The sequence below is a fragment of the Arenibacter sp. ARW7G5Y1 genome (assembly GCF_003201775.1).
In the GTDB taxonomy this organism is placed as follows: Bacteria; Bacteroidota; Bacteroidia; order Flavobacteriales; family Flavobacteriaceae; genus Arenibacter.
Window position 1 is genome coordinate 323328 of the sequence record NZ_QJJZ01000004.1, and the last position, 95073, is coordinate 418400.

General features: G+C 40.1%; 86 protein-coding genes, 3 tRNA genes and 1 pseudogene (1 of these 90 cut by a window edge). 23 read left to right on the forward strand and 67 right to left on the reverse strand.

The window, feature by feature from the left end; all coding sequences use genetic code 11:
• On the reverse strand, nt 1–1401 hold the 5' portion of the coding sequence (locus tag C7972_RS08300) for an OmpP1/FadL family transporter (RefSeq protein ID WP_110355742.1). Its footprint begins 108 nt before the window's first position; 1401 of the gene's 1509 nt are visible here — the first part of the coding sequence; its start codon is at nt 1399–1401; its stop codon lies off the left edge, out of view.
• Nucleotides 1402–1447: 46 nt separating this feature from the next.
• Nucleotides 1448–2680, reverse strand: a complete 1233-nt coding sequence (locus tag C7972_RS23655) for a hypothetical protein (protein ID WP_146216287.1) — start codon at nt 2678–2680, stop codon at nt 1448–1450.
• A 99-nt stretch (nt 2681–2779) separates the two neighbouring features.
• On the opposite strand from C7972_RS23655, the gene proS reads away from it, so the two are divergent.
• The 4 genes from proS (at nt 2780) to rpsT (ending at nt 4853) form a co-directional block, all read left to right on the forward strand.
• Nucleotides 2780–4255: a proline--tRNA ligase gene (gene proS / locus C7972_RS08315; protein ID WP_110355745.1), complete on the forward strand. Its 1476-nt coding sequence runs from the start codon at nt 2780–2782 to the stop codon at nt 4253–4255.
• Between the two features lie 80 nt (nt 4256–4335).
• A tRNA-Glu gene (locus C7972_RS08320) sits at nt 4336–4407 on the forward strand.
• A gap of 71 nt (nt 4408–4478) precedes the next feature.
• A tRNA-Glu gene (locus C7972_RS08325) sits at nt 4479–4550 on the forward strand.
• Nucleotides 4551–4601: 51 nt separating this feature from the next.
• Nucleotides 4602–4853, forward strand: a complete 252-nt coding sequence (gene rpsT / locus C7972_RS08330; RefSeq protein WP_031442787.1) for a 30S ribosomal protein S20 — start codon at nt 4602–4604, stop codon at nt 4851–4853.
• A 127-nt stretch (nt 4854–4980) separates the two neighbouring features.
• On the opposite strand, the pseudogene C7972_RS24295 reads toward rpsT, so the two are convergent.
• A pseudogene (locus tag C7972_RS24295) lies at nt 4981–5067 on the reverse strand (transposase); the annotation flags it as partial.
• A 925-nt stretch (nt 5068–5992) separates the two neighbouring features.
• Between C7972_RS24295 and C7972_RS08340 the strand changes: the two are divergent.
• A complete protein-coding gene (locus C7972_RS08340; protein ID WP_110355746.1) occupies nt 5993–7411 on the forward strand; it encodes a metallophosphoesterase family protein in 1419 nt (472 codons plus the stop codon).
• An 86-nt stretch (nt 7412–7497) separates the two neighbouring features.
• On the opposite strand, the gene C7972_RS08345 is transcribed toward C7972_RS08340, so the two are convergent.
• From C7972_RS08345 to C7972_RS08355, 3 genes are all read right to left on the reverse strand, one after another.
• Nucleotides 7498–8340 (reverse strand): AraC family transcriptional regulator, encoded by an 843-nt coding sequence (locus C7972_RS08345; protein WP_110355747.1) that lies wholly within the window; start codon nt 8338–8340, stop codon nt 7498–7500.
• Nucleotides 8341–8959: 619 nt separating this feature from the next.
• Entirely contained in the window at nt 8960–9409 is a 450-nt protein-coding gene (locus tag C7972_RS08350) for a helix-turn-helix transcriptional regulator (RefSeq protein ID WP_110355748.1), read from the reverse strand.
• 205 nt (nt 9410–9614) lie between these two features.
• Nucleotides 9615–9688, reverse strand: a tRNA-Arg gene (locus C7972_RS08355).
• A gap of 85 nt (nt 9689–9773) precedes the next feature.
• On the opposite strand from C7972_RS08355, the gene C7972_RS08360 reads away from it, so the two are divergent.
• Nucleotides 9774–10286 carry an adenine phosphoribosyltransferase gene (locus tag C7972_RS08360; protein WP_110355749.1) on the forward strand — a complete coding sequence of 171 codons (513 nt, stop codon included), beginning with the start codon at nt 9774–9776 and terminating at the stop codon, nt 10284–10286.
• Here C7972_RS08360 and C7972_RS08365 read toward each other — a convergent pair.
• A complete protein-coding gene (locus C7972_RS08365) occupies nt 10283–10435 on the reverse strand; it encodes an SsrA-binding protein (protein WP_110355750.1) in 153 nt (50 codons plus the stop codon). The two genes, C7972_RS08360 and C7972_RS08365, sit on opposite strands and share 4 nt — an antisense overlap.
• Before the next feature lie 226 nt (nt 10436–10661).
• Between C7972_RS08365 and C7972_RS08370 the strand changes: the two genes are divergently transcribed.
• Nucleotides 10662–11081 carry a nucleoside-diphosphate kinase gene (locus C7972_RS08370; protein WP_110355751.1) on the forward strand — a complete coding sequence of 140 codons (420 nt, stop codon included), beginning with the start codon at nt 10662–10664 and terminating at the stop codon, nt 11079–11081.
• Nucleotides 11082–11151: 70 nt separating this feature from the next.
• On the opposite strand, the gene C7972_RS08375 is transcribed toward C7972_RS08370, so the two are convergent.
• Genes C7972_RS08375 through recF form a run of 3 tightly spaced genes read right to left on the reverse strand, consistent with a single transcriptional unit; the run spans nt 11152 to nt 12948 of the window.
• Nucleotides 11152–11448 (reverse strand): DUF721 domain-containing protein, encoded by a 297-nt coding sequence (locus C7972_RS08375; protein ID WP_110355752.1) that lies wholly within the window; start codon nt 11446–11448, stop codon nt 11152–11154.
• Nucleotides 11449–11450: 2 nt separating this feature from the next.
• Nucleotides 11451–11867: a lipocalin family protein gene (locus tag C7972_RS08380; protein ID WP_110355753.1), complete on the reverse strand. Its 417-nt coding sequence runs from the start codon at nt 11865–11867 to the stop codon at nt 11451–11453.
• A gap of 1 nt (nt 11868) precedes the next feature.
• Nucleotides 11869–12948 carry a DNA replication/repair protein RecF gene (gene recF / locus C7972_RS08385; protein ID WP_110355754.1) on the reverse strand — a complete coding sequence of 360 codons (1080 nt, stop codon included), beginning with the start codon at nt 12946–12948 and terminating at the stop codon, nt 11869–11871.
• Nucleotides 12949–13072: 124 nt separating this feature from the next.
• On the opposite strand from recF, the gene C7972_RS08390 reads away from it, so the two are divergent.
• The 7 genes from C7972_RS08390 (at nt 13073) to C7972_RS08420 (ending at nt 19253) form a co-directional block, all read left to right on the forward strand.
• Nucleotides 13073–13837, forward strand: a complete 765-nt coding sequence (locus tag C7972_RS08390) for a tol-pal system YbgF family protein (RefSeq protein WP_110355755.1) — start codon at nt 13073–13075, stop codon at nt 13835–13837.
• 1 nt (nt 13838) lies between these two features.
• Entirely contained in the window at nt 13839–14318 is a 480-nt protein-coding gene (ribH, locus tag C7972_RS08395) for a 6,7-dimethyl-8-ribityllumazine synthase (protein WP_110355756.1), read from the forward strand.
• Between the two features lie 134 nt (nt 14319–14452).
• A complete protein-coding gene (locus C7972_RS08400; RefSeq protein WP_110355757.1) occupies nt 14453–14743 on the forward strand; it encodes a riboflavin synthase subunit beta in 291 nt (96 codons plus the stop codon).
• Nucleotides 14743–16596: a DNA mismatch repair endonuclease MutL gene (gene mutL / locus C7972_RS08405; RefSeq protein WP_110355758.1), complete on the forward strand. Its 1854-nt coding sequence runs from the start codon at nt 14743–14745 to the stop codon at nt 16594–16596. The genes C7972_RS08400 and mutL overlap by 1 nt, the downstream gene beginning before the upstream one ends.
• A complete protein-coding gene (locus C7972_RS08410) occupies nt 16597–17343 on the forward strand; it encodes a rhomboid family intramembrane serine protease (RefSeq protein WP_110355759.1) in 747 nt (248 codons plus the stop codon).
• Nucleotides 17343–18215 (forward strand): rhomboid family intramembrane serine protease, encoded by an 873-nt coding sequence (locus C7972_RS08415; RefSeq protein ID WP_110355760.1) that lies wholly within the window; start codon nt 17343–17345, stop codon nt 18213–18215. The genes C7972_RS08410 and C7972_RS08415 overlap by 1 nt, the downstream gene beginning before the upstream one ends.
• 3 nt (nt 18216–18218) lie before the next feature.
• Entirely contained in the window at nt 18219–19253 is a 1035-nt protein-coding gene (locus C7972_RS08420) for an endonuclease/exonuclease/phosphatase family protein (RefSeq protein ID WP_110355761.1), read from the forward strand.
• A 92-nt stretch (nt 19254–19345) separates the two neighbouring features.
• Here the strand turns inward: C7972_RS08420 and C7972_RS08425 are convergent, their stop codons facing one another.
• The 13 genes from C7972_RS08425 to udk all read right to left on the reverse strand — a co-directional run bounded on the left by C7972_RS08425 (nt 19346) and on the right by udk (nt 32556).
• The gene (locus C7972_RS08425; RefSeq protein ID WP_110355762.1) at nt 19346–20095 is read right to left on the reverse strand and encodes a DUF1080 domain-containing protein; all 750 of its coding nucleotides are present in this window, start codon (nt 20093–20095) and stop codon (nt 19346–19348) included.
• Between the two features lie 91 nt (nt 20096–20186).
• Nucleotides 20187–21500: a Gfo/Idh/MocA family protein gene (locus C7972_RS08430; RefSeq protein ID WP_110355763.1), complete on the reverse strand. Its 1314-nt coding sequence runs from the start codon at nt 21498–21500 to the stop codon at nt 20187–20189.
• A 224-nt stretch (nt 21501–21724) separates the two neighbouring features.
• The gene (locus C7972_RS08435; RefSeq protein ID WP_110355764.1) at nt 21725–22033 is read right to left on the reverse strand and encodes a DUF6122 family protein; all 309 of its coding nucleotides are present in this window, start codon (nt 22031–22033) and stop codon (nt 21725–21727) included.
• Entirely contained in the window at nt 22026–22658 is a 633-nt protein-coding gene (locus C7972_RS08440) for a WbqC family protein (RefSeq protein ID WP_110355765.1), read from the reverse strand. Before C7972_RS08440 ends, C7972_RS08435 begins: the two co-directional genes overlap by 8 nt.
• A 107-nt stretch (nt 22659–22765) precedes the next feature.
• A complete protein-coding gene (lepB, locus tag C7972_RS08445) occupies nt 22766–24496 on the reverse strand; it encodes a signal peptidase I (RefSeq protein ID WP_110355766.1) in 1731 nt (576 codons plus the stop codon).
• An 84-nt stretch (nt 24497–24580) separates the two neighbouring features.
• Entirely contained in the window at nt 24581–25282 is a 702-nt protein-coding gene (gene dapB / locus C7972_RS08450) for a 4-hydroxy-tetrahydrodipicolinate reductase (protein ID WP_110355767.1), read from the reverse strand.
• A gap of 3 nt (nt 25283–25285) precedes the next feature.
• On the reverse strand, nt 25286–25933 hold the full coding sequence (locus C7972_RS08455) for a DUF5683 domain-containing protein (protein WP_110355768.1): 648 nt from the start codon (nt 25931–25933) through the stop codon (nt 25286–25288).
• Nucleotides 25926–26852, reverse strand: a complete 927-nt coding sequence (locus tag C7972_RS08460) for a ParB/RepB/Spo0J family partition protein (RefSeq protein ID WP_110355769.1) — start codon at nt 26850–26852, stop codon at nt 25926–25928. Before C7972_RS08460 ends, C7972_RS08455 begins: the two co-directional genes overlap by 8 nt.
• Entirely contained in the window at nt 26852–27625 is a 774-nt protein-coding gene (locus C7972_RS08465; protein ID WP_110355843.1) for a ParA family protein, read from the reverse strand. Before C7972_RS08465 ends, C7972_RS08460 begins: the two co-directional genes overlap by 1 nt.
• A gap of 355 nt (nt 27626–27980) precedes the next feature.
• Nucleotides 27981–30155 (reverse strand): methylmalonyl-CoA mutase, encoded by a 2175-nt coding sequence (gene scpA / locus C7972_RS08470; protein ID WP_110355770.1) that lies wholly within the window; start codon nt 30153–30155, stop codon nt 27981–27983.
• Between the two features lie 78 nt (nt 30156–30233).
• Nucleotides 30234–31616 (reverse strand): methylmalonyl-CoA mutase subunit beta, encoded by a 1383-nt coding sequence (locus C7972_RS08475; protein ID WP_110355771.1) that lies wholly within the window; start codon nt 31614–31616, stop codon nt 30234–30236.
• Nucleotides 31609–31941 (reverse strand): septum formation initiator family protein, encoded by a 333-nt coding sequence (locus C7972_RS08480; RefSeq protein WP_110355772.1) that lies wholly within the window; start codon nt 31939–31941, stop codon nt 31609–31611. Before C7972_RS08480 ends, C7972_RS08475 begins: the two co-directional genes overlap by 8 nt.
• A gap of 6 nt (nt 31942–31947) precedes the next feature.
• Nucleotides 31948–32556: a uridine kinase gene (udk, locus tag C7972_RS08485; protein ID WP_110355773.1), complete on the reverse strand. Its 609-nt coding sequence runs from the start codon at nt 32554–32556 to the stop codon at nt 31948–31950.
• 369 nt (nt 32557–32925) lie between these two features.
• Here udk and C7972_RS08490 point away from each other — a divergent pair, with 369 nt between their 5' ends.
• Nucleotides 32926–33867: a serine hydrolase gene (locus tag C7972_RS08490; RefSeq protein WP_110355774.1), complete on the forward strand. Its 942-nt coding sequence runs from the start codon at nt 32926–32928 to the stop codon at nt 33865–33867.
• A 126-nt stretch (nt 33868–33993) separates the two neighbouring features.
• Nucleotides 33994–36834: an Npt1/Npt2 family nucleotide transporter gene (locus tag C7972_RS08495; protein WP_258364798.1), complete on the forward strand. Its 2841-nt coding sequence runs from the start codon at nt 33994–33996 to the stop codon at nt 36832–36834.
• Nucleotides 36835–36838: 4 nt separating this feature from the next.
• Here C7972_RS08495 and C7972_RS08500 read toward each other — a convergent pair whose 3' ends face one another.
• From C7972_RS08500 to hutH, 34 genes are all read right to left on the reverse strand, one after another.
• Nucleotides 36839–38098, reverse strand: coding sequence for a serine hydrolase (locus tag C7972_RS08500; RefSeq protein WP_110355775.1), 1260 nt, complete (start codon nt 38096–38098; stop codon nt 36839–36841).
• 1 nt (nt 38099) lies between these two features.
• The gene (locus C7972_RS08505; RefSeq protein WP_110355776.1) at nt 38100–41006 is read right to left on the reverse strand and encodes a PEP/pyruvate-binding domain-containing protein; all 2907 of its coding nucleotides are present in this window, start codon (nt 41004–41006) and stop codon (nt 38100–38102) included.
• Between the two features lie 202 nt (nt 41007–41208).
• Nucleotides 41209–42510 carry a phenylacetate--CoA ligase family protein gene (locus C7972_RS08510; RefSeq protein ID WP_110355777.1) on the reverse strand — a complete coding sequence of 434 codons (1302 nt, stop codon included), beginning with the start codon at nt 42508–42510 and terminating at the stop codon, nt 41209–41211.
• Nucleotides 42510–44180: a C45 family peptidase gene (locus C7972_RS08515; protein ID WP_110355778.1), complete on the reverse strand. Its 1671-nt coding sequence runs from the start codon at nt 44178–44180 to the stop codon at nt 42510–42512. The genes C7972_RS08510 and C7972_RS08515 overlap by 1 nt, the downstream gene beginning before the upstream one ends.
• Nucleotides 44181–44194: 14 nt before the next feature.
• On the reverse strand, nt 44195–45067 hold the full coding sequence (locus C7972_RS08520) for a cupin-like domain-containing protein (protein WP_110355779.1): 873 nt from the start codon (nt 45065–45067) through the stop codon (nt 44195–44197).
• Between the two features lies 1 nt (nt 45068).
• The gene (locus tag C7972_RS08525) at nt 45069–46604 is read right to left on the reverse strand and encodes an NAD(P)/FAD-dependent oxidoreductase (protein WP_110355780.1); all 1536 of its coding nucleotides are present in this window, start codon (nt 46602–46604) and stop codon (nt 45069–45071) included.
• A 137-nt stretch (nt 46605–46741) separates the two neighbouring features.
• Nucleotides 46742–50431, reverse strand: a complete 3690-nt coding sequence (locus C7972_RS08530; protein WP_110355781.1) for an MMPL family transporter — start codon at nt 50429–50431, stop codon at nt 46742–46744.
• Nucleotides 50424–51593: a DUF2062 domain-containing protein gene (locus C7972_RS08535; protein WP_110355845.1), complete on the reverse strand. Its 1170-nt coding sequence runs from the start codon at nt 51591–51593 to the stop codon at nt 50424–50426. The genes C7972_RS08530 and C7972_RS08535 overlap by 8 nt, the downstream gene beginning before the upstream one ends.
• 109 nt (nt 51594–51702) lie before the next feature.
• The gene (locus tag C7972_RS08540; protein WP_110355782.1) at nt 51703–52191 is read right to left on the reverse strand and encodes a hypothetical protein; all 489 of its coding nucleotides are present in this window, start codon (nt 52189–52191) and stop codon (nt 51703–51705) included.
• Nucleotides 52192–52560, reverse strand: coding sequence for a 3-hydroxyacyl-ACP dehydratase (locus C7972_RS08545; RefSeq protein ID WP_110355783.1), 369 nt, complete (start codon nt 52558–52560; stop codon nt 52192–52194). It abuts the gene before it with no gap.
• 5 nt (nt 52561–52565) lie between these two features.
• Nucleotides 52566–53159 carry a porin family protein gene (locus C7972_RS08550; RefSeq protein ID WP_110355784.1) on the reverse strand — a complete coding sequence of 198 codons (594 nt, stop codon included), beginning with the start codon at nt 53157–53159 and terminating at the stop codon, nt 52566–52568.
• A gap of 1 nt (nt 53160) precedes the next feature.
• Nucleotides 53161–53769, reverse strand: a complete 609-nt coding sequence (locus C7972_RS08555; RefSeq protein WP_110355785.1) for a hypothetical protein — start codon at nt 53767–53769, stop codon at nt 53161–53163.
• A complete protein-coding gene (locus C7972_RS08560; protein ID WP_110355786.1) occupies nt 53750–54379 on the reverse strand; it encodes an outer membrane lipoprotein carrier protein LolA in 630 nt (209 codons plus the stop codon). Before C7972_RS08560 ends, C7972_RS08555 begins: the two co-directional genes overlap by 20 nt.
• Entirely contained in the window at nt 54372–55148 is a 777-nt protein-coding gene (locus tag C7972_RS08565) for a polysaccharide deacetylase family protein (protein ID WP_110355787.1), read from the reverse strand. Before C7972_RS08565 ends, C7972_RS08560 begins: the two co-directional genes overlap by 8 nt.
• Nucleotides 55142–56206, reverse strand: coding sequence for a beta-ketoacyl synthase N-terminal-like domain-containing protein (locus tag C7972_RS08570; RefSeq protein ID WP_110355788.1), 1065 nt, complete (start codon nt 56204–56206; stop codon nt 55142–55144). The genes C7972_RS08565 and C7972_RS08570 overlap by 7 nt, the downstream gene beginning before the upstream one ends.
• A gap of 84 nt (nt 56207–56290) precedes the next feature.
• On the reverse strand, nt 56291–57487 hold the full coding sequence (locus C7972_RS08575) for a beta-ketoacyl synthase (protein ID WP_110355789.1): 1197 nt from the start codon (nt 57485–57487) through the stop codon (nt 56291–56293).
• A 97-nt stretch (nt 57488–57584) separates the two neighbouring features.
• Nucleotides 57585–57842, reverse strand: a complete 258-nt coding sequence (locus tag C7972_RS08580; protein ID WP_110355790.1) for a phosphopantetheine-binding protein — start codon at nt 57840–57842, stop codon at nt 57585–57587.
• Nucleotides 57839–58462 (reverse strand): 3-oxoacyl-ACP synthase, encoded by a 624-nt coding sequence (locus C7972_RS08585; RefSeq protein WP_110355791.1) that lies wholly within the window; start codon nt 58460–58462, stop codon nt 57839–57841. Before C7972_RS08585 ends, C7972_RS08580 begins: the two co-directional genes overlap by 4 nt.
• Nucleotides 58459–59607: a beta-ketoacyl synthase gene (locus C7972_RS08590; RefSeq protein ID WP_110355792.1), complete on the reverse strand. Its 1149-nt coding sequence runs from the start codon at nt 59605–59607 to the stop codon at nt 58459–58461. Before C7972_RS08590 ends, C7972_RS08585 begins: the two co-directional genes overlap by 4 nt.
• Nucleotides 59600–60049, reverse strand: coding sequence for a thioesterase family protein (locus C7972_RS08595; RefSeq protein ID WP_110355793.1), 450 nt, complete (start codon nt 60047–60049; stop codon nt 59600–59602). Before C7972_RS08595 ends, C7972_RS08590 begins: the two co-directional genes overlap by 8 nt.
• Complete coding sequence (locus tag C7972_RS08600; protein ID WP_110355794.1) at nt 60027–61295, reverse strand: ABC transporter permease; 1269 nt, start codon at nt 61293–61295, stop codon at nt 60027–60029. Before C7972_RS08600 ends, C7972_RS08595 begins: the two co-directional genes overlap by 23 nt.
• Entirely contained in the window at nt 61288–62031 is a 744-nt protein-coding gene (locus C7972_RS08605) for an ABC transporter ATP-binding protein (protein ID WP_110355795.1), read from the reverse strand. Before C7972_RS08605 ends, C7972_RS08600 begins: the two co-directional genes overlap by 8 nt.
• Nucleotides 62032–62039: 8 nt before the next feature.
• Nucleotides 62040–63041: a BtrH N-terminal domain-containing protein gene (locus C7972_RS08610; RefSeq protein WP_110355796.1), complete on the reverse strand. Its 1002-nt coding sequence runs from the start codon at nt 63039–63041 to the stop codon at nt 62040–62042.
• A 3-nt stretch (nt 63042–63044) separates the two neighbouring features.
• Nucleotides 63045–63446, reverse strand: coding sequence for a hypothetical protein (locus tag C7972_RS08615; protein WP_110355797.1), 402 nt, complete (start codon nt 63444–63446; stop codon nt 63045–63047).
• Nucleotides 63447–63530: 84 nt separating this feature from the next.
• Nucleotides 63531–63947, reverse strand: a complete 417-nt coding sequence (locus C7972_RS08620; RefSeq protein ID WP_258364800.1) for an ABC transporter permease — start codon at nt 63945–63947, stop codon at nt 63531–63533.
• 44 nt (nt 63948–63991) lie between these two features.
• Nucleotides 63992–64429, reverse strand: coding sequence for a hypothetical protein (locus C7972_RS08625; RefSeq protein ID WP_110355799.1), 438 nt, complete (start codon nt 64427–64429; stop codon nt 63992–63994).
• The gene (locus C7972_RS08630) at nt 64430–65560 is read right to left on the reverse strand and encodes a beta-ketoacyl-ACP synthase III (protein ID WP_110355800.1); all 1131 of its coding nucleotides are present in this window, start codon (nt 65558–65560) and stop codon (nt 64430–64432) included.
• A complete protein-coding gene (locus tag C7972_RS08635) occupies nt 65560–66486 on the reverse strand; it encodes a hypothetical protein (RefSeq protein ID WP_110355801.1) in 927 nt (308 codons plus the stop codon). Before C7972_RS08635 ends, C7972_RS08630 begins: the two co-directional genes overlap by 1 nt.
• Before the next feature lie 165 nt (nt 66487–66651).
• Nucleotides 66652–67533, reverse strand: coding sequence for a lipid A biosynthesis acyltransferase (locus C7972_RS08640; protein ID WP_110355802.1), 882 nt, complete (start codon nt 67531–67533; stop codon nt 66652–66654).
• Between the two features lie 17 nt (nt 67534–67550).
• On the reverse strand, nt 67551–67793 hold the full coding sequence (locus tag C7972_RS08645) for a phosphopantetheine-binding protein (RefSeq protein ID WP_031442865.1): 243 nt from the start codon (nt 67791–67793) through the stop codon (nt 67551–67553).
• A 2-nt stretch (nt 67794–67795) separates the two neighbouring features.
• Nucleotides 67796–69019 carry a beta-ketoacyl synthase gene (locus C7972_RS08650; protein WP_110355803.1) on the reverse strand — a complete coding sequence of 408 codons (1224 nt, stop codon included), beginning with the start codon at nt 69017–69019 and terminating at the stop codon, nt 67796–67798.
• Nucleotides 69020–69035: 16 nt separating this feature from the next.
• Entirely contained in the window at nt 69036–69779 is a 744-nt protein-coding gene (gene fabG / locus C7972_RS08655) for a 3-oxoacyl-ACP reductase FabG (protein WP_110355804.1), read from the reverse strand.
• An 18-nt stretch (nt 69780–69797) separates the two neighbouring features.
• Nucleotides 69798–70934: a WG repeat-containing protein gene (locus C7972_RS08660; protein ID WP_110355805.1), complete on the reverse strand. Its 1137-nt coding sequence runs from the start codon at nt 70932–70934 to the stop codon at nt 69798–69800.
• 133 nt (nt 70935–71067) lie between these two features.
• Nucleotides 71068–72624 (reverse strand): histidine ammonia-lyase, encoded by a 1557-nt coding sequence (hutH, locus tag C7972_RS08665; RefSeq protein WP_110355806.1) that lies wholly within the window; start codon nt 72622–72624, stop codon nt 71068–71070.
• Between the two features lie 105 nt (nt 72625–72729).
• Between hutH and C7972_RS08670 the strand changes: the two genes are divergently transcribed.
• The gene (locus tag C7972_RS08670) at nt 72730–73974 is read left to right on the forward strand and encodes an NAD(P)/FAD-dependent oxidoreductase (protein ID WP_110355807.1); all 1245 of its coding nucleotides are present in this window, start codon (nt 72730–72732) and stop codon (nt 73972–73974) included.
• 43 nt (nt 73975–74017) lie between these two features.
• On the opposite strand, the gene C7972_RS08675 is transcribed toward C7972_RS08670, so the two are convergent.
• Nucleotides 74018–74626: a hypothetical protein gene (locus tag C7972_RS08675; RefSeq protein WP_110355808.1), complete on the reverse strand. Its 609-nt coding sequence runs from the start codon at nt 74624–74626 to the stop codon at nt 74018–74020.
• Nucleotides 74627–74862: 236 nt separating this feature from the next.
• On the opposite strand from C7972_RS08675, the gene C7972_RS08680 reads away from it, so the two are divergent.
• Nucleotides 74863–76071 (forward strand): multidrug effflux MFS transporter, encoded by a 1209-nt coding sequence (locus C7972_RS08680; protein WP_110355809.1) that lies wholly within the window; start codon nt 74863–74865, stop codon nt 76069–76071.
• Between the two features lie 680 nt (nt 76072–76751).
• The gene (locus C7972_RS08685; protein ID WP_110355810.1) at nt 76752–76991 is read left to right on the forward strand and encodes a hypothetical protein; all 240 of its coding nucleotides are present in this window, start codon (nt 76752–76754) and stop codon (nt 76989–76991) included.
• A gap of 1678 nt (nt 76992–78669) precedes the next feature.
• Here the strand turns inward: C7972_RS08685 and leuB are convergent.
• Both leuB and C7972_RS08695 read right to left on the reverse strand, forming a co-directional pair.
• Nucleotides 78670–79788 carry a 3-isopropylmalate dehydrogenase gene (gene leuB / locus C7972_RS08690; protein WP_110355811.1) on the reverse strand — a complete coding sequence of 373 codons (1119 nt, stop codon included), beginning with the start codon at nt 79786–79788 and terminating at the stop codon, nt 78670–78672.
• 1 nt (nt 79789) lies between these two features.
• On the reverse strand, nt 79790–80962 hold the full coding sequence (locus C7972_RS08695) for a 2-isopropylmalate synthase (protein ID WP_110355812.1): 1173 nt from the start codon (nt 80960–80962) through the stop codon (nt 79790–79792).
• A gap of 147 nt (nt 80963–81109) precedes the next feature.
• Here C7972_RS08695 and C7972_RS08700 point away from each other — a divergent pair, with 147 nt between their 5' ends.
• Nucleotides 81110–82654 carry a hypothetical protein gene (locus tag C7972_RS08700; protein ID WP_110355813.1) on the forward strand — a complete coding sequence of 515 codons (1545 nt, stop codon included), beginning with the start codon at nt 81110–81112 and terminating at the stop codon, nt 82652–82654.
• A gap of 9 nt (nt 82655–82663) precedes the next feature.
• Nucleotides 82664–83524: a DMT family transporter gene (locus C7972_RS08705; protein WP_258364801.1), complete on the forward strand. Its 861-nt coding sequence runs from the start codon at nt 82664–82666 to the stop codon at nt 83522–83524.
• Between the two features lie 4 nt (nt 83525–83528).
• Here C7972_RS08705 and C7972_RS08710 read toward each other — a convergent pair whose 3' ends face one another.
• From C7972_RS08710 to panB, 3 genes are all read right to left on the reverse strand, one after another.
• Nucleotides 83529–84056, reverse strand: a complete 528-nt coding sequence (locus C7972_RS08710) for a DUF4252 domain-containing protein (RefSeq protein WP_110355815.1) — start codon at nt 84054–84056, stop codon at nt 83529–83531.
• A 159-nt stretch (nt 84057–84215) separates the two neighbouring features.
• Nucleotides 84216–84914 carry an RluA family pseudouridine synthase gene (locus C7972_RS08715; RefSeq protein ID WP_110355816.1) on the reverse strand — a complete coding sequence of 233 codons (699 nt, stop codon included), beginning with the start codon at nt 84912–84914 and terminating at the stop codon, nt 84216–84218.
• Nucleotides 84915–84996: 82 nt separating this feature from the next.
• A complete protein-coding gene (gene panB / locus C7972_RS08720) occupies nt 84997–85815 on the reverse strand; it encodes a 3-methyl-2-oxobutanoate hydroxymethyltransferase (RefSeq protein WP_110355817.1) in 819 nt (272 codons plus the stop codon).
• 323 nt (nt 85816–86138) lie between these two features.
• Here panB and C7972_RS08725 point away from each other — a divergent pair, with 323 nt between their 5' ends.
• Nucleotides 86139–86600 (forward strand): nuclear transport factor 2 family protein, encoded by a 462-nt coding sequence (locus C7972_RS08725; protein ID WP_309148921.1) that lies wholly within the window; start codon nt 86139–86141, stop codon nt 86598–86600.
• Between the two features lie 1619 nt (nt 86601–88219).
• Nucleotides 88220–88414, forward strand: a complete 195-nt coding sequence (locus C7972_RS24080; protein ID WP_258364802.1) for a hypothetical protein — start codon at nt 88220–88222, stop codon at nt 88412–88414.
• Nucleotides 88415–88444: 30 nt separating this feature from the next.
• On the opposite strand, the gene C7972_RS08735 is transcribed toward C7972_RS24080, so the two are convergent.
• The 4 genes from C7972_RS08735 to C7972_RS08750 all read right to left on the reverse strand — a co-directional run bounded on the left by C7972_RS08735 (nt 88445) and on the right by C7972_RS08750 (nt 94572).
• Entirely contained in the window at nt 88445–88678 is a 234-nt protein-coding gene (locus tag C7972_RS08735; RefSeq protein ID WP_110355819.1) for a glycerophosphodiester phosphodiesterase family protein, read from the reverse strand.
• 87 nt (nt 88679–88765) lie between these two features.
• Nucleotides 88766–90895: a hypothetical protein gene (locus C7972_RS08740; RefSeq protein ID WP_110355820.1), complete on the reverse strand. Its 2130-nt coding sequence runs from the start codon at nt 90893–90895 to the stop codon at nt 88766–88768.
• A gap of 10 nt (nt 90896–90905) precedes the next feature.
• On the reverse strand, nt 90906–92279 hold the full coding sequence (locus tag C7972_RS08745) for a DUF3748 domain-containing protein (RefSeq protein ID WP_220020882.1): 1374 nt from the start codon (nt 92277–92279) through the stop codon (nt 90906–90908).
• A 52-nt stretch (nt 92280–92331) separates the two neighbouring features.
• Nucleotides 92332–94572 carry a hypothetical protein gene (locus C7972_RS08750; RefSeq protein ID WP_110355821.1) on the reverse strand — a complete coding sequence of 747 codons (2241 nt, stop codon included), beginning with the start codon at nt 94570–94572 and terminating at the stop codon, nt 92332–92334.
• Between the last annotated feature and the right edge of the window lie 501 nt (nt 94573–95073).

Consider the following 95073-nt stretch of genomic DNA (forward strand, 5'->3'; position numbering starts at 1 on the left):
ATAGTTGTAGGATAGGTCTAACCTACTTCCTCCAAAATTATATCCAATACCCCCTGAATAGCCATTTAAATCCCCTATGGTTCCCCCGTTGGCGTACGGACTTTGCTCAAATCTATATCCCGCCCTTAGACTTAGGGCCTCAATACGGTACTCCCCACCCACTCTAAAGGTGGAAACAGTACTTAACTTATCCGAGATATAATCATTTTCCGAGGCAAAACTAGGGTCGGAACCAGGTCTTAACTCTGCTTTTGACATGTCTTGATAACTATAGTCGAAACTTATAAGGCCATCCTGACCAAATATCATAGCTAAACTACCTGTTAATTTCCCGGGTATTTTAATGGTGTAATCTTCATAAATATTAACGATATTAAAATTGATATATGAAATATCACTTGCCGCCAGATCCGAATATATTTTTTGGGAAGTTTCATCCGATAAATTATACCAGGTTGGGGTTTGGTAGCTACCACCGATTCTGAAATTTTCATTTAATTTCCCAATGGCCCCCAAACTAAGGGAAAAACCAGTTCCCTGGGTCCTCAAAAAGTTATCGAAGGTTATATTCTGAATTTCCGAATCGCCATCAAAGCCTCTTTCGGACAATTGGGTGAGCTTGTCCAGGAATACACTGTGAACGTTAAGAGAAGCCCCTAGATACAAATTGTCTCCGTATTGTGAGGCCAGGTTGGCGGTAAACTTGCTATTGTATCCTGTAGTACTCTGAGAGTAATCTTGGTCAATGGTGCTGTATTTGGCGTTGGAGATATAAGCGGTATTATTGTCGTCCGAAAAGTCTACAGGGTCCAGTATCCCGCTGTAATATCCCAAAAACGCCTGTTGGTCCACAAATCCCAAAGTAGCTCCTATATCCAGATAGGCTTCTTCTATAAACTCGTCGTCCTGTATCAAGAGTGGTCCAAAAGGCACTCCGTCGGCCAAATCCCAAAAGTAATTATCAATGCCCTGATTACTATTGCCGGAAACAAAAAGGTCATCGTCAAAATTTTTGATCAGGTCATAGTTAAATGCCAATGCAAGTTTTTTCCAAGGAGAACTGGTGCTGGTGCTTTTAAACACAAAAACACCTCCAATTTGATTAAGATCCAAAGAATTTAAGTTGGTGCTGGTGCTACTGTTGAAATAACGTGCATCATTTTTGGTATTGTAATTTGATCCCGTTAAGGATAATAAGCTGTTATTAAAAACAGCGGAACCCGCCGGATTTACGTTTAAGGAAGATAAATCCCCTCCCAAGGCCCCAAAGGCACCGTTTAATCCTTGAAAACGTGCTGTTCCATAGGAACCCTCTCCGTTTAGCCTTAAAACATCATTGATGTTCTGAGCGCTGGCGAATGCACATACCAATAGTAGAATGAAAGTGTAATTCCTTTTCATTTTATTTAATTTAGAAAGTTTTTATTGAAATATGGGACCATGTTTTTTAGTTACGCCTTCCGCTACTTCTACTACTGGATGACGACGATCTTGAAGAAGAACTGCTAGAGCTTCTCACGCTTCCACTGGACCTACTGGAGCTGCTGGAACTTCTATAGGTACTACTGGACGACCTGGATGGAGTGCTGCTGGAGCTACTTCTGTAGGTTCCGCTTGAAGACCTTGTAGGTGTTGAGCTTCTATAAGTTCCACTGGACGATCTCGTAGGGTTAGTGGATCTTCTATAGGTAGAAGTTCTTGGAGCGGTACCTTTATAAGTTCCGCCCGATGAATTACTCCTACTATATGTCCGATTGCTTCTAGAGCTGCTGTTGTAATTGGGTACCGCTCTTGTACTTCTGCTGGTACGGTAAGTGCGGTTTCTGTCCAAGGCATCTACCCCTACGTTACTGCGGGATGTGGTACCATTTCGATTGATATTACTACGCGAAGTAGTACTTCTATACCGGCTGCTGCTTGTACGGTTGGCAGTGCTTATATTTGATCTTCCGCTTAGAGCAGTGCTTCTCAGGTTGGAATTGGAATTGTAAATCCCTCTCCTGCTGGCGCTATAGGCATAATTTCTGTTATAGTAGTTATTTCCAAACCTACTACGGGAATAGTAATATGGGTAATGTCTATAAGGAGAATAGTAATAAGGGCTGTAATAACCGCCCCATCCGTAGCCTCCCCAGCCCCAGTTGTTCCAGCCATATCCATAACCGTAGCGATTCCATCTCCAGGGGTTGTAATACCCGTAATAACCTCCGTAGTAGCCGCCATAAAAACCACCGTACCCCCAGACAAATGGAGAACCGCCCCAACCCCAATTATCATAAATGTTGATATTCACATCGGTGGCGTTGTCCCCCCATGATCCATAACCATTATAGTCATTGTTGGGGGCGTTATAGCTTAGATCCTGGTTGTAGCTGATGCTGTCGGATTCCATATCACTGTAATAACCATCAATATCGGTGAATACCTCACTGTCCAAAATTTCACCGTATTCATCGGCCTTTTGTCCAAAATAATCACCATAGGTATTTTGTTTTGGAGCAGGCTGTTGGGTTCTTGGTCGTTGTTCGGTTACCCGAACTTGCTCAGTTCTATTGGAATAGATGCCATCATTATCATAATAAGAGGCTTGCTGGTAAGACCCGCAAGATGCCAATACTATGCTAAGGACTACAACAGTTGCTGCTATATGTATTCTTCGGTGGGGCAGAGAATGTATCATCGCTGTAAATTTAATTGTTGAACATTGTAAAAATAGTTAGTTTTGCCGAACTATTTCATTTAATTATAAGGTCGCAAGTTTTGTGCCAAACTTACTGGTATGGGTAAAAATTTAACGAAAAGAGCAGAGGATTATTCCAAATGGTATAATGAACTTGTTGTAAAAGCGGATTTAGCTGAAAATTCGGGGGTTAGGGGTTGTATGGTCATAAAGCCTTACGGCTATGCCATTTGGGAAAAAATGCAGGCCCAATTGGATATTATGTTCAAGGAAACCGGACATGAGAATGCTTATTTTCCATTGTTCATACCTAAGTCCTATTTGAGCAAAGAAGCCAGTCATGTGGAAGGTTTTGCAAAAGAATGTGCTGTAGTGACCCACTACAGGCTAAAAAATGCCGAGGACGGTAGTGGTATTATTGTGGACCCGGAAGCCAAGTTGGAGGAAGAACTTATTGTTAGGCCTACATCGGAGACAATTATATGGGATACCTATAGAAGATGGATTCAATCGTATCGCGATTTACCACTGTTGATCAATCAATGGGCCAATGTGGTGCGATGGGAAATGCGAACCAGACTTTTTTTGAGAACGGCGGAATTTTTATGGCAGGAAGGGCATACGGCCCATGCAACCGAAAAAGAGGCCATTGCCGAAGCGGAGCTGATGATGAACATATATGCGGAATTTGTGGAAGAGTACATGGCGGTACCGGTTATAAAAGGAACCAAAACGGCCAGTGAGCGTTTTGCCGGGGCATTGGAGACCTATTGTATAGAGGCCTTAATGCAGGATGGCAAGGCCTTGCAGGCTGGTACTTCGCATTTTTTGGGACAAAATTTCGCAAAAGCTTTTGATGTGAAATTTGCGACCAAGGAAGGGGTGCAGGAGTATGTATGGGCAACCTCCTGGGGGGTTTCCACACGCTTGATGGGGGCATTGATCATGACCCATAGCGATGATAATGGATTGGTGCTGCCACCTAAATTAGCTCCCATACAAGTAGTAATTGTGCCTATATATAAAGGAGAGGATCAATTGGATGCTATTTCCGAAAGAGTGGCTCCTTTGGTAAAGGAATTGAGATCCAAAGGAATCTCTGTAAAATATGACAACCGAGATACCCATAAACCGGGATTTAAGTTCAATGAGTACGAATTGAAAGGGGTGCCCGTTCGGTTGGCGATTGGGCAGAGGGATATGGATAATGGTACTTATGAAGTGGCGCGAAGGGATACTTTTGAAAAGGAAACCGTTAAGGGCGATGAGGTAGTGGCTAAAATTGAGTTTTTGATGGAAGATATTCAGACAAATATCCATAATAAGGCCTTGGAGCATAGAAAATCACACATCACCGAGGTAAATTCCTATGAAGAATTTAAGGAAGTTTTGGAAAGTAAGGGGGGATTTTTGTCGGCACATTGGGATGGGACCCCGGAAACGGAAGAATTGGTGAAAGAGGAAACAAAAGCTACTATTCGCTGTATTCCCATAGATGCCAAGGAGGAAGCTGGAGTCTGCATGGTTACGGGAAAACCTTCCTCCAAAAGAGTGCTTTTTGCCAAGGCATATTAAAAGATTTTAAAAAAAATTATTTAGGTCTTGCGATAGTAAAAAATAATTGTATTTTTGCATCCGCAATTATGCGATTTGATGGTCCGTTCGTCTAGGGGTTAGGACGCCAGGTTTTCATCCTGGTAACAGGGGTTCGATTCCCCTACGGACTACTAAGGTTGTTTTGAAATTTTGGGGTACTGATGGCAATTGATAAATTGTGTCCGTACTTGAAACCAAAAATGGTCCGTTCGTCTAGGGGTTAGGACGCCAGGTTTTCATCCTGGTAACAGGGGTTCGATTCCCCTACGGACTACACATTGTATTTAGGGGTGTAACCCAATAAAAAAAATTAATTAAATAGAAAATGGCAAATCATAAGTCAGCATTAAAGAGGATTAGAAGGAACGAAGCGGTAAGATTACGTAATAGGTACCAGCACAAAACAACCCGTAACGCTATCAGAAGATTGCGTACCGAGGAGGATAAGAAAGCTGCTGAAACCTTGTTGCCAAGTGTTGTAAGTATGATCGATAGATTGGCCAAGCGCAATATTATCCATTCCAACAAAGCTGCAAACTTAAAGAGCAAGTTGACGAAACAAGTAGCTGCCCTATAGGTTTTATAATATATTATAAGGAACGCCCTTCGTAAGAATGGGCGTTTTTTTGTTTTTATTATCCACCGTATTTCCGTGTTGTCAAAAGTGTTCTGGGATCAAGTACAATTTCTGGGTATTTGGATATTTATGCAAATAATTGAGTTAACCTAAACAGGAAGAATTCTGTATTTCTAACGCCTCTGAATTGCGCCCTGAATGCCTTGATTTTGGATCATGACCAATTGTTGTGTTTATCAAAAAAATACGATTAATTTGATCAGTCGTGTTTTATTGCTCAATAGTTTTAATTAATAGGAGTAATTTAGTAAAACCAATGATTAAATTATTCTTTCATTTTACTCAAGTGGTTTTTATTGTTTTATAATGGTTTTCGTGAATCTTCGATTTCTTTGCTTGTCCAATGAAACCGACGCAGGAGGTTCACGAATACATAATTAGGAAAATAACCAGCCATGAGCTAAACAAACCTGCCTTCCGGCAGGCAGGAGAAAAGACCCTTCTTCGCTAGGTGGTCCCTAAAATCTCTGGATTATAAGGACCGATGCCATAGCCTAAATTATTTCCAAGGCTTCAATAATTCTTAACGGCCATGCCATCTCCACGACGGAAGAAGAACGACCAAACCATAGACCTTGAGGGCAATGCCCAAAGGTTTTTAATAACGGAAATGACTTATCCCCACATGAAGGTTGACGCAACGTAAGGACCGGCCTATTTTCAATTTCGTCTTAAATCAAGTGGTTTTCACATTGGAAGGTGGAAGGCGTCCATAGAGCATTTCACCCAAGTGAAAGCGGCCTGGACGCCGGGGCTGTGGAAAGTGCGTAGATTTAAAGAAATTTAAAATCAGCCTAGCGTTTTTTGGTTCGTTTTTTGGGCGATGCAAAAAATGAACAGGACACAAACTTGAAATGGTAAATTATATTTTTTTGTAATTCACACACGACTTTTGGGATTGATCCGTGTTCTGAATAGGAAAAATTAAAGAGGCATCGTTTTGGGTTAAGATATTTAAGGAAATTATCAAGATATCATAAGGTTGAAGATATGCTTCTAAAAACCGTAGGTAATCCAATCAAATCATATTATATTCGGATTTCATTTTTTTTTAACCCAAATAAATTGAAATAGAAAACATGGGAAAACTACGCTTTGTACAAAAACTGGGGTTTGTTTTATTTGTAATTCTTATAGGTTGTAAGTCGCAACAGGAAAATGTGCCCCATACCCACACCCACGTATCTGATCATTCCCATAGCCACTATCCGGAACAAGATTCCATTATGGCCCATAAATTAATGTTTCCTTCCCAAGTACCGGACAGGGTAATTGCCAATTTAACGGCAGATCCGGCACATAGTATGGCTGTGAATTGGAGAACGGATCAACAAGTGGAAACCGGATACGTAGAAATTGCCTTGGCTACCGATGGACCGGAGTTTTTGCTGAAGGATGTAAGAAGGGTGGAGGCGAAAAGTGAAATTTTTCAAAATCAGAATAGAAAGGAGCCTCTTGTAAAGGCGGTATACCATTCTGTGATAGTAAACGATCTGCAGCCAAAAACCACCTATGTCTATAGGGTGGGCAATGGAAAGGAAGGCAATGATGGTTGGAGTGAATGGTTTCAATATACGACGGCGAGTGCTACTTCCGGAGACCCTTTTAGCTTTATATATTTTGGGGATGCACAAAACAATGTGAAATCGCTTTGGTCCAGGGTAATACGTAATTCTTACCGAAAATTTCCAGCAGTGAATTTTATGTTGCACGCTGGAGATCTAATAAATGACAGGGATGCCAATCTGGAATGGGGCGAATGGTTTTATGCAGGTAGCTTTATTCATGCTACGGTGCCAAGTGTTATGACGCCTGGTAATCATGAGTACAGGGATGGAGTATTGACCCCTTTATGGAAACCACAATTCACTTTGCCAGAAAATGGACCAATTGAGGAATTAAAAGAAACCTGTTTTGCAATTGATTATCAAGACATGAAATTGATTTCTATCGATAGCGAAGGTTATGATGAAAGTTTGGAAGCCCGTTCGGCACAGATAAAATGGCTAGATTCCGTATTGCAATCAAATACTAAAAAATGGATAACCATTTTTACGCATTATCCTGTTTATTCTACCAAAGAAGGGCGAGACAATTGGGAGCTGAGGGAAGGTATAAAACCTTTGATAGATAAATATGGGGTAGATTTAGTGCTTCAAGGGCATGATCATACATACGCAAGAGGCTATCCTGACAACGAAGGTAAGGGCTTGACACTTCTGGACGATGCCGGTACTGTTTATGCAGTTTCTATAAGTGGCCCTAAAATGTATGAATCCGCGGACCAGGATTGGATGGTGCGAAGAGGGGAATACACCCAATTGTTTCAAATAATTACCGTTACCAAAGATACCATTAAATATGAGGCATACACGCCCATAGGCAACTTGTATGATGCCTTCGACCTTATTAAAAAGGACGGCAAAAAGCAGCTTGTCAATAGAGTGCCGGATAGTCCCATCCGATTAAAAAAGGACTTTGTGGGGGAAGATAAATAGAAAATTCTGTTTTCGTTGATATTCAATTGGGTGGCAATAAATGGTCTTTTTATTGATGTTGACCATAATTTAATGGTCAATTAATTTTATCGCTGTCTACGATAATCTGTCGGAGTAACACCTTTAATTTCTTTAAATTTCCTGTTGAAGTTGGCTATGGTTCTAAATCCGCATTGTTCCGATATCAGGGATATTGAAAGGTCAGGATTGCTATTGATGAGTTTACAGGCATTTTCAATTCGTATTTCAATCAAAAATTGAAAGAATGTTTTGTTGGTCCGTTTTTTAAAATACCTACAAAAGGAATTCTTGTTCATATGGGCCCTGTCCGCAATTTCTTCCAAAGTAATGGGCTCGTAAAATTTTTCCATGGCATATTCAAATACATTGTTCATGCGTTTTCCCTCGTTGTCCGAATATTTTTTTTTGTAGACAAAGGAAGATAAGGGTGTAGTTTCTGCTGTACTGATCAAACTTATTATCTTAAAAAGTGTAGCTACCCTTTCTATCTTATTTTGATGCCTTAGTTTATTAAATTGATTTGTGATTTTATGTTTCTTGCTAAGCACCTTTAATCCATATTCCGAGTCCTTAAAGAATGCTTTGGTTTCAGCCATATCCGTTAACTCAAAAAAATGCTTTCCAAAGGCGTCCTTTTTAAAAAATAGGGAGCACATGATAGATTCGTCACTTTTGTGGGAATCACTTTTAAAGACATGGGGAATATATCCTCCAATTACCAATATGTCGTTTTCCTTGTATTCGTTTATGGTGTCTGCAACAATAAAAGATCCTGACCCTTTAATGATGAGGCTTATTTGTATTTCCTGATGTTGGTGAAGTTGGCCATAAAAAACCCTTTCCCGATCTTCCTGGTAGATGAGCGCTTCGTTTTTAGGCTTGGGTATTTTAAAGGGTAGTACTTTCAATACTTATTTTGTGCAAAAATTATTTAAAAATACAATATTATACGGTATTTGGGGTAATATAGTTTAATAATTGGCACTTCTGAAAATATTTTGAGTGGACCAGTTTTTGTGTAAAAGAACCACGCCTTAAGAGACGTGGTTTCTTGCTTGTAGTGACCTCGACAGGAGTACCTGCGGTTTTCCTTTGTGCCCCGTTTTGCAAATAAGAAACCCCGCAGCTAACGCTGCTGGTTCTATGTTTACTTCAAAACCTCAAACTGTGTTTGGCTTTTTCCGTAAAAAAAGAACCACGCCTTAAGAGACGTGGTTTCTTGCTTGTAGTGACCTCGACAGGATTCGGAATTTGTATTTAAAATTATATTTTTAGTATATAAATATATTATGAATATGTGTTTTGTGTAATTTTTTGTTGTACTATAGCTGATTAAGAATAGATAATGTTGTGCAAATACCGAGCAGATATATATCTAAATTTTGATATCTAATTTGTATGACATTTTTTTATATATAAATATGGTTATTATTTTATGATCATTAATTGTAATGGATATGTAATTTCTAAAAGCAAAAAAAACTTGAATAAACTTTATTCAGGTTTTTTTGTTTTTTTAATTCCGAACTAAAAATCATCTGGATTATCATAGGTCAATCCCAAGTGGTTCATAATCAAATTTACTTTATCTTCAATCCTATCAAGTTGAGTCATCGCGATCTCTACTTGATCGGGCAGACCAATAAATTTTGTAATGGACGCGACGGATATATTGTGATTGTTTGGAAGATTCAAAGCTTCTTTTTGCGCTTGAATTTCCCCGTCAGTTAACAGAACAGGAAGTTCATTGTGCTTCAAAAACTTGTAGTTTACATTAGGATACACCTTTATAATGTCCTCAATCATTTTATCCGACAAATAGTTTATGCCATTTTTGATATGGAAAATAGCTCCATGGCTTACGCCAACTTTTTTGGATAGGTAGTTGGGTGTTATACCTAAAGCGTTTAATAAATCTACCATTTTCCTGGAATCTTTAACTGTGTCCTTGGACTCGGCCTTCTGTTTTTTCTTCATAATTGCGAAATGTTAAGTTAATACAATGTTAGAATATAAGTACAAATATAGTATAAAATTTATAACAATATAAAACAATAATGAATATAATTATTTTATATGCAAATAGTATCTGTAAATAATAATTGCTGTGCAAATACCGGGCAGATTTTAAGTATAAGCATAAAAAAACCCCTATTTTACTAGGGGTTTCAGTGGAAGTTAGTGACCTCGACAGGATTCAAACCTGTAACCTTCTGAGCCGTAATCAGATGCGCTATTCAGTTGCGCCACGAGGCCATTATAAAAGTTCATTTTTCCCGTTTAACGGGCTGCAAATATATTTCTTTTTAAATTTACCACAAAATTACAGCAACCAAAATAAATGGATTTAAAGAAATATGTTCGGGATATCCCGGATTTCCCGGAAAAAGGAATCTCCTTTAAGGATATTACGCCCTTATTGCAGGACGCTAAGGCCTTGGCGAGCGCAGCCGATGCCCTGTTTGAATTGATCAAAAATAAAAAGGTGGATAAAGTGGTGGGCATGGAGAGTCGTGGATTTTTCTTTGCACCCTTGTTGGCGACCCGTCTCAAAGCAGGTTTTGTTCCAGTGAGAAAACGTGGGAAACTACCGCATCAAATAATTAGTGAGCCCTATGCATTGGAATATGGAACGGATGTATTGGAAATTCACGTAGATAGTATAGTGAAGGGTGAGAAAGTTCTTGTTCACGATGATGTCCTGGCTACTGGAGGTACAGCGAAAGCTGTTTGTAAACTGGTAGAAAAGTTGGGAGGGGAAGTAGTGCAGTGCAACTTTTTACTGGAACTAAAATTTTTAAAGGGGAGGGACAGGTTATCCGGTTATCCTGTTGAGTCCCTTATACAGTATTAATCCAGGGCATTGGTGGTTACTAAGTAGCGCCAACCTATAATTGCCATTTGAATTTTTGTGGCCTTGGAAAGGTCCAGCTGTTTTTTTGAGTAGGATGGTAGAACCAACTTGTTCATTTTTGCCAAAAGTTTAAAGAAAGCCTTTTTCATCCCTTACAATTGTTTTTGGATTGGATCCCAAAGTTAGTCGCCAATGCTAAAATTGTTACAAATATAGGAACTTAGTAGGAATAAGGATGCTTGGTTGTAATCTGATGATTAAAATGTACGGTGAAATGTGGTGCTTCCCCTATAAAGTGTGTTGTAGGCCATAAGATGTTCCTCAAATATTGTGGGTTTTAGAATAAAACGTATTTTTGCGCAAAATTTTAGAGTAATGAGCACAAATAGAACTTTTACCATGATTAAGCCCGATGCCGTAGAGAATGGACATATCGGTGGAATTTTGGACAAAATAACTTCGGCCGGATTCAAGATCGTGGCAATGAAATATACGCAATTGAGCAGAAGGGATGCACAAGCGTTTTACGCAATACATAAGGAACGTCCCTTTTTCGGGGAATTGGTAGAGTTTATGACCAGAGGGCCTATTGTATCGGCTATTCTGGAAAAGGATAATGCCGTTGAAGATTTTCGCGCCTTGATCGGGGCAACAAACCCGGCCGATGCGGCAGAAGGAACTATCCGTAAATTGTTTGCTACCTCCATAGCAGAAAATGCGGTTCACGGTTCCGATAGTGATGAAAATGCAGCAATAGAAAGTGCTTTTCATTTTGCTGGCAGGGAAATATTCTAGGACTATATAGTTTATAGAATTAAAAACCACGCCTTGGGCGTGGTTTTTTTAATTAGGTTGTTTTGTAGGTTTATCTAAGAACAATTTTGGTGATAAGTTCCTTTCCCAATTCTTCGTTCAATAGCTTGATGATTTTGGACTTGCCCAAGCTTAGTTCCTCTCTAAGTACGGATGATGAAAGTGATACAAAAAGGGTGTCGTTCCGTAATTCAATGGCGGTGGTATAGTTGTTGACGCCGTTGCCCATTAGATTTGTCCAGGCTTCCCTTGCGTTAACCCGGTCCATTCCTTTTTGCAGCCTGTTTTCGGAAATAAATTCCTTTAAGGCTTCCCCTAATCGAAGGTTGTCATTTTTTCTTTTGGCCATTATTATTCGAGATTAATGGGTTCAAATTTCTTGTAGTGGTATTTAATATTTTCCTCACCTATAACAGTAAAGGCATTTTCCGAGAGACTTACAATTTTTTCATGCCACTCGCTTAGTTCTGTTTTGTAATTTAAGGTGAAAACTCCTTCGTTTTCGTAAATGGTAAACATTTCGGCATCATTCGAAGTAACATAGGTGCCATTAAAATTTGGCTGTACCTTTTTCCTGAACCCAGCTTGATCCTTCACTTCTATATAATCTATACTGGTATTTACGGGATATTCCTTCTTGGAGCCATCGGGAAAAGTAACTTTTTCAATTTCCCAGTAGCCGTTCAAATAGGGCAAATCCAATTTATCCACTTTATTTTGACAGCCAACCAGGGCTGCTAAGGCAACTATAATATAAGCATATCGCATATTACAACTTAAATATTTTATAGGATTGATGTATTTTTTTAACAACTTCTTCCGTTCTATCGGCATGGGTGTCACTGAGAAATATTTGTCCAAAATTTTCTTCATCCACCAAATTGATGATATGTGCCACCCGATTTTCATCCAATTTGTCAAAAATATCATCTAAAAGTAACAAGGGGGTTGTTCCGGCCTGTTTTTTTATAAAGTAAAATTGGGCCAACTTTAAGGCTATCAGGAACGATTTCTGTTGTCCCTGGCTACCAAATTTTTTAATGGGGTGACCGTCTATTTCAAAGTTAAGGTCATCTTTATGCGTACCTACACTTGTATATTGGAGCGCTTTATCCTTTTCTAGATTCCGATCCAATAAAGTTAAGAGATCGTTGTCCAATAATTTACTGTCATATGTTAAATTTACGGGCTCTTTACCTCCCGAAATAGCAAGATACTGTTCCTTGAATATGGGAATGAATTCTTCCAGGAATTGGGCCCTTTTTTGGAATATGGTACTTCCGTAGTCCTGAAGTTGTTCATTATATATGGTCAAGGTAGTTTTGTCAAATGTCTGGTTAACGGCAAAATACTTTAGAAGGGAATTTCTTTGACTAAGGGTTTTGTTGTATTTGATAAGGTTTTGCAGGTATTCCTTATCGGATTGGGAAATTACACCATCCATAAACTTTCTTCTGGTTTCACTGCCTTCAATGATCAGGTCGCGGTCTGCTGGTGAAATAATGACCAAAGGTAGAAAGCCTATATGGTCCGAGAATTTATCGTAGGCCTTACCATTGCGTTTGATGATTTTTTTCATCCCCTTTTTTAGGCTACAGAGTATCCTTTCCTCCCGGTCATTTTTTTGAAACTCACCATCTATTACGAAAAAATCCTCTTCGTGCTTTATATTTTGGGTAGCAACAGGGTTAAAGTAACTTTTTCCAAAGGAAAGATGGTAAATGGCGTCCAAAACATTGGTTTTGCCTACCCCATTATGGCCCACTAAACAATTTATTTTGGCATCGAATTCAAAATTTTCGGAAGCAAAGTTCTTGTAATTAATAAGTGATAATTTCTTTAGAAACATTCTGGCTTGTAAAATATTTGTTTTTAATCCTCCCTGAAACTATAAAATATCCAAAAATAACGAATAAATACCCGTTCGGTTTTGGATAAAAACTTTATTTTTGCGCGATTAATAAGATACAAAAATGGCAACATACAAGAAAAGAGGTTTTAAACCAAAAAACAAAGAAGAGGAAATTTTGTTGGATGAGCAGGAAAGCACAACAGCTGAGGTATTTAGTTCTTTGGATGAAGGAGCTTCCAAATCTGAGGAATGGGTTTCCAGAAATCAAAATTATATTCTTGGTGTAATTGGGGTAATTGCCGTTGCCGTTTTAGGTTATATGGCGTATTTTCAGTTTGTGGAAAAGCCAAAGGAAGCAAGTGCTGCGAATGAAATGCTATACCCCCAACAATATTTTGACCAAGCATTATCGGCTACAACCGAAAAGGATTCTTTATTTACCCTTGCCTTGAACGGGGCAGAAGGTAAATATGGGTTTTTGGATATCATTGAAGAGTACAATGGCACTCCTGCAGCCAATTTGGCCAAATATTCTGCTGGGATGGCATTTTTGAATATGCAGAAGTACGATGAGGCCATCAAGTATTTGGAAGGATTCTCCTCTGACGATTTAGTTTTGGGAGCCTTGGCCAAAGGTGGATTGGGAGATGCTTTCTTACAGTTAAATCAACCCAAGGATGCTTTGGGGTACTACGAACAAGCTGTTTCCCATAGTGACAATGACTTTACAACGCCTAAATTCCTATACAAAGCGGGTGTTACAGCCTTGGAATTAAAGGAAAATACAAAGGCGCTTAAATATTTCCAGAGAATTAAGGATGATTATCCCAGCTCTGATGAAGCTAGGACTATAGATGCGTTTATAGGTAAGGCAAAAATTAATTAGGATGGCTACGGCTAATAAAAATTTATCGGCTTACGATAAAACAACAATCCCAAGCGCGAAGGATCTTCGGTTTGGGATTGTTGTTTCAGAGTGGAATGACGTAATTACGGAAGGACTTTATGAGGGGGCTATGGAGGCGCTTTTGGATTGCGGTGCCTTATCGGAAAACATTGCTCGTTGGAACGTACCAGGAAGTTTTGAGCTTCCTTTTGGCGCCAAAAAAATGTTGGAATCCATGGAATTGGACGCCGTAATTGCTATTGGAAGTGTAATTCAGGGGGAGACCAAGCATTTCGATTTTGTCTGTAGTGCTACTGCACAAGGGATTATGGATTTAAACGTAAGGACCCAAGTACCGGTTATTTTTTGCGTCCTAACGGACAACAATATGCAGCAGGCCATAGATCGTAGCGGTGGCAAACACGGCAATAAAGGTGCCGAGGCTGCTATAGCGGCCATAAAAATGGCAAGCCTAGGCTAATTCATATTATTTTCTTTGTTGAGTCTATTGGTCTTGATGAAAAATAGGCGTCTTTCCCTTAATTGTTAACATTTTTTGGCAAGGGATTTAAGGCATGTTTTTTGTTTTTGAGTAACTTTGAAACAATAAGGATTATGGGAAAGTTTTCAAAATTACGCAAAAACAAAAAGTTCAATTATACACCTCGCTACTACGATGACAAAGGTGAAGGGAATCCGTATAAAATAGAACATAAACTGGACAAATTTAGACCTACTATGGATGGCCGTAGCGGGCTTAAAGGTAAGTTTGGTAGGGCTATGGACGATTTAAAACGATCCGGAAGCCAAAATCAAAAATTTAGAACCCTTATAATAATCGCTGTCCTGATTCTTATTTTTCTTTACATCATAGATTTCGATCTATCTATCTTTATAACTCGATAATGGCAGATATTATTAAGCTTTTGCCAGACCATGTTGCCAATCAAATTGCTGCAGGGGAAGTTGTTCAACGTCCGGCCTCCGTAGTAAAGGAGCTTATGGAAAATGCAATAGATGCAGGAGCCTCTACCATAAAACTGGTGGTGAAGGACGGGGGAAAAACACTTATTCAGGTAATAGATGATGGTGTTGGAATGAGCGTAACCGATGCCCGACTAAGTTTTGAGCGTCATGCTACATCCAAGATTCAAAAAGCGGAAGATCTTTTTCAGTTGAACACCAAGGGTTTTAGAGGGGAAGCCTTGGCCTCCATTGCCGCTATTGCCCATGTGGAAATGCAAACAAGGACAGCAGAGGATGAAGTGGCAACGCACATAAAGATAGAGGGGAGCAAGATTATCTCCCAAGAGGTAACCGTGGCACCGAAGGGGACATCCATGATGGTGAAGAATTTGTTTTTTAATATTCCGGCCAGACGGAATTTCCTTAAATCCAACAATGTGGAACTGCGTCATATTTTGGATGAATTTCACAGGGTGGCCTTGGCCCATTCAACTATCAATTTTCATTTTTACAACAACGGTAGTGAATTGTTCAATTTGCCCATATCCAACAGTAGACAGCGTATTGTGAACATTTTTGGGGCCAAGACCAATGAAAAGTTGGTGCCTGTAAATGAAGACACACAAGTGGTTCAAATAAGTGGATATATAAGTAAGCCCGAATTTGCAAAAAAGAGTAGGGGAGAGCAGTTTTTCTTTGTAAATAATAGGTTTATAAAAAGCCCATACCTGCATCACGCTATTTTGGGAGCTTTTGATGGACTCATAAAGAAGGAGAACCATCCTGGTTATTTCCTGTATTTAACCGTGGATCCGGGCTCCATCGATATCAATATCCATCCTACGAAAACGGAAATTAAGTTTGATGACGAGCATACACTTTATGCTATTTTAAGGTCCACCGTGAAGCATAGTTTGGGACAATTCAACGTAATCCCGTCCTTGGATTTTGAGCAGGACCAGAATCTGGAAACGCCATATAACTACAAGGATAAATCGGCAGAATTACCTAGAATCAATGTGGATTCCAGTTTTAATCCTTTTAAGGAGGGTTCGGAAAACGGAACTGCACAGAGACCCAATTATCAAAAACAGAATACCAAAAGCTGGGATGGTTTATATGTTGGAATGGAATCCAATATAGGGAAGAATTCTGGGTTTAGTAGTGTAAGCTTCGAATCCGACACCATTACAGGTTCTATTTTTGATAATAAAAAGGAGACCATTGACACAGGTACGACCACTTTTCAATTAAGAAGAAAATACATTGTAACCACCATAAAATCAGGGATGGTGGTCATAGACCAAAGTAGGGCCCATCAAAGGGTGCTCTATGAAAAATTTTTAAAGAACATAACCATCAAAGAGGCGGTTAGTCAACAACTGTTATTTCCCTTATCTTTGACATTTTCCAAATCCGATTGCGCTATTATTGAGGAAATTCAAGATAGCTTAACAACGGTTGGTTTTGTTTTTGACAGCATTGGTGAGGAAGAGGTTACGGTCACAGGGGTTCCTTTATCCGTCCCAGAGAGTGAGGTAGGGATAATTCTAGATCAGTTGATTTCGGACTATCAACAAGATTTTGTGGTTGATGGCTTTTCACAGACCGATATACTGGCAAAAACCTTGGCCAAATCATTATCGGTAAAAACTGGAGAGATATTGGACGGCGATTCCCAGTTGGCCCTGGTAAACGATTTATTTGCCTGTAAGGAATCTGGGGTAAGTCCTTTTAATAAGCCAATATACGTTACCATCACTGAGGACGATATTGATAAAAAATTTATATAAATGGGTAGGATTACGGACGCAGTAAAGCATTTGATAATTATAAATGTGTTGTTTTTTGTGGCAACTCAATTATACGGGGATCAAATGTACCAATGGTTTTCCCTTTGGTTTCCTAAAAATGGGAATTTTGAGTTTTGGCAGGTAATATCGCACATGTTTATGCATGGTGGGTTTATGCATATTTTGTTCAATATGTACGCCTTATGGGCCTTTGGTTCTCCATTGGAGCGTATGTGGGGGAGGAATAAATTTTTCTTTTTTTATTTTTCGGCAGGAATTGGCGCAGCCTTGATACATACAGGAGTTAATTACTATTATTTTAATCAAGGGATGGAGGCGTTGATAAGCGCCGGTATTCCCAAGGAACAGATAATGGAAATCATTACTGGTGGCCAATACAGTCCCAGTTGGTATGACGTGGCCTCCAAGAGTACCATAGATAATTTTTTAGGTGCCTTTAATACCCCCGCGGTTGGAGCATCCGGTGCCATCTACGGTGTTTTGGTGGCCTTTGGAATGTCCTACCCCAATAGTGAACTTTTTTTAATGTTTATACCAGTGCCGGTAAAGGCCAAGTATTTTATCCCTGTATTAATTGGGCTTGACTTGTTTTCTGGGGTAACGGGGTATTCAATTTTTGGAAATGGAATAGCGCATTTTGCACATGTGGGCGGGGCATTGTTCGGGTTCATTATGATGTGGTATTGGAAAAAGAATCAGTTTAACAACAATCGCTGGGACAGATAATGGGCAATCAGAACATTAGGTATTATTACAACAGGTTAAATATTGCAGAAAGACTTATAGTCATAAATGTGGCGGTATTTATCCTGAGTGGATTGCTAAAGATATTGTTCGGTTTCTCCGGGGACAGCATTATTGGTTGGTTTGAGCTTCCCAAGGATTTTTTTCATTTTCTTACCCAGCCATGGTCCATTGTTACCTATTCGTTTTTTCATTCCGGATTGGGCCATATTTTTTGGAACATGTTAATGCTCTATTTTGCAGGTAGGATTTTTTTGAACCTTTTCGACAATCGGAGGTTTCTCAATGTGTATTTTTTAGGGGTAATCCTTGGCGGATTGATATTCTTATTGAGTTATAATATATTCCCCGCCCTATTGGGTATAAATACCTCCTTGATTGGTGCTTCTGCCGGGGTCACAGCTGTACTGATATTTGTATGCTCCTATTTGCCAAATCAGGAGGTACGCGTTATTTTTTTCAATGTTAAACTATGGCATATTGGGGTCTTTGTAGTACTGTTGGATCTTATTCAAATTTCAATGGGAGGCAATGTAGGTGGCCGATTGGCTCATTTGGGAGGTGCCGCTTTGGGGTATTTTTATGCACGACAGCTTATTGGAGGCAACGATATAGGTAGCGGATTTGCCAAGTTTTTGGATGCCATTGCCAATCTATTTAAAAGCAGTGAAAAAAAAGCTCCCTTAAAAACGGTTTATCGCAAAGATAACCGTGGTGGTGCCAAAACGGACAATTATGATAAAGAAAGTAGGCAACGTAAAATAGATGCTATTTTGGATAAGATTAGCAAGTCCGGTTACGAAAGTCTTTCCAAGGCGGAAAAGGATTTTTTATTTAAGGCAGGAAAAGAATAAATTGTGAAGAACCTTAATTTTATTGATAAATTCCTGTTCTTCATAAATGCAATTTTTGCACTTCTGTTGTTTATTTCCTGTTTTGTACCGCAAATCTCGGTGACACATTTTGCTTATTTTTCAATTCTGAGCCTCACAGTGCCCCTTTTGGTACTTTTTAATTTGCTTTTTGTGGCGTATTGGCTGTTTAAAAGAAAGCGCCAATTATGGTTGTCCACGGTTGTTTTGATTATGGGCTATTTCTTATTGGGAAACTTTTTCAGGTTTAAATTGGCCGAAGAGGAGGTCAAGGAAATGGATCTCAGTATTATGAGTTATAACGTAAGGGCTTTCAATAGATACGATTTACTGAATGATCCGTCGGCAGAAGGACGTATAATGGAGTTTATTTCCTCTGAAAATCCAGATATTTTATGTATTCAGGAATTTAGCCGTATCAAGGATAGTCAGCTTAAGAAGATGTATCCCTTTAATTATTTTACTAGATATAAATCTAGCGAAAAGAGGTCCACTCAAGCAATTTATTCGAAATATCCCATAATCAATAGTGGATCTTTGGACTTCCCTGATAGTGGAAATAATGCCATATTTGCGGATATCGTTGTGACTAAGGATACCTTTAGGTTGTACAACCTTCATTTGGAGTCACATAAGATCATCCCCAGTGTTAGTCGATTGTCAAATGAGCCCAAGGGGAGGTTGTTGAAAAGGTTAAGTAAATCTTTTGCCAAACAGGGAGAGCAGGCGCATTTGGTTCAGAAACACATAGAGGCCACGCCCTTCAGGAAAATTGTATGTGGCGATTTTAACAATACCCAGTTTTCCAATGTCTATAAGGTGATCACAGGGGATATGAACGATTCCTTTATGGAACAGGGAACTGGATATGGCAGGACCTTTAATTTTAGATATTACCCGCTTAGAATAGACTTTATCCTGGCCGATGAAGCTTTTGAGATTACGGCCCATAAAAATTTCGATATAAAACTATCGGATCATTTTCCGGTAATGGCAGCTATTAAAATAGACACTGAATAACTTGTCTCTCGGATAATATATATCCTAACTTTTCCACCTTTTCTCCTGTCTGCTATTATGGCTAGGAATTGTCCCAATCCCCCAACCAATCGTTAAAATATTTTTTTGGCAGTCTGTTCCTCCGTGGTAACCCCTGGAGGCAATTCTATTATTTTAAAATTTCTAAACTGTATTTCGGCACCTTCAGACTCCAGGCATAAGTAGCCTTTTTTGATAGACGACTTGCTTATACCATTTACAAATTTTCCATTTACGGAAAGTTTTATGGTTCCGTCCACACAAACAACTTTGTAACTGTTCCACTGGCCTTTGCCAAGTGCCCTGTTTTCAATAGATTTACTTCTAGTGCCCCTTGGGTTGTCCGGTAGGGTAATTACCCCGCCCACACCAAAAAGTTCTCCGTGTACATATGCTATGGGAGGTTTTACCCCGTCACGTATATTTTGATTTACCCAATCCAATTCCAGCATTTGCACTTCCACCCCTCCTGGTAAGCGATCCTTTTCGCCTGGTATGGCATCACTCCAAACAAACACTCCAGAATTTCCACCGGCTTCCATATGTCGCCACTCTACCAACATGATAAAGTTCTCATATTGTTTTTCAGATCGCATAACACCTATGGGGAGACCGGAACAAATAAGTAAGTCCTTTTCTTTTCGCCAAGTGTCCGGTGCTGTATTTACATTGATCCAATTGATGGGTTTTTCCTTGGCCTTTTCATTGTTGGCCAATTGTTCCAAAGTGGTTTCGGAACCAAAGCTTATCGGATGGCTCTGGGCTAAACTATATAGACTGGTTCCCAGGGAAAATAACAGGCAAAGGTGTGTAAAAGTCTTCATTTGAGTGTTTGTTTTTGTGTTGAATGTATGGATTGCCTTGATGTATCATTCTATTGTGACCTGTTGTGCGTTTGCATTTGGTTTGGAGAAATTATACAAATTTAGTTTTACCGGGAACGGCCACAGGGGGCGTGGGCCATTTTAGGTCCCAATTATATTCATCCACTTTGGGACCTAGGATTTCTTGTGAATTAAAAGCTTGTTCCCAACTAATGGTCTGGCCTGTGTAACCAACCATACGGGCCCAAATAGCCAACATGGTGCTGGTGGCCATCCATTCGCCATTGTTGATCGGATTACCGCTTCTGATGGATGCAAAAAGTTCATCGTGTTCTGTCTGGAACATATTGTTTCTTTCACCCCCATAGGTCCATTTGTTCTTTCCCGTTATTTCATATCTACGACCAATATGTACTATGGCACTGCCTTCGCTACCAAATACTTCAACACTGTTTTTGTGCGAAGTATCGCTTTGTTGTCTAGTAAAATGATACCCTTTTGCACCATTTTCGTATTCGAACTCCACGGCAAAATGATCAAAAATATTGCCGTATTTTTTGTCTACCCTAACTTGTCTCCCGCCTGTTCCGGTGGCACTTATGGGCATTTTGTCTCCCATTACCCAAGACATCATATCCAAACTATGAACGGCCTGTTCCACTACAAAATCGCCGGACAACCAATTATAATAATACCAGTTGCGCATATTGTATGCCATATCGGTCCAGTCCGGTTGCCGGTCCTTGTACCAAGCTTCCCCGCCATGACGGAAAGTGGTAACGGTCCTAATATCCCCTATGGCACCGTCCAAAACGCGACCATATATGGCCCTATTGGGGTAGTCATACCTAAAACAGAATCCGGATACCAGGGAAAGGTTCTTTTCTTTGGCTATTTTGGCTGCAGCCAGCACTTTGTGCACACCAGGTGCATCCACTGCCACTGGTTTTTCACAGAAAACATGCTTTCCGGCATTTACTGCTGCCGTAAGATGGTCTGGTCTAAATGCCGGTGGCGTTGTTAATAGCACAACGTCTACACCGGACTCAATTACCCTTAGATAGGCATCGAATCCTATAAATTTGTTTTTATCCTCTACTTTTACTTTGTTTCCAGCAACCTGTATTAGCGCAGAATGTGCCTCTTCCAGGCGATCTTCAAAAACATCGCCCATGGCATAGAGGACTGCATTGGGGTCGGCTTCCAAGGCCTGGGCAGCAGCTCCGGTTCCCCGTCCGCCACATCCCACCAAACCAACCTTTAGCGGGGAGTCTTTGTATGTGTTTGTAGCTCCAAAGGAAATAGTGGGATATGTTAACGACCCCCCTATAATTGCCATGCCGGATTTCTTTATAAAATCCCTTCTTCCAGGGGTGGTGGAAATAATAGATTTACGATCTTTCATTGTATTGTTGTCAATTAGATTTAGCCTTGATAAAAGAATTTACAAAATAGCAATAATTTTCTTAAGTGCTTAAACGGACTTTTTCCGGTTTTTAATTTGGGAGTCCTATTAATGGGAGCATCAAGGACGGTAGAAGGATTAATTAACCGTATATGGAAAAAGCAGGTGGATATGCATTGTGACGGTAAGTTTTCTGAATAGGGAAAATAGGGGGGCTATGGACATTACATTAAATAGCAGTCTACAGTATCTGCCAATATGTGTATTAAAAAGGCAATTCCGAGGACCCTGGTTTTTGCGAAAAATAGTAATAGGAAATAACTGGCAATGGCCCAATACGTATGTAAGGGATGAAAGTTGATGCTACAACGGATCGGGTCAAAAATTGGATCTGCCCATAGATGATCCAGATCCAAAATAATTCCGGCCAATAGTATCAATGTTATTTTTAGGCGGTGTTCCTTAAAGAAGACCAGACCAATAATGATTGGAAGTATAAAATGAATGCCATAATGCAAACAAAACCTAAGCATGGGTCAGGGTTAGGTTCAAATTTTTTAGATAGGTTAAGGTATTGGTACCTTCATTGAATAAAAGGTCCAAAATACTTAAATTAGGAATAAAGTCATTTCTGTCCCCAAATACTTGTACATATGGTGGTTGTTGAAATGGCAGCTTTGTCTTGGAATTGATCAAAGCCCTGCCATCAATTTTGTCCGTAGCACCAACCTCAAAGACTTCAGTCCTGGCCAAAGGCATTTTAATTTGCAAACATTTGCATATGGTCTCGATTGTTTTTAAGTTAAAATCCATTAAGGAGGGGAAGGTATTGTGGTACAATGGAGCAATATCGTCTTCGTAGAACTCGAAGAAAGGAGAGGTCCTATAAGCGGTTTCCAAGGTTCGCCAATGTTGTCTCTGCCAAGGATAATCGTTGTCTATTTTTACATTACGGTACTTTTGCTTCCCTTTACTGTTACGCAGGTGTTTTATGGGTATAGTGAGCATGTGTATACCTAAATCTGTGCATATATAACACCTGTTGCGAAAGGTTTGCTTTTGAAAATTGTCCATTACTTCCCAGCAAATATCATTTTGAACAATAGCGGCAAAATTGGCGATATTGGGAAAATAACTTGGATGAAGTAGAAGGGACATAGTTCCTGTGATTGATCAATGTAAAAAAAACGTTTAATGTATCAATGGGATATATGATAAGCTTGTGTTGAACAAGTGGTACATTTAATTATTGCTCAATTGATTCCTTAACCATCCACTTTTTTCTTTTTCCTAAAGAAATCAAATATAAACCAGGCCGCCAATAGGATCAAGAAGTACTTAAAGTAGGAGGTAGGCTCGCCTTCTCCGTTCACAGTGGTAAAGACCCTATCCCACCTTACTTTCCAGTTACTCATGCCGTCGTTGATGCCATCAATACTCATCCATATAAAAATAGGGGTGCCAACAATGTGGTCTTCAGGGACATAGCCCCAGAATCTGCTGTCTTCGGATCTATGTCTGTTATCGCCCATCATCCAATAATAATTCTGTTTAAAAGTGTAGGAATTGGCAACTTCACCATTAATGAGGATTTGGTTTCCGTTCACTTTAATGTCATTTCCTTCGTATTCCTTAATTATCTTTTCATAAATGGGAAGTACTTCCATGTTGAGGGGAACCGTTTTTCCCTCTTCAGGAATATATATTGTTTCCATATTGTCCACAGTGCCTGAATGTGCTGCATTTTGAGGAAAAATGGAAGTGTCGGGATTTCTATATGAAAATTTGTCGATTGAGCTAATCCCATCCTTACCTGTATAATTTCTGGCCTCTTCCTCGGTTAAATTAAAGAGCGCCATATTCTTCATGTCTTCGGACTTTAAATAGTCCTTTACCTTTTGGTTACCTACGTTACCGGCGTAATAGGTGTAGGATGAATCGGATTTTATTAATTCCAGATTCATGGCATTTATTACTTCGGTGGCCCGTTCCTGTTGGAGGGAGGCGTTGGGTACCCGTATAACATTTCCTGATAGGTTCTCCCTGCCCAAAAGCTCAATAGCGGCATTCGAAAATTGTCCGTCTACGGTAACCGTATGCAGGAATTCAGGTTTTGCCCTATAGGGTAAAACGGTTTTTTCTCCGTTGATATAAACATAGCCATCTTTAATGGTCAAGGAATCTCCAGGTACTCCAACACAACGCTTTACATAGTTGGATTTTTTATCGATGGGTTTGCGCACTCCCTTCTGTTTTTTAAAGAACTGGTAAACCGTATCTGCCGGCCAGCTAAAAACAACAATGTCATTGCGCTTTACTTTCTTAAATCCAGGAAGCCTTAAATATGGGAGCTGTAATTTATTCCATATCGAAGTCTTATAGGTTTCAGGATCAACATCGGCCACGTAGGATCTGGTCTTAAGTACGGGCAGGGTATCGTGAACCATTGGTGCGGCTACGGTAGTCATAGGTATCCTTGCCCCATAATGAAATTTACTCACAAAAAGGAAGTCGCCCACCAATAGGGTTTTTTCCAAGGAACTGGTAGGTATAACAAAGGGCTGGATCAAATAGGTATGGACCAAAGTAGCGGCCACAATGGCAAATACAATGGAACTGACCCATTCACCGAGTGCAGTCTTGGGATGAATGTCCCTGTTTTCAATATATACAACCTCCTCAAAATAATTCACATAATAGATGTACAGGCCTAAGGTTAATATGGCCAGCCAGGTATCCAATAAACTATTTTTTCCAAAACTTCTAAGGGTTTCCACCCAGACTACAGGAAACATCAATAAATTAATGATAGGGATAAAAAGCAAGATTACCCACCATTTTGGCCTATTGATAATCTGCATCAACACAATGGCGTTATAAACGGGGATTGCAGCTTCCCATGCTTTTCTTCCTGCCTTTACATATAATTTCCAAGTGCCTAAAAAATGTATCACCTGAATAATCAAAATAAAAATAATCCACTGAGTGCCGTTCATATTGGTAATTGTTATTTAAGGATTAACGGTTGTAAAGTATTTGCCTATCCTTAAGTCATTATAATTTGTTCTTTGTTACGTTATTTAACGAAGGTTTAACACGTCTTTCATAGTGAAAACCCCAGTTTTCCCAACGATCCACTCTGCTGCAATAACTGCCCCTAGGGCAAATCCTTCCCGGTTATGGGCGGTATGTTTAATTTCAATGCCATCCACTTCGCTTTCATACGAAACGGTATGGGTTCCGGGGGTATCGGCTATACGCTTGGCGGTTATGGGAATTTCCTTGTCCCCGGCACTGTCCAATTTCCATTTGGTGTAATTGGTATTGGCTATAACGCCTTCGGCCAGAGTAATCGCAGTTCCGCTAGGGGCATCCAATTTTTGGGTATGATGGATTTCCTCCATGGAAACCTGATATTGGTCTTGGGACGCCATCAATTTGGCCAAATAGGAATTCAGCTCAAAAAATAGATTGACTCCTAGGCTAAAGTTGGAGGCATAAATGAATGCTCCATTATTTTTTTTACATAGTTCCACGGCTTTTTGGTAATCCTGAAGCCAACCGGTAGTTCCGGAAATTATGGGAACATTGTTTTCCAGACAGTTTTTAATGTTGCCATATGCGGCGTTGGGCATACTAAAATCGATGGCAACGTCAATTTTGGCAAAATTTATTTCCGTAGCATCCAAATCAATTTTGGCTACAATATTATGGTTTCTTTTTAGGGCGATCTTTTCAATCATTTTACCCATTTTACCATATCCGAACAAGGCAATATTCATAAATTAAAACTTAATGGTTAATGCCATACCATAAACAGGTTTGGCGGTAATAGCGTCCATATCCAAATATGGTTTTAAATCCATACTAAGGTCATCATCCACGTTAAATTGTTTTAAATGTGAATCAACGTTGGCATCTATAATATTTAGGGCGTACATCCCAATGGTGACAAGAAGCCATAGATCCCGGTCTTCCTGATATCTTTCCTGGGCACTTTCCAACGCGGCTTCCGAAAAGTCAGGATCTGCCCCTGGCGCATTGGGGGTTCCCAGATCATAAAATTCATCGTCAGTAAAACCGGCCTGGCGGCGTTTAAAAGCTGTCCTAAAACGGTCATATAGGTCGTCGTTGTAAATATAGCCATATATGCCGCCACCAATTATGGCGTAGACTATAGGGGCTTTCCAATAGCGTCTGTTATATATTTGGCCAAGTCCGGGAAAAACAGCGGAGTAGAAGGCAGCCTTACTTGGAGCCAATGGATTGATGGCCTTTTTTCTGATTTTAAGTGTGTCGACCACGGTAATCCCCTCTTTTTTAAGAGAGGTTGTAATAGAATCGGATGCCTGGGTAGTGCTTTCTTTCTCTTGCGCTAGTCCAAAGCTGATGACAAGAAAATATATAGCCAGTGATACAAGATATTTACTCACCCGTGATCAATTTTTTTAACCGATTGAATTCTTCCTTGGAGTGAAAGGGGATAGTAATTTTTCCTTTACCTTTTTCTGAGGCCTTAATATCTACTTTTACCGATAAATAATCTGAGAAAGCACCAAGGTTTTTGCTGATAAAATCAGGGCTTATGGGAGCTTTCTTTGGCTCCTTTCCAGCGGTGGCCGTGACCGATGTTGCCTGGGTATTGCCTTCCTGATATTCCTTTACCGCTTTTTCTGTATCCCTTACCGATAGGTTTTCACCTACAATTTTTTCGTAAAGGGCAATTTGGTCCTGTTTTTTTTCCACATTTACCAATGCCCTTCCATGGCCCATACTAACAAAACCGTCACGTATACCGGTTTGAATAATGGGATCCAACCGTAGTAATCGCAAATAGTTGGTAATGGTAGATCGCTTTTTTCCTACCCGTTCGCTCATTTTTTCTTGGGTCAATTGAATCTCGTCGATCAATCTTTGGTAGGATAGTGCTATTTCAATGGGATCTAAATCCTGTCGTTGAATATTTTCAACCAAGGCCATTTCTAGGGACTCCTGATCGTTTGCAATACGGATATAGGCCGGTATGGTTTCCAGGCCAATTAATTTGGATGCCCTGAACCTACGCTCCCCTGAAACTAATTGATATTTGTTGAAATCGAGCTTTCTTACGGTTATTGGCTGTATTACCCCCAGTTCCTTTATGGAAGAGGCCAATTCCTGTAATGCTTCATCATTGAAATTGGAACGGGGCTGAAATGGATTCACATCTATAGAGTCCATGTCCAACTCCACAATATTGCCCACTACCTTGTCGGCGTTCTTGTCGCTTGCCGACTGAATATCGTTTTCCGGGTCTTTCAATAGGGCCGATAATCCGCGGCCCAACGCTTGTTTTTTTATCGCTTTCGCCATTATACTGTCTCCTTGTTTTTCACAACTACTTCATTTGCCAAATTTAAATAATTGGCAGCTCCTTTACTACTGGCATCATATTTAATAATGCTTTCACCATAACTGGGGGCTTCGCTCAACCTTACATTTCTTTGTATTATGGTGTCGAAGACCATTTCCGAAAAGTGCTTTTTTACCTCTTCCACTACCTGGTTGGATAGCCTTAATCTGGAATCGTACATAGTAAGCACCATTCCTTCGATATCCAATTCCGGATTGTGTATTTTTTGGACACTTTTTATGGTGTTTAATAATTTGCCCAATCCTTCCAATGCAAAATATTCACATTGTATGGGAATCATTACAGAATCGGCCGCAGTTAGGGCGTTTAATGTTAAAAGACCTAGGGAAGGTGCACAATCTATAAGAATATAATCGTACTGGTCCTTAAGATGGCGAATGGCATTTTTCATCATATATTCCCTATCGTCCTTGTCTACCAATTCTATTTCAATGGCCACAAGGTCAATATGTGCCGGGATAAGATCTACATTTGGGGAGGAGGTCTTAATGATGGTTTCTTCGGCGGTTTTGGTATGTTCCAATAGTTGGTAGGTTCCCAATTCAATACTATCTACATCCAAACCTAGTCCGGAAGTTGCATTAGCCTGGGGGTCAGCGTCTATTAGTAATACCTTTTTTTCCAATACACCCAAAGAGGCGGCCAAATTTACCGAAGTAGTAGTTTTTCCTACACCACCCTTTTGATTAGCAATAGCAATTATTTTGCCCATTATCATAGTAAGTTAGGGGGTAAAAATACGATTATTTAAGTTGTTATAAAATGTAATTTGTTAACACTGGGTGAATAACTGTAGTCTTTGGAGTTAAAGTACGTTAAAGTTGTATGGTATTTGTAGTCAGTTAATTACAGGTTTATTGTTTTTTTTGGAATCACTTATACACAATTTATTAAATGGGACACAATTATTAATAGGTACAAGCCTCAATGTAGGGAAATTGTGGCAGCAGGTACCAAATAGGAGGGGTCATTGTCCAAATATCTGCCACTTAAGCTTATTCCCTGATTTTGATCCAAGGCCGGTATACCAGTTTTAAGCCATTTCGTCCGGTATTGGACCTAAGGTATTATATGCTTAGAATTTTCAAAATTTCGATGGCCGTATCGCTTATTTTTGTTCCGGGACCAAAAATGGCAGCGGCACCTGCTTCCAATAAAAAGTCGTAATCCTGTTTAGGTATAACCCCGCCCACAATTACCATAATATCTTCGCGCCCATAGGATTTCAATTCCTGGAGTACCTGTGGTACCAGGGTCTTATGTCCACCTGCTAAGGACGAGATCCCTAAAACATGTACGTCGTTTTCCACGGCTTGTTTTGCCGCTTCCGCAGGAGTCTGGAACAAAGGGCCAATGTCCACATCAAAACCTAGATCGGCATATCCGGTTGCCACAACTTTGGCACCACGGTCGTGACCGTCCTGCCCCATTTTGGCAATCATTATCCTAGGTCTACGGCCTTCCTGCTCGGCAAAACTGTCGGCCATTTGCCTAGCTTTGTCAAAGCTGTTATCCCCTTTTATTTCTTTTGAATACACTCCGGTAAACGAATTTATAATGGCCTTATGTCTTCCAAAGGCGTTTTCCAAAGCTGTGCTGATCTCGCCCAACGTAGCTCTTGCCCTGGCTGCCTTTATGGCTAAAGCTAATAAATTTTCTTCTTCTACGGTATTTATGTTGGCTGTTTTGGCAGAATTCGGTTTCATCCTTTCCTTTGCAACTTTGGTAAGTGCCAAAAGCAATTGTTGAACTTCCGGCTCATTTCTATTTGCCCTTACCCTTTGTAATCGTGCCAATTGCTGTTTTCTGACCTCGGCATTATCCACTTCCAATATTTGCAGATTATTCTCCGTTTTTGATGGGTATTTGTTAATGCCAACAATGATATCTTTGCCACCATCTATACGGGCCTGTTTTTTTGCGGCTGCCTCTTCGATCCTCATTTTGGGGATTCCCGCGTCGATTGCCCTGGTCATTCCCCCTAATTCTTCCACTTCATTTATGAGGGCCCACGCCTTTTGAACGATCTCTTCGGTTAATTTTTCCACATAATAACTACCGGCCCAAGGGTCTACAGTTTTGGTGATTTCGGTCTCTTTTTGCAAATATAATTGGGTGTTCCTGGCAATACGTGCGGAAAAATCCGTGGGAAGGGCTATGGCTTCGTCCAAGGCATTGGTATGTAGACTCTGGGTGCCACCAAAAACCGCTGCGGCCGCCTCTATGGTTGTTCTGGTAATATTGTTGAACGGATCCTGTTCGGTAAGGCTCCATCCGCTGGTTTGACAATGGGTCCTTAGGGTAAGGGATTTCTCATTTTTTGGGTTAAACTGTTTTACCAATTTCGCCCAGAGCATTCTTCCGGCCCTCATTTTGGCGATTTCCATAAAATGATTCATCCCTATTCCCCAAAAGAAGGATAATCTTGGAGCAAAATCGTCTATTTTCAACCCCGCCTTTAAACCGGTTCTAATGTATTCCAGTCCATCGGCCAAGGTATAGGCCAGTTCTATATCTGCCGTGGCCCCGGCTTCGTGCATGTGATAACCGGATATACTAATGCTATTGAATTGGGGCATGAACCTACTGGAATATTCAAAAATATCGGCAACGATCTGCATTGATGGGGCAGGGGGGTAGATGTAAGTGTTCCTTACCATAAATTCCTTAAGAATATCGTTCTGTATAGTTCCCGAAAGATCCTTTGGTGAAACTCCCTGTTCCTCTGCAGCTACGATATAAAAAGCCATTATGGGCAACACTGCTCCGTTCATCGTCATGGAAACCGACATCTCATCCAATGGGATATCTTGGAACAAAATTTTCATGTCCTCCACAGAATCAATGGCTACACCGGCTTTGCCCACATCGCCTACCACCCTAGGGTGATCACTGTCATATCCTCTATGGGTTGGTAGATCAAAAGCAACGGAAAGTCCTTTTTGTCCTGCCTTGAGATTTCGTCTGTAAAATGCGTTGCTTTCCTCCGCTGTCGAGAATCCGGCATACTGCCTTATAGTCCAAGGTCTACTAACGTACATGGTGGTATAGGGTCCACGCAGAAAAGGAGGAATGCCTGCGGCAAAATTTAAATGCTCGGTACCCTCAATATCTTCCTTGGTATAGTTTTTTTTCAGTATTATTCCTTCTGCGGTCTCATATGGCAAAACAGGGTCCTGAACCGGAATGTTCTTTTCCGGAACGGACTTCAGTTGAATATGTTGAAGGTTTTTTCTTGCCATGGTTATTTTATGTCTTATTCTGATCTATACTTGTCCGTTGGGAAATAAAATACTTTTTGAAATCGTCGCAAGGAGCACTTATTCGGTTTTCAATCGCTGCTGTTCCCATTCTTCGGACAATCTTTTTTCAATTATGGGTTCAATCAAGGTTTTGCGGGTATGGGTTTTAACAAAGGGATATAATTCCAAGCTATCCTTCATTTTATCCGATCTGGAGGCATATCTATTGGTGCCTACGAGAATTTTATCACCTTTCATAAAACTGTCCTGTTCCTTGGAGGCGCTTTCCTTTATTTTTTTTTGAATGTGATGAGCCTTCAATTGCACAAGAAATCCACCACCCGCTTCAATTTGTTTAAATTGATCCAATGCTTTGGAGGAAAGTTGATGTGTAATGGACTCTATGTAATAGGCTCCATCGGCCGCATTGTCCACCTTGTCAAAATAACTTTCATTTTTTAAGATCAACAGTTGATTTCTGGCCATACGCTCCCCAAATTCATTGTCCTTATGATATATAGAGTCATATGTCATATTCAATATCGTATCTGCTCCCCCTAAAATAGCCGACATACATTCTGTTGCCGTGCGAAGCATATTGGTATTGTAATCGTACAAGGTTTTATTTCTCAGAGTGGGTGTGGCAATAATATGGCAATACTCCAAAGCTCCATATTCCCTGGCAAGCGTCCCGAACAAAATTCGTAAGGCCCTCAGCTTTGCTATTTCAAAAAAATAGTTGCTCCCAACCGCCACCTTAAAGGTTGTTACAGTATTTTTTAACTTGTCCTTGTGGTGGTTGTTTAAATGGTTCAGGTATTCATTGGCATGCGCAAGGGCATAGGCCAATTGTTGAACCAGATCGGCTCCGGCATTAGCGTAGAGTGCCATATCCACTCCCAAGGTTTGTTCATGATTTAAATTTAGAATTTCACCTAATATTTTATGATCTTGATCAAGGTTGTAATGCCAGTTGCCATTTCTGGCCAGATGACCAACAATATCGATGTTGGTAAAGACTTTTTGAAGATGGTTTTCTGTGACTGTCAAAAGCGATTGCACGTATTGGACGGACAGAAATTGTAGATCAAAATGGATAATTGTTTGGCCAAGATCTATTTCATTAAGCAGTTGATGAATATTTATTTCTGAGGAAGGAACGGTAAAACAGATACATTCTGCCCCTCTCGTTATGGCATCCAAGGCTTTTTTGTTGGCCAGTTTGGCATTCCCGGCGTATATGCCCTGTGCTGTGCTCCAGCCTTGGTTTTTTGGCTTTCCGGATAATCCTATGGCCTTTAGGTCTTCGGAGTTGTAGAAGGGCTTTACTTTAATGCCCTCGGGAGATTCCCAAACCAATTTATTGTTGTAATCCTCTCCTTGCAACTCATACTGGATCTTTTGCTTCCAAGCCTTGGAAGAAATCTCGTTAAAATCGCTAAAGAGTTCGGATTTATTCATCACCCTTGGTTTTTATACTATCCTCGTACTCAATTAAATAAATTTCTTCATTTTTCTTTTTTATATAATACTGTTCCCTTGCAAATCTTTCCAACTCCTCTGGGTCCGATAGCTTTTCGATAATTTTTTTATCCTTGGCAATTTCTTCATGAAGAAATTCTTTCTGTTTTTCCAGATTATTAATTTGTTTTTTAAGCTCCCAATGTATGAGGAGGGAGTTGGTGTCGAAAAAAACCATCCAAACCACAAAAACCGTCAGCACCAGTACATACATATTAGTGACCACCCCAAACCATTTTTTCTTTCTTATCCCCTTTATTCCCATTGGTGTTTAGCTTAATTTTTCGTTGATAATGGTCCTTACAATGTCTACCGCCACGGTATTGTACTTGTTGTTTGGAATTATAATGTCCGCATATTCCTTGGTAGGCTCTATAAACTGATTGTGCATGGGTTTAAGGGTGTTTTGATATCGTGTTAAAACTTCATCCAAATCCCTGCCTCGCTCAGTGATATCCCTTTTTAAACGCCTAATCAATCGTTCGTCCGAATCGGCATGTACAAAAATTTTAATGTCGAACATTTCCCTGATCTGGGGATTGGTCATGATAAGGATACCTTCTACGATCATCACTTTTCTTGGATGCGTTAGAATGGTGTCGTTGGTGCGGTTGTGTTTAACAAAAGAGTAAACAGGTTGGTGAATTGGTATCCCCTGCTTTAAATCTTGTAAGTGGTTGCCCAGCAATTCAAAATCTATGGCACGGGGATGGTCAAAATTTACCTGTGAACGCTCGTCATATGATAAATGGGACAGATCACAATAATAGGAATCTTGGGAAATAACCCCAACTTCCTCAAAAGGCAACTCGTTTATTATTTGATTTACAACGGTAGTTTTTCCACAACCCGTTCCACCCGCAATACCAATAATCAACATGTTTATATAATTTGTTCCAAAAATAACAATTTGCAATCAAACCGTAATAATTAAAATGGATGCCCCTGTATTTACAAGTAATCTTTTTATGGGCATTCAGCGTAAGTATAGGAAGTAATTGGGAAGACTATAATTTTTAGGTTGGTGGGTGGATTTTTATTTCCCGGATCTTGAAATAATTTAACAGGCACAAATCAGAAAATGACAAAAATAGCGTTATATTCTTTAAGTTATTTTTTTATTACAGCCCCAAAAAATTAACAAATTTCCAAAGCTAATTTGGAATATCTTTGATGGGGTTGGAGGGTGGTTCTTTTGTTATAACGATTCATTTTATTTGGCAATAAACAGTACTTTAGAATTTATATAATGGGTAAAATTTATTTTGAATTGCAGACACGTATATTTGGAATATTATGTGTTGTTTTTTGTTCTAGTTTGGCAATTGCACAAAAGGACTTGCCCATTAGTATAGACGATTCCAAAATAAAGCCCTTGCCCAGTTTGGTAAATAATGAATTGCAAAAAAGTTTGGAAAAGGAGCTTATGTCCAATCCCGGCTGGAGATCTTTAATGAACAACAACAAGATGGCTGTTGGAATAGTAGACCTCTCCAATCCTGAAAATGTAAAATATGCCAGTATTAATGGTGATTATATGATGTACGCTGCCAGTTTGCCTAAAATAGCAGTACTCTTATCCTCAATGGATGCCATTGAAAAAGGGGAACTTAAGGAGACTCCGGAAATTAGGAAGGATATGCGTTCTATGATTAGCAAATCCAACAATGAGGCAACTACGCGAATGATAGATCGTTTGGGATATGACAAAATACAGTCCGTTATGACCGATCCAAAATATATGTTCTATGATGAGAGTCGGGGCGGTGGATTATGGGTCGGGAAAAGATATGGAAGTGGTGGGGATACCAATAGGGAGCCCCTAAAGAATTTGTCGCATGCCGCCACAGTAGACCAAGTGTGTAGGTATTATTATCTCTTGGCCAATGGTAAATTGGTAAATAAGGGCCGATCCAAGCAGATGTTGGATATTATGGGAGATCCCGAACTACATCATAAATTCGTAAATACCTTGGACAATATCGCTCCCGATGCCAGATTGTACAGAAAGTCGGGCTCTTGGAGAACCTTTCATTCCGATTCCATTTTAGTTTGGGGAAATAATCCCAATCGCCGCTACATTTTGGTAGCTTTGATAGATGATGCGGGAGGTGAGCAAATTATTCGGGACTTGGTAAGACCAATAGAAAAGGTGCTAAAGGCAGAGCGGGTGCATTTTGCCGTTAACTAATTCTATTGAGAAGATTTCCTTTTGTTTATTCGTTAAATGTCTGCCAATAAAGTAATTTTGGCCCTAATCTTTTATGGATCGGTTTTGGATAGGAGTGCTTTTGGATACCATTAAAATGCATAAAACTTGAACTACCTAATTTCATTTGTTAGAACCGTTAAAACCTATCTTTTAAGGGCTTTTGATTTAAAAGAGGAGGAACTGACCAAAACGCTTCTGCTTCAATTAAATATATTCCTCATTATTACGGTTTTATTGATAGTAAAACCAACCATTAATTCCCTTTTTCTTTCTGAACTCTCTTCGGAAGCATTGCCTTTGGGCTATGTTTTAACAGCAATAATGGCGGTTGTGGGCTCTTTTTTTTACGATAGGGCCCTGGAAAAGTATCCATTGAATATTATAGTGGACCGCACTTTATTGGGCTCCGTTATTTCTTTGGTAATATTTGGGGTGGCCTTGAATTTTAATCTGGGTTACGGTCTGGCATTGTATATACCTTATATCTGGGTGGCCATTTTTGGACTGTTGACAGCTTCCCAGTTTTGGGTCATGGCCAATCTGGTTTATAATGTTAGGGAAGCCAAGCGCGTATTTGGCTTTATTGGTGCCGGAGCTATTGCCGGTGGAATATTTGGGGGATACCTCACTTCTTTGTTGACCAATATCCTTTATACGGAGGATTTATTGTTTGTTGCCGCCGTTTTGTTGATGTGCTGTTTGCCCATTACCCGTTATATCTGGAAAAATGAAGTACTGAAACTCAACCCTTTCCAAGTATCGAACCGTTCCAATCCCAAATCCGAGTCCCCTTTTAGACTTATCAAGCAATCCAAATTACTTAGCTTAATTGCAGTAGTTATCGGAATAAGCGTTTTAGTGGCCAAATTGGTAGATTACCAGTATAGCGATTACGCCTCCAGGTTTATTAAAGATCAGGATGAGTTAACATCTTTTTTCGGATTTTGGTTTTCTACCTTGAGCGTTATCTCCCTTTTGATACAGCTGTTCCTCACCAAGCGTATAGTAGGAACTTTTGGTGTGGGCAAATCCTTGCTTTGGCTGCCTTCGGGAATATTGTTGGGCTCTTTTTTGTTATTGGTAGTGCCACAACTTTGGGTAGTGGTATTTATAAAAATTGTGGACGGAAGTTTAAAACAGTCTGTAAATAAGGCAGCCACGGAATTACTATCCATACCCATACCCATAGAAATTAAAAAAAAGACCAAAACATTTACGGATGTGGTTGTAGATAGCATAGCTACCGGGATGGCCGGGTTTATTCTAATCTTTTTTATAAATGGTCTGGAAATATCATCTACCTACATTAGTATAATAATAATAGGGCTAATTCTAATCTGGTTATATTTTATATATCATTTGAGGAATGAATATATAATTTCTTTTAAGAGCTTGCTGGATTATAATCCGTCGAAAAAAGAGAAGGTTGGCAAATCGGAAATAAAGATCACATCCATTATAGATACGGTAATCCGGGTATTTGAAACGGGGAACGAAAACCAGATATTGCACATGTTGCATAAAACACTGGAAGTAAAGGATGAACGTTTCTTTATGGCAATCAAAAATCTGTTGGGGCACCCTTCTGCCAAGGTGAGGGCTTTGGCTATTGAAAATCTTTATTTTTTGAACAAGGAAAATTTATGTTCTACAGTAGAGCCCATGATCTATGATATGGATCAACAAGTGACCACCGTTGCCTTTCGGTATTTATTGAAGCGCTATCAACAAAACCCCGTGGAACTTTTGGACAAATACCTATCGGTGGAGGACAATACCATTGCCAATGCGGCCCTAATTGGCTTGTCCATGGAATTGCGCAATAATAGGGTGATGCAGGACCGATTTGGTTTGGAACAAAGAATTGAAAATACTCTAGCCCAGTTATCGCCGAACTATACCGATCAGGAAAATATCCATAAGATATTGGCCATTTTGGAAACCATTGGAAATGCCAAGGTAGAAAGTTGCTACCCTGTAATAAGGGAACATCTATATTCCGATAATGTTCTGATTGCAAATACTGCGATTTTAGCGGCATCAAAAACACTGGACAAAGAGTTTATAGAACCAATAGTTTCCAGGTTATCGGGCAAGGAAACCAGGAAATCGGCAATGGAGGCCCTTTACTATTATGGAGAGCCCATTATGGATATTTTGTTTGAGGGCTTGAGAAAGGAAAGCATAGACCCTGACGATAGTGCCTATGTGGTTATGGTTATTGGAAAGTTTAATTCTCAAAAGGCCATCAATACCTTGATGAAACTTACTGGGGATATGGAACACACAGTGAAAATAGAAGCTATTGAAGCCTTAAAACACTTAAAGTGGAAATATCCCCACCTTCAAATTAGGGATCGGTTTATTGTAGATAAGATCTTGGACGAGTGCCATCTGTATCAAAGTACCCTGTCCGTGATCCATACCCAAATAGTATTGCAGTACAAGAAGAACCCTGAAAAAATGGAGACCAAGGAAGAAAATGAAGCCAGAAATGGCCTTATCCATTTATTGGAACTGAGATTGGACAGGCAATTAAAACGAATTTTTCAATTCTTGGGGGTAAAATACCCGCCACAGGATGTAGACCCCATTTTAAATGCCATTTTAAAAGGTCAGGAGGAGCAACGTTTACATGCCATTGAGTTTTTGGACAATATTCTGGATATTCAGCTAAAAAAGGAATTGATTCCTGTTGCGGAATCCATTTTTCAAGTGGGGGTCATTTCGGAAGAAAATCTAAAAAATCTGAATGTTAAGGTACTTAGCGAATCAGAAAGCTATTTGGCCCTATTGAAACGAAAGGATATTAAACTTAAACTGGCGGTACTTTACTTGATTGAAAAAACCAAGGACCCTAAATTTACTCCCCTTTTGGAAATGGTTTTGGCGGATCCCAATGAAAAGGCACGAAAAAAGGCGGCCGAAATCCTGGGTAACCATTAAAAAATTAGCGTCTAATAATTTTGTCGACGCTACTGGCCAAGGTCATGTGGTCCGTTGCTGAATTCTTGCGCAAGACGTTGGTCATAAGCACTACCATATATTTGCAATTGTCAGGATGTTCTACAATGGCCACGGAATTCATATAGTTGGTTACGTTGCCCATATATTTTCCACAGCTTTCGCCTGTACTTCTATCACATTTATAGAGACTGCCCGATTTAAAATAGACGGCAGCAGGCTTTAGGGCTGTGGATTGTGCATATCTGATCCTTCGGTCCGTCATATACATAAGTCGTTTCATTTCCAGGCTCGATTCCTGGTCCACCACCTTGCCTTGCTCCATCTGTATCAAGAATTTCATCAATCCCACAGGAGAACCAATACTGCCCCCTTTATCGCCTACATAGCGGTTGGGGCCTGAAGTAAAAAAGCTCCCTAAACGCCATTCGTTTGTTGTTATTCCCAGTTCCCGTAGGGGCAGGTTTACCACGTCATTGGCCAAATCTGTCAATTCCTTTTTTGGGGTTGTGGTGAAGTAGGTATCCGCTTCTTCCTGGGTCAAGGTGGGGTACGATTCTCCGAAGGCGGCCATCAATAAGGCTTCCCGCCATACAATGCTCGCTGCCCCGTTGTTACTAACGGATAACATGTGGTCTGCCCATTCAAACAATGTAAAAACATCACTGGCTATGACTTGCCTTTTCACTAGCTTATTGGTTTCTACATTAAAAATAGGAACGGTATGTTCATCCGTTAGTCCCCAAACGCCCGATTTCACTGATTTGGAACGCAAAAGCTCCAGTCGCTTTTCAAAGGAATCCGGATATATATTTTTCAATTGGGTGAACAAAGCTACCATTACGGCCAGTTTGCCAACACTGCCCGGTTGATAGCCGGAAGTTTCGTTTCGCTTGGCATATCTAATACTGTCAATATCAGAAATATCCAATACGGTAATGGAATAACTCTTGTCCAACCCCCTAAAAAGCGCATTGATATCCTTTTGGAATTGCTCATCTACGTTTAGGAAGGTGGCTGTACTGTCCTCCTTTTTTGATATTAGGTTCAATTCAATATCCATGTAGGACTTTTGGGCCCCTGGAGGGATAACAGTGGTCGATTTAATCTCTCCACTTTTAACAAGCTCTATATACTTCAACCGTTTGATTCCAGTATGTAAATACCCATCAATGGGGTAGTAGCTCATGGTGGTAAAGGCCGAACATATCAGCAATAAAACAATATATTTAATATTCTTTTGCATCCTATATTTTTTTAGAAAGGGGAATGTTTTTGTCCAAATCGATTTTTGGCGTAATAGATTCCAAATAATCGGAGCTTAACGCTTTTTTATTTTCTACAAAAGGGCGTATTTGAAACAGCCACAACTTATTGTTCTGGAATCCCAATTCCACGTCATAGGCCCCTGTATAATCCGATTGGGTTGCAGAGGGCATAGTTTCGCGAATGGTTTTGGCCAATGCACTTATTTCCTCCATATTTTTTTGGTTGAGGATGAAATTCTCAAAGGTGGACATTTTTTTCTCCGTTCCTCCGGTTGCGGGAAGGCGATTATGGTACATTTCCCTGGCGGGTGCCAAAAGTTGGGCGCCACCGGTATCCTTGATCAGATAAGTTTCTGCCGATTGGCCATCTACAGCACCCCCTGCCCCCCTGCTAAAGGCTATGGTAAGATCATCAGGATTACCGGAACTTATGCCCTTGGTGATCAATACTCCGGAATAGTCCACATCCACACTGGGAATTATTAAAATGGAGGGGAAAACATTTTCCGGATTTAGGAGGTATTTCTGGCGCCATTTAAAACTGCGTTCAGAGTAGGGGGATGCCCATACATCCTTAATTCCAGATATAATTTTTTCCTTGGCCGCTACGTTGAAAATGGTAAGGTTTAATCCAGCACCGGTAAAATTCTTCAAATCCTCCATGTTGGTGTCACTTCTCAGGAAAACTGGAATTTCCCCCATCTCCTTACCCAATACCTCTTTGAACCCATTTTCCAGGAGGGCAATGAATTGGGGTTTCATGGGCATTTTTTTAATGGCCTCCCTCAAGATTTCCAATTGCCGTAATTGATAGCTTTCAACCTCTCCTTCAGATTTGCCTTCGGCCCTCATTTTTTCGGCCTGCTTAAAGGTGGAGTTTAAAAATTCCCAATAGCTGGCTTGCGCACCGGGCATGGTTTGGTCCATATGGTCCCTAAAGATTCCGAAGGGAATCACCAGACCTTCGACTACCATTTCCGGGAACATTTTTTTTAACTGTCCCAAGTTGGCCGCTTTTGGACCGCAAAGTTTACCGGAATCGTCTGCGTCCACTGCCCTAAGGTTTAATATGGCATTTTGGTCCAGGCGTATATTCTCAATGGGTACTTTAATTCTTTCTTCTTTGCGCTCTATTTTAATGAACAAATGGCGTTCCTCCTCGGACATGTCCTTTTCCAACTTCATAATAATGTTGCCCTTGTTGGATACCGCATAAAACACTTTTTCTCCGTTGTATTTTTTAAGATCTTTAAGGTTTTCATCGCCCAGGGCGGCATTGGGAATACCCATATTCCGAGCCAGCAATTGCACATGGGATACCATGTTTCCTTCGGATACGGTAGCAATACCAGCTACCGGTTTAAGATCGGAAGGTGGTCTTTGAAAAATATAAATCTTGTCCGAGGATACTTCTATTTCATCTGGGGAACCACCTACTACTACCAATTCACCAAGGGCATAACCAGGGTTTAGGCCCCGTAGGCCACTTTGGTTGTCTATGTCCATGACCTTATTGGTCAAAGCGGATTCCTGGGCGATGAGATCGCCCAATTCTCCTACAGTCTGACCTAAATGTAGGGCAATGGAACCTCTAATTCTATCATCTATAAAACCATATGTCTTAGGTTCAAAACCGGTATAAATATCCACGATATCCTGATAATTGGCCTTTACCATGGAAGAGCTCCATTCCACTTCCCTACGTGCATTTTCCAATACTGTGGTTAGTTGCCCAAGGGACATGGTACTGCTGCCGGATCCTTTTAGCGATAAATTGAGTTGTTCCCATTCTGCCAGTTCTATATAACCTGCACCGGCATTCGCCATTCCCAAATAACAAACCTTGTCCAATAAACCGTTTAGATCTTGTGGCTGCCACTGGGGAGAATTTTTAAATATTACTTCTTCCAACTTCAGGGAGGCGTCCAATAACTGGAGGCGGGCCGATGCATTTTCTTCTTTTAAGATGGCCTGTCTTATATTTAAAAGCAATTCGGCCGTAGCGGGAATAAGCTCTGCAGCATTTGTTTCTCCACTGTAACTACGGGTAAAATCTTTGATGGAAGCCCCGATAGGGCTGTCTTTAACAAGGGGAGTATTTTTCTGAATTTGCGCAATATCTACAGGTTTGTAGAAACTGGCCATGGCAGACACCAGAGCATCTATTTTTGTTTTAACCCCATTGGTTAGTTTATGGCTGTTTTTAGATCTAAAGTCCTTTACTTTATTAATATCCCCAGCATCTGGCCGACTATGGATTTTGACCCTTAAATCCATGAATTCAGGGATTAAATCCGATATTACTTTGGAATCGCTCCTTATTTTTTGGGCCAGATTGTCATCGCCATTATGTGGAATATCCTTTAATGATTGTCGAACGAGATAAAAATGTTTGATTAAATTCTCGGTGTTGGACAACAGCCAATTGTAAAAATCCAAACCCCAGGCCTCTTCGTCCTCTGCCTGTGTAGCCCCACGATAGTACTGCCCCCTTTCAAGGATCCAGCCATTGTCAACGGTTCTTAAATACTTGTCCAATTGGTACTGCTTAAGGCGGGAATGATTATTTTCTGCGTCCCATAATTCCTCTTTGGAAGTGTAGGATAAAATTTGACCTAAAAAAAGGTGGTTGCTCTTTCCTAAGTCGATAACCGAGCTTTTATAGGTGGCGTGTTGTACTCCAGGTCCAATATTATCGGGACAAGGGTCTTTGGGTTGGCGTATGCTCCCATCTGTACAGAACCAACGAATTTCTTTGTAAGGTCCGCGGATATCCTTTTTGTAGGAATTGATCAAATCCTTTATTTCCTCATTGCCCAGTTTTTGACCCGGACTTAGCAGTGGAAAACAAAAAAGAAGGATATATATAAATGTATGTTTTTTCATAGCGTTGTAATGGCAGTTCCAAAGTGTATTCAAATGTAATACCAATTTTAATGCAAATATAGATTTAAGCCGAGTTTCCCTGGCCTAATCAATAAAACCATGCCAAAAGGGGAGGAGTGGTCATGGTGTAAAGTCGGTAAAGCTATAGAATATAAGAAATTGAAGGAAGGTTTACAAATTACGTCATTGTGGTTTCTATGCCCTAAGCATCAGCTTTCAACCGATGGTCTATTACAATAACGGGTTTTCTGCTCATTTTGGGAAATCGCAATTCCTGTAGGGTTTTAAAATCGTGGAATTCAATTTTTGGGAGTACCCTTAGTTTTGCCCTGAAGTGATCCTTGATGGTCTGTAATAAATCATTGGTAGGATTGGCGGTAGCTATTTTAATACAAATTTCATCGGTACCTATGTCGTTATGGTCTATTTCGATAACAAAGGCGTCTATATCATTAAAAGAATTAAGTACGTTGTACATGGCCGGAGGATAGAGTGTAGTACCCTTGTATTTTATCATTTGTTTTTTCCTACCTATCACTGGGCCTAAGCGTGGTGTATTTCTCCCACAGGAACATTTGGAGGTGTGGGCTTGTACGATATCGCCGGTTTTAAATCTGAGTAAGGGCATGCCTTCAACCCCTAGGGTAGTAATGGTGAGCTCCCCTGGCATTCCTTCACCAACCTGTTTACCGTCATCGTCCAGAATTTCAATAATGATCAATTCCGGGTGATGATGTCCGCCTTGCCTTGCCTTGCATTCGGTAAAGGCCGTACTCATTTCTGTGGATGCGTAGGTGGAATATAGGGGAATATTCCAATCTTTCTTTATTTTGGCAGCGAGGGTGTTCAATGAAAAATCTTCGTTGCGCAATGATTCCCCGATACATATGGCTCCTTTTAATCCAACCTGGTTGGGGTCTATTCCGTGCTGATGGGCATATTCTATGAGTTTCAATAAAAAAGACGGGACCACAATTAGGTAGGTTGGTTTAAATTTAAGAATGGAATCCCATTGAAGCTCAGGTATTCCTGCGCCTACCCTGATAATTCCTGCCCCCAGTTTTCGGACTCCCAAAAAATACGCCAACCCTGCCATAAACCTTCTATCCATGGTTGTCGTTAATTGCAGAATATCGTCTGAGGTAACACCGGCACAGTCAAAAGAGATGGCCTCGTTATAGGCCAAACGATTAAGGTCATTGTCCGTAAGGGCAAAGGTTACAGGTTCTCCCAAGGTACCTGATGTAGTTACGTAGTCTATTATCTTGTGTCTATCCACACATAGGAAATCATCATTGTATTGTTGTAGATCTTCTTTGGAGGTTGTGGGCAGTTTGGCTAGGTCGGCCAACGTTTTTATATCGCTGGCCTGTAGATTGTTTTCCTTAAAAATTCTTTTATAATAGGCAGAGTTTTGGGTAATATAGTTGATAAGCTCCCTTAAACGCTGTTCTTGTAAATGTTGTATTGCCTCTGCCGATGCTTTTTCAATTTCAGGGATCATTATTGTAGTTTACGTTTTAATCTTCGAATATACGAATGTACCAAAGCTTTCTCGGGAACTGTGGTAATTTCTTTTGTGCTTGCTTCCAAAAAGTCGTTGAGGGCTGCCCTATAGTATTTTTTATTGTAATTATAGAGGCCCACCCAATAGTGTGTTTCCCAAAATTCAGGATTCAATCTTTTGAATTCCTCAAGAAATTTAGGAGGCAAATGTTTTTTGTCTTTGACCGCTTGTTTTATTTGATCAATTTCTATGCGATACTTTTCATAGTTTTGATAAGCTTGGGTATACAGAAAACTATCCTTTTCAATGTTTTTGCCAGGGATGGAAAGCGCTGATCCTTTTCTGTTGTTTAAACTGTCCTTAAAAACTTTGTTTAGGTCATAGGCCACAAATTCGCCTAATTGGTAGGGATTTGAAGAGACCCAGACCAATCGCTGCTCTGGCTTAAAAACAATTCCATGATGGGCCAATAATTGGTTTAACGCCTTTTCATTGCCGTACCCAATATCGTTGTCCCTAAGGCCTTGCTTATTTCTAAGGATGTCCACCGCAATTGTTGGGGTTATTTTTTTATGGTTTCCCAAAAGTTCTTCCATACGTTCATATCTGTATTTGGAATGACTTTCAAAAATGTGTTTTTGGTTGTTTTTGTCTTCGGCATAGGCATCACTCTGAAAGTGGTTGGAGCATATCAATTCGTTGGAATTGGGAACTTCATAAACCCCAAAATTATGGGGAGAGACTTCGATTATCATCGCCTTTTTATCCCGGGCACTGCCCACGAGAATGGATTCGGATACAAAAACCTGTCGTTTTTTAGCGATGCTTATAGCTTCCTCCAAAGTAGCGGCATATTGTAATATTTCTCGGGTAAGGATGCTGATAGGCGTCTTTGCAACCAAGGGAATTTTGGATTTTCCCGCATTGATGGTAACCGTTAGTCCGTGCTCGTTCATCCCCGAGACCACTCCTGTCATACCAGCCCAGGTAACGGACATAAATTTGTGGCCTTCGGTGGGATCTTGGAAGGAAATTATTTTGTTTTTAGCAAAATCGTCCCCAGCGTAAAAGTCAAAATTGCGACCAAGGATTAAACTTCCGTCTTCGGATTTATTGCCCCAGACGGCAAAGGAAGAACAACCAACAAGGGCCAAATCTTGAAGGGCATGCCCTATATCATGGGCACCGTGAAGGTAAAGCACCCTAGAATAGGGATCTGCTATGTCGTTAAAGTTTGGGGAGGCATATCTGGATAGTCCCCAAATTTCTGCTTTAATTTCCTCGGGAATGTTCTTGTACATTTTTCTATTGTACCATGCCAAGAATTTTCTCAGGAAGTACCTTTTTGTTTTAGAGGGCACCAGTTCCTCTACCTTGGATAAAAATATGGCTTCCTGTTGCTGAAATAGCTCTTTAGTAAGCGCTCCCGTTATTAATCCCCTTTGCAAGGGATCTCCGGAGACATAAAGCTCCCAAAGTCCTTGCTTGTTTTTAAACAGGGAGTTATTGGAATAAACATAGGAAGTATCCGAAGTTTTTGTTATTTCAGGAATTTGACTGTTGTAGTTACTTAAATCAGGTCTATCCTTCAGGGATTTTGAAATCCCACAAGAACTAAAAAGTCCAAGAATAACAGCAATACAAACAATCCATTTTATCCGGTACATCCTAATTCCCTGATTTATTCTTTTCCAAACCTATTATTGGTTTTTATCAGCATCCTTTTCTCTTTATAGTCTACCCACTTTTGACCCCAAATTTTTCTCATTGTATTTTCAAACGGTCTCATAAAAAATAAATTTCCAAACATTTTGGACAACAATAAAGGGTTTTTGGGCAAGGCCCTTAAGGTAATGGAAAATCCGCCATCGAGGTATTTAATGTAGTGCCAGTAACCACTGGGCATATAAAGGGCGTCCCCATGTTTCATTTCCACATATAGCCCTTCTGCCTTTTTTAGGGCAGGATAGCGATCAAAATCTGGATCATCCATATTTATGGATTCCAAATTATGTACGGAAAAAGGAACCTTGTACAGGTATTTTGTCTGTTCGGGCGGAAATAAAAGAATGCTTTTGTGTCCGTGAAAATGAAAATGGAGTAGGTCTGACAAATCCATGTCATAATGGGGAAGCACAGCGGAGCCTTCACCACCAAAAAACATGACCGGCAGCCGTTTAAAAAATTTTAATCCAATTTCCGGGTAACGTATATCCTTAATGAGTTCGGGCATTTTATCCAGGATATTATAGAAAAAAATACGAAGGTCCGTTGGTTTGGATTTTAGGATTTCCAGGTAGTCGTACAGTTTCATTTCCGTTACGGGGGCAGCGGAGTTTTGTTTTCCTTTGGTAGGTTCATTGTTGTACAGGGGAACCACCTGGTCTCCTGCCTTTTTCTGTATGTAATCTATATTCCATTTCTTACGGGCTGGCCAATCCGAGGTGAGGTTTTCAATTAAAACAGGGCGTTGGGTTTTGTAATATTTATTGATAAAATCCTCCTTGCTAATAGAACTGACCCTTGTTATAGGAATTGTTTTAATCTGTCCCATATTAAACTTCTTGAGCTTTATTGACTTCCAAAATTTTTTCCAATAAATAATCCTTTCCTACCAACTCCGAACAGGTAATAATTGCGCCAATGGTGACGCCCAAGATTCCGTGCATATTTAGACTTTGACCTGTAAACAATAGGTTTTTTATTTTTGTTCTGGGAGAAACAAAGGAGTGTAGCGGATTGTTTACATCCTTAACATAGCCGTACATAGATCCGTTGTGCGACCCAATGTAATCTCTATAGGATAAAGGTGTAGAGGCATAAACGGTTTGAATGCAATCTCTTAGGTTGGGGAATTTTTTTTCCAATTCCGTAATAAAAATTTCAGTTTTATAGGCCTTGAACTGTTCATAGGTCTGCCCTCTATCATTTTTGGAGGCAACGGTATTAAAGGTGTTCTGCCAGCACTCTACCTCTTTGAAATTCATATAGGTCATAGCTATTAGACTATCCCCCCAACCATCATCCTTTTTGTTGATGCCCATAGAGACCATATACCCCTCGGGCCAACTTTCCTGGGTGTAATTTTGTGCATCCCAAACGCGATCGCCATATTTAAAATGATAAAAATTTTTATTGTGGTATTTAAAGGATTTTGGTTTTAATACAATGTATACGCTAAAGGCCGAAATAACACTTTCAATGTTATTTATCCTGTTGGTGTAGGATTTTCTAAAATTTTCCAAACCAACCATTTTTAAAGTCAGTTTGGGTTCTATGTTGGAAATAAAGATATCACCGTTTATTTGCTTTCCATTTTTTATTTCCACTGAAGTGACTTTCCCATTTTCGACATTAAATTTGGAAACTTCATGATGTTTGAAGGTGTCGCCCCCCAATTTTTTTATTTGTCTAATAAGAACTTTGGTAATCTGGCTTCCTCCGTTAACACATCGGTAGGCACTCTCTATATAGGAATTTACGGAGAGGGCATGTACATAAAATGGGGAACGTTCCCCGTCACCGGCATAGAGAAAATTGGTGCCCGCGAACACGGCTTGTAATTTTTTATTGTCTGTAAGGGAATTGATGTAGGTTTTGGCATTGAGCTTAAAAACGTCATCTTGTCCATAGGAGGGATTGCCCTTGTTTAAATTATATAAGGGGAACTTGGAACATGTTTCCCTTAATTTTTTACTGTAGGTCTTTATCGCCTTTTCCTCATCCGGAAATTGGGAAACCAAACTTTTTTCAAACCGATCATATCCTTGGGCGTGCCTGTACTCCTTGGGATCCCCTTCAAACGTAATGATATCAAAACCGTCTTCATCCAATTTCTTGAGCTTCAATTGGTCCATGATACCCAGATACTTAAAATATTGGTGCAGGTTTTGGCCTTCCGAAAGTCCGCCAATATAATGCACTCCAGTATCGAAGATGGTTTTGTCCCGGACAAAGGTTTGCAGGTTGCCCCCAAATTGATTGTTTTTTTCCAAGACACAGACACTATAACCTTCTTTGGCCATTATCAAGGCAGAAACCAATCCCCCTAATCCGCTCCCAACAATTACAATGTCGTAATGTGCTTTCATAAATGGTACTCTTTAGAATTTTCCAAACCAACGTTTAAAACTTGGTTCTGTTAGGTGCTGAACCCAAATGATAATTTATATCATTCCCTGATTCTAGACGGATATTTTTTTTTTGACTCTTAGGAATAATACTTATTCTAGGGTCCTGTTTTTTCCAAGATAATAAGATTATCATATTTAAAGACAACTTTAAAACCAGTGGACAATATAATTCTTTCCAACAATTTTGCACCGTCCTTTATCAATATCAGCAGCTTTATGTTGTTTCTTATTTTAGATACAAAACTATCCAAGTCCTGCATTTCCACATCAATGATCAATGTATCTGCAGGATGTGCCATGGCGTCATCAATTGAATCCGCCACGCTTAACTTGGCTATTTGTTGGGAAATAAAACTGTTCTTTACAATAGGCCTTATCTCCCTATCCTCCAAATAGGTAAAAATTTTACGATCTACGGCATTTAAAGATAATAGAAAATCCAGTTGCCCATAATCTTTTGAAAGGTGAATTATGGAATCGGAAGATCCAATGTGTTTTGAAATCTGGGCGTAAACTTTGGCGTTGTTCTTTAAATCTGTTTTTACAGCACGGTAGATACTATCTCCTTTGTATCGATAATCTTCCAGAATGATTTGTATGAAATAGGTATCTCCTTCCACTTCATTCCTCAATGTCTGGAATTCAGATCTGAAATGGGTTGCGATACCCTTGTTGCGCTCTCTGTAGTTTTTGCCGAAGCGTTGGTCCTCTGGGGAGATTCGATCCAAGATCTTGACCGTTATACTGCCATTTTTTATCACAAAACTTCCTTTGGGAAGTACTTCCGAATTTCCATGTATCAACACTGGAACAATATCCATGTTGAATTTTTCCGCCAAATAAAAGGCTCCTTTATGAAACCGTCTTATTTTGTTGGTTTTGGATCTGGTCCCTTCCGGGAATGCCATTAATGAATATCCTTGGGCTACCTTGTTCCTTAAGTGTTCAAGGCCATTATCTATTCCCTCGGACACAGGATAAAATCCCGCCAGTTGTACAGCCTTGCCGAATATTGGGGATTTATACACCCAGTCGTTTACCAAATAAATAATCTTTGGATGTAGCATGCCGACCGCCAAAATATCCAAAAAAGAGGTGTGGTTGGCTATGATGATGGCAGGTTTACTAAAATCCTCCCCTGACGTATTGATTATTTTTTTGCTTACAAAGGGATTGGTATACAGTACTGATTTCATAAATTTTGAAATGGTCTTGTGAAACCATTTCATTTTAACCTTTTTTTTGAAAGGCAATATTTTCATAAAGGAGACGCTCCATATTGACAAGAGTAGTCCGCCGGTACCATAATAACCAAATGAAAGGACGGAATGAACGAGCAACCGAAGGCTAATGGGGCGTTTTTCCTTGCTCCCAATAAAGAGTAAAAATAATAAGGGTTGTATGGTGAAGGCAACAAAAACGGCCGATAGGATTCCTATAAGTGAAACTAGGCTAATGGAATGCAATGCCGGGTGTTTGGCAAAAATAAGTACGCCAATTCCCAAAATTGTAGTAATGGCGGACAGTAGGATGGAGGTTCTGTGGGTTCTCAATACTTTTTCCCCTTTCCCATATTCCTTGAGCAGTCCTGTTGTTATGAATATGCTGTAATCTATTCCCAAGCCAAATATAAAGGTGGAGATAATGATATTAAAGATGTTGAATTCTATGTGCAACATCCCCATAATTCCAATAGTAAGCCACCAAGTCAATAGTATTGGGACACTAGTGACCATAACTAGGGAGAGACTCCTGAAGAAAAAGAATAGGATCAGGACCACTATTCCAAGGGAATAGCCAATTAGTTTATTGAAATCATTTTTGAGGTTGCCCAAAAACATTTCGTTCATTTCCTGTCTATCGATGACAAGGGTCTTGGGGTAAGTTTTAAAAATTTGCTTAATTCTTTCTTCGTTTCCTTCCTTTAATTTTACCAATGAGGTAACAGTGGTAAAATCATTGTCGGTAACCAAATAGTCATCAATTGGCAAGGTAGCAGCACTACTGTAATCCACAATATTCAACAGCCTAAAATCTCTGTTGAGAAAGGAATGGAATTGATCAAAGGCATTAGGCTTGAATCCTAATTCGGAGCCGCTTTCCTTAAGGTTCTGTTTTGTGTTTTCAATGATATCCACGTTCCAAAACGCTTTCCAAAGATCAATTTTTTCCTGCTGCTTTTCTTGGGATAGGACTAGGTTGCCTATGGAGCCAAAACTAAGTATTTCCCCATTATTCCTTAGGCTGTCCAGTGCATAGGCTATGGTGTTATTGGTTTGTAGGACCTTTTCGCTATCTTCCCCATAGACCGCCAAATAAATGGACTTGGATGACATATTGGTAAGTGCGTCCAATCTTTCCCTAGCTTCCAATAAGGCTGTAGGTTCATAGTTGAGTTTCGCAATATCCTTATTGAAAATAACCTTGTCGTGAAAAAAAATACTTGCAATCAAGAGGCCTAGAAGGATGGTTATACTCCATTTGTTTTTATGAAGGTTGTAGGAGGCTATTTTATCCAAGAGGGTATATTTTACTGTAAGCTTGTTGGTGTTTCTATAGACATGGGGAATAATCAGGAGAGCAAAAATGCAGGAGCCAATTACGCTAACGGCCGCAAAGATGCCAAGATCCTGTAAGGCTTGCGATTCTAGGAAAAGAAGACACAAAAAGGCCAGGGCAGTGGTCATACTACTCATGATTACTGGCTGGGCCACATCGGTGTAAAGTGTTTTTACAGAGGGGTTGTTTCTTATTTGGGTTAGTATATGTAAGGAATAATCCAGGGTAACCCCTAGCAGTACAGAACCTATCCCCAAGGAAATGGCAGAAATCTTTCCTCTAGTCAAATACAGAACCGCAACCGAAAGTGTGGCACCAAAAAGGGTTGGGGCGAAAAGTATAAAGGGAATGGTTAATTTCCTATAGAATAGGATAAGTATGCCCATTAAAATGGACAAGGCAATTGTGACCGTAAGGCGTATATCCTTTTTGATTTGTTGAGCGTTGGCAACGGCTATTAGGGTGGCCCCATAATACTCACTTTTTACCTTGTCCTGAAATAACTGGTCCAGTTGCCCTTGAGTTTCATATAGCTCCGCTACGAACTTGGTATTCTCCACGGTTTCGCTGGAAGGATGGACCGGGGTGATAAAGAGTAATATGTTTTGAAGATCCTTGCTTAGAAGAAAGCCATCCTTAAGGGTAAACTGATCCCCGATGCCCAATCGGCTTAATTTCTTTAAGGCCATAAAGGAGATGCCGAGGGGGTCTTTTAAAATCATTTCCTTGGCAACGATTCCGGAGGGGGAAATTAATGTTCTATAGTTTTTTTCTGTGATTTTGGCAATGCTGTCCTTTCCCAGTTTTTTTGAAATGGTATTGTAGTCCTCCCTGTCCAGCAACAGGGGAGCATTTTCATAGACAAATTGCAAAGTGTTCCCTATATCTTCGTCATCTATTTTGCCTTGTATTTTTTTTATATGTGAAGAGGATTTTTTGGATATACTATCCAGAAAATCATTTGCATACCTAGTTAGCTCTTCAATTGGCGCTCCTGGTCGGCGCACAATATTAACGATGATCTTATCTGAAAAATTTACCGATTTTAAGACTTTTTGTACTTCTTCGGTCTTGCTATTACTGGGTATAAGTTTGGTTATGTCTTCCTCGAATTCAATTTTAAAAGCAAAATATACAAGTCCTAAAAATAGGGCAAAGAGACCAATGCCGCCGAGCAGTCTTTTCTTGGCTACATATTGATAAAACCTATATAAAACACTACCCATTTTTAAGTGCAATTCTTTTTCTGTCAAAAATATTCAAAATAATATAACCGCAAATTCCAGCTGTAAAAGATCCAATTAAGGAAAGGGTTATACTACCGATTATATAGGATTTTAAATGTTTTATGACTTCAAAATTGGCGCCTGCCTCCTCAAAAGTAAAATTAAATTCGGTACCCAGGACCCAGTGGCCTATTTTAAGGCTGATGAACAGTACAAAGGGAATCAAAGGTGCGAAGCTTACGTTGGAAAAAGCGAAGGCAATGGTCTTGTTCAGTTTAAATAAAACCGCCAAGAAAATAACTATTAAAGTTTGGAACCCCCATAAGGGAGATAGCCCAATAAGTACGCCCAAGGCTATGGAAATCGCCTTTTTTTCATGGGAATCGTTGCTGCCTAGAAAGTCTTCGTAGAAAAACCTTTTAATTCCTTTTTTTTTTATTTTTCGAATTAAATCCCTTGGAAAAATATAAAGAAACGTAAGAATTACCAAGTAGGTGTTCAATAGGCTAATTCGCGAAAAATCGGTAAAGGGCCTAAAGTGTGATACCCTTTCGGTTACATCATAGCTTACTTTTATGGGGATATTCTTCACTGCTATTCCGCTCCATGCGGCCTTGACGATTGCTTCGATTTCAAATTCAAATTTATTTGTAAAGAACTTGATATCCTTTAAGGCCTTTATGGGATATAATCTATATCCGGACTGGGTGTCCTGTAGCCTAATCCCAGTTTCTACCCAATACCAAAAGTTGGAAAATTTGTTGCCAAAACTACTTTTTTTAGGAACATCTTTTTGTCCCATATTCCTTGCTCCTATATAGAGGACGTCTTTGGACGTTTCCTTGCTTAGGCTGTTAATAAGCATGGGAATATCATCTGGAAAGTGCTGGCCATCGGAATCAATGGTAATGGCAAAATGAAACCCCTTTTCCAAGGCCAATTCAAAACCTTTCCTCAATGCATATCCTTTGCCTATGTTTTGTGGAAGGGTAAGGGTGTTGATATTGGGGAAGTTAGCTAAAATTTGGGCCGTGGTGTCGGTCGACCCGTCATTTACGACCAAAATATCTTGGGTGTATTGCAGTACCCCTTCAATCACTTTCGTTAGGGTTTTATGATTGTTGTAGGTAGGTATTATCACACAGCATTTAAGCTGATCCATAGCTTTAGTTGTGGATGTGGTAAGTTGTGACACGGTTTTAATGTAATTTGGTTGTTCCAACTTGTGGAAAAATACAAGACATGGTTCGCAAAAATAGGAATTACTAAAGTTAAAACCGTTGCTTTTCTTCAGTATTAAATTCTGTTGATTGTAATACAAATGATTTTACAAAGTCCTTGACCGCTTTGGAATTGGTGTTTTCGTACTGATTTAAAATGAATGCTTTGTCTTCTTGAATGTTGGATTTGTATTTCAAAAACTTGGGGGAATTTTCCTGAATACTAAACCGAAGACACCTTATTTCTATATTTTCAGGTTTTTGTGATACAGCGTACTCCAATAATGATACCCCATCTTTAAAGAGGTTTTTTCTTTCCATATTTTCCCTGGTATATTTGGCGGTTAAGGCCATAACCGCACCTTTGTAGGCTACCAAAACCATGTTGTCTTGTTGGGAGACCGATTCCAGTTCTTTCCTTAAGGCCAAGGCTGATTCACGGTTGTTGGTGGCCAATTTAAATTCTTTGCGAATCTGATCCAGATCGGGAGTGAAAGACACATTGGAAAGTACGAATAGAAGAAAACAGAGAAGTTTCATTTAGGCCACACTTTTAAAGGTTGCACTAAGTTTTAGGGCCAAGGTTTCCCCAAAGTTGGTGGTACTTTTTACCTTGATCATACCATCCATTTCTGTGAGGTTGATATCAATTAAAAGTATTGGGTCGGTTTCTGGATTTATAATTGCCATGAATTTTACATTGCTGGCAACTGATAGAAATAAATCCTGTCCGAGACTTCTTTCGGTCAATTCCTTTATAATTTGGATCATACATACCCCCGGCATTATAGGTTTACCGGGAAAATGTCCTTTAAAAATTTCATGCTTGGGATTCAACTTGATTTGGGCAGATAGGCCATCTTCATTTTTATTGAAAGTTTCGGTACTGTATAATCCTTCTATCAACATTTTGATTACATATTAAATTTGTAGGCAAGTCCAATTTGGATTACCCTGTTCAATTGATTTTCCTCAGAATTGCCCCCATATTCGCCCGAGTCATTGAAATCCAGATCGATCAAACCTTGTTTAAATCTCAACTCCAATGCCAGTCCAAAATCAAACTCATATCCTATTCCCCCAAACAAGGCTAGGTCTATGGGTGTAATTTCTAGACTATTGTCGTTGTCGTTAATTAGGTTGATAAAATTGTCATCAAAATTAACGTCAAGGCTCGGACCTAAAATAAAGTGGAAGCCCTGATGCGGACTTACAAAAAACTTATTGGCCAGGCCAATGGACACATAGTTTATATTTAAATTTTCCCCATTCCTAATACTTGCTTTGCCTCCCTGATTGGAGTATGCTATTTCGGGCTGTAAGGTATAGCTATCCGTAAGACGTACTGCTAAAAACAATCCAGCGTATAATCCAGTTTTGCTGTCAAGTTGGGAATGGAGGACCTTCGCATTGTTTGCCCCTATTCTTATCCCTAATTGGGATTTACTTTGGGCAAATATCGTGAAAGACAGAATAAGGAAAAAACTCAATAAAAATATTTTTTTCATTTTAAATTGCTTTTAAATTAATGGACAGCTTAATATCCTTATGTCTTATATTAATTTGTTTGGCATGATTTTTTTCTACTTCCGAAAAAATATATTGTGATTTTTCTTTGCCGCGTTGCGTAGCCAGTATTTTATGTAGTTGTTGCTTCTCCTCAAGGTAAAAGTAAGTGTTGTTCTTTATCCGGGTCTCTGTGAACAAGGTGTCCCCAAGGTTTTTGTAATGATCCAATACTTTGGGATTTTCATGGATCAATACATAGAAGTCCTTTCTAAGAAAGTTGACCAGAATTTTTTTATTCATTTCCTTTAGAATAAAATTAATCTTGAATTCGTTTTTGATAAACGTAAAATCAAATATTTTATTTCCCATTTCAGTGGTAAAGACCACCCTGTAGTATTCTTCGCCCAGCTTTTTTACAACAAAAATTCCTCCAAAGGATTTTTCGGCGAAGTTTATTTTGGCCTTGTAGATATAATCCTTGGAAAGGTTGGAAAAGTAAGGGTTGATAACGGTTGGTATATCGCCATAACTTCTTTCTAGATTGTTTTTTTTGGGAAAGGACGCACAGGCAAATACCAACAGGGTTAAGCTAGTTAGAAAATACTTCATTGTCCAAAGGTTTATTGATCAGTCGGTCAGTAAAGACAATTCTGGTAAAATCATTTGTGGGTTCCACCATTTTAACTTCTAGGACATCGGCTTTTTCCTTATCGAAAAACAAAATAAAAGAAGCGATATAACTTTTTATTTTTTCGTCTTTAGGGATAAAGATGACCTTATAATAATTTTGGCTTTTAAAATAACTCATTGTGAAATCCGAATCCTGGAACAAGTTGCCCTTTACACTATTTACAATCAATTGGTTTAGTTTTCTAAACAAAGCACTATTTCCCAGATCCATATTGCTTTTGGTTCCGGAATCGTTAATTATTAATTTATCACCCTTAAAAATTATACTGTATTTGAAGGGTTCTGTATACTCCCATTTAACCATGTTGGGGGCCTTAAAAGCCATTTTTCCTTGTGTGGTAATATCGTTGGATAAAAAATCCAGATGTTTATATTGTGTGAAATTACTTTGAATGGTGTTCGTGGCCTTGGACGTCTCACTGATCTTGGCCTTGAACTCGGCAATTTCCGTATTGTTCATATTGCTTTCCTGGGCGAACAAAAGAGAGGTATTGGCAATTAAAACAATTAAAAATAGTAGGTTACGCATAGGCTTCAATATCTAACAATTGGTCTACAGTTACAGATTGCATTTTGTTCTGCTGTAAAAATAGCAATAACTGTTCCAATACTTCAACTGTTTTTTCACTACTATCATGTAGCAGAATAATGTCTCCTTTCTGTATTGTACTGGTAATGCGTTTCAGAACCGCCTTTTTAGATCTCTTGGTAGTGTCTAAAGATCGAATGTTCCAGCCTACTGTTTTAAGTTCCATTTTTTTAACTGCCCTTTTTATACTGGGATTGGTTACCCCAAAGGCGGGTCTGTATAATTGGGGGTTTACACCTGTTTTTTCCTTTATGATAGCCTTGGTTTTTTGGAGTTCCAATAGGACTTTTTGCGTTCCGAAGAATCCAAATTTATTGGCGTGTGTGTAGGTGTGGTTTCCAATAGTATGCCCGTTATCCACTATTTGCTTTGCAATTCCACCATATAATTTTACTTGATGTCCCACGCAAAAAAAAGTTGCTCGGGCATTATATTTTTGAAGTAATTCCAAAACTTTTGGGGTATAGTTGGGGTGGGGGCCATCGTCAAAGGTAATGGATACCAAATTGTCCGGAATTTTATGGTTGAAATGCAAGGCTGGTAGGTGATAGTTCCAGCGGATGTGAAAAGAACCTATAATAGTTAAAGTTGTCCAGACAGTAGCAAGCAGTATATAGGTCCACCAGCCAATTCCCCAAATAATATCCAATATTATAAGGACGATGAAGGCAAGAAGGGATAGACTGTTTATAAAAGGATACTTCAACATTGGCGAAGAAGGGTAAAGCTATGGTTTTTACCTCTGTATTGATTGTACAATAATACAATTCTAAGGCCTTTGGTTTTAATTGCATTGAGAGCTATTGCCTTAGGTATATGCTGTGATTTGAGAATTTTGGCTCCCAACCAAAATCCAAATGCCGATGCTGTATTAAATTCACCGCTCAGATGTTTGTAAACCACTTGTTGGGTATTTTTAAAAGGGCCATTGGTGAGATCCGCATAATAACTGTCGTAGTCAATGTCTCCATTATTACCACTGATCAACACATCTATATCGGCCACGGATAGATTGTTCCCTTTTAAATAGGCCTCAAGATTGGAGACTAGATCTGATTTGGCCATGGTATTAAAGGTCTTTACGTCTATTACCTGCGCATAGCTGGAATCTTGTTTTATATTGGACAACACAAAGAAATTGGCACCTTCTCCAAATACGGTACCCCCGGTTTTGGACTGAAGTAGCTTGTTGGTATTTATCTTTTCCGGTTTTATGTATTGTATAAGTTTATGTATGGCATTGGTGTGTTCCCCGGATTCATCAACGCCACCAACAAGTATATTTTCTGCTTCCCTTAGCTGTAATTGCATTATGGCATCGATGAGGGCGGATTCAAAGGAAACACTGCTATGTACATAGGTGAAATTATACCCCTTGCAACCAATACCCAATGCAATCTGACCCGCAACCGTATTATGCGTTGACTGAATAAAGGAAGTAGGGGTCAAGAACTGTTCGTTATTGTCCAGGATAGCGGTTACAAATTTTTCTGAATCCCTAACACATCCCATTCCCGTTCCGGTGATAATGGCATCTACATTTGCTAATCCTGCTTCCTCCAGGGCTATTTTAGAGGCTACGACGCCCATTTTAATTCCCTTTGCCATTCTCCGAGCAGCCGCTGGCGGGATATACTCCTTATAATTGGGGTCTATAACAGGTAAAATGTTGTCTTCATAGGTAGTGATTTCCTCCAAAAAATCATTGTTGTCAAATGTTTTTTGGGCAGAAATGGAACCGATACTGTTAATATAAACTTCTTCCATTAGTTGTAGGGAATGCCGATTTCTAAAATAATATACAATAAGATCAAATGGTCCAAATGTAAATATAACAATTCCTTCTTAAGGCTATTTTGAAAAAATAAGAGTAGAACAGTTTCCTCCAAACCCAAGGGAATTGGAAAGAACGGTGTTCAAGGCTTTTTCTTTTAAGGAGGTTTGTGGTATAAGGGAAAACTCTTTCATTGGAGTTTTAAAATTCAAATTGGGATAGATTATATTGTTTTGAAGGGATAGTATTGCATAAACAGCCTCTATAGCACCTGCTGCGGCCAATGTGTGCCCTGTATATGCTTTTGTAGAACTAAATTCTGGAACTTCTTGGCCAAAAACACGTATAAGGGCCCGTCCTTCGGACAGATCATTGTTGCCAGTGGCGGTCCCATGGGCATTGATGTAATCAATATCCTTTGGTTCCAGTCCTGCAACAGCAAGGGCTTTTTCCATGGACAAGGTGGCACCGTCCCCATTTTCGGAAGAGGCCGTTTGGTGGTATGCATCGTTGGCATTACCATATCCGACCACATATCCCAGCACCTTTTTCTTTTCCTTTTTTATCAGGAATTCCGATTCCAATACCAAATAAGCGGCTGCCTCCCCTAAGTTAAGTCCTTTTCTATTTTCGTCAAAAGGTGTGTTGTAGGTGTCGGACAAGATCATTAAAGTATTAAAACCATTGATGGTGAATTTGGACAAACAGTCGGCCCCACCGACAATTACCCTATCCAATTTACCTGTTTTAATTAATCTGGCCCCGAACATTATGGCATTGGCAGCAGAGGAACAGGCAGTACTGATAGTCGTAACCAAGCTTTGATCTATGCCCAATTGTTCCGCTATTTTTTCCGTAGAGTCCCCGGCATGGTGACCTTCAATGTATCTTCTATTGTCCTCACTTTCCAAGTAATCATAATAAAATTTTTCGGTCATATCCATTCCGCCAACACTAGTGGAAGAAATAAGGCCAGTCCTATAAGCTCTTATATTGGCTATTCCGGCGTCTGCAACGGCTTCTTTAGCAGCTATAGCCCCCAACAAGGCCGTTCTGGAGTAATTGTTGTTGGAATCCAGTCCCAATTGAGCTTGCAGTTCTTCGTTGGTGTATTCAATTTCACCTACCATAATACTGCCCTTGTGTATGGTGTCTATTTTGGAAATATGGGAAATGCCTGTTCTACCCTCCAATAGTGAACTGTAATTCTCGGCCACATTGTTTCCAATAGCCGAAATGATTCCCATTCCTGTTATAGCTACTCCTTTGGACATGAATTTTTTATTTTAAGGTATGCATTTCCTTGGATGTAACCTATTACATCATGAAGTGAATAAACACCTTGGTATAGTACTTTTGGGTGTAACTGAATTATTTTGTGCGATGTGCGGCTATATAATTTGCCATGATTTCAATGGATTCAAATATTTTTTTTCCCTCTTTTGGGTCGGTAAGTTTTATTCCATAATCCTTGTCCAACATTACTATCAGTTCCAGCGCATCAATGGAGTCCAGTCCAAGACCGTCACCAAACAAGGGATCGTTATCTGCAATTTCTTCAATTGCAATATCCTCCAAGTTTAATTGGGTAATAATTTTTTCCTTAAGTTCTTGTTTTAAATCGCTCATTTGGTTGTGTACAATTTTATTATTTCTTCTTTTTTGTGTGCAATGCTTCCTTCTGCAGAAACAAGGTATAAAAATGCTTCATAGTCCTCTGCGTCACAGTTTATCCAACCACACAACACTTCGTCCGCTTTTTCCGTTTTGATTAAACTGCTTGCATAGGCGTGTAGATAATCTGCATTAAAGTGGTTAAAGATAAAAAAACTATTTTCAGAATGCAGCCTATGTTTAATACTTATCTCTCCAAGACAAATATTGGGCAAGGTGTAGACGAAAATAGCGGGACTCGGGAAGTAGTTTTCTTTGTCTGTAATGGACTTCTGGTGCTTTCTATCGGTTTGCAGGCTTGAAGCACTATTTGAAAATACCAAGGCAATATTCTTGGGCATTTCGGGATCTTGGGTCATTGGTTTAAGTAAAATATCGGTGGCCAGAAACCCAAGTTTGCTGAGGTCGTCCATTTTAAAAAACTTGGGATAATTGGTATCCATCTTTTTGTAGGCCAGTTTTATAAAAGTGGTGAAATCGCTCGTTGGGTCTTCAAAGAGCAACTTATCATTCAACAGTACCTTATTGTTGGAGATTCTACAATAATCCTTTATTTTAAGATTTTGGGCCTTCATGATTCAACCTTTTTAAACACGGCAGCTGTATTACAACCCCCAAAACCGGAAGCTGTTTTTAAGAAGCAATTTAAATCCTTAGAGGTAGTTGCTGTAATTATATTGAGGGGCTGGGATACCCCCAACTCGGTAAATCCCTTGGAGGCATATAAGGTATTGTGATAAAGGGAATGCATGCCAACAATGGTTTCCAAAAGTCCCGATCCCCCAAGGGTATGTCCAAAATAACCTTTGAGGCTGTTCAACGGAACAGTGTCCAGACCTAGTCTGTTCAGGGCTATTGCCTCCATTTCATCATTGAAATTGGTTGCAGTGCCATGGGCCGAAATATAATCTATATCCCGAGAACCTACCTTGGCTTCCTTGAAGGCGGAAAGTATACTGCGATAAAGACCTTCCCCTGTTCTTGATGGGCCGGAAATATGATTGGCGTCGTTACAGGAGGCTTCGCCCAATATTTCCACGGCCTCGGGTACTAATTTTTTTTGATCCTTGCTTACCAATACACTGGCGGCCACCTCCCCAATATTAATACCCGATCTTTGTTTGCAGTAGGGCTTGCAGGGTAAGGGACTCATTGCTTGGAAGGAATTGAAGCCTGAAAGAATAAAATTGGAAACAATATCCCCTCCAACAATAAAGACTTTATCGAAAGTACCCTGGGAAATAAATCTCTTAGCAATAGAAATGGCCAATATTCCGGAAACACAGGCATTGGAAAGTACAATAGGTTCTGTGGTAAATCCAAAATAGTTTTTAATAATATGCCCTAAGGTTCCCAGATAGGCCCTCTCAGAAGGCATTGGGTTCCTAGGGTCCAGGGTGTCTATATTTCCTTTGGTTGTAGAGAGGATCAACCCAACCCTATCCGTTAATGCTACACCCGACGCTTTGATAATCTTGGTGAGTGATAGGATCATCATTTTCTCCAAGCGGGTATAATCGCCATTCGGTTGCAATTTTTCAAAGGCCATTCCTAGCTTATCGGTATCCAAAACCGAGGCATAAAACGGGGAAGGAAATAGGTTTTCATCTTCAATCAATGTTACCCCGGATAAGCCCTCATGAATATTGTGCACCACCGTAGGACTATCAAAACCTAAGGAAGAGACAATATTGTTATATGAGAGATAGATCTTATTCATTTAATAATCCAACTTTTTGTTTCCATTCCAAGAAAAATGTTGGCATGGTCAGGGATAAACCTCCTTCGTCTTCCACAAAAACCTGTGTGGTTTCCCCGGTGCATACCAGTTTGTTTTGTGGGTCATAAATTTCGTATTTAAATACCATTTTGGCCGCAGGTGAATCTACAAAAATTGTTTTAATAGTGGCAACATCGCCATAGCGCAACGGAAGTTTGTGTTCACAGGACGATTTGACGATAGGGGTGGTGTAGCCGGCCGCCTTGTGATCTAGATAGGCAATACCATGATGTCTGCCAAAGGCTTCCCTGCCATCCTCAAAATATTGGATGTAATTTCCGTGCCACACAATGCCCAAAGGGTCTGTTTCGGCAAAGCGAACCCTGATTTTACTGGTAAAGCTAATCTCTGATTTGTTCTTAGACGGCATTTTTTCTTTCATTATACACTATGGAAATAGCGGTGGTTATTACAAAAAATAAAAATAATAGGGTTAGTTCAGGTACAAGGTCCATAATGCCCACATCCCTTAAAAAAACATCATAAAAAGCATTTAGGCCCCAATTCATTGGTGATAAATTTGAAAGCGTCTGCATAAACTTGGGCATTATAAAGACAGGCACCCAAACACCACCCAATGCGGCCAATATAACCACAAAAGTAGCTCCGAAGGGGGCAGACTGTTCCTGGGTCCTAGCCACGGTTCCCAATAGCAGTCCAAGGCCAATGGCCGCTAGGCCCGCAAATAAAGCTACGAGGAACAATAGTGGTATTTTTCCCGAGACGTCAAGGCTTGGGAGGCCCAAGAAGGGGAATAGATAAACTCCTATTCCTAACATTAGTCCAAATTGTATGAGACATACGGCAAGGTATATCACCGTTTTTCCTCCCAATACCGTTAGATAGGAGACAGGATTGGTCCTAAGCCGAACAAAAGTGCCCTGACTTTTTTCCTTGACCATATTAATGGACAAGGGGACAATGATGAAAAAAATGGCAAATAAGGTCCAGGCGGGCACATTGTGCTGTACCGAATTGGGAATTATTTCATTTTTGCCAATACTAGGGGTAATTTCTTTAAAGGTGATAAAGCTTTCCGTGTCAAATATCGCTTCCTTTTCATCATCTGTTATTTGGGATTGGAATGCCTTGTAAATAGTTTGGGTCTCTATTTTAAAGATCATCTTGTCTATTCCATTCTTTATAGAGTTTTTAAAGGCCATTTGTGTTGCTGGGTCGAAGTAAAGTATGACTTCTTTTTTTTCCAAATCCGTTTTATGGGACTGTGGTGTTTCATCTTCCAAGCCGAATTTGGACAGCAACCCCTCTACATTTAAGTTCACCTTTTTTTCCAGTTCCGAACTAAGGTTGGCAGGTATTACAATGGCCAATTGATATTTGCCTTTGAAAACTAGTTCTCTGGCTTCCTTATCCGATTCTTTCCCGATAATATTAAAGGATTTGGATTCGGCCAGCCCCTCGTAAATATTTTTGGAAACCTCACCCTTGTCATAATCTACCCAAAGGATGGGGATTTTATTGTCATTGATAGACCTAAAAGTGCTATCCTGTATTAGGGTTATGGTGACCACCAAAACCAGGGGCATTACAAATAAGATGGCCAACCCGCCCAGATCCCTGGACAGGAGCAGTAATTCCTTATATGTGGAGGCCCAAAGTTTATGCATGATCTCTCAGGGCTTTTCCGGTCAAGGTTAAGAAGACGTCTTCTAGATTGTGCGATTCCGGGTATTGGGAAATTAGATTCTTAGGAGTCCCTTCAATGATGATACTACCATGATCAATAATGGCCACTTTTGTGCAAAACTGTTCGGCTTCGTTCAAATGATGGGAGGTATAGATGATGGTGGTACCCTGAGTGTTCAATTTCTTTAGATTTTCTATAATTACATTTTTGGATTGTACGTCCACACCAACGGTGGGTTCGTCCAGGAACAAAACTTTGGGGTTGTGCAGTACGCTGGCAATTAAATTGACGCGCCGCTTCATACCGCCAGAAAAAGTGTCCAATTTTTTGTTGGAAAACATTTTCAATCCCAAAATATCCAAATGATAATGGATCTTTTCTTTTAGCGGCTTCCCTTTTAGACCGTACATACTCCCCAGGTAATACAAATTTTCATAGGCCGTTAGGGTTGGGTAAAGGGCATACTCCTGCGGTACTATTCCAATTAGTTGTTTAAGTTGGTTGGCATTCTTTTGAAAGGTTAGTCCGTTGATGGAAAAACTGCCGGAGGTAGGCTTAATGAGGGAGCTTAGTATTGAGATAAGTGTTGTTTTTCCAGCCCCATTGGGCCCTAAAAGTCCAAAAATTTCCCCCTCGTCTATTTTAAGATCGAGATCCAACACTGAAAAATCGGTGTTATTTTTATATTTTTTGGAGAGATGGGATATCTGGATCATGGGTTGGTTTATATTGCCTTTTTTAGTTTTTTAAAAAAAACTTCCTCTTTGTTGGCTATATCTTCCAGAAGGGAGGCAACATGATCGTATTGGTCTACGGCTACGGAGTTGCTCCTGTTTTTATATATACGCGATGCCTCTACTGCAAAATCGCGCCATTGGTCGCCGATCAAGGTCATTTCTTTGGAAAGCTCCAAAAGTTGGTCGTTGGTCAATAATTTTCCCGCTTCTTGTAAAAATGCGGCATAGATATAGCGGAACCCACCGCCTCCAGTGCCAATTTCCTCTTGCATGCGCACAATTTGCCCCAAATAATGATTGGCAACTTTAACGCCTTTGGCCTTTGGCCACTTACGTATAAGCTTTGCTATTTTCCGTATTCCCTTTACCCCAACTACCGGGACGGGGGCCAACATATCCCTACAGGTGTGCTTTATTCCCTTAACAATGGCTTTTTCGAGCTGTAATTTTTTCGGGAAGGATGTAGGGTAATAAATATGTCCTTTAGGGGCAAAGGCACCTTTGGCGAATCTTACTTTTTCCAGTTCTTTTTCAGTAAGTGAGGTAACGGTTTCCATTACGGGGTCACTAATTAAATACGTACCATCCTTCTTCCCGTAGACCACCATGTTATGGGCGTTAAAATGGAAGCGATATTCATCCGGAAAATAGGGAAGGTTGTACACGCCCACCTGAAGTCCTACCGGATTATTTCTTTGTAGGTTTTCATCCAATCTAGCCTTGGCGGTTTGGGGGTTTCGAAATTTTTCACGTTTTATTTTAATTCCGACCCGAGTGGCGAATCGGGTAAAGATAATTCCAGGCATTGCCCTATAGGATACTACAGGTGCGTAATTAACTTTTAAAAACGGGATATAGGTAAACAAGAGCCCTGAGCCTATTCCAAAAACCATAGGCTCACTTACGGTAAACCCATTATACGTCATTAAGTTGGCTACTACACCGTTCTCGCAGTGTGCAGCTTGCTTGTGTTTAAAATCTATTTCCATTGTTTAGAGATCGGTGCGTTGCAGCTCTTCGATGGAAATATCGAAGACATCTGCATATTTTTGTAATGTTTTGTTATTTAGGTTTTTAAATACGGCCGGTCGAAAATGTCTTTTAACCCTCCACTTCCAAATCCCCACGTAGCTTGCCAGGATGGGGAGGTCCATTTTGTGGAGTTCCATATAGTATTCCAAGGGGCTTGCCTTAAGGTCCTTAACCCTTTGTTTGGAGGCTGAAATACGCTCGTTTAAAACTTCTATTGCATTGTTTAGAGCAATGGTCTTGGGGCTCCATCCCGTACTTAATTCTGTGGTGTATTCCCCGTTTTCATCAACGGCATAGCACAGTTCTTTGAAATTGGCCGATTCTAGATTGCTTTTGTCCTGTGGTACTTCATTCTTTTTCATGCCTAAGGTCGTTATAATTTATAGGCCAAGGTGGCTGGCCTATAAAGTTATTAATACAATTTCATATTCGATCCGCAGAGGTAACTAAACTTCCTGTATCAAAAAATTTAATATACAATCTGCCACTAATTCTTTTCCTGTATATATTTTGCATTCCATAGTGCATATGCTAAAATTTCCCGAATTGTAATTGGATACGAGATTGGCCTTGGTAGTTAAGGTGTCTCCTGTCTTGGGCAATAAAAAAATGTTTGCCTTTTTAATACCGCTGATAAAGCCAATAACACTATTGCCTTCGCCCTCAAGATCATCTGCTGCAAAGAAATCCTGGCCTACAATTGCGGAACAGGATTGGGCCGCATTTTCTATTATGCCCGATTCACTAAACCTATCGTCCTTTACAAAGATACAATCTTCGGTCACTTCAAATTCGGTAGTTACCGTTTCCTTGTTGAGGTCAATAATTTTTGTGACCATGAGCATTGGCGCTCTATGGGGCAAAAAATTATGTATTTTTATATGTGAATGCGCTGTGTTCAATTAGTTTAGTTTGCCAATACTGTTTTCATTTCACTGTTTGCGATAATTTTATCACCGCAGCTTACTTGGATTTTTACTAGGGTAACACCCAAGATCTCATGTAGAATTGTGACGGTGGTTACCAATTCCTGATCTACGGTTGGCAACTCCAATATTTCGGCCAATTTAATGGCTCCGATATATCCTGTTGGGGCAGGCTCGTTTTTTAGGAAATATTGGTACCCTGTATGAAGGGCCACAGATTGTGCCATATGTTCTATTAGTCCGGCAGCCATAAATTTATTATTGTTTACAAACAAATTGCCCAGAGGTGGTGTAAAACCGGTAATCACCTTTTCTTCGGAAAAGTGAATCAATTTATCCACCATTACAAAGGGCGCTTTTTGTGGGATCAAATTTTCGATTAGTCCTTTGTCTGCTATTGTTTGTTTCAATAAATTCATTTAACAGACCGTTAGGTATGCATAGGAGTAGGAAAATCTGGCACTTTCCGGTACGTGCAACAATATCTTGTCTCCCTTTTTTAATTGTCCTGAACCTACCAATTCTTCCAGCATAACAAATATTGAGGCGGCACCAACATTACCAACCTTGCTCAAATTCATAAACCATTTTTCCCAAGGCACTTCCACTCCTTGTCGTTTTAATTCCTCGTACAAGTTTTCTTTAAAATAATAGGAAGAGATATGCGGTAAGTAATAGTCAAAATCGGCGGTCGTGATCTGGTGCTTGTTCATAGCCATCTTTAAACTGTCCACTCCTTTTCCCAATATGTTTTCACCCAAGAGTTTAACGTCTTGTTTCATAGCGAAAAGTGATTTTTTGGCCCAGTCTTCGGCAGGATATTCGCTCCAAGGTTTTAAATGGCCATTTTCCAATTTATCGGCACCGGCATACATACATGTCTCCATTTCAAAGGCATAGGAATACCCCTCCATCCATTCAATTTTTAAAGCAATGCCCTTAGGTTCGCTTTCCAGTAATACGGCTCCTGAGCCATCGGAAAGCATCCAGCGCAAAAATTCTTTATTGAAGGCCAATATTGGATTGTCTTCCAACTCTTTTAGGTGTTCCACCTCATTTTCAAAAATATCGGATTTCATCCAAGTCGAGGTTCTTTCCGATCCAGTGCATACCGCATTGGACACCTGTCCTGCCTTTATGGCCAAGAATCCATATTTTAGGGCATTCATCCCGGAGCAGCAGGCTCCGGAAGGGGAATTAACCTCTAAATTTCCATTTTTTAAAAAGCCGTGCACCATAGAAGCGTGCGATGGCAATATTTGGTCCGGGCTACTGGTGCCACAGGAAAGTAGTTCAATATCCTTGGTCGTAAAGGTGTCATCACATAACAGCTCAATGGCCTCCTTGGTTAGTTGGGCATTGTTATGGGTAATGTTTCCACTATCATCTATGGCGTAATATCTGGTCTTAATTTGATTGTTTCGCAGGACAATACGTCTGGCCTTGGAATTCTTACCGTTGATAATGCCCAATTTTTCCTCCATTTGTTCATTGTCAATAGGGTCATTAGGTAAGAACTTGGCAATCCTGGTAATATAAACGTCTTTCATTAATTGTTCTTTAATCTAACGGATGAATAGTATGCTTTATCCCTTTTAATTTTATTGTAACGGGGTATGTAAGTCGCCAAAAATACAATAAAAACTATTGGAGCTATAGCCCAAATTGCAAATAACAAATAATATTTGAACAAAACCAGTAATTTTTTTCGTTTTGGATTACCTGTAGGGCCTTTCTTTATAATAAGGTTGGCCCATTCTGTAAACAAAACATTACCTCTGATGTCTGTCTGTATCAGCAAGGGTTTAACTTTAACGGCATCCAATTTTAATAAATCATCCTGTAGGTTGCCGTATTCATTGGCTAATAGTGCCTTCCTGATGGGCGTTCCAAATTTATCCGATGCCTTTATATCCTCATCGGAAACCCCAGGTTTGGGGAAGATGCCAAGGTATTTGGTTTTTTTTCCTCCCAACATCCAATGCACTATGGTAATTACACTTATGTGATTTATGTGACGGTCCACTAAAGCTATATTGCCCACTAAGTGTGCATTACAGGAAAGCAGTAGGCGTTTCATTTTTTCCTGTGCCATTAACCACATGTTTCTACAGGCAATAACTGTAACTACCGGTGTATTGTCCAGAATTTTCTTGGCCACATCAGATTTCAGGAAAGAATTAATGGGTATTGAAGGTGTTAAGTACCAAACTTGGTAACCTAGAATTACAAGATCATATTTCCTTTCAAGGATATCCTCTTTAGGAGGCTTTAGTTTACAGGGTATTTGTAAAAAGGATTCGGGAAACGCATCATAGAAATCATCCTGTTTCCAGGGAAATTTATAATCATTTTCGGGTTCAATCCTATAATAGGTAATGTTAACATTCTCTCCGTCTATGGAAGATGCCAAATTCTGAACAATATCCAACAACTGCCCGGATTGGGAGTAATAAATTATAAGAACTTCTTTCATGCGTAAGCTATTAATCTTCATTTTAATACCGCCAAGAATACCATTTTACAAATACATAAAAGGCCCATACGGAGATTTTTAATACGGTTCAAATTTAATTTTAATTTTGAGATGTGTACCAAGTTCGGATAATGTTACCAAATCTAAGTGTAATCCTAACCGAAATTAGTTTTTAGTACCCCAAAAATCAAAATAATTAAACCATTGCAACGGATATTGTTCTATTATCCATTCCATGCTTTTGATATAATTGGCCAATAATCCTTCGGCATCCCTTTTCTTAAAATCTGCTTTTCTTGCGTAAAGATGATAGTGTTTGTTGGTTTCCTTCATTACATACACAAAGAGGACAGGTACGTTTAATCTGGACCCCATTAAAAAAGGACCGGAAGGAAATTGTGCTTTTTCACCTAATATTGGAGCCGTCAGCAGCTTGGCCGTTGTTGCATACCTATCTCCGGTCATGCAAATTATTTCATTTTTTGCCAAGGCGGCATTCATTTCAAAGATATGGGAAAGATCTTCCCGAAGGATAATAAATTTGGTGGCAGATTTCTTGATATACCGATCAAGGTATTCCTTTATTGCCTTATGCTCGGCATCTGTGGTAAGCAAATTAATAGTGGCATTACCTTCCAATTCGTCCAAAAAGAATTCAGCTATTTCGAAGTTGCCCAAATGGGCACTGATCAAAATCCCGCCTTTTTTATTGGCCAAGGTTTCGTTAAGGTGTTCTATTCCGTCGAAATGATAGGTGAACCTATTTCTCAGACCCGAAGAAATAGCTACTTTGTCCAAAATGGTCTGACCAAAAACGTAGTAGCTTTTATAAATGGATACGATACTTTTTAGGGGGCTGTACCCAAGTCTTTTGTGGAAGTAATAATAACTGGATTTAGTGCTTTTGGGAGTAAAAAAGCAAAAATAGAACGCTACAAAATAAAGAATGAAATAGGCCGATCCCAATCCAAGCCTTCTAATGGAAAAAACAAAAATCTTATATCCTAAAACAGAACCTCTGGACTTTCCTTTCCATTGATTAGACATTATTTGCGACTAAAATTTTAATTTAATTTCTTCTCTATAAGATCATAAAAGTCTTGTAGTGTAATTACATTAATGAAATCTTCCCCTACTAATTTAACACTAAAGTTAGATTCGATGGCCACTACTAAATCAACAAAATCCAAACTGTCCAATTCCAGTGTTTTCTTTAAATTGGCCATTGGCGAAATATCATCTGCATCAACTTCAAATTCATCTATAAGAAAGTTGTTTATTTTATCAATAATTACTTCTTTATTCATTTTTATTCGTTCACTTTTTTTATTAGCAATGCTGAATTCGTACCTCCAAATCCAAAAGAATTCGACAAAAATACATCAATTTTTTTATCCAGTGTTTTTCTTACTAGATTTAATTTGGCGGCATCCTCGTCGGGGTTTTCTAGATTTATATTTGGTGCAATAAACGAATGCTCCATCATCAACATGGAATAGACTATCTCACTGGCGCCCGCCATCCAACATTCATGGCCGGTCATGGATTTTGTGGAACTAACGTAGGGACCCTTATCGCCAAAAACTGCAAATATGGCCTTGGCTTCATTGGAATCGCCCACAGGTGTGGAGGTGGCATGGGCATTTACATAATCTATTTCACTGGGTTTAATATGCGCTTGGTCTATAGCTTTTTTCATAGCCAGTGTTGGGCCATCAACGTTTGGTGTGGAGATATGATCCCCATTGGATGAAAACCCGTAACCAATAATTTCACCTAAAATAACAGCTTTTCTTTTTTTTGCGGATTCATAGCTTTCAACTATAAGGGATGCAGCCCCGCCACTGGGAACCAGTCCGTCCCTACTTTTGTCAAATGGACGGGAAGCTTTCCCAGGTACCTCATCGTTGACCGAAAATACGCCAAGACCATCGAAACTTCCCATGGCCAATTCATTGATCTCTTGAGTTCCGCCACAAATGATGCAATCTTGAAGCCCACTTTTAATTAATTGATAGGCAATTCCTATGGCATGCGACCCACTTGCACAGGCAGCACTCACGGTGAAGTTGATTCCGGTTAATTTGAAGATGGTGGAAAGGTTCATGGTTACGGACGAGTTCATGGCCTTGAAAATAGCACCTGAACCCACCAGGGTGGTATCTTTTTTTTCCCTTAGTTTGTCTATGGATTCAATTACGGATTTAGCAGTGCTATCATTTCCGTAAAGTACGCCAACTTCATTATTGTCCAGGTAGTCTTGCGATATACCAGCGTTTTTTAAAGCTTCCAATGTGGCCATGTAAGCGTAAGCGCCTTCTTCTCCCAAGCTTAACCTTTGCCTTCTGGTAAGTAGATCCTTAAGGTCGGGTTCTTCTACCATGCCGGTTAGGCAGGAGCGATAACCAAATTCCCTCCGTTTTTCGTCAAATACAATTCCAGAAGTTCCCTTGTAGAGTGATTCCTTGACTTCGGCCAAGTTTTTTCCTAAACAAGAGTATATTCCCATACCTGTAATTACGACCCTCTTCATCTCTCCAAATGTTTTTTTAAGAATATATTCCTCCGTTAATATTAATGACCTCGCCTGTAATATACGATGACTTTTTGGAAGCCAAAAAGGAAACTAGGTGGGCAACCTCCCCTGCGTCCCCAAAGCGGTTCATGGGAATCATTCTTTTAAGCTCTTTCTCGTCAAGATCTCCGGTCATATCAGTCTTAATAAAACCAGGTGCCACAGCATTAACAGTGATGTTCCTTTTTGCTATTTCCTGCGCCAAGGCCTTTGTGGCCGCTATTATGCCTCCTTTTGCGGCAGAATAATTGACTTGTCCCGGTGTTCCTTTTAGGCCGGATACGGAAACCATATTAATGATCCTGCCATATTTATGCACCAATAACTTTTGGATCAGATGATTGGTGACATTGTAAAAACCGTTCAAACTGGTATTGATAACATTGTTCCAATCCTCTGGTTTCATCCACATGAAAAGGCCGTCCTTTGTAATTCCGGCATTGTTTACGATCACCTCTATAATAGCGTCCTTGTTGGCTTCATGCCATTGGTCCAATTTATTTTGTACATCCTTGGTATCACCGACATTAAATTGTATTAGCTCCGCACTTCCACCAATTTTCTCTATTTCACCCAAGGTTTCCTGTGCTGCGGAAGCATTGTCCTTATAATTAATTAGAATCTTATACTCGGTATCCAGTGCCAACTGCAGGCATATAGCTTTTCCGATTCCCCTTGACCCTCCGGTTACCAGTGCAAATTTCTTTTTTTCGCTCATTTATTTAGTTAGTGTGGTTTAATTTTTAACGTCGTCAAATATTTCTGCATTTTCGTACCATTTGTTGCCCAAAACTTCTCCCTTGGCATTTAGAAAACCCCATTTCTTCTTATATTTTACTCTGGCAAGCCCATTGATGAAGCCTTTTTCCAAATTCTTTTTAAAGATGGAAAACGATAATCCTGCCGTGATATCATATTCTGGTTGTATTACCCATTTTCCAGTTTTATCTATGAATCCCCATTTCTTTTCTTTTACGGGGGCAAGACCGTTTGCGGAGAACACTTCGGCATCCTTAAACTTGAAATCTATGACCTTTTCTCCTTTTTCATTAATATACCCCCAGTTTTTGTTCATAAACACTGGTGCCAAACCTTGGCTAAAATCCCTGGCTTTTTCATAGGTAGGAGCAATGATCCACTCCCCTGTGTTATTAATGAACCCCATCAATTTATTGCTCCTGGCATAGGTTAATTCTGACTTGTCCGTGAATTCCCATATTTTATCGGCATTCTTTACGGGGTTAAAGTTGCCGTTGGCTATAATCCCAAAAGATTCCTGCTTTTTTACCCATACACCTTTACTGTTGTAATCTCCAATTTCTTGGTTCTCAATGGGGATGTAGATTTCGCCCTTTTTATTGATCATTCCCCAAAGCTCACCTTTTCTGGCCTTGGCATATCCATCGATAAAGGGTTTAATTTCGTCAAAATCCGGTTCTGCGATTAATTTTCCATCGGTACCTAAAAGCCCAATTTTCTCACCACTTTTAAAAAAGGCCACACCATTGTCAAAATCATAATATTTTTCAGAAACTGGGGTTTCCAAGGTTTCTCCCGAAACATTGATATAATGCCATTGGTCACCTTTGTTTACCAAGGCCAGCCCCGAATTGAATTCTTTCACATGTTCATATTCAGGTTGAATTGCCCATTCCCCAGCAGTATTGATATAGCCCCATTTGTCGCCCATTGAGGCGGCGGCCCGCTCGTTTGTAAAATTGTCAGCTTTTTTAAATTGAGGCTGTATTGCAAACTCCCCGGAGGTATTGATATACCCATAAAGCCCATTTTCCCTTACCAGGGCATATTCCTGTGAATAAAAATTACCAAAAACCAAAAAAAGTGCAACCGAAAAAATAACCTTTGTTTTCATCTTAGATCTTTTTAAATTAAAACGTTCATATTCAATAATTACCAAGTTGGGACCCGGTGTATGTTTAACATTAAGCTATGCCACTATTAAATTATGGATTATTTTATTCAAATAACTTTTCTAACTCAATTTTTTAATTAAGATGCTTACAAGCGTAAGATTCTTCCTCAAAATTTAGAATAAAGTCTTTAACCTTATTTACATAAGGATACATGGGAACGTCTTTGTCGGAGATAGGGGGGACCAAATTTCTAATATCATCATACATTTTTCTTGTTTTGGACGATATTTTGTCCTGAACTTTCAAATACTCAATGGCCTGGACAATAGTTATTGTTTCTATCGCAAGGACTTCAAAAGTATTTTCGATGACTTTTTTGGTAATGTTGGCTGCGTTGGTTCCCATGCTAACAATGTCCTGATTGTCGTTGTTGTTTGGGATACTGTGAACGTACATGGGATTGGACAACATTTGGTTTTCAGCAGTGGTGGAGGTGGCAGTGAACTGTACACCTTGCATCCCGAAATTTAAACCAAGTTTACCAAGATTGACAAAGGGGGGAAGTATATTATTAAGGTTTGGATTTAAGAGGTAGTTTAATTGCCTTTCGGCAAGCATGCTCATTTTGGTCACGATTAGTTTTAGTTTGTCCATTTCAAGGGAAACATAATCGCCGTGAAAGTTTCCGCCATGGTACACATGCTCTTTTTCAACATCCACAATGGGGTTGTCGTTGGCCGAATTGACTTCTTCGATAAGAATTCTTTCTACGTTGTTCAAAGTGTCAAGAACTGGACCTAAGATCTGGGGTACGCATCTCAAGGAATAGTATTCCTGTACCTTTTCCTCAAATATAGACACTTCGTTATTGCCGTTGTACAAATGGTGTTCCCTCTTACGGGTAAGGGCACTATCCTTTAAATGATTTCTCATGGATTTGGCGATCTGCTGCTGCCCTTTGTGTTTTTTGGACTGATTTAGCTCTAGTGACAAGTGGTCATCATAGGCATGTACTATTTCATTGATGGCAGATGAACAGCATATCATCCAATCCAATAACTTTCTGGTGTTTATGGTGTTGATGAGGCCAATTCCCGTCATCACCGAAGTGCCATTTATAAGTGCCAAGCCCTCTCTTAAAGAAACGGTAATGGGCTTTAGGTTTTCTATTTTAAATACTTCTTCCGTTGGTCTTCTCTCTTCTTTGTAAAATACCTCACCTTCCCCAATAAGTACTAGGGCTATATGTGCCAATTGGACTAAATCGCCGCTGGCACCCACGCCACCATGCTCAAAAATTACAGGGGTAATGTTCTTGTTGATGAGTGAAGTCATTAATTCGATTACCGAAATATGTACACCTGAATATCCCAAACTTAAAGTGTTCAATCTGGCCAGCATAGCAGCCTTGACATATTGGGCAGGGATTAAATTGCCTGTTCCGGAAGCGTGGCTTCTTATGAGATTGTATTGTAATTGAATCCGGTCGGCGTCTTTTATTTTATATTGCGCCATTGGACCAAAACCTGTATTTACACCGTAAATGATTTTGTTTTGGGAAAAGTGGCTTAAAAAATTAAAACTATTTTCGACGGTTGTTAAAACGTCTTTATTTATTAGAATAGATTCTTCTTTAAAAATTATACGATAGAAATCCTCTATTCCTAACTTTCCTTTAATAGTCAACATGTATATAAATTCAATATTTTAAAAGTAAATTGAATAACAATTAATAAAAATAGTTATTTTGGATTGCAAATGTATGATATTTAACCAATCAATATTTTAAAATTAATGAATCAACGTTTAGTCGAAGTCTTAGTAATTGGCGCAGGGCCGTCTGGTTGCGTCTCCGCAGCCTTTTTACAAGGTCAAGGAATTCAAGTTCAGGTGGTTGAAAAAAGTATTTTTCCCAGATTTGTAATAGGGGAGAGCCTTTTGCCCAGATGTATGGATCATTTTGAGGAAGTAGGCCTGTTGGAAGGTTTGAATGCCTTTGGTTTTGAAAAGAAATTTGGAGCCCGATTTATAAAAGGGGACAAAATCTGTGAATTTGATTTTAGTAAGAAACACACCAAGGGTTGGGATTGGACTTGGCAGGTTCCTAGAGCGGATTTTGACAAAGTATTGGTAGACGAACTGATCAAGAAGGGGGTGGAAGTCTCCTTTGGACATGAGGTTGTAGATGTTGTTATTGACGAAAATGGGGGTTCCCTGACCACTATTAAGGATGAAAATGGGGAACCATACCAGGTACAGGCAAAATATATAATAGATTCCAGTGGTTACGGAAGGGTATTGCCCAGATTGTTGGATTTGGACAAGCCCTCTGTCCTGCCCAGCCATTCCTCTATTTTTACCCATGTAGTGGATGTAAACCGCCCAGAGGGTAGGGAAGGTACCCTGATTACTTTTGATGTGGTTGATAAAGAGGTTTGGTTATGGGTCATTCCATTTTCAAATGGAAGAACAAGTATTGGGTATGTGGGGCCTACTGAATTTTTGGAGTCCTTTGAAGGAAGTAATGGGGAAAAATTGACACAGATGTTGAAGTTGTCCAACTATTATTACGAACGCTTTAAGGGGGTCGAATTTTTGTTCGAACCGGTTTTGATAAAGAATTATTCCAAATCAGTAAAAAAACTTTATGGTAAAGGATTTGTTTTAACGGGCAATAGTGCGGAGTTTTTGGATCCCGTCTTTTCTTCTGGAGTTACTTTTGCCACAGAATCGGCCTTGTTGGGTGCAAAACTCATTGCCAAAGCTCTTAAAGGTGAGGCAGTTGATTGGGAGAAGGAATACTCTGATTATATTAGGGAAGGAGTAAACGTATTTTCTTCCTATGTTAACGAGTGGTATAGCGGTAATTTACAGACCTTGTTTTTTCATGAACCGGAAAATCCAGAGGTAAAAAGACAAATATGTTCTGTTTTGGCGGGCTATGTCTGGGACAAGACCAATCCCTTTGTGACCAAGCACAATAGACTTATTAGAACGGTAGCCCATATAATTGAACTTGAAAAGCAAAAAAGTGAATGATATCATCATTCACTTTTTGTTTTCATCCTAAAGCATATTTGGTCTAGAAGCCTTTCTTCAAAATTAACCTGGCAAAGGATTTTCCAGTTTTGGCATAACCTTCCCCTATTCGGTCTTCATTGCTAAACGAGCTACCCCATTGGTCTCCGGGAGCATTTTCACTTGTTACTTCCAACAAAATATTGTCCCTGTTATTGGTCTCTACAAATTTTAATAGGGTGCTAACCTTTGCTGGTTGCTTCATGACCCCGGCATCCCAGCCCGGATATACCCATATAGTCTCTACGATAAGGGTGTATTTGGCCTCGGCTAAATTTTCATTAAAGAAGACATTGTGGTTCTCGTAAAGATATCTATTCATTAATTCCAAAAATTTTGGGGCATAGATCAATTCCCTACTAGCGTACCAGCTTTTTTCCCAAGATGTACCTTTTCCCCGTGTTTTTTCTTCCAATTCTGCAGAGTGTTCCCTTACATAATCTTCATTGGAGAGGTTCTTTTTCAAAAGTTTCATATTGTCATAAACAAACTCTACGTTTATTTCTTTCTGACCCTTGATAAAATTAAAATCTCCCTGTTTAACTTTTAGCTTTTGGCCATAAGTAAATAAGGTTGATAAAAATACTAGAGCAATGATAAAATTGATTTTCATAATAAGTAATTAGTGTTTATAACCCCAAATGTATGGGAATTAAATCTTAGTGTGGCTTTTCTGGATTTAATTTATGGTTAAGTGAAAATAAACGGGAGTGTTTTGTTCCTGTAATTATAAATGGGTTTTATAAACATTGAAGCGTCAGTATTTTGAGGATTTTTTATAAATGTTATCGTTTTGTTATTTCCAGTAATATATAGTTAAATCTTATTGCATATGTTTAATTTTGCCGGATGCAAAAAAGTCAGCAGCGACCACAATTTGAATTTGTAGCCATTATGGCTTCCCTAATGTCTATTGTGGCACTGGCCATTGATGCGCTCCTACCGGCTATGTCCACTATAGGTGTGGATATTAATAGCTTGGACCCTACCGAAAATCAGAAGTTTATAACAATGATTTTTTTGGGTTTGGGGGTGGGACAATTGATTTTTGGGCCTTTATCGGATAGTTTTGGTAGGAAACCTATTGTTTATATTGGCTTTTTGGTGTTTTGTATGGCGAGTATTATCTGCGTTATGTCCCCCAATCTAGAGTGGATGATAGTTGGTCGAATTCTTCAGGGGATTGGACTTTCGGCCCCTAGAACAATTAGCATATCCATGATAAGGGATTCCTATAAGGGAGATTATATGGCCAAGATAATGTCTTTTGTAACGGCATTTTTTATATTGGTTCCTATAGTAGCTCCTGCTATGGGAAAGTTTTTTCTAGATCATTACGGTTGGGAGGCTATTTTTTATATGCAATTGGTGGCTACTATAATGGTGGGCGTTTGGTTCTGGAGAAGGCAACCGGAAACTTTAAAACCGGAATATAAGATAAAATTTTCCAGCCATGTGTTCGTGGACGGATTTAGGGAATTGCTCAGATACAGGGAAACAGTTGCTTTTACTATTGTTTCGGGGCTCATTACAGGAGCCTTTATGGTCTATTTGAGTTCGGCACAGGAAGTGTTTGAGGTGCAGTATGGCTTGGTCGATAATTTCCCCTATGTTTTCGCAGGATTGGCAATTTCCGTTGGACTATCTACCTTGTTGAACGGTACCATGGTGGTAAAATTGGGGATGAGAAGATTGGCCTTGATTTCTTTGACCCTATTTTGTACTGTTTCTTTTGTTTATGTAGGCTTGTTCTGGAATTCGCATAATCCTAGTTTGTGGATATTGATAAGCTTCTTGACCATGCAATTTTTTACCCTTGGTTTTTTGTTCGGCAACCTTAGGGCCATTGCTATGGAACCCATAGGTCATATAGCGGGGATAGGGGCTGCCATTACTGGGTTTGTTTCCACTATGATCGCCATTCCCATCGCAACCTATGTTGGTAGTTATATTCAGCTTACCATTCTTCCTCTTTTTGTGGGATTTTTGGTTTGTGGATCCATTTCCTTGGGGATTTTTATGCTTATGAGGAGGCCTAGTATTTTGACGGCTGCCTAGTATTTTTCTACATAATTTTGTACACTGGATCTGGAATTGGAATAACCCTATGGCTGATCAATATTCTATTGGGCGTCAATTTTAAAGGAATGCTTGTTGGTTGGTTATTATGAGATCTTGGAACACTACAGAGTGTTAGGTTTGGGAATGGCATTTTAAATTTGTTACGACCTATTCCGGTGGCCAAAACCGGATTGAAGGAATCGGATGGCAAAATGGCCACATGGCCGTTAAGGGCGACAGCGAACCAACATGTATTCCCGGCATTACCAAAGGAGTATATTTACTAAAACAGTTTCTCCGAATAGGTAGGCCGATAACCATTATTTGCTTTTGAATGTCTGGAAAAGCGGTCCAAGGCTCTTTTTATATTACAAAAGTAAGAAGGGATACATATTATGGGAAATCATGGACTGTTAGTTCTTCTGAATTCCACCGTTGCTGCCTTCTTGATGGTTGGATAGTAAAATTCAAGGCTTGGAAATGTAAGTAAATACTTACGGTCATCGATGAAATGCAATTTTTTATCGCTAAAGTGATTTTGGAACCTCTTACGTTCATCGGGATTTAATTACACTTTATCCGAATTTTATCCACTTAACGAGAAACGGTGTTTTTCATCGAATCAGAACTTGCAAAAATATACTTGCCCTAGTTATATATATAACAAATCGCAAGTCATGAAAACCATTTTAACTTTAATCTTTGTTCTTTTTATCGGAGTAGCTGCACAGGCCCAAAACGATGCTGTCCAAGTTAAGGTTGAAACCATTGTCATGAGTATTGTAAATGCTACGGAAAAACAAGAAGTTGCTATTAAAAGTAATAATAGTCTTGCCCGTTTATATAGGTTCAAAAATTCCAAGGTAACCAAAGAGTTGTCCTTCTCTACCAAATTGAACAAAGCTAAATTGGCTTAATCACAAACTAATATCTGACTGGAATTTAAATATGGCATCTTCCGGTCCTCCAGTGTCCTTATGGATCAGGAACAATTGTTGTGTTTATGAAAAAAAGGGATTAATTTGATCAGTCGTGTTTTTTTTGAGCAACAGTTTTAATTAATAGGAGCAATTTAGTAAAACCAATGATTAAATTATTCTTTCATTTTACTCAAGTGGTTTTTTATTGTTTTTTAATGGTTTTCGTGAATCTTCGATTTCTTTGCTTGTCCAATGAAACCGACGCAGGAGGTTCATGAATACCTTATTACAAAATAAGCAAGCAATGAATAAAACGAAACAAACCTGCCTGCCGGCAGGCAGGAGAAAAGACCCTTCTTCGCTAGGTGGTCCCCAAAAACTCTGGATTTTAAGGACCGATGCCATGGCCTAAATTATTTCCAAGGCTTCAATAATTCTTAACGGTCATGCCATCTCCACGACGGAAGAAGAACGACCAAACAATGGACCTTGAGGGCAATGCCAAAGGTTTTTAATAACGGAAAATGACTTATCCCCACATGAAGGTTGACGCAACGAAAGGACCGGCCTATTTTCAATTTACTTAAGTGGTTATTATTGTTTTTTATAGGTTTTCGTGAATCTTCGATTTCGTCTTAAATCAAGTGGTTTTCACATTGGAAGGTGGAAGGCGTCCATAGAGCATTTCACCCAAGTGAAAGAGGCCTGGACGCCGGGGCAGTGGAAAGTGCGTAGATTTAAAGAAATTTAAAATCAGCTTGGCCATGGCTACAGCTGGCTCCTCCTAACCACAAGGTACCCCGTACCTTGGTTATTCGGCCCTGGTCGTTTTTTATTCATCGGCTGGTCTATTGATTTTTAATGGTATTCATGAATGCTGCGCATTTGGGCGATGCAAAAAATGAACAGGACACAAAAATGAGATAGTAAATTATTTCCAGGGCTTCAATAATTCTTAACGGTCATGCCATCTCCACGACGGAAGAAGAATGACCTAACCATAGACCTTGAGTGCAATGCCCAAAGTTATTTAATAACGGAAAATGACTTATCCCCACATGAAGGTTGACGCAACGAAAGGACCGGCCTATTTTCAATTTTGTCATAAATCAAGTGGTTTTCACATTGGATTCAGGTAGGCGTCCATAGAGCATTTCACCCAAGTGAAAGCGGCCTGGACGCCGGGGCTGTGGAAATTGCGTAGATTTAAAGAAATTTAAAATCAGCTTGGCCCCGGCTACAGCTGGCTCCTCCTAACCAAGGTACGCCGTAACTTGGTTGTTCGGCCCTGGTCGTTTTTTATTCATGGGCTGGTCTATTGATTTTTAATGGTATTCATGAATGCTACGCATTTGGGCGATGCAAAAAATGAACAGGACACAAACTTTAGATAGTAAATAATATTTTTTTGTAATTCACACACAACTTTTGGGATTGATCCCAACAATTGGTCATGATCCCTGGCAAGTGCATCCCGAGGGTTACCTGAAGCGACCTAATTGTTTATTACCATTGTTGGAAAACTCACGATTACACCTACCAGGGGAAGGATGGTTCCTGGGGATAGGACTATTGACTTTATTTAAATGGCAATCACGGAATCGATTTCCATTTACAATGGAATATATCTTAAAAAGAGGCTATAATAAAATGGTAGCGCTTGTTTTAGCAGTAATTAAATGATAGTAGATCTTCCCAAGCCTATGTTCTCGTAATTATAGTTGAGGTTTTCGTCAGAATCTATGATGTTGCCGGCAATAAAATCGCCCACCTGACTCGTCCCATATTTGCTGGAAGCGTTCAGATCTTTGGTAACCACGTGCTTTTTCATGGATTTGTCCACCGCTATTACCACGGCGAGCGACTCTTCATGAAGGCCAAAATGGCTTAACATCATGGCCGTAGATAAGATGGAGGCGACGGGATTGGCTATATTTTTTCCCGATGCCTGGGGGTAGGAACCGTGAAAGGGTTCAAACATGGCATGTTCATTGCCGATCGAGGCCGACGGAAGGAGGCCTTTGGAACCGCAAATAGCACTGCCCTGATCGGATAAAATGTCGCCGAACATATTATCGGTAAGAATAACATCAAAGTCGTTCGGGTCCAACATCATTTTCATGGCGGCATTGTCTACAAATAAAAAATCCAATTGCACTTCTGGATAACTTCCAGATATTCTGGTTACCACTTTGCGCCATAACCTAGAGGTTTCCAATACATTGGCCTTGTCTACCAATGTTAATTTTTTACGTCTGTTCTTGGCAGCTTTAAAGGCCAAATGGGTAATTCTACCGATCTCTTTTTCCGAGTATTCACACAAGTCGGAAGCAACGGTCCCATCTTCACTCAATTTTTTTTCACCGAAGTAGATCCCCCCGGTAAGTTCACGGTAGATTACGAAATCCGTTCCAAAAATAACGTGCTTCTTAAGGGGTGATTTATTGACCAATGTTGGAAAAATCTTGACGGGCCTAATATTGGTAAAGAGTTGCAATTCCCTGCGCAATTGGAGCAATCCCTGTTCGGGCCGTACTCTTGCGCTGGGATTGTCATCATATTTCAGGGTCCCTATAGTCCCAAAAAGTATGGCATCCGAAGCCTTGCAAAGATCAATGGTCTGCTTTGGTAGCGGGGAGCCGTATTTGTCCATGGCTACGGCCCCGATCAACCCTTCCGTATAAGTGAAATGATGGTTGAAGGTCTCTTCAACGGCCTGCAAGCACTTTACGGACTGTGCCAAGACCTCAGGACCAATTCCATCTCCCCCTAAAAGAGCAATCTTTAGATTCATTTTAAGCTATGCTTTTTATTTTGATGCCACTGGCGATGATGATATCATGGATATCCTCATCAAAAATTTCCTTCTGCTTATCCGCAAATTTTAAAAATTCCTGATAAACCACATCCAGTTGGATCTTGGTAAGTTCATAGCCTACATTTTTCGCCCTATATGCCAACGCCGCCCTACCACTTCTGGCAGTAAGGACAATGGAAGATTCGGTTACCCCAACATCTGCGGGATCTATTATTTCATAGGTCTCCCTGTTTTTAATAACACCGTCCTGATGAATCCCCGAGCTATGGGCAAAGGCATTGGCCCCCACTATGGCTTTGTTGGGCTGCACGTAAACACCCATTTTTTGGGATACCATCTGACTGGTGTCGTATAGTAATTTACTGTTGATATTCGTGTCCAAATTAAGGGTAGGATGCTGTCTTAAAATCATGACCACTTCCTCTAGGGCAGTGTTTCCTGCGCGTTCACCTATCCCATTGATGGTACATTCAATTTGTCTGGCTCCGTTGATTACCCCGGCTATGGAGTTTGCGGTGGCAAGTCCAAGGTCATTATGACAATGACAGGACAAAATAGCTTTATGAATGCCAGTTACGTTTTCCTTTAAATACTTTATTTTGGCCCCGTATTCCTCAGGTAAACAGTATCCTGTGGTGTCTGGAATATTCAATACGGTGGCACCCGCCTTAACGACGGCCTCACAGACCCTTGCCAGAAATTCATTATCCGTTCTACCAGCATCCTCGGCGTAAAATTCTACATCCTCCACAAAGGATTTGGCATAACTTACCGCCTCTATGGCCCGTTCTATTATTGCTTCCTTATTGGAGTTGAACTTAAACTTAATATGGGATTCAGAAGTGCCTATACCTGTATGTATTCTCGGTCTTTTGGCATATTTTAAAGCCTCTGCGGCCACTTCAATGTCTTTTTTAACAGCACGTGTAAGTCCACATACCGTTGCGTTCTTTACAATTTTTGAAATCTCCTGTACAGAATTAAAATCTCCTGGACTGGAAATTGGAAAACCGGCTTCTATAATGTCTACCCCTAAAAGATCCAGTCTCTCGGCGATAATTAATTTTTGGTCCGTATCCAATTTACATCCGGGGACTTGCTCTCCATCTCTAAGTGTTGTGTCAAAAATATGTACCTTTTCTTTGCTCATTATATTTACGTAATTTTATGTGCGCTATACGAATATAGTACTAGTAGGTTTGCCAGTACTAATCACAAAATGGCATTTACAACGTTAAATAACTTTTTGAAGTATTTAAAACACTGATTATCAATTATATAAACCTTTATTATTACGATGACAAATGCGCATAAAGATGCATTATTCGTTTTGGTCAAATCACTTTCCAAGTCAGAGAAACGTCAATTTAAATTGTATGTTGGACGCTTGGGGGTGAATACAGATGCCAAATTTCTTGCCCTTTTTAATTTAATGGATAAAATTAAGGTGTATGATGAAAAGTTAATACTGGAGAATGGGATTGTTAAGAAGGCCCAGTTGTCCAACCTTAAGGCCCACCTGTACAAACAGATCCTGGTGAGCCTTAGGTTAAACCCCGTAAATCAAAATATACGGGTGCAGATCCGGGAACAATTGGATTTTGCTACAATTCTGTACCAGAAGGGCCTGTATAAGCAGAGCCTTAAAATATTGGACAAGGCAAAGGCCACCGCCATTGAAAATGAGGAGAAAAACGTGGCCTATGAGATTGTTGAATTTGAGAAGTTGATCGAGACCCAGTATATTACCCGTAGTATTCCGGACAGGGCAGATGAATTGGCAGTACAGGCCAAGCAGCTATCGGCACAAAATGTAATTACCAGTAAATTATCCAACCTTGCACTTCAGCTATATGGGCAGATGTTAAAAATTGGATATGTTAGAAGCGATGAGGACATTAAAAGGGTTCAAAAATATTTTGATAAGCACTTGCCCAAGTATCATATTGAAGACCTCGGTTTTAGGGAGAAACTATGGTTGTACAAGGCACATCTTTGGTACAGTTTTCTAACCCAGGACTTTTTGTCCTGTTACAAGTATTCCAGTAAATGGGTAGATCTATTTTATGACAATAGGGAGATGATCTATTTAAACCCCGTATTCTTTTTAAAGGGAAACCATTATTTGTTGGAATCCTTATTTTATGTTAAATACAGCTCCCAATTCAAGGAGACCTTGGAAAAATTGGAGAAAATTGTAGGAAGTAAGGAATTTCCGGACAATGACAACATAGCCTCTTTGGCATTTTTATATATCAATTTAAATAAATTAAACCTTCATTTCTTGGAGGGCAATTTTGAAAAGGGCCTTTATTTGGTCAAAATCGTAGAATACGGAATTAACAAGCATAAGGATAGGATAGACCAGCATCATGTTATGGTATTGTACTATAAGATAGCTTGCCTTTATTTTGGAATTGGGGACAATAAAACCTGCATTCAGTATTTAAAGAGGATTATTAACAATAAGAATCTAAAAATGCGCGAAGATCTCATGTGCTTTGCCAGGGTACTAAGTCTTATTGCCCACTACGAGGCCGGTATGGACTATCATTTGGAAGTACAGTTGAAAAGCACCTATAAGTTCCTGCTAAAAATGAACGATCTTCATGCCGTACAGAAAGAAATGATCAAATTTTTAAGACGCTTGGGCGATATCTTCCCCCACGAGTTGCCCACGGAGTTCCAAAAGCTGTACGATGAACTGAAAAAATACGAAAATCACCCATATGAAAAACGGGCTTTCTTATATTTGGATATTATTTCTTGGCTGGAAAGCCATTTACAAAATAAACCAGTTGCACAAATTATTAGAGAGAAGGCGATGTCCGTTACCCGTTAAAATATATTCTTGAAAAGCAAAAGCCTTCACATTAACCATCTGCTGGAGATAAATCTGGCCATGATTTTTATTGGTACTTCCGGAGCTCTGGGCAGATATGTGCAATTACCGGTACCCATAACCATAGCCAGTAGGGCAGGTTTGGCATTTTTGTTTCTGTTGCTCTATTGTAAATGGAAAAAAATATCGTTCCGCATTGCCAAAAAGGATTACCCCATTATTTTATTAGGCGGTATTCTTATGGGAATTCACTGGTTGACCTATTTCTATGCGCTGCAGCTATCCAATGTGGCCATTGGGATGTTGTCTATGTTTACCTATCCCATTATAACGGCCCTGTTGGAGCCATTGATTTTAAAAACGCCCTTCCAAAGAATCCATTTTGTACTGGGGCTATTGGTTTTGGGCGGGATTTATTTGTTGGCTCCCGATTTTGAAACTGGCAATACGCATGTTTTGGCTGTTGGTCTTGGTGTTTTTTCCGCATTGGCCTATGCTATTAGGAATATTATATTAAAGTCCAGGGCGGCCCATTACAATGGTTCCTTAATGATGACCTATCAGACGGGTATAGTAGGGTTTGTATTGGCCCCGGCATTTTTTATCTATCAGGTAGACGCCATTGCGGACCAATGGCCGGCACTGTTAACCTTGGCCTTGTTCACAACTGCTATAGGGCATACCTTATTCCTCAATTGTTTTAAACATTTTAGTATTACTACGGTGAGTATTTTGAGTAGTGTGCAACCGGTTTACGGTATTTTGATAGGGATAATTTTTCTTTCAGAAATTCCAAGTTGGACCACGGTAATGGGCGGAGTACTTATTTTGAGCTCTGTGGTGATTGAGAGTGTACGGTCTTATAAATAATTCCCTATTGATTATTAATCCTGGGAGTATTGGGATTATACTCCTTGACAAGGCCTTGGGTAAGTTTTTCAAACTCGTTGTTTTTGGCCATATTCCTTACCCTGACGGGGTCAAAATTTCCATTGAAGTAAAGGAATGAACCCGTTTTGTTATTGTTGTTGAATATTAGAATTTCCTTCACCGAGTTTTTGCGTTCCCTTATGGACACTACCGAACGTTTTAAATCATCATTGTTACGGAAAATCTCTATAAAGGAATTTCCGGTAATACCGTTCATTTGCTTGTTCAGGAAATCGGCCCTTGCAGGGGTGGCCACAGGAAACTGCATATACCTTAGGTCCTTGGTGTCTCCTACCAGTTCATTTATTTCCGGTGATATATTACTTATAAGGGAAATCATGAAATGGGGCACGCGGATGGCGGTTACTTGGGCATCGTTCTTATGTGCTTCGTAAAATGTGTCTATGGAATTGTAACTACCACAGGAGTTCAGTAACATAATGCTAAAAATAAACAGTGCTTTCTTGCCCATGGATAGTGTTTTACTTTGGTCTTTGGAATATGCCCTTTGTTAAAAGTAGTGAAAATTTTATTCACCAAGGGGGGTGTGGTGTCCCTATCCTTACCAGCCGGTTCCGTTCAGGGGGAAACAATAGGTGGCTGTCTTCGGATGCCTCATGCCATGAGGTATTTATTTACAGGCGTTCCAAACACTGTCCTCGGGGGGAGGGGCCGTGAGTTGTAACAATTCTTTCCTTACGGGATGTATAAAGGAAAGGCTTCTGGCATGTAGATGTATGCTTCCATCTTTATTGCTTCTGTCCGCCCCGTATTTCAAATCCCCTTTTATAACACACCCAATAGCGGCCAGTTGAGCCCTAATTTGATGGTGCCTCCCTGTTTTTAAATCTATTTCCAATAAAAAATAACGTTCCAGTTGCTTAATGACCTTATAGTCTAAAATGGCTTTTTTGCTATCCGGAACCTCCTGCTTATGGCCGTAGGATTTATTTTGTTTAGGATTGCGTTTAAGCCAATGGGTTAAGGTGCCGGCATCCTTATCGGGCATTTTGTTCACTATGGCCCAATATGTTTTTTGGGCATCCTTTTCTGCAAATAATTTATTGAGCCTAGGGAGGGCCTTTGAGGTTTTTGCAAAGACCACAATACCCGTAGTAGGCCTGTCCAAGCGGTGTGCCACTCCCAAATAAACGTTTCCCGGTTTGTTGTGTTTTGTTTTTATATACTGCTTTACAATCTCGCTCAGGGGGGTATCCCCGGTTTTATCGCCCTGTACTATATCGCCGGCCCTTTTATTGATGGCTATAAGGTGGTTATCCTCGTACAGGACCTGGAGATTCCCAGGGGTAGAAATTGTTTTAGTGGACACTTATATAGAATTGATTATCTAGTTCATAGGCCATCCGCCCCATAAAATGGCGGACATTATAAGGAGATAGCGATACGCTCCTTTAGTATTGCTCCTCGTCGCTTGGGAAGTCCCTCGTTTTTACATCGTCCACATATTTGGAAATGGCATTGCCCATTTCCTCATACAAGTTGAGATACCTTCGCAAGAATCGTGGATTAAATTCCTGGGTTATACCCAAGAGGTCATGTATAACCAATACTTGGCCATCCACCCCATTTCCTGCCCCAATTCCTATAATGGGAATGGATACCTTTCCTGCTACTTCCTTGGCCAATTTGGCAGGTATTTTTTCAAGAACTATGGCAAAACATCCCATTTTCTCCAGTAGCTTGGCATCTTCAATGAGTTTGTGCGCTTCCTCTTCCTCTTTGGCCCTAACGGTATAAGTGCCAAATTTATAAATGGATTGAGGGGTTAGGCCCAAATGCCCCATTACAGGGATGCCTGCGTTTAAAATTCTTTTTACGGATTCCTTTATTTCTTGTCCCCCTTCTACTTTCACGGCATGGGCGCCACTTTCCTTCATGATTCGGATGGCAGAGCGCAACGCCTCCTTTGGGTCGCTTTGATAACTCCCGAAAGGTATATCCACAACAACCAAGGCACGGTTTACCGCACGTATTACCGAAGATGCGTGATAGATCATTTGGTCTAGGGTAATGGGTAGGGTGGTTTCATGTCCGGCCATAACATTACTGGCAGAGTCACCTACCAATATTACATCTACATTGGCGGCATCGACAATTTTTGCCATGGAATAATCATAAGCCGTTAACATGGATATTTTCTCTCCGTTTTTTTTCATATCAACGAGAGATTTTACGGTAACTCTTTTGTATTCTTTTTTGGCAGTGGACATCTATTTTGTTTTTGGTGGGATAAAAGTAATGATTTGTTCTAAAATTCGTCAATCTTACCGTAGATTGTTCCTAGGTTTTTTATTTATATTAGTGAAACTCAATATTGGGAAGTCGGTAAGACGCACTTAAAATTGCAAGTTGAACTAATCCCGCCTTTTTCGGCGGAATCTAGGTTCAATACCTCGACCCTAGGCTCGATTCCCATTATTGGGTTCAGGGACTGCCTTTGTCGGTAGACAGGCCTGCCTATGTCGGCAGACAGGCCTGCCCTGAGGTTTAATATCTTTTATTTGATTAAATTCAATTATTCTACAAACTATCTATGATGAACACAATTGTGCTTATTTGTCTTACATTGTTATCTGTGTTTGGTCTGCGGGCACAGAATGGGGGAGAGGAGATGGTGAAAAATACCATTGATTCCTTTTTTTTAGCATTTCACCAGCAGGATTCAGTAGCCCTAAGGGAATCGGTTTCCAAGGATATTGTCTTACAGACCATTGGCAAGAATGCCGAGGGTACAGAGGTGGTCAAAACCGAAAATTTTGATCATTTTCTAAAATCGATCGTATCCATTCCCTCCACTACCAAATTTGAGGAAAGGATACTGACCTATAATATCCAAATAGATGGCCCAATGGCCAATGCATGGACCAACTACGAATTTTGGGTGAACGATAGCTTTAGCCATTGTGGCGTAAATTCGTTTCAATTGTTCAATGACCAAGGCAGCTGGAAGATTATTTATTTGATAGATACAAGAAGAAAAGAGGGTTGTGATTAATTGGGGTTAATGGTTTTCCAGGGAGCTAATAAATTTGATCAAGGCTTTAATAATTCTTAACGGCCATGCCATCTCCACGACGGAAGAAGAACGACCAAACCATAGACCTTGAGGGCAATGCCCAAAGTTATTTAATAACGGAAAATGACTTATCCCCACATAAAGGTTGACGGAACGTAAGGACCGGCCTATTTTCAATTTACTTAAGTGGTTATTATTGCCTGCCTTCGGCAGACAGGCCTGCCTTTGTCGGTAGACAGGTTTTTTATAGGTTTTCGTGAATCTTCGATTTCGTCTTAAATCAAGTGGTTTTCACATTGGAAGGCGGAAGGCGTCCATAGAGCATTTCACCCAAGTGAAAGCGGCCTGGACGCCGGGGCCGTGGAAAGTGCGTAGATTTAAAGAAATTTAAAATCAGCTTGGCCCTGGCTACAGCTGGCTCCTCCTAACCACAAGGTACCCCGTACCTTGGTCATTCGGCCCTGGTCGTTTTTTATTCATGGGCTGGTCTATTGATTTTTAATGGTATTCATGAATGCTACGCATTTGGGCGATGCAAAAAATGAACAGGACACAAAAATGAGATAATTTCGAAATTTGAAAATGTAGCAATGAGTCAATGTGTTAATTTGCTATCTAGCTTTTGGCCGAGGAACACAGATCATTGCTAATTGCTAATCGTTCTTTGCTTACGGAAAATGACTTATCCCCACATGAAGGTTGACGCAACGTAAGGACCGGCCTATTTTCAATTTCGTCTTAAATCAAGTGGTTTCCACATTGGAAGGCGGAAGGCGTCCATAGAGCATTTCACCCAAGTGAAAGCGGCCTGGACGCCGGGGCCGTGGAAAGTGCGTAGATTTAAAGAAATTTAAAATCAGCCTAGCGTTTTTTGGTTCGTTTTTTGGGCGATGCAAAAAATGAACAGAACACAAAAATGAAATAATTTCGAAATTTGAAAATGTAGCAATGAGTCAATGTGTTAATTTGCTATCTAGCTTTTGGCCGAGGAACACAGATCATTGCTAATTGCTAATCGTTCTTTGCTTACGGAAAGGGATCAAGGACCTTGATGTCAATGCCAAAGGTTTTTAATAACGGAAAATGACTTATCCCCACATGAAGGTTAACGCAACGTAAGGACCGGCCTATTTTCAATTTTGTCTTAAATCAAGTGGTTTTGTTTCCCTTCTTTCTTAAAACAGTAATTGGAGAAGCTTTCATTTGGTGTTGATACATAAAATTCTAATATGTTGAACAACATAAATATCTAATTATATCACAACATAAAACACAGAGCGTTAGGGATAGCTTGAAGCGCATACTAAACAATGAAAATTCTGGACTGGTCGCAGATGAAGATCACGGAGATTGGTATCGACAATTATTTGCGCCTAGCGTAACCACAGGCATTCTTCAAATATCAGACCTTGCGGGATATAGAAACGATCAAGTATATATTGGAAAATCAAAGCATGTACCATTAATTGTAGAAGCGGTACGAGACACTATGCCTAAATTGTTCCAATTATTGATAAACGAAAAGCACGCTGGCGTAAGAGCTGTTTTAGGACACTTTATTTTTGTTTATATATCCTTATAAAGATGGCAATGGTAGAATGGGACGCTTTTTAATGAATGCCATGTTGGCATCTGGAGGTTATCCTTGGACTGTGATACCAGTAGAGGAACGTAACGCATATATGAATGCTTTAGAGAAAGCTAGTGTAGATAAAGATATTACTACATTTGGTAAGTTTATTAGTTGGCTTGTAGAAGAAGGGATGAAAGGAACTCCAGAAGCTAAAGTTTAAATCCTCCTGATTCTCTTTTACCTTGCCTTTTTACGCCATAACATAGGCATCTATGGTAGCATTGTGAACACTTACCAATTTACCATTCTTGGTAGTTCTTATATCGATCTCCACAAAATCGCAGCCCAGCTCAATAGCTTTCTGATAGGCGGCCAAGGAATTTTCGGGAATTCCGTTATGGGAACCTCTATGTGCTGTAAAATAGGTGTTGCCATTTTTCGGCTTTGGCAACCCATTTTGGGGATAGCCAAGACCAAGGCCCATTAGGCCAAGGAATACTTGAATTATAAAAAAACCTAAGCATTTGCCTTGTATTATATAGCGTTACAATCTTATGCCCCTTGGTATGGCCTATGGTTCAATAAGATTATGGTAGGTGGCCAGATAATAGGGTAGAAGGTAAAAGGTGCCTTCGTGTTCGGCGTATCCATTACCTTCATTATCATGGAGAACAGTGGCATCGCGGTCTAACCTAACGTGTCCCCTTTCATCTATTGGCAGGGAATAGGTGTCATTTCCCCAGCCCATATCTTTTACTTGGCCCGGTGTGGGGTCCAATTGAATATCCAGACGATGGGTGTTGTCCATGTCATAGCCTATTAGGTCCAACGGAATGCGTTGCAAGGTTTCTGTCATGTAGCGGTTGTCCAGGCTACTCTTGTAATACCTGTCAATGCTGGCCTTTGCAAATAAAGGATTCTCTATAAATAATTCCTCGGGCTTAAAAAAACCTTCATCCACCTTTTTGGTAAAAAAACCGGCCATTGCACCGTAGAGTCCGTCCCAAAAGGCATTTTTTTGCTTGCTGATATGCAACCAAGCGTTTTCAAGGGCAATACGGTACATAATTTGCCTTTCCGGATTTTTCTCGTAATTAATGAGTCCATATAGACTCATTAGACCTAAATTGTTGTCCCAGGGAACCGCATTTTCCGGTGGAAAAAATTCTTTGGCGTGCATGGCGTAGATGTCATAGTTTTCCTTTTCCCTCAAGATTTCGGCCACCTCATCATATTTGGGATCTCCCGTAACATGGGAGGCAACATTTAAAAAGGAAAGCATCATCATGGCATTGAGACCACGTTGGTCCCATCCCCAGATGGAATTGAAATAATCAGGATCAAAACTTCCCCACCGCGTTGGTTTCCCATCGTAATCCACCAGTTTGAAACCGTGCCGAATAAGGTGGTCGGTAACATCGGCCACCACTTGTTTAACGGCATCCTTTTCTTCCTTGGTCTCCGCAATCAAATCGTTATAAATGCCATAATTAAAATAATGTCCGGCCAATTCGTCCGAGCTGGTATCACATTTCCATCTATAATTTCCATCCTCACTGAGGGGAAAACGTGGAAAAATATCCTTCCAGAAGGGATCGTTTTTTTGGTGCCTTCTATTGTACTCCTTACTGTATTGTTCATTGACGGGTTCATGCCAATCCACAGGAATGATCACCCTTGCCGGAAATCCCGGTTCATGGGTAATATCCACCAACCATTTTAGGGCAAAAAAGCTCCTATTGGCCAGTTCCCTGGCCTTGGGATCCTTGGTAATGGCGTATCGGAAAGCCTGGGCTGCCCCGTACATGGCGGTATATTGCCCATCGTTGTCCGAAATGGCCAACTGACTAGTATTTATATTGAACTGTTCGGTAAGGTGACTTTGGCAGATAAAGCCCATTCTATTATGTCTTGCCTCTACCTGATTTGTAAAATGGGTAGCTTTGTCGGCATAGGTCATTTCCTTTGAAATAATTTGGGCCAGACCGTTTTGCGTAGCTATCCAAGCGGTCCCTTCTACGTCAACGGCAATATCATTTACGTGGTTATGCGGTAACCATCTGCGGTTGGATCGGTAGAAGAATTTATCGTCTTCCACCTTAAAGGCCCCGTTTTCGGTGCCAAACCACACCTGACCTGTTGGACCTGAAGCTGCCGATGTAAAACGGTTGTAGGGCACCCCTTCCTTGCCGGTAAACAGCGTCCATTGTCCTTTCTCCAGGCGGCCTACGCCTTGTTTGGCACCAAACCACAATCGGCCTTTTGAGTCTACTGTAAGGGCCGCTACCTCTTTTAAGGCCCAACTGTAATTTTGGTCGTAAGGAAGTTCTTGTTTCCATTTGTTGTGGCCGATCTTTACGTAAAGTCCATTTTCACAACCCAGGTAGTTGGTGTTTCCGTAATTTGTTGCGGCAAGGACCTTTCCGGCTTCAATTGGCAGTCCCTTGTATTTAGGTAAGGGGGTAGGGGAATCACCGTTCTTTTTGGAGATCCATTTGGAATTTTTCCATTCATATTGCCCCGAGCTGGTAGTTGCCGTAGGAGTGTCGCCAACTATTGTTATTTGATCGATACTAGCTGTAGGTAGCCCTTCGGAAATACCGTTGATTACGGCAACATCCTGATAAAAGGTGGTCTCCTGTGCATAGATTCCGTAGGAAAAATGAAGGATGAAGGCTAATGAAAATAGGATTCTATACATTTTGGTTTGCTTAAAGTTCGATGACAAAAATTTGTAAAGTGGGGGTATTCCCGTTTTTGGAAACCATTCGGTTATAGGCTATCTTCTTTCCATTGTGGGACCAGACGGGATTTTTTGGTGGATTTTGTGAGGGTTTGGTCAGGATTGTACTTTTTCCATTCTCCATTTTGAGGCCTACCAACGAATTCTGCCATACATAGACCAGGCGATGCTGTTTGGGGTGCCAACGCACGCCACCTTGAACGTCCGAGTCATGAAAAGTACGCTGAACAGCTTTTCCTCCCAAAGGGGAGATGGTGAATATTTGTTTAACGTTATGGTCATCTTTGGCTATGTAGGCCAGCAGACTGCCGTCATAGGAGGAACGTACAATACCTTCGCAACCGGGATATTGCTTATTGGCGGTAAAGGTAAGTCTACGTTGATGGGTTCCTTTAGGAGGGGCGGGCAAGCTGGTTTCGGTGCCTTCAAGGGCAGCGTCTCCGGGAAGGCTTATATCTTCCGGGATATCCACTATATAAACCTCATCTAGCTGTTCGCCTTTATTGTTTGTTGTGGTGCCAATAAAAGCCCTGGCCCTTTGGGTGTCTCCATCCGAATTTAGGTAACCCGAATGTCCAACCCAACTATCTCCGGCCGCCTTACTAATTTCATCGGAACCTGGAACAGGCTCCGGCACTACTTTTACCACGAGTGCACTGAACCATTCCCCAGAAAAATTCTCGCCGTCCTGTGATTCTGGAACACTTACAGCCTGGTGTTTTGTGGAAACGCCTATGGTTCTAAGATTGTGGGTAAGGCCGGTAGAATCTTCTAGTTTTTTCATAATGGCATCGTTATAGGTGTATCCTATCCATTTTCCATCACCACTAAATTCATGCCTGTGGGTGCCCCCACGTAAGGCCCCTACGGTAAACGGAAAGGAAATGTCCCTGGCATCCATAAAAATGGGCTGTCCAGGTCTGTCATCCCTTATGATTACTCCGGTTCTCCTCCATTGCTCGTAGGGTTTGTCCGGGGTACAATTCAGTAAACCATGAATAAAGACTACCTCATTGTTGGTATGGCTATAACTTACAGCTCCCACTCCAGGACCATAGGCCTTGTTCTGTTGTAGTTCGTACAAGATCACCTTGTCGCCTGTTTTTACATGTACCTTTTCAATTTTGCCATTGGCCCCAATACCACCTGTCTCCGTGCGGGTATCATACACCAGCCATTCATCGTCCGGGGAAAAATTGTCATTGTTGTCCAAGTCGTGGTTGTAGCTAAGATCCTGGGTAATTTGCCTTTCCATTTTGTAATTATCTTGTCCACAAGCACTAAAAAGCATGGGTGTCATGAAGAGTAGGAGCATGGGTTTACTGTCTATATTTATATTCATGAGTATTTTTTTGGTGTCCATACTATTTACTTGGGCTGTTAATATTCAATTCTCAATCCTTGGTTTGAGGGGCGCTAATAACCCCTAAATACCTTCCCATCCAGTAGGGGAGCAGCCAGATATCCCCAGCCGAGAATTCCTCCGTACCATTTCTACCGCCGTCCAATGTGAACATATTGGCGTTATGTCTTTGTACGCGGCGCTCATCGGGAGGTAATACCTCTGTGGTGGTCTGTTCCCTAAAATTAGGATCTAAAAAGGTGATATCTTTTCTATGGCTATTCTTCACCTCCCAGGCAACCATATCCATAGGGTGTTCCCTTAGGTACCAGGCCGCTTCCTCCAAGTCGAACTCCTGGGTGCCGGTAAGGGCGGTCATAATATTCCAGGCACCTTCTTTTTCAGGGCGTTCTATTTCCCAATGGTCAATAATAGCTTCCTTAAATTTAGTTTTAAGGGTGTCGTTAAAGGCATATCTATATAAGCCCCAATAGCCTACAAAGTACATTTCGTCATCGGAATGGTTCCAGGATTCGGACAGCATTTTGCTCCAATCATCGGCATCGTCCGGAGCCATGGCAACATCTTTCATGGGCCACATTAGATTGTCCAGATACCCGTGGTTATCCATTAGGTCGAAAGCTTTTTCCTTGTATTTTTCCTTTCCGGTAAAGTGATAGGCTGTTTGGAGCATGCCTATAATATTGGAGGCATTTATTTTGCGGTCTCCCACCATTTTGGGTCGCGCATTTACGTATTCCGGGTTCCAACGGCCCCAAGTGGTGGGTTTGCCATCAAAATCTACCATATACATATCATTTCTTACAATATGGCTCATAAGAGTGTCTATAAGTACAATGGCACGGTCCCTAAGGTCATTGTCCATTATTTCGGCCATAGCACCATAAGCAAAAATGTGACCAATGGCCTCATCGCTACTGGTAGTGGATTTCCAATCCCATTCAGGGTCATCGGAATGTTGCCATCTGTCTGGATCGTGTAATTGATTTATATAACCACTGCGTTCAAAAGATCTGGAAGGAAATCCGGGAACGGGATTAATGCTGAACAACCTTTCCATGGCATCCATAGCTTCCCTACAGTTCTGAAGAGCATCTTCCGATTTGGTCACCGAGTACCGAAAAACCTCTCCTGCCAGGTACATGGTAGTCCAGAGTCCGTCGTTATCGGAATCGGAAAGTCGCCCTGTATCAAAATTACCATTATCCATATCCACTAGAGTGGCATTGAACCCTAGCCTTATATGCCTGTCCCGCACTTGTTTTTCATAGTATTGGGCTTTGTCATATAGTGTCATTTCCTCATATACGATTTGTCCCAGCCCTTCATCGGTCAATATTAGGATGGAACCATCGGTACCTTGGGATATATGTTTCACATTGTTGCCGGGCATCCAACGTTTTCCGTAGTAGTAATTAAATTTACCATCATCCTTTAACATAAATGCCCCCTTGGTAGAGCCAAACCACAGATGTCCGTCAATTTCTCCCACATAGTTGATTTCTGTCCATGGCAATTGGGTCTTTTTATCCCCAAATTGTTTGCCGGTTATGGCATCCACTTCAAAATAACCGTCCAAGGTGGTCAAGATCAAAGTATTGCCCAGAAGTGCAAAGGAGGTAAAATTACTCCCTTCATATACGGTTTTTAAGGTCTTGTCTTTTGGATTGAAGGCGGTAATGGAATTTTCCCCCAAAATCCAGTAGGATTTGGTTTTTGGGTCGAATTTGATGCTTATGGCCTTATCGTTGGACAGGGCTCCCTGCCAGCCACTATTATTTTTGGAAACATATTGTAGCGCCGTTCCATCACTGATCAAGAAATCAAAATCGCTTCCAGCAGCAAAAATATTTGCCTTGGGAAGTGTGTGATTTAGGTATAGGCTTCCGGCCCAAGCGTTGCTGAGTACAGCCTTGTCGTCCAAGTATACAAACTGTTGCTGATAGCTGGTCATGGCAACAATATTCTTATCCGCTATCGGACGGTATGTTTTATCCTTTAAAAGGATTCCAGGGTAAAGGAATTGCCCATCGTGCGTACGTAGAATGCCGTCCGTTGAGGCTACCTGTATAACCCCATTGCGGTCCATGAACGCACTGAATAACTGTAAGTCATCTTCTTGTTTGTCATATTTAATGCTGTAGTCCTGCAGGTAGGGTACATCCTCGTAAATGGGTAGGGATGCTGTAGTGGCTTCCCCTTTTGGGGCCTCTGAGCAGGATAGGCCCACTAGGAGTACGACCCATAATAAATTTCGAAAGCTTTTTCTCATGTCATTAAATATTTTGGTTGTAATAGGCAGTTGGTCTGTAACGAAATCATTGATAGGTGCTTATACAAATTAGGTGCTTATACAAATAATGGGATTACAGCCCTGTACAAATAAACCTTATTTGAATGTATTGGACTTCCTATATTTTACATGATTTACATCATATATTGACTTTATTATTCATTTCTTCTTTAAAATTTAAATAAAGTGTTAGAATAATTGAAATTTTGAAGATTTGGAAATTTACCAATGTAGCAATTGATTAATGTAGCAATGAATTAATGTATCAATGGATTAATTTGAAAATGAGATAATGTGAAGATTTGAAGATTTGAAGATTGGTTAATGTGGTAATGAAGCAATTGATTAATGTAGCAATAAGTAAATGTACCAATGTATTAATTTGAAAATGAGATAATTTGGAAATTTGAAAATGCACCAATGTACTAATGTAATAATGAGTCAATGTATTAATTTGCTATCTGGCTTTTGGCCGAGGAA

What these genes read in the sequence shown, in the direction of transcription:
- C7972_RS23655 (WP_146216287.1), bottom strand. Translation starts at nt 2,680, where the DNA reads ATGATACATTCTCTGCCCCACCGAAGAATACATATAGCAGCAACTGTT.
- proS (WP_110355745.1), top strand. Translation starts at nt 2,780, where the DNA reads ATGGGTAAAAATTTAACGAAAAGAGCAGAGGATTATTCCAAATGGTAT.
- rpsT (WP_031442787.1), top strand. Translation starts at nt 4,602, where the DNA reads ATGGCAAATCATAAGTCAGCATTAAAGAGGATTAGAAGGAACGAAGCG.
- C7972_RS08340 (WP_110355746.1), top strand. Translation starts at nt 5,993, where the DNA reads ATGGGAAAACTACGCTTTGTACAAAAACTGGGGTTTGTTTTATTTGTA.
- C7972_RS08350 (WP_110355748.1), bottom strand. Translation starts at nt 9,409, where the DNA reads ATGAAGAAAAAACAGAAGGCCGAGTCCAAGGACACAGTTAAAGATTCC.
- C7972_RS08360 (WP_110355749.1), top strand. Translation starts at nt 9,774, where the DNA reads ATGGATTTAAAGAAATATGTTCGGGATATCCCGGATTTCCCGGAAAAA.
- C7972_RS08365 (WP_110355750.1), bottom strand. Translation starts at nt 10,435, where the DNA reads ATGAAAAAGGCTTTCTTTAAACTTTTGGCAAAAATGAACAAGTTGGTT.
- C7972_RS08370 (WP_110355751.1), top strand. Translation starts at nt 10,662, where the DNA reads ATGAGCACAAATAGAACTTTTACCATGATTAAGCCCGATGCCGTAGAG.
- C7972_RS08375 (WP_110355752.1), bottom strand. Translation starts at nt 11,448, where the DNA reads ATGGCCAAAAGAAAAAATGACAACCTTCGATTAGGGGAAGCCTTAAAG.
- C7972_RS08380 (WP_110355753.1), bottom strand. Translation starts at nt 11,867, where the DNA reads ATGCGATATGCTTATATTATAGTTGCCTTAGCAGCCCTGGTTGGCTGT.
- recF (WP_110355754.1), bottom strand. Translation starts at nt 12,948, where the DNA reads ATGTTTCTAAAGAAATTATCACTTATTAATTACAAGAACTTTGCTTCC.
- C7972_RS08390 (WP_110355755.1), top strand. Translation starts at nt 13,073, where the DNA reads ATGGCAACATACAAGAAAAGAGGTTTTAAACCAAAAAACAAAGAAGAG.
- ribH (WP_110355756.1), top strand. Translation starts at nt 13,839, where the DNA reads ATGGCTACGGCTAATAAAAATTTATCGGCTTACGATAAAACAACAATC.
- C7972_RS08400 (WP_110355757.1), top strand. Translation starts at nt 14,453, where the DNA reads ATGGGAAAGTTTTCAAAATTACGCAAAAACAAAAAGTTCAATTATACA.
- mutL (WP_110355758.1), top strand. Translation starts at nt 14,743, where the DNA reads ATGGCAGATATTATTAAGCTTTTGCCAGACCATGTTGCCAATCAAATT.
- C7972_RS08410 (WP_110355759.1), top strand. Translation starts at nt 16,597, where the DNA reads ATGGGTAGGATTACGGACGCAGTAAAGCATTTGATAATTATAAATGTG.
- C7972_RS08415 (WP_110355760.1), top strand. Translation starts at nt 17,343, where the DNA reads ATGGGCAATCAGAACATTAGGTATTATTACAACAGGTTAAATATTGCA.
- C7972_RS08425 (WP_110355762.1), bottom strand. Translation starts at nt 20,095, where the DNA reads ATGAAGACTTTTACACACCTTTGCCTGTTATTTTCCCTGGGAACCAGT.
- C7972_RS08430 (WP_110355763.1), bottom strand. Translation starts at nt 21,500, where the DNA reads ATGAAAGATCGTAAATCTATTATTTCCACCACCCCTGGAAGAAGGGAT.
- C7972_RS08435 (WP_110355764.1), bottom strand. Translation starts at nt 22,033, where the DNA reads ATGCTTAGGTTTTGTTTGCATTATGGCATTCATTTTATACTTCCAATC.
- C7972_RS08440 (WP_110355765.1), bottom strand. Translation starts at nt 22,658, where the DNA reads ATGTCCCTTCTACTTCATCCAAGTTATTTTCCCAATATCGCCAATTTT.
- lepB (WP_110355766.1), bottom strand. Translation starts at nt 24,496, where the DNA reads ATGAACGGCACTCAGTGGATTATTTTTATTTTGATTATTCAGGTGATA.
- dapB (WP_110355767.1), bottom strand. Translation starts at nt 25,282, where the DNA reads ATGAATATTGCCTTGTTCGGATATGGTAAAATGGGTAAAATGATTGAA.
- C7972_RS08460 (WP_110355769.1), bottom strand. Translation starts at nt 26,852, where the DNA reads ATGGCGAAAGCGATAAAAAAACAAGCGTTGGGCCGCGGATTATCGGCC.
- C7972_RS08465 (WP_110355843.1), bottom strand. Translation starts at nt 27,625, where the DNA reads ATGGGCAAAATAATTGCTATTGCTAATCAAAAGGGTGGTGTAGGAAAA.
- scpA (WP_110355770.1), bottom strand. Translation starts at nt 30,155, where the DNA reads ATGGCAAGAAAAAACCTTCAACATATTCAACTGAAGTCCGTTCCGGAA.
- C7972_RS08475 (WP_110355771.1), bottom strand. Translation starts at nt 31,616, where the DNA reads ATGAATAAATCCGAACTCTTTAGCGATTTTAACGAGATTTCTTCCAAG.
- C7972_RS08480 (WP_110355772.1), bottom strand. Translation starts at nt 31,941, where the DNA reads ATGGGAATAAAGGGGATAAGAAAGAAAAAATGGTTTGGGGTGGTCACT.
- udk (WP_110355773.1), bottom strand. Translation starts at nt 32,556, where the DNA reads ATGTTGATTATTGGTATTGCGGGTGGAACGGGTTGTGGAAAAACTACC.
- C7972_RS08490 (WP_110355774.1), top strand. Translation starts at nt 32,926, where the DNA reads ATGGGTAAAATTTATTTTGAATTGCAGACACGTATATTTGGAATATTA.
- C7972_RS08500 (WP_110355775.1), bottom strand. Translation starts at nt 38,098, where the DNA reads ATGCAAAAGAATATTAAATATATTGTTTTATTGCTGATATGTTCGGCC.
- C7972_RS08505 (WP_110355776.1), bottom strand. Translation starts at nt 41,006, where the DNA reads ATGAAAAAACATACATTTATATATATCCTTCTTTTTTGTTTTCCACTG.
- C7972_RS08510 (WP_110355777.1), bottom strand. Translation starts at nt 42,510, where the DNA reads ATGATCCCTGAAATTGAAAAAGCATCGGCAGAGGCAATACAACATTTA.
- C7972_RS08515 (WP_110355778.1), bottom strand. Translation starts at nt 44,180, where the DNA reads ATGTACCGGATAAAATGGATTGTTTGTATTGCTGTTATTCTTGGACTT.
- C7972_RS08520 (WP_110355779.1), bottom strand. Translation starts at nt 45,067, where the DNA reads ATGGGACAGATTAAAACAATTCCTATAACAAGGGTCAGTTCTATTAGC.
- C7972_RS08525 (WP_110355780.1), bottom strand. Translation starts at nt 46,604, where the DNA reads ATGAAAGCACATTACGACATTGTAATTGTTGGGAGCGGATTAGGGGGA.
- C7972_RS08530 (WP_110355781.1), bottom strand. Translation starts at nt 50,431, where the DNA reads ATGGGTAGTGTTTTATATAGGTTTTATCAATATGTAGCCAAGAAAAGA.
- C7972_RS08535 (WP_110355845.1), bottom strand. Translation starts at nt 51,593, where the DNA reads ATGGATCAGCTTAAATGCTGTGTGATAATACCTACCTACAACAATCAT.
- C7972_RS08540 (WP_110355782.1), bottom strand. Translation starts at nt 52,191, where the DNA reads ATGAAACTTCTCTGTTTTCTTCTATTCGTACTTTCCAATGTGTCTTTC.
- C7972_RS08545 (WP_110355783.1), bottom strand. Translation starts at nt 52,560, where the DNA reads ATGTTGATAGAAGGATTATACAGTACCGAAACTTTCAATAAAAATGAA.
- C7972_RS08550 (WP_110355784.1), bottom strand. Translation starts at nt 53,159, where the DNA reads ATGAAAAAAATATTTTTATTGAGTTTTTTCCTTATTCTGTCTTTCACG.
- C7972_RS08555 (WP_110355785.1), bottom strand. Translation starts at nt 53,769, where the DNA reads ATGAAGTATTTTCTAACTAGCTTAACCCTGTTGGTATTTGCCTGTGCG.
- C7972_RS08560 (WP_110355786.1), bottom strand. Translation starts at nt 54,379, where the DNA reads ATGCGTAACCTACTATTTTTAATTGTTTTAATTGCCAATACCTCTCTT.
- C7972_RS08565 (WP_110355787.1), bottom strand. Translation starts at nt 55,148, where the DNA reads ATGTTGAAGTATCCTTTTATAAACAGTCTATCCCTTCTTGCCTTCATC.
- C7972_RS08570 (WP_110355788.1), bottom strand. Translation starts at nt 56,206, where the DNA reads ATGGAAGAAGTTTATATTAACAGTATCGGTTCCATTTCTGCCCAAAAA.
- C7972_RS08575 (WP_110355789.1), bottom strand. Translation starts at nt 57,487, where the DNA reads ATGTCCAAAGGAGTAGCTATAACAGGAATGGGAATCATTTCGGCTATT.
- C7972_RS08580 (WP_110355790.1), bottom strand. Translation starts at nt 57,842, where the DNA reads ATGAGCGATTTAAAACAAGAACTTAAGGAAAAAATTATTACCCAATTA.
- C7972_RS08585 (WP_110355791.1), bottom strand. Translation starts at nt 58,462, where the DNA reads ATGAAGGCCCAAAATCTTAAAATAAAGGATTATTGTAGAATCTCCAAC.
- C7972_RS08590 (WP_110355792.1), bottom strand. Translation starts at nt 59,607, where the DNA reads ATGAATAAGATCTATCTCTCATATAACAATATTGTCTCTTCCTTAGGT.
- C7972_RS08595 (WP_110355793.1), bottom strand. Translation starts at nt 60,049, where the DNA reads ATGAAAGAAAAAATGCCGTCTAAGAACAAATCAGAGATTAGCTTTACC.
- C7972_RS08600 (WP_110355794.1), bottom strand. Translation starts at nt 61,295, where the DNA reads ATGCATAAACTTTGGGCCTCCACATATAAGGAATTACTGCTCCTGTCC.
- C7972_RS08605 (WP_110355795.1), bottom strand. Translation starts at nt 62,031, where the DNA reads ATGATCCAGATATCCCATCTCTCCAAAAAATATAAAAATAACACCGAT.
- C7972_RS08610 (WP_110355796.1), bottom strand. Translation starts at nt 63,041, where the DNA reads ATGGAAATAGATTTTAAACACAAGCAAGCTGCACACTGCGAGAACGGT.
- C7972_RS08615 (WP_110355797.1), bottom strand. Translation starts at nt 63,446, where the DNA reads ATGAAAAAGAATGAAGTACCACAGGACAAAAGCAATCTAGAATCGGCC.
- C7972_RS08625 (WP_110355799.1), bottom strand. Translation starts at nt 64,429, where the DNA reads ATGAATTTATTGAAACAAACAATAGCAGACAAAGGACTAATCGAAAAT.
- C7972_RS08630 (WP_110355800.1), bottom strand. Translation starts at nt 65,560, where the DNA reads ATGAAAGACGTTTATATTACCAGGATTGCCAAGTTCTTACCTAATGAC.
- C7972_RS08635 (WP_110355801.1), bottom strand. Translation starts at nt 66,486, where the DNA reads ATGAAAGAAGTTCTTATAATTTATTACTCCCAATCCGGGCAGTTGTTG.
- C7972_RS08640 (WP_110355802.1), bottom strand. Translation starts at nt 67,533, where the DNA reads ATGTCTAATCAATGGAAAGGAAAGTCCAGAGGTTCTGTTTTAGGATAT.
- C7972_RS08645 (WP_031442865.1), bottom strand. Translation starts at nt 67,793, where the DNA reads ATGAATAAAGAAGTAATTATTGATAAAATAAACAACTTTCTTATAGAT.
- C7972_RS08650 (WP_110355803.1), bottom strand. Translation starts at nt 69,019, where the DNA reads ATGAAGAGGGTCGTAATTACAGGTATGGGAATATACTCTTGTTTAGGA.
- fabG (WP_110355804.1), bottom strand. Translation starts at nt 69,779, where the DNA reads ATGAGCGAAAAAAAGAAATTTGCACTGGTAACCGGAGGGTCAAGGGGA.
- C7972_RS08660 (WP_110355805.1), bottom strand. Translation starts at nt 70,934, where the DNA reads ATGAAAACAAAGGTTATTTTTTCGGTTGCACTTTTTTTGGTTTTTGGT.
- hutH (WP_110355806.1), bottom strand. Translation starts at nt 72,624, where the DNA reads ATGTTGACTATTAAAGGAAAGTTAGGAATAGAGGATTTCTATCGTATA.
- C7972_RS08670 (WP_110355807.1), top strand. Translation starts at nt 72,730, where the DNA reads ATGAATCAACGTTTAGTCGAAGTCTTAGTAATTGGCGCAGGGCCGTCT.
- C7972_RS08675 (WP_110355808.1), bottom strand. Translation starts at nt 74,626, where the DNA reads ATGAAAATCAATTTTATCATTGCTCTAGTATTTTTATCAACCTTATTT.
- C7972_RS08680 (WP_110355809.1), top strand. Translation starts at nt 74,863, where the DNA reads ATGCAAAAAAGTCAGCAGCGACCACAATTTGAATTTGTAGCCATTATG.
- C7972_RS08685 (WP_110355810.1), top strand. Translation starts at nt 76,752, where the DNA reads ATGAAAACCATTTTAACTTTAATCTTTGTTCTTTTTATCGGAGTAGCT.
- leuB (WP_110355811.1), bottom strand. Translation starts at nt 79,788, where the DNA reads ATGAATCTAAAGATTGCTCTTTTAGGGGGAGATGGAATTGGTCCTGAG.
- C7972_RS08695 (WP_110355812.1), bottom strand. Translation starts at nt 80,962, where the DNA reads ATGAGCAAAGAAAAGGTACATATTTTTGACACAACACTTAGAGATGGA.
- C7972_RS08700 (WP_110355813.1), top strand. Translation starts at nt 81,110, where the DNA reads ATGACAAATGCGCATAAAGATGCATTATTCGTTTTGGTCAAATCACTT.
- C7972_RS08710 (WP_110355815.1), bottom strand. Translation starts at nt 84,056, where the DNA reads ATGGGCAAGAAAGCACTGTTTATTTTTAGCATTATGTTACTGAACTCC.
- panB (WP_110355817.1), bottom strand. Translation starts at nt 85,815, where the DNA reads ATGTCCACTGCCAAAAAAGAATACAAAAGAGTTACCGTAAAATCTCTC.
- C7972_RS08725 (WP_309148921.1), top strand. Translation starts at nt 86,139, where the DNA reads ATGATGAACACAATTGTGCTTATTTGTCTTACATTGTTATCTGTGTTT.
- C7972_RS24080 (WP_258364802.1), top strand. Translation starts at nt 88,220, where the DNA reads ATGGGACGCTTTTTAATGAATGCCATGTTGGCATCTGGAGGTTATCCT.
- C7972_RS08735 (WP_110355819.1), bottom strand. Translation starts at nt 88,678, where the DNA reads ATGGGCCTTGGTCTTGGCTATCCCCAAAATGGGTTGCCAAAGCCGAAA.
- C7972_RS08740 (WP_110355820.1), bottom strand. Translation starts at nt 90,895, where the DNA reads ATGTATAGAATCCTATTTTCATTAGCCTTCATCCTTCATTTTTCCTAC.
- C7972_RS08745 (WP_220020882.1), bottom strand. Translation starts at nt 92,279, where the DNA reads ATGAATATAAATATAGACAGTAAACCCATGCTCCTACTCTTCATGACA.
- C7972_RS08750 (WP_110355821.1), bottom strand. Translation starts at nt 94,572, where the DNA reads ATGAGAAAAAGCTTTCGAAATTTATTATGGGTCGTACTCCTAGTGGGC.